This is a genomic window from Bradyrhizobium sp. Mp19, from assembly GCF_029952935.1.
Classification (GTDB): Bacteria; Pseudomonadota; Alphaproteobacteria; order Rhizobiales; family Xanthobacteraceae; genus Bradyrhizobium; species Bradyrhizobium elkanii.
In genome coordinates, this window is sequence record NZ_JASAUT010000001.1 from 113278 (window position 1) to 228620 (window position 115343).

General features: G+C 64.4%; 99 protein-coding genes and 3 pseudogenes (2 of these 102 only partly in view). 66 read left to right on the forward strand and 36 right to left on the reverse strand.

The window, feature by feature from the left end; all coding sequences use genetic code 11:
• The 3 genes from QJT82_RS00525 to QJT82_RS00535 all read left to right on the forward strand — a co-directional run.
• Positions 1-613, forward strand: partial view of a tetratricopeptide repeat protein gene (locus tag QJT82_RS00525; RefSeq protein ID WP_245288964.1) — the 3' portion only. The gene continues 1424 nt to the left of window position 1, outside the view; only the last 613 of its 2037 coding nucleotides appear in the window; its start codon lies beyond the left edge, outside the window; its stop codon occupies positions 611-613.
• A 322-nt stretch (positions 614-935) separates the two neighbouring features.
• A complete protein-coding gene (locus QJT82_RS00530) occupies positions 936-3146 on the forward strand; it encodes a glycoside hydrolase family 99-like domain-containing protein (RefSeq protein ID WP_028345292.1) in 2211 nt (736 codons plus the stop codon).
• A 12-nt stretch (positions 3147-3158) separates the two neighbouring features.
• Positions 3159-4082, forward strand: a complete 924-nt coding sequence (locus QJT82_RS00535) for a glycosyltransferase family 2 protein (protein ID WP_028345291.1) — start codon at positions 3159-3161, stop codon at positions 4080-4082.
• 93 nt (positions 4083-4175) lie between these two features.
• Here QJT82_RS00535 and QJT82_RS00540 read toward each other — a convergent pair whose 3' ends face one another.
• Entirely contained in the window at positions 4176-5336 is a 1161-nt protein-coding gene (locus QJT82_RS00540) for a hypothetical protein (protein ID WP_264641914.1), read from the reverse strand.
• 169 nt (positions 5337-5505) lie between these two features.
• Between QJT82_RS00540 and QJT82_RS00545 the strand changes: the two genes are divergently transcribed.
• Positions 5506-6474 carry a hypothetical protein gene (locus tag QJT82_RS00545; RefSeq protein ID WP_028345289.1) on the forward strand — a complete coding sequence of 323 codons (969 nt, stop codon included), beginning with the start codon at positions 5506-5508 and terminating at the stop codon, positions 6472-6474.
• 102 nt (positions 6475-6576) lie between these two features.
• Here the strand turns inward: QJT82_RS00545 and QJT82_RS00550 are convergent, their stop codons facing one another.
• From QJT82_RS00550 to rfbA, 3 genes are all read right to left on the reverse strand, one after another.
• Positions 6577-7125, reverse strand: coding sequence for a hypothetical protein (locus tag QJT82_RS00550; RefSeq protein WP_051448221.1), 549 nt, complete (start codon positions 7123-7125; stop codon positions 6577-6579).
• 272 nt (positions 7126-7397) lie between these two features.
• Positions 7398-8465 carry a dTDP-glucose 4,6-dehydratase gene (gene rfbB, locus QJT82_RS00555; RefSeq protein WP_028345287.1) on the reverse strand — a complete coding sequence of 356 codons (1068 nt, stop codon included), beginning with the start codon at positions 8463-8465 and terminating at the stop codon, positions 7398-7400.
• Entirely contained in the window at positions 8455-9366 is a 912-nt protein-coding gene (gene rfbA / locus QJT82_RS00560) for a glucose-1-phosphate thymidylyltransferase RfbA (RefSeq protein WP_028345286.1), read from the reverse strand. The genes rfbB and rfbA overlap by 11 nt, the downstream gene beginning before the upstream one ends.
• 109 nt (positions 9367-9475) lie before the next feature.
• On the opposite strand from rfbA, the gene rfbC reads away from it, so the two are divergent.
• Entirely contained in the window at positions 9476-10030 is a 555-nt protein-coding gene (gene rfbC / locus QJT82_RS00565; protein ID WP_016841672.1) for a dTDP-4-dehydrorhamnose 3,5-epimerase, read from the forward strand.
• Positions 10030-10941 carry a dTDP-4-dehydrorhamnose reductase gene (rfbD, locus tag QJT82_RS00570; RefSeq protein ID WP_028345285.1) on the forward strand — a complete coding sequence of 304 codons (912 nt, stop codon included), beginning with the start codon at positions 10030-10032 and terminating at the stop codon, positions 10939-10941. The genes rfbC and rfbD overlap by 1 nt, the downstream gene beginning before the upstream one ends.
• Before the next feature lie 237 nt (positions 10942-11178).
• Here rfbD and QJT82_RS00575 read toward each other — a convergent pair whose 3' ends face one another.
• Positions 11179-12486 carry a UDP-glucose/GDP-mannose dehydrogenase family protein gene (locus QJT82_RS00575; RefSeq protein WP_028345284.1) on the reverse strand — a complete coding sequence of 436 codons (1308 nt, stop codon included), beginning with the start codon at positions 12484-12486 and terminating at the stop codon, positions 11179-11181.
• Positions 12487-12713: 227 nt separating this feature from the next.
• On the opposite strand from QJT82_RS00575, the gene QJT82_RS00580 reads away from it, so the two are divergent.
• Positions 12714-15062 (forward strand): glycosyltransferase family 2 protein, encoded by a 2349-nt coding sequence (locus tag QJT82_RS00580; RefSeq protein ID WP_028345283.1) that lies wholly within the window; start codon positions 12714-12716, stop codon positions 15060-15062.
• On the opposite strand, the gene QJT82_RS00585 is transcribed toward QJT82_RS00580, so the two are convergent.
• Positions 15003-17285, reverse strand: a complete 2283-nt coding sequence (locus QJT82_RS00585; RefSeq protein WP_338139845.1) for a glycosyltransferase family 2 protein — start codon at positions 17283-17285, stop codon at positions 15003-15005. The two genes, QJT82_RS00580 and QJT82_RS00585, sit on opposite strands and share 60 nt — an antisense overlap.
• 126 nt (positions 17286-17411) lie before the next feature.
• Here QJT82_RS00585 and QJT82_RS00590 point away from each other — a divergent pair, with 126 nt between their 5' ends.
• A complete protein-coding gene (locus QJT82_RS00590) occupies positions 17412-17600 on the forward strand; it encodes a hypothetical protein (protein ID WP_245288975.1) in 189 nt (62 codons plus the stop codon).
• Here the strand turns inward: QJT82_RS00590 and QJT82_RS00595 are convergent.
• Positions 17584-18507 (reverse strand): hypothetical protein, encoded by a 924-nt coding sequence (locus QJT82_RS00595; RefSeq protein WP_028345282.1) that lies wholly within the window; start codon positions 18505-18507, stop codon positions 17584-17586. The two genes, QJT82_RS00590 and QJT82_RS00595, sit on opposite strands and share 17 nt — an antisense overlap.
• A 194-nt stretch (positions 18508-18701) precedes the next feature.
• Here QJT82_RS00595 and QJT82_RS00600 point away from each other — a divergent pair, with 194 nt between their 5' ends.
• The 5 genes from QJT82_RS00600 (at position 18702) to galE (ending at position 23013) form a co-directional block, all read left to right on the forward strand.
• The gene (locus QJT82_RS00600; protein WP_028345281.1) at positions 18702-19937 is read left to right on the forward strand and encodes a glycosyltransferase family 4 protein; all 1236 of its coding nucleotides are present in this window, start codon (positions 18702-18704) and stop codon (positions 19935-19937) included.
• A 15-nt stretch (positions 19938-19952) separates the two neighbouring features.
• On the forward strand, positions 19953-20615 hold the full coding sequence (locus QJT82_RS00605; RefSeq protein ID WP_028345280.1) for a ParA family protein: 663 nt from the start codon (positions 19953-19955) through the stop codon (positions 20613-20615).
• 220 nt (positions 20616-20835) lie between these two features.
• A complete protein-coding gene (locus tag QJT82_RS00610; protein ID WP_028345279.1) occupies positions 20836-21465 on the forward strand; it encodes a transglutaminase-like cysteine peptidase in 630 nt (209 codons plus the stop codon).
• Between the two features lie 158 nt (positions 21466-21623).
• Positions 21624-21878, forward strand: coding sequence for a hypothetical protein (locus QJT82_RS00615; protein ID WP_028345278.1), 255 nt, complete (start codon positions 21624-21626; stop codon positions 21876-21878).
• A 139-nt stretch (positions 21879-22017) separates the two neighbouring features.
• On the forward strand, positions 22018-23013 hold the full coding sequence (gene galE, locus QJT82_RS00620; RefSeq protein WP_028345277.1) for a UDP-glucose 4-epimerase GalE: 996 nt from the start codon (positions 22018-22020) through the stop codon (positions 23011-23013).
• A 15-nt stretch (positions 23014-23028) separates the two neighbouring features.
• Here the strand turns inward: galE and QJT82_RS00625 are convergent, their stop codons facing one another.
• Positions 23029-24015, reverse strand: a complete 987-nt coding sequence (locus QJT82_RS00625; RefSeq protein WP_028345276.1) for a UbiA family prenyltransferase — start codon at positions 24013-24015, stop codon at positions 23029-23031.
• 36 nt (positions 24016-24051) lie between these two features.
• Positions 24052-25632, reverse strand: a complete 1581-nt coding sequence (locus QJT82_RS00630) for a hypothetical protein (RefSeq protein ID WP_028345275.1) — start codon at positions 25630-25632, stop codon at positions 24052-24054.
• A gap of 126 nt (positions 25633-25758) precedes the next feature.
• Between QJT82_RS00630 and QJT82_RS00635 the strand changes: the two genes are divergently transcribed.
• On the forward strand, positions 25759-26916 hold the full coding sequence (locus QJT82_RS00635) for a hypothetical protein (RefSeq protein WP_264641913.1): 1158 nt from the start codon (positions 25759-25761) through the stop codon (positions 26914-26916).
• Entirely contained in the window at positions 26913-27146 is a 234-nt protein-coding gene (locus QJT82_RS00640) for a hypothetical protein (RefSeq protein WP_244620843.1), read from the forward strand. Before QJT82_RS00635 ends, QJT82_RS00640 begins: the two co-directional genes overlap by 4 nt.
• Positions 27147-27164: 18 nt before the next feature.
• Here the strand turns inward: QJT82_RS00640 and QJT82_RS00645 are convergent, their stop codons facing one another.
• Positions 27165-27524, reverse strand: a complete 360-nt coding sequence (locus QJT82_RS00645; RefSeq protein WP_179077249.1) for a VanZ family protein — start codon at positions 27522-27524, stop codon at positions 27165-27167.
• Between the two features lie 411 nt (positions 27525-27935).
• Between QJT82_RS00645 and QJT82_RS00650 the strand changes: the two genes are divergently transcribed.
• The 3 genes from QJT82_RS00650 (at position 27936) to QJT82_RS00660 (ending at position 32057) form a co-directional block, all read left to right on the forward strand.
• Positions 27936-28598, forward strand: a complete 663-nt coding sequence (locus QJT82_RS00650) for a response regulator transcription factor (RefSeq protein ID WP_016841655.1) — start codon at positions 27936-27938, stop codon at positions 28596-28598.
• A 328-nt stretch (positions 28599-28926) separates the two neighbouring features.
• The gene (locus tag QJT82_RS00655) at positions 28927-30303 is read left to right on the forward strand and encodes a sensor histidine kinase (protein ID WP_028345272.1); all 1377 of its coding nucleotides are present in this window, start codon (positions 28927-28929) and stop codon (positions 30301-30303) included.
• A 359-nt stretch (positions 30304-30662) separates the two neighbouring features.
• Positions 30663-32057 carry a hypothetical protein gene (locus tag QJT82_RS00660; protein ID WP_028345271.1) on the forward strand — a complete coding sequence of 465 codons (1395 nt, stop codon included), beginning with the start codon at positions 30663-30665 and terminating at the stop codon, positions 32055-32057.
• A 207-nt stretch (positions 32058-32264) separates the two neighbouring features.
• Here QJT82_RS00660 and QJT82_RS00665 read toward each other — a convergent pair whose 3' ends face one another.
• Positions 32265-32588, reverse strand: a complete 324-nt coding sequence (locus QJT82_RS00665) for a DUF1127 domain-containing protein (RefSeq protein ID WP_028345270.1) — start codon at positions 32586-32588, stop codon at positions 32265-32267.
• A 155-nt stretch (positions 32589-32743) separates the two neighbouring features.
• Between QJT82_RS00665 and QJT82_RS00670 the strand changes: the two genes are divergently transcribed.
• The 11 genes from QJT82_RS00670 (at position 32744) to QJT82_RS00720 (ending at position 47077) form a co-directional block, all read left to right on the forward strand.
• On the forward strand, positions 32744-34324 hold the full coding sequence (locus tag QJT82_RS00670) for a winged helix-turn-helix domain-containing protein (protein ID WP_028345269.1): 1581 nt from the start codon (positions 32744-32746) through the stop codon (positions 34322-34324).
• Positions 34325-34548: 224 nt separating this feature from the next.
• Positions 34549-34749, forward strand: coding sequence for a DUF6494 family protein (locus QJT82_RS00675; RefSeq protein ID WP_027547784.1), 201 nt, complete (start codon positions 34549-34551; stop codon positions 34747-34749).
• A gap of 58 nt (positions 34750-34807) precedes the next feature.
• Positions 34808-35176: a VOC family protein gene (locus QJT82_RS00680; RefSeq protein WP_028345268.1), complete on the forward strand. Its 369-nt coding sequence runs from the start codon at positions 34808-34810 to the stop codon at positions 35174-35176.
• Between the two features lie 542 nt (positions 35177-35718).
• The gene (ccmI, locus tag QJT82_RS00685; protein ID WP_028345266.1) at positions 35719-36858 is read left to right on the forward strand and encodes a c-type cytochrome biogenesis protein CcmI; all 1140 of its coding nucleotides are present in this window, start codon (positions 35719-35721) and stop codon (positions 36856-36858) included.
• A 59-nt stretch (positions 36859-36917) separates the two neighbouring features.
• The gene (gene ccmE, locus QJT82_RS00690; RefSeq protein ID WP_028345265.1) at positions 36918-37415 is read left to right on the forward strand and encodes a cytochrome c maturation protein CcmE; all 498 of its coding nucleotides are present in this window, start codon (positions 36918-36920) and stop codon (positions 37413-37415) included.
• Positions 37412-39394 (forward strand): heme lyase CcmF/NrfE family subunit, encoded by a 1983-nt coding sequence (locus tag QJT82_RS00695; RefSeq protein WP_028345264.1) that lies wholly within the window; start codon positions 37412-37414, stop codon positions 39392-39394. The genes ccmE and QJT82_RS00695 overlap by 4 nt, the downstream gene beginning before the upstream one ends.
• Positions 39394-39900 carry a cytochrome c-type biogenesis protein gene (locus QJT82_RS00700; RefSeq protein WP_028345263.1) on the forward strand — a complete coding sequence of 169 codons (507 nt, stop codon included), beginning with the start codon at positions 39394-39396 and terminating at the stop codon, positions 39898-39900. Before QJT82_RS00695 ends, QJT82_RS00700 begins: the two co-directional genes overlap by 1 nt.
• A gap of 171 nt (positions 39901-40071) precedes the next feature.
• Positions 40072-41658 carry a Do family serine endopeptidase gene (locus QJT82_RS00705; RefSeq protein WP_028345262.1) on the forward strand — a complete coding sequence of 529 codons (1587 nt, stop codon included), beginning with the start codon at positions 40072-40074 and terminating at the stop codon, positions 41656-41658.
• Positions 41659-42004: 346 nt separating this feature from the next.
• Positions 42005-42685 carry a response regulator transcription factor gene (locus QJT82_RS00710; RefSeq protein ID WP_016842329.1) on the forward strand — a complete coding sequence of 227 codons (681 nt, stop codon included), beginning with the start codon at positions 42005-42007 and terminating at the stop codon, positions 42683-42685.
• On the forward strand, positions 42669-44123 hold the full coding sequence (locus QJT82_RS00715) for an ATP-binding protein (RefSeq protein WP_028345261.1): 1455 nt from the start codon (positions 42669-42671) through the stop codon (positions 44121-44123). Before QJT82_RS00710 ends, QJT82_RS00715 begins: the two co-directional genes overlap by 17 nt.
• Positions 44120-47077, forward strand: coding sequence for a bifunctional [glutamine synthetase] adenylyltransferase/[glutamine synthetase]-adenylyl-L-tyrosine phosphorylase (locus tag QJT82_RS00720; RefSeq protein ID WP_028345260.1), 2958 nt, complete (start codon positions 44120-44122; stop codon positions 47075-47077). Before QJT82_RS00715 ends, QJT82_RS00720 begins: the two co-directional genes overlap by 4 nt.
• Positions 47078-47360: 283 nt before the next feature.
• Here QJT82_RS00720 and QJT82_RS00725 read toward each other — a convergent pair whose 3' ends face one another.
• Genes QJT82_RS00725 through QJT82_RS00745 form a run of 5 tightly spaced genes read right to left on the reverse strand, consistent with a single transcriptional unit; the run spans position 47361 to position 53336 of the window.
• Positions 47361-47582, reverse strand: a complete 222-nt coding sequence (locus tag QJT82_RS00725) for a formate dehydrogenase subunit delta (protein WP_028345259.1) — start codon at positions 47580-47582, stop codon at positions 47361-47363.
• Complete coding sequence (fdhD, locus tag QJT82_RS00730) at positions 47566-48402, reverse strand: formate dehydrogenase accessory sulfurtransferase FdhD (RefSeq protein WP_028345258.1); 837 nt, start codon at positions 48400-48402, stop codon at positions 47566-47568. The genes QJT82_RS00725 and fdhD overlap by 17 nt, the downstream gene beginning before the upstream one ends.
• A gap of 2 nt (positions 48403-48404) precedes the next feature.
• Positions 48405-51281, reverse strand: coding sequence for a formate dehydrogenase subunit alpha (gene fdhF, locus QJT82_RS00735; protein ID WP_028345257.1), 2877 nt, complete (start codon positions 51279-51281; stop codon positions 48405-48407).
• A gap of 13 nt (positions 51282-51294) precedes the next feature.
• Positions 51295-52863, reverse strand: coding sequence for an NADH-quinone oxidoreductase subunit NuoF (locus QJT82_RS00740; protein ID WP_028345256.1), 1569 nt, complete (start codon positions 52861-52863; stop codon positions 51295-51297).
• Positions 52860-53336, reverse strand: a complete 477-nt coding sequence (locus QJT82_RS00745) for a formate dehydrogenase subunit gamma (RefSeq protein ID WP_028345255.1) — start codon at positions 53334-53336, stop codon at positions 52860-52862. The genes QJT82_RS00740 and QJT82_RS00745 overlap by 4 nt, the downstream gene beginning before the upstream one ends.
• A gap of 256 nt (positions 53337-53592) precedes the next feature.
• Between QJT82_RS00745 and QJT82_RS00750 the strand changes: the two genes are divergently transcribed.
• From QJT82_RS00750 to mdoH, 3 genes are all read left to right on the forward strand, one after another.
• On the forward strand, positions 53593-54489 hold the full coding sequence (locus QJT82_RS00750; RefSeq protein ID WP_028345254.1) for a LysR family transcriptional regulator: 897 nt from the start codon (positions 53593-53595) through the stop codon (positions 54487-54489).
• Between the two features lie 238 nt (positions 54490-54727).
• A complete protein-coding gene (locus QJT82_RS00755) occupies positions 54728-56194 on the forward strand; it encodes a glucan biosynthesis protein G (RefSeq protein ID WP_035634297.1) in 1467 nt (488 codons plus the stop codon).
• The gene (gene mdoH, locus QJT82_RS00760; RefSeq protein WP_028345252.1) at positions 56182-58302 is read left to right on the forward strand and encodes a glucans biosynthesis glucosyltransferase MdoH; all 2121 of its coding nucleotides are present in this window, start codon (positions 56182-56184) and stop codon (positions 58300-58302) included. Before QJT82_RS00755 ends, mdoH begins: the two co-directional genes overlap by 13 nt.
• Positions 58303-58311: 9 nt before the next feature.
• On the opposite strand, the gene QJT82_RS00765 is transcribed toward mdoH, so the two are convergent.
• Together QJT82_RS00765 and QJT82_RS00770 are read right to left on the reverse strand one after the other, a co-directional pair.
• Positions 58312-60633 carry a PAS domain-containing sensor histidine kinase gene (locus QJT82_RS00765; protein WP_028345251.1) on the reverse strand — a complete coding sequence of 774 codons (2322 nt, stop codon included), beginning with the start codon at positions 60631-60633 and terminating at the stop codon, positions 58312-58314.
• Between the two features lie 193 nt (positions 60634-60826).
• Positions 60827-62215, reverse strand: coding sequence for a cation-efflux pump (locus tag QJT82_RS00770; RefSeq protein WP_028345250.1), 1389 nt, complete (start codon positions 62213-62215; stop codon positions 60827-60829).
• A gap of 420 nt (positions 62216-62635) precedes the next feature.
• Here QJT82_RS00770 and QJT82_RS00775 point away from each other — a divergent pair, with 420 nt between their 5' ends.
• Both QJT82_RS00775 and QJT82_RS00780 read left to right on the forward strand, forming a co-directional pair.
• Positions 62636-63196, forward strand: coding sequence for a TetR/AcrR family transcriptional regulator (locus tag QJT82_RS00775; RefSeq protein ID WP_245288962.1), 561 nt, complete (start codon positions 62636-62638; stop codon positions 63194-63196).
• A gap of 92 nt (positions 63197-63288) precedes the next feature.
• Positions 63289-64140: an EamA family transporter gene (locus QJT82_RS00780; RefSeq protein WP_028345248.1), complete on the forward strand. Its 852-nt coding sequence runs from the start codon at positions 63289-63291 to the stop codon at positions 64138-64140.
• 99 nt (positions 64141-64239) lie between these two features.
• On the opposite strand, the pseudogene QJT82_RS00785 reads toward QJT82_RS00780, so the two are convergent.
• Positions 64240-64463 (reverse strand): annotated as a pseudogene (locus QJT82_RS00785) (quinone oxidoreductase); the annotation flags it as partial.
• Between the two features lie 237 nt (positions 64464-64700).
• Between QJT82_RS00785 and QJT82_RS00790 the strand changes: the two are divergent.
• Positions 64701-65195 (forward strand): septal ring lytic transglycosylase RlpA family protein, encoded by a 495-nt coding sequence (locus QJT82_RS00790; RefSeq protein ID WP_028345246.1) that lies wholly within the window; start codon positions 64701-64703, stop codon positions 65193-65195.
• Between the two features lie 189 nt (positions 65196-65384).
• Here the strand turns inward: QJT82_RS00790 and QJT82_RS00795 are convergent, their stop codons facing one another.
• From QJT82_RS00795 to QJT82_RS00825, 7 genes are all read right to left on the reverse strand, one after another.
• Entirely contained in the window at positions 65385-66353 is a 969-nt protein-coding gene (locus QJT82_RS00795; RefSeq protein WP_028345245.1) for a zinc-binding dehydrogenase, read from the reverse strand.
• Positions 66354-66504: 151 nt separating this feature from the next.
• Entirely contained in the window at positions 66505-67500 is a 996-nt protein-coding gene (locus QJT82_RS00800; RefSeq protein WP_018270747.1) for a nitronate monooxygenase family protein, read from the reverse strand.
• Positions 67501-67745: 245 nt separating this feature from the next.
• Positions 67746-68180 (reverse strand): CBS domain-containing protein, encoded by a 435-nt coding sequence (locus tag QJT82_RS00805; RefSeq protein ID WP_028331534.1) that lies wholly within the window; start codon positions 68178-68180, stop codon positions 67746-67748.
• A gap of 301 nt (positions 68181-68481) precedes the next feature.
• The gene (oxlT, locus tag QJT82_RS00810) at positions 68482-69798 is read right to left on the reverse strand and encodes an oxalate/formate MFS antiporter (RefSeq protein WP_028345244.1); all 1317 of its coding nucleotides are present in this window, start codon (positions 69796-69798) and stop codon (positions 68482-68484) included.
• Positions 69799-70036: 238 nt separating this feature from the next.
• Positions 70037-71329 (reverse strand): oxalate/formate MFS antiporter, encoded by a 1293-nt coding sequence (oxlT, locus tag QJT82_RS00815; protein ID WP_026192541.1) that lies wholly within the window; start codon positions 71327-71329, stop codon positions 70037-70039.
• 258 nt (positions 71330-71587) lie between these two features.
• Positions 71588-71725, reverse strand: coding sequence for a hypothetical protein (locus tag QJT82_RS00820; protein ID WP_167350443.1), 138 nt, complete (start codon positions 71723-71725; stop codon positions 71588-71590).
• 188 nt (positions 71726-71913) lie between these two features.
• The gene (locus QJT82_RS00825) at positions 71914-75222 is read right to left on the reverse strand and encodes an autotransporter domain-containing protein (protein ID WP_028345243.1); all 3309 of its coding nucleotides are present in this window, start codon (positions 75220-75222) and stop codon (positions 71914-71916) included.
• Between the two features lie 373 nt (positions 75223-75595).
• On the opposite strand from QJT82_RS00825, the gene QJT82_RS00830 reads away from it, so the two are divergent.
• Positions 75596-76393, forward strand: a complete 798-nt coding sequence (locus QJT82_RS00830; protein ID WP_028345242.1) for a helix-turn-helix transcriptional regulator — start codon at positions 75596-75598, stop codon at positions 76391-76393.
• A 291-nt stretch (positions 76394-76684) separates the two neighbouring features.
• Here QJT82_RS00830 and QJT82_RS00835 read toward each other — a convergent pair whose 3' ends face one another.
• Positions 76685-77188 (reverse strand): DUF2147 domain-containing protein, encoded by a 504-nt coding sequence (locus QJT82_RS00835; RefSeq protein WP_259266145.1) that lies wholly within the window; start codon positions 77186-77188, stop codon positions 76685-76687.
• A gap of 137 nt (positions 77189-77325) precedes the next feature.
• Here QJT82_RS00835 and QJT82_RS00840 point away from each other — a divergent pair, with 137 nt between their 5' ends.
• The 7 genes from QJT82_RS00840 (at position 77326) to QJT82_RS00870 (ending at position 82471) form a co-directional block, all read left to right on the forward strand.
• Complete coding sequence (locus QJT82_RS00840) at positions 77326-77883, forward strand: DUF2975 domain-containing protein (RefSeq protein WP_176936754.1); 558 nt, start codon at positions 77326-77328, stop codon at positions 77881-77883.
• Positions 77884-77894: 11 nt separating this feature from the next.
• Positions 77895-78137 (forward strand): helix-turn-helix transcriptional regulator, encoded by a 243-nt coding sequence (locus QJT82_RS00845; RefSeq protein WP_028345239.1) that lies wholly within the window; start codon positions 77895-77897, stop codon positions 78135-78137.
• Positions 78138-78319: 182 nt separating this feature from the next.
• Positions 78320-78505 carry a periplasmic nitrate reductase, NapE protein gene (napE, locus tag QJT82_RS00850; protein ID WP_028345238.1) on the forward strand — a complete coding sequence of 62 codons (186 nt, stop codon included), beginning with the start codon at positions 78320-78322 and terminating at the stop codon, positions 78503-78505.
• Positions 78506-78516: 11 nt separating this feature from the next.
• Positions 78517-78837 carry a chaperone NapD gene (locus QJT82_RS00855; protein ID WP_028345237.1) on the forward strand — a complete coding sequence of 107 codons (321 nt, stop codon included), beginning with the start codon at positions 78517-78519 and terminating at the stop codon, positions 78835-78837.
• Positions 78838-78855: 18 nt separating this feature from the next.
• Positions 78856-81369 (forward strand): nitrate reductase catalytic subunit NapA, encoded by a 2514-nt coding sequence (gene napA / locus QJT82_RS00860; RefSeq protein WP_028345236.1) that lies wholly within the window; start codon positions 78856-78858, stop codon positions 81367-81369.
• Complete coding sequence (locus QJT82_RS00865; protein WP_028345235.1) at positions 81366-81836, forward strand: nitrate reductase cytochrome c-type subunit; 471 nt, start codon at positions 81366-81368, stop codon at positions 81834-81836. The genes napA and QJT82_RS00865 overlap by 4 nt, the downstream gene beginning before the upstream one ends.
• Positions 81833-82471 (forward strand): NapC/NirT family cytochrome c, encoded by a 639-nt coding sequence (locus QJT82_RS00870; protein ID WP_028345234.1) that lies wholly within the window; start codon positions 81833-81835, stop codon positions 82469-82471. Before QJT82_RS00865 ends, QJT82_RS00870 begins: the two co-directional genes overlap by 4 nt.
• A 115-nt stretch (positions 82472-82586) precedes the next feature.
• Here QJT82_RS00870 and frc read toward each other — a convergent pair whose 3' ends face one another.
• The 3 genes from frc to QJT82_RS00885 all read right to left on the reverse strand — a co-directional run bounded on the left by frc (position 82587) and on the right by QJT82_RS00885 (position 86436).
• Positions 82587-83864 (reverse strand): formyl-CoA transferase, encoded by a 1278-nt coding sequence (frc, locus tag QJT82_RS00875; RefSeq protein WP_028345233.1) that lies wholly within the window; start codon positions 83862-83864, stop codon positions 82587-82589.
• A 50-nt stretch (positions 83865-83914) separates the two neighbouring features.
• Positions 83915-85651: an oxalyl-CoA decarboxylase gene (oxc, locus tag QJT82_RS00880; protein ID WP_028345232.1), complete on the reverse strand. Its 1737-nt coding sequence runs from the start codon at positions 85649-85651 to the stop codon at positions 83915-83917.
• 89 nt (positions 85652-85740) lie between these two features.
• Positions 85741-86436, reverse strand: coding sequence for a GntR family transcriptional regulator (locus QJT82_RS00885; protein WP_050387017.1), 696 nt, complete (start codon positions 86434-86436; stop codon positions 85741-85743).
• A gap of 217 nt (positions 86437-86653) precedes the next feature.
• Here QJT82_RS00885 and QJT82_RS00890 point away from each other — a divergent pair, with 217 nt between their 5' ends.
• The 6 genes from QJT82_RS00890 (at position 86654) to QJT82_RS00915 (ending at position 91922) form a co-directional block, all read left to right on the forward strand.
• The gene (locus QJT82_RS00890; RefSeq protein WP_028345231.1) at positions 86654-88783 is read left to right on the forward strand and encodes an acetate--CoA ligase family protein; all 2130 of its coding nucleotides are present in this window, start codon (positions 86654-86656) and stop codon (positions 88781-88783) included.
• 273 nt (positions 88784-89056) lie between these two features.
• On the forward strand, positions 89057-89854 hold the full coding sequence (locus QJT82_RS00895; RefSeq protein WP_028345230.1) for a sterol desaturase family protein: 798 nt from the start codon (positions 89057-89059) through the stop codon (positions 89852-89854).
• On the forward strand, positions 89841-90209 hold the full coding sequence (locus QJT82_RS00900; RefSeq protein WP_028345229.1) for a hypothetical protein: 369 nt from the start codon (positions 89841-89843) through the stop codon (positions 90207-90209). The genes QJT82_RS00895 and QJT82_RS00900 overlap by 14 nt, the downstream gene beginning before the upstream one ends.
• A 21-nt stretch (positions 90210-90230) precedes the next feature.
• Positions 90231-90428: a hypothetical protein gene (locus QJT82_RS00905; protein ID WP_024579640.1), complete on the forward strand. Its 198-nt coding sequence runs from the start codon at positions 90231-90233 to the stop codon at positions 90426-90428.
• Between the two features lie 40 nt (positions 90429-90468).
• The gene (locus QJT82_RS00910) at positions 90469-90777 is read left to right on the forward strand and encodes a DUF6166 domain-containing protein (RefSeq protein ID WP_028345228.1); all 309 of its coding nucleotides are present in this window, start codon (positions 90469-90471) and stop codon (positions 90775-90777) included.
• A gap of 35 nt (positions 90778-90812) precedes the next feature.
• Complete coding sequence (locus tag QJT82_RS00915) at positions 90813-91922, forward strand: Zn-dependent alcohol dehydrogenase (RefSeq protein WP_028345227.1); 1110 nt, start codon at positions 90813-90815, stop codon at positions 91920-91922.
• 6 nt (positions 91923-91928) lie between these two features.
• Here the strand turns inward: QJT82_RS00915 and QJT82_RS00920 are convergent, their stop codons facing one another.
• Both QJT82_RS00920 and QJT82_RS00925 read right to left on the reverse strand, forming a co-directional pair.
• A complete protein-coding gene (locus QJT82_RS00920) occupies positions 91929-92687 on the reverse strand; it encodes a GntR family transcriptional regulator (RefSeq protein ID WP_028345226.1) in 759 nt (252 codons plus the stop codon).
• A 105-nt stretch (positions 92688-92792) separates the two neighbouring features.
• Positions 92793-94202 carry an MFS transporter gene (locus tag QJT82_RS00925; protein WP_028345225.1) on the reverse strand — a complete coding sequence of 470 codons (1410 nt, stop codon included), beginning with the start codon at positions 94200-94202 and terminating at the stop codon, positions 92793-92795.
• Positions 94203-94564: 362 nt separating this feature from the next.
• Here QJT82_RS00925 and QJT82_RS00930 point away from each other — a divergent pair, with 362 nt between their 5' ends.
• From QJT82_RS00930 to QJT82_RS00945, 4 genes are all read left to right on the forward strand, one after another.
• On the forward strand, positions 94565-94972 hold the full coding sequence (locus QJT82_RS00930) for a hypothetical protein (RefSeq protein ID WP_016842371.1): 408 nt from the start codon (positions 94565-94567) through the stop codon (positions 94970-94972).
• 152 nt (positions 94973-95124) lie between these two features.
• Positions 95125-95904: an NYN domain-containing protein gene (locus QJT82_RS00935; RefSeq protein ID WP_028345224.1), complete on the forward strand. Its 780-nt coding sequence runs from the start codon at positions 95125-95127 to the stop codon at positions 95902-95904.
• Between the two features lie 215 nt (positions 95905-96119).
• The gene (locus tag QJT82_RS00940; protein WP_028345223.1) at positions 96120-96509 is read left to right on the forward strand and encodes a DUF1236 domain-containing protein; all 390 of its coding nucleotides are present in this window, start codon (positions 96120-96122) and stop codon (positions 96507-96509) included.
• A 217-nt stretch (positions 96510-96726) separates the two neighbouring features.
• On the forward strand, positions 96727-97788 hold the full coding sequence (locus tag QJT82_RS00945; RefSeq protein ID WP_264641912.1) for a 2-dehydropantoate 2-reductase: 1062 nt from the start codon (positions 96727-96729) through the stop codon (positions 97786-97788).
• A gap of 124 nt (positions 97789-97912) precedes the next feature.
• Here QJT82_RS00945 and QJT82_RS00950 read toward each other — a convergent pair whose 3' ends face one another.
• Both QJT82_RS00950 and QJT82_RS00955 read right to left on the reverse strand, forming a co-directional pair.
• Complete coding sequence (locus QJT82_RS00950; RefSeq protein WP_028345221.1) at positions 97913-98515, reverse strand: thiamine pyrophosphate-dependent enzyme; 603 nt, start codon at positions 98513-98515, stop codon at positions 97913-97915.
• An 8-nt stretch (positions 98516-98523) separates the two neighbouring features.
• A complete protein-coding gene (locus tag QJT82_RS00955) occupies positions 98524-99099 on the reverse strand; it encodes a thiamine pyrophosphate-binding protein (protein WP_026192548.1) in 576 nt (191 codons plus the stop codon).
• 186 nt (positions 99100-99285) lie between these two features.
• Here QJT82_RS00955 and QJT82_RS00960 point away from each other — a divergent pair, with 186 nt between their 5' ends.
• From QJT82_RS00960 to QJT82_RS00975, 4 genes are all read left to right on the forward strand, one after another.
• Positions 99286-100251, forward strand: a complete 966-nt coding sequence (locus tag QJT82_RS00960; protein WP_028345220.1) for a tripartite tricarboxylate transporter substrate binding protein — start codon at positions 99286-99288, stop codon at positions 100249-100251.
• 3 nt (positions 100252-100254) lie between these two features.
• Entirely contained in the window at positions 100255-101151 is an 897-nt protein-coding gene (locus QJT82_RS00965; RefSeq protein WP_051448219.1) for an amidohydrolase family protein, read from the forward strand.
• A 15-nt stretch (positions 101152-101166) separates the two neighbouring features.
• A complete protein-coding gene (locus QJT82_RS00970) occupies positions 101167-102216 on the forward strand; it encodes a hydroxyacid dehydrogenase (RefSeq protein WP_028345218.1) in 1050 nt (349 codons plus the stop codon).
• A gap of 655 nt (positions 102217-102871) precedes the next feature.
• Positions 102872-103084, forward strand: coding sequence for a hypothetical protein (locus QJT82_RS00975; protein ID WP_028345217.1), 213 nt, complete (start codon positions 102872-102874; stop codon positions 103082-103084).
• 209 nt (positions 103085-103293) lie between these two features.
• Here the strand turns inward: QJT82_RS00975 and ilvD are convergent.
• Positions 103294-105137 (reverse strand): annotated as a pseudogene (gene ilvD / locus QJT82_RS00980) (dihydroxy-acid dehydratase).
• A 217-nt stretch (positions 105138-105354) separates the two neighbouring features.
• Here ilvD and QJT82_RS00985 point away from each other — a divergent pair.
• The 4 genes and pseudogenes from QJT82_RS00985 to QJT82_RS01000 form a co-directional block, all read left to right on the forward strand.
• Positions 105355-105912, forward strand: coding sequence for a carboxymuconolactone decarboxylase family protein (locus QJT82_RS00985; RefSeq protein ID WP_028345215.1), 558 nt, complete (start codon positions 105355-105357; stop codon positions 105910-105912).
• A 5-nt stretch (positions 105913-105917) separates the two neighbouring features.
• On the forward strand, positions 105918-106781 hold the full coding sequence (locus tag QJT82_RS00990; protein ID WP_028345214.1) for an SDR family oxidoreductase: 864 nt from the start codon (positions 105918-105920) through the stop codon (positions 106779-106781).
• Between the two features lie 15 nt (positions 106782-106796).
• On the forward strand, positions 106797-107324 hold the full coding sequence (locus tag QJT82_RS00995; protein ID WP_028345213.1) for a VOC family protein: 528 nt from the start codon (positions 106797-106799) through the stop codon (positions 107322-107324).
• Between the two features lie 17 nt (positions 107325-107341).
• Positions 107342-107506: pseudogene (locus QJT82_RS01000) on the forward strand (SDR family oxidoreductase); the annotation flags it as partial.
• A gap of 464 nt (positions 107507-107970) precedes the next feature.
• On the opposite strand, the gene QJT82_RS01005 reads toward QJT82_RS01000, so the two are convergent.
• Positions 107971-108966 (reverse strand): LysR family transcriptional regulator, encoded by a 996-nt coding sequence (locus QJT82_RS01005; protein WP_035634291.1) that lies wholly within the window; start codon positions 108964-108966, stop codon positions 107971-107973.
• Between the two features lie 91 nt (positions 108967-109057).
• Here QJT82_RS01005 and QJT82_RS01010 point away from each other — a divergent pair, with 91 nt between their 5' ends.
• The 5 genes from QJT82_RS01010 to QJT82_RS01030 form a co-directional block, all read left to right on the forward strand.
• A complete protein-coding gene (locus QJT82_RS01010; RefSeq protein ID WP_225163682.1) occupies positions 109058-110083 on the forward strand; it encodes an ABC transporter permease in 1026 nt (341 codons plus the stop codon).
• Positions 110084-110153: 70 nt separating this feature from the next.
• Positions 110154-111179 (forward strand): sugar ABC transporter substrate-binding protein, encoded by a 1026-nt coding sequence (locus tag QJT82_RS01015; protein ID WP_028331499.1) that lies wholly within the window; start codon positions 110154-110156, stop codon positions 111177-111179.
• A gap of 210 nt (positions 111180-111389) precedes the next feature.
• On the forward strand, positions 111390-113663 hold the full coding sequence (locus tag QJT82_RS01020; protein WP_338132214.1) for an SMP-30/gluconolactonase/LRE family protein: 2274 nt from the start codon (positions 111390-111392) through the stop codon (positions 113661-113663).
• On the forward strand, positions 113663-114784 hold the full coding sequence (locus tag QJT82_RS01025; RefSeq protein WP_051448218.1) for an SMP-30/gluconolactonase/LRE family protein: 1122 nt from the start codon (positions 113663-113665) through the stop codon (positions 114782-114784). The genes QJT82_RS01020 and QJT82_RS01025 overlap by 1 nt, the downstream gene beginning before the upstream one ends.
• An 11-nt stretch (positions 114785-114795) precedes the next feature.
• Positions 114796-115343 carry the 5' end (the start) of a sugar ABC transporter ATP-binding protein gene (locus tag QJT82_RS01030; protein ID WP_028345209.1) on the forward strand. It continues 988 nt past the right edge of the window, so 548 of the gene's 1536 nt are visible here — the first part of the coding sequence; its start codon is at positions 114796-114798; its stop codon lies off the right edge, out of view.

Sequence of the window (115343 nt, forward strand, 5' to 3'; positions counted from 1 at the left end):
GACCGACGCTGCCGAGGCCGGCCATCCGGCTGCGGCATTTCAGCTGGGCGGGCTTCACATGGGCAGATCCGGCGGCGCCGTCGATGTTCCGGCCGCAGCCCAATGGTTCAAGCGTGCGGCAAGCGCCGGCCACGTCGAAGCCCAGCACACTTTGGCGCTGCTGTATTCCGATCCCAAGAGCGGCCTCAAGGATCCGCAGGCCGCAGCCGGCTGGATCGTCAAGGCAGCGGACGGCGGCAATGCCGCGGCGCAGTTCAAGCTTGCGGTGATGTATTGCACCGGGCAGGGCGTCGAGCAGGACCTCGCCAAGGGCGTCACGTGGTACGAGGCGGCGGCGCGCCAGGGCCACACGACGGCGCAATACAACCTTGCCGTGATGCTCGGCCGGGGACAGGGGCGCGATGCCGATCCGGCGAAGGCGGCCGAATGGTTCGAGGCCGCGGCGAAGCAGGGCATGGTCGAAGCCCAACTCGCGATTGGCGATGCGCTGCGCGCTGGCGACGGCGTCGCGCAGGACCGCGATCAGGCGTTGCACTGGTATCGACAAGCGGCACAGCAGAACAACGAAGGCGCCCGACGTCGTCTGCAGGCAATGGGCGAGAGCGTTGGCTGAGATTGTTGGAGGCGGGCTTCGCACGCGGACGCTGACGCTGAGCCGCGGCTTTGTTTTTAAGCGCGAAGGCACTGAAGCAGGCAGCTTCGCGCGACAATCTGGGCAGAACTAACGATGGCTTTCATATCGACGACAGAGAGATTGCGTTAATGTGGCCATCGCCAACAAATACTCATTGTGGTTGTGTGAAGTTGACTGATAAGCATCAGGTCACGATCCGGGGCAGGTTCGAACGGCAACGCGATCTCGGGATATCGATCTTCCGCACGGCTGAGAAAGAAACTGGAACCAACGTTAGACGTTGGTAGGAGATTGAGAAGCGATGAACAAGATGGTGGAACGGAGCGTCAGGGATACGAAGGATATGTTGCCCGTTGCCAGTCCGGTTCAGCAGGACGATCAATCGCAGAGCGTATTCCTGGATCCCGATGTCGGCGATTTCCAGTCGGGACCGAGGCTGCGTGGTGCGATCCTCGAGCACTCCGGGCGAGTGATCTCTGGCTGGATTGTGGATGCGCAGTCGCCTGCTTCGACCATTGCGATATCGCTTTTTGTTGCTTCCCACTGTGTCGAAGAGGGACGGACGGGCCGGTCCGTGCCGGCCAGCGTCGGTCCGCACACTGTGATCGGGCGTCCCGGATTTCGCATCAACCTATCCACGCCGGGCGTGCGCCGTCGTTTGGCTCGCGCCCTGAAGAATACGCTGCTGGAACGCAAGCCTGTGCAGATCTATCTGCGCATCAGCCTGAACGACGGCGAATACTACGAAATACCGCTGTTCGAGAAACTCGAGTCGAACGAGGTGGTCGTCGCGCTCGGCTTCTCGACTGACGATTACGACGATCTGCTGTTTCCGAACAACGACAAGAAACTGGTTGCCGCCATGGCAGGTGCCGCCTCCGTGAAGGAGGTGCGCTACGTCTGCTTCTACCTGCCGCAATTCCATTCGTTCGCGGAGAACGACCGTTGGTGGGGTCCTGGCTTCACCGAATGGACCAACGTCTCCCAGATGCGTCCGCAGTTTCCAACGCACCAGTCTCCGTGGCTGCCCGCGGATCTCGGCTTCTATGACATGAGATTGGTCGAGACGCGTCAGCAACAGGCAGACCTGGCTCGCCGTTACGGCGTTCACGGCTTTTGCTATTACGCCTACTGGTTTCAGGGGCGAAGATTGCTGGAGCGGCCGCTGAGGCTTTTGCTGGAGGACGGAGAGCCGAACATCCCGTTCTGCATCTGCTGGGCGAACGAAAACTGGTCACGGCGATGGGATGGTTCTGATACCGAGCTCCTGCTCGGCCAGAACCACTCCCTCGAGGATGATGTCCGCTTCATTGACGATATGGCCGATATCCTCCTGGATGATCGCTACATCACCGTTGACGGTCGCAAGATCCTTCTCGTCTACCGTCCCTCGCTGATCCCGGACAAGGAACGCCTGTTCCAGACCTGGCGTGTGCGTGCAAGGCAACTCGGCATCGGCGAGCTGCTGATTTGCAATGCGATGACTTTCGGCGAGTTTGATCCGCGTGAATTCCATTGCGATGCCGCCGTGGAATTCCCGCCCCATACCGTCAATGCGCGGGAGCTGAGCCGAGCAGAGGTCGAGACGCCGACGGAGTTCTCCGGCAAGCTCTACGACTATCTTGAAGCCATGCGCTCGACGCTTGGCAAGGTCTATGAGTTTCCGTTCTTTCCAACCGTGATGCCGCGCTGGGACAACACGCCGCGCAAGGGCTCGCGTGGACACGTGTTCGTCAGATCAAGCCCCGAGGCGTTCGAAGTCTGGCTTCGTGAGGCGACCGAGCGGGCTCGCCGGAGTTCTTTCGAACAGCCGATCGTCTTCATCAATTCGTGGAACGAATGGGCCGAGGGAGCCCACCTGGAGCCGGACTCGCGTTTCGGCCGTGCCTATCTCGATGTCGTCAGACGTGTGTCTGCCGGCGAGTCGATCTCGGCAGAACTGCGCTCGAACTCCGCCCTGCTGGACTGCTTGAGCAGATCGGAGCTCGAGCAGACGATCAAGAGTGCTGCAGTTCATGTCGAAGTCCTCGCCAATTTGCAGCGCAATGAAGTCGCGCTCACCGGATTCCAGAGCATTCGCGAAGGCCTGCCGGTCGAAATTGAGGGAGCCGTCGCAAGTCCGGATGGCTCGATGTTCGTGATCGAGAATATCAATTCGCAAACGGAGGAGCGCGTGGTGGTGGACCCGCGCTACAGAGTGCTGGTCCGAGGGTGGGTGTTTGCCAAGGATGGCTTCGAGCCCTTGAGAAACCGCATCTCATTTCTGGTGTTGTCTCCGGAAGGAGAGACGAACGCCGGCAAGAGCGGGTACTGCCTCGTCATCGATTGGCACGAGCGAATGGATGTCACGGAGTATATGAAGGCGACCGCGCGGGAGTGCTGCTTCGGCTTCGAGGTCAGCTTCATGCTCAAGGGACTGCCGGACGGAGAGTACAGGCTTTCGATGCTTGAGGTTGGCGAAGGAGAAAACCTGCTGGTTGGATCAAGCCATTCCCTGGTCGTTCGGCATTGAGTTGAGAGTCCTATGTTAGCCAGCGTGGTGATTGCTTGTTACAAGCACGAGGCCTATCTCGAGCATTGTCTCGAGACGGTCTTCGACCAGACCTATCCCAAACTTGAGCTGATCATTGTCGACGACAATTCGCCGGACAACAGCTTCCAACTGGCCGAAAGGCTTCTGAAGCGGAAGTCGTTCGCAAAGCGTTTTGCATCATGCAAACTGCTCAAGAATCCCACCAACATGGGAGCTCACTTTACCTGGAATCGCGCGCTGTCGCTTGCAAAGGGCGACATGCTCTTCCTGCTCAACTCGGACGACGCGTTTTCGAAAGAGCGGGTCGAGACATTTGTCGGCCGCCATGGCGCTGAAAAGCTGTTCTTCGGCTTCTCCGCGATTGAACCAATCGACGAGAACGGGAAATCCATCAAGAGCTTTCAGTTTCCGGCGCGTCTCAGATACGCAACGAGCCAGGCGGTAAGCGCCGATCGCCCGCTGTCGTGGTCCTTTCTGGAGTCGCAGATCGCCGCCTCGACGGGAAATTTTGTGTTGAGCGCCGAACTATTGCGGCAGGCCGGGTGGTTCGCGGACCTCAAATATTGTCACGATTGGGAATTCGCGCTGCGCGCGATCACGATCGTCGAACCAAAATACGTGGAATCCGATCAATACATGTATCGATTGCATGCGACCAACAGCTTCCGTGGACTAAGTTCGGTGGCCGAAAGCGAAACGCGGGCTTGCATGCACAGCTATTCGCTGCGCGCGATGACGTCCAAGCCACCGAACGGGACCTGTCTCAGTCCGCTCAACATGGGGGAGGCGTTCTACAAGCTGATCAGGAACTACCCGAACTTCCGCTTCTGGATGCGGCAGCTTTACGCACCTTATCTTGCCGAGCACAGGACCGTGGAGCTGAACCAATGGACCGTCCCGGCTGAATGGCGTTAGCACAACGCGGCTGACGCCATCACGCGCCAAGTCACGGCTGACGCCAGGTCGGAGCTGAAGAAGCGCGCGGGCGCCAGCCTCAGGGCGTCAGAGCTAGCAAAGGTTTGGCCTTTGCTTGGATTGCGGGTCTTTCAGGACCTTGCGCAAGGCCTCCAGGCGCTCGGTCTTGCAGGGCAAGGTGGGGACAAGCCATCCGCCTTCGTCGTTTTCGTTCCAGGCATAAATCAGGATCGCAGGAGACTTCATCTCACCCGGCTGAGCAGCCCTCCATTCGATCGAGCGATGTAGGTGATCCGACAGCTCTGCCCCGGTCGGCGCAATGAAGGAGTTTTCCATTCCGACGCCGGGGCGCTGCTTGGCTTCCCAAGGCACTGGGCGTTCGATGCGTGGACGGCGATCCCAACCGGTCATCACGGTGGGGATGACGGGAAGCCGGCTCTTGGCCAGTTCATTCCAGTCTCGCTCCGCGCCGCGCGTGAGGTCTGCGTAGGAACCGCGGACACTCCCGTATACTCCGGCATAGGAACTGACCGCGTCGGCAGTCAGGAAAGCGCCCTGTTCATTGAGCAGTTTCTTGTCACCGGTGAGCACCAGGTACGGATCTCCGTGTCCTGCGGCTTTTACACGCGCTCTGAATTGCTCGATCTGGGCTCGAAGGTTCTCGAACCCACCCCATCGTTTTTCAACGTCGGCAATATGTATGAAGCCGAGAAAATACAGCGGTCTTCCGCCCGCTACTTTCAGGTAGTTGCTGTCGCCCATGAGTTTGACGTGTTCGTCAATCAGCGGGCTGACCTTGTCGTGGGAGCCCCATCGAGGGAACTCGGTAAAGATGCAGTACGAAATCTCATTCTTGATCGGGCTTTCCCTGAAGATTTTCAGAGCCCTCGACATCGGATCGGCGGAGCCGTAGGCGACAAACGCCCAGTAGTCGATGCCTGCGAAAACGGCCTGCTTGATTTCCTTGTCGATCGTCTGTTGCGTAATCTCCGGAAAGGCAATCTCACTGCGGCTCTTTCCAGTGGTCTCCTTCGCAAAGAATGGAACCCGCCAATGGTACTGCTGCGGAGAGAGCGATGTTTCAACCGCCTTCGTTGGCGTTGATCCGGGCGCATACCAGGCGTCCCACCGTAGCGCGCCCACCAGAGGCCGGTCGGTGCGCGTAGCCACTTGCTGGGCGGCGAGGGTGCGCGTAACCGTGTAGCTAAGGGCTCCAGCTGAGCCCAGGGCCAGAAACAATCGTCGTGTCAGCATCTTCGAGCGCTCGCCGTTGTTTTCCCAAACATCCTGTTGATTCTCTTCAAAAACGCCCTAATGATCCACTGACAGTGCGGCTAATGATTGGCCAAACTTTTTCTGCGCGATGAGCTTAGATTGGCTAAAACCAGTCGATGTTGATTGCAACGCACAGGGACCGTGTTTGATGCAGCTGGTTGCATGGGAAAATGAATCTACTGCGATTTGCGATCGCATCCGGAGCAGCCGTGGAGCGCTCAAGATCGTTCTCAAGACCAAGGATGATCCGTTTTTCCTTGCGGATTGGGTGGACCATCACAGGAAAATCGTCGGCGATGCGAACCTGATCATTTTTGACAACGGATCTTCCGACAGCAAGGTCTTGTCGGTTTACGAAGAGCTGGGGCCGGACTTGCTGATCGCGAGTTTCGGCGGATTTCACAACAATCTGCACAATCCCAAAAACTTCGAGGAGCTTTACACCAGCCTGTCGGCTTCTTCCGATTTCCATTGCTTCCTGGATACGGACGAGTTTCTGGCGTTCTATGATGGCGAGCGCTTCACGAGCGACGCTTCAATATTGCGTCACCTGAGCGACAAGGACGGTGGTGCGTTTATCCCGTCGACTTGGCTGTACAACGCGCCTTCCTATCGCGACAGAATGTTGTGCGGCACCGATTTGGGCACGCTCCGGAATGGCCTCACCTGGGGTAAGCCGTTGATCCGATCGGCTGCCGCGCCTTTCTCGGGAGAGGTGAATCACAACTGCCAGATCGCCAAGGGAAAGAAGGCCCCCGCGCCGTTGTTCGGATTTTTCCTGCTGCACATGGCGACCTTGTCGCCCGCGCAGAGGATCCGCGCCAATCTAAACAAGCTGATTGCCCGCGGATTCATGCAGCGCGGGGACTCCCTTGAGAAAGTATTGGAGCGGGATTTATCGCGGGCGACAGAGAACGAGAAGCTGTACGTGACCGAGATCAAGCGGATGCTCTCTCTTCGAGAAGATCGCGGTCCCGAGACGGCTCCGTTGGGAACCGGGTCGATGCGAATTGATCAGTCGGGCAAAGTTGAATTTGCGTCGCCCACCGAGGAGCGCGTCTTTGCCGAGTTCGCCGCATCCTTTGACGCGCTATGCGCGCAAACACTGCCTTCTTGAGGTTGGATCTGCCCGCTTCGCCGGGGCATTGCCGCCTTTAACGCCCAGGCGGCAAGCCATGGTGCAACGTCGCCTTTGACGTCTATCGGGAGAGCTCGCCGGTCAGGACGGCTCTCCGCTGAACGACTGAAGGATGGCTTCGGCAGCCTCTCTTTTCGCAAGCGGCATGAAGAACGACATATCGCCGGCCGTCGCGATTTCGCGAGCGATCTCTCTGACGCAGTGATAGGCGGGGCGAGAGCTGAAGTCGTGCATGCCGATGATTGCAGTTGGGCCGCAATGCAGGACGATCTGGGCGAAGCATGCGACCCTGAAACGACCGTCGACGAGATACAGATCAGCATTGGCGCTTCGCGGCGTTTCCCAGATGGTCGAGTGATAGTCCGGCCAACGCGGCTTTGTTGATGGGTCGACCGGGAAACCCCAATCGCCAGTCCGTCCGATGTCGATGAACGTCAAATGAGGCTTCGTACGCGCTGCGGCGCAAGCACGATCCACCTGATCCAGCCAGTCCTGTGAGGAATCGATCGACAATATCGAGTTCGTGACGTGCTTTGAGGCGATGACCGTACTTCCGCCTGTGCCGAATTCGACGTAATCGCGGCTATTTCTCACAAACGACAAGAACAGTTCCGCTTCTTCCCGCGACATTCTTGGTAGCAATTGACGTCTCCTCGTTGTTCGCAGCCCCTGGGACAGTTTCTCCTCAGCGGGGGCGTTGGACGTGTCCGATGCCGGCACGTCTTTGCATATTCAGGCCGCGCCGCAGTTCATCAACGCCAGGTCGTCCCCGCCGAGGCACGGTCGCCAAGGCCTGCGTCCTTGCACCCGATCGGCCGGACATCTTCCGGCCGAGGGGTATTCCGCAAGTCCCACGATGTTCGGCGCTGCCACCGTTGCTGATGATCCTCGGTGATCGGCGACTATTGGTTCAGGCCGACACGCTCCACCTTGTAGCCGCCCTCCAGGATGGAACGCCACCAGGGTTGCTCGTCGACATACCAGCGCACGGTCTTGGCGATGCCGGTCTCGAAATTCTCTTCGGCGCGCCAGCCGAGCTCGGTTTCGAGCTTGGTGGCGTCGATGGCGTAGCGGCGGTCGTGGCCGGGCCGGTCGGCGACGAAATTGATCAGCTGGCGGCGCGGGCCTGCTGCGGCCGGCACGACCTCGTCGAGCAGGTCGCAGATGCTCTCGACCACGTGCAGGTTGGTGCGCTCGTTGCGGCCGCCGACATTGTAGGTCTCGCCGACCTCGCCGCGCTCCAGCACCAGCGTCAGCGCCTTGGCGTGATCCTCGACGAACAGCCAGTCGCGGATGTTCTTGCCGTCGCCATAGACCGGCAGCGGCTCGCCGGCGAGCCCCTTGATGATCATGTGCGGGATCAGCTTTTCCGGGAAGTGATAGGGGCCGTAATTGTTGGAGCAGTTGGTCACCAGGGTCGGCAGCTCGTAGGTCTCGCGCCAGGCCCGCACCAAATGATCGGACGATGCCTTGCTGGCCGAATAGGGCGAGTTCGGCGCATACGCCGTGGTCTCGGTGAACAGCCCTTCGTCGCCGAGCGAACCGAACACCTCGTCGGTCGAGATATGCAGGAAGCGGAACCGGTCGCGCTTCTCGGGCGAGAGCGAACGCCAGTGACGCAGCGTCTCCTGCAGGATCGTGAAGGTGCCGACGATGTTGGTCTGGATGAATTCGCCGGGGCCGTCGATCGAGCGGTCGACATGGCTTTCCGCGGCAAGGTTCATCACCGCATCGGGCTGATATTTCTCGAACAGCCGGCGCAGGTTCTGTGCCTCGCAGATGCAGGCCTTCTCGAAGGTGTAGTTCAGGCTTTCGGCGGCACGGGGCAGGGAGGCCAGGTTTGCCGCGTAGGTCAGCTTGTCGATGTTGACGACGCGGGCGTGGGTGTCGCGCAGCAGGTGACGGACCACGGCGGAGCCGATGAAGCCGGCGCCGCCGGTGACGAAAATCGTCGATCCCTTAAACCGCATGTTTGAATACCTCCGCCGCGCGCGGCTCGCCGTGGAATGAGCGGTAGACCGACAGCAGGTACTCGCCGTAGCTGCTCTTGGCGGTCTTCTGTGCCACCCTCGCGAAGGCTTCGAGCGAGATGTAGCCCTGGCGCAGCGCGATCTCCTCGGGGCAGGCGATGCGCAGGCCCTGGCGCTGCTCCAGGATCTGGACGAAGTGACTGGCTTCGACCAGCGAGGAATGGGTGCCGGTGTCGAGCCAGGCAAAGCCGCGGCCGAGCACCTCGACATAGAGGTCGCCGCGCTCGAGATAGGCCTTGTTGACGTCGGTGATCTCGATCTCGCCGCGCGGCGATGGCCTGATGCCGGCCGCGATGTCGACCACATCATTGTCGTAGAAGTAGAGGCCGGTGACCGCGACGTTAGACTTCGGCCGCTTCGGCTTCTCCTCGATCGAGAGTGCCCGGCCGGTGCCGTCCAGCTCGATCACGCCGTACTGCTCCGGCGCGTTCACGACGTAGCCGAACACGGTGGCGCCTTTCTTGCGGATCGAGGCGGCGGACAGCATGCTCGGCAGGCCGTGGCCGTAGAAAATGTTATCCCCTAACACAAGGGCAACAGAGTCATCGCCGATGAAGTCGCGTCCGACGATGAAGGCGTCGGCAAGACCCCGCGGAGTCTCCTGCGTGGCATAGGCGAACCGGACACCCATCTCGCTGCCGTCGCCGAGCAAGCGCTGGAACAGCGGCTTGTCCTGCGGCGTGGAAATGATCAGGATATCGCGGATTCCGCCCAGCATCAGCGTCGACAGCGGATAGTAGATCATCGGCTTGTCGAAGACGGGCAGCAGTTGCTTGGAGACGACTGTCGTCACCGGATAGAGGCGCGAGCCGGTGCCACCGGCAAGGATAATGCCTTTCATGGTCCCTCACAATTTGACTATCAGAACATAACATATAGCGTGCGCTGCACAAGTTTGTTATGAGAGGGAAATTAACATTTCAAGCGCGTCAAACTGGAACAAATGTTAGATGAACGTCATCAAGACCGAGCTTCCTGAAGTCCTGATCGTCGAGCCGAAGCTGTTCGGCGACCAGCGCGGCTTCTTCCTCGAGACCTACCAGTCTCCGCGTTATGTCGAGCACGGCATCACGCGTCCCTTCGTGCAGGACAACATGTCCCGCTCGGCCTATGGCGTGCTGCGCGGGCTGCATCTGCAAAACCCGCTCACCCAGGGCAAGCTCGTGACCGTGCTGCGCGGCAAGGTGCTGGACGTTGCCGTCGACGTGCGCGTCGGCAGTCCGAATTTCGGCAAGCATGTCGCGGTCGAATTGAGCGAGGACAACCGCCGGCAATTATGGGTGCCGCGCGGCTTCGCCCACGGCTTCGTGGTGCTCTCGGAGACCGCCGACTTCTTCTACAAATGCGATGATTTCTACAGCCCCAAGGACGAGCTCTCGATCCGGTGGAATGATCCCGCGATCGGGATCAAATGGGGCGTCGACAAGCCACAGCTGTCGGCCAAGGATGCGGACGCGCCGCTCCTGGCCGACGCCAGCAATCTTCCGACCTATGGACAAATCTGATGCGGATCTTGTTGACGGGAACACGCGGCCAGGTTGGCAGTGCGCTCAAGCCTCTGCTGGAAAGCCACGGCACGATCATCGCGCCGCCCACCGTGGAGTTCGATCTGTCGAAGCCGGAGATGTTGACGAGCCAGCTTGAGAGTCTGAAGCCCGATCTCATCATCAATCCGGCGGCCTATACCGCCGTCGATCGCGCCGAGGACGAGCGTGAGCTGGCGTTCCTGGTCAACGCCAAGGGACCTGAAGTAATCGCCAAATGGGCCGCGGCGAACCGCGTGCCGCTGGTGCATTTCTCCACGGACTACGTCTTCAATGGTTCGGGCGACAGGCCGTGGCGCGAGGACAGCCCGACCGAACCGCTGTCGGTCTACGGCGCCAGCAAGCTTGCCGGCGATGCCGCGATCCAGGCGGCGGGCGGGGCGCATCTGATCGCGCGCACCTCGTGGGTTTATGCCGCAAAGGGCACGAATTTCCTGCGCACCATCGCGCGGCTCGCCGGCGAGCGTAAGGAGCTGCGGATCGTGGCCGATCAGATCGGTGCGCCGACCACGGCATCAGCGATCGCCAGTGCGGTCGCCGGCATCGTCCTGCCGAACCTCACCACGTTGCACGATCAGCTCGTGCGCAGGGGTGGTGTCGTCAATCTCGTTTGCGCCGGCGAAACCAGCTGGCACGGCTTCGCAACCGCCATTGTCGGCGGGCTGAGGTCTCGCGGCGTCACGCTGGCGGTCGAGAATATCGCTCCGATCGCAGCGGCCGATTTTCCGACCAAGGCGGTGCGTCCGGGCAATTCGCGGCTGGACTTGTCGCGGCTGCAGGCGCAGTTCGGCGTGGCGATGCCGACGTGGCAGGAAGCGCTGGCGCGCGAACTGGATGCATTTGTCCAGCTCGGCGCGCCCGCCCACGCCTAGAGCGTTTTCGAGCGAAGTGAATGCCGGTTCGCGTGAAGAAAACGCGTCAAAACAAGAATCTAGAGCCCCGTTCCGATTCCATCGGAACGGGAAAAGCTCTAGGGCGGCTTCGGAAGTGGATGCCGGTGCGCGTGAAAAAATCGTGTCAGACAAGAAGAGAGCCTTGGTTCTGATTTGATCAGAACCAAGGCTCCAGGATTGAACCGACCGGCGGCTATCGTCGCCAGGTGGGAGCGCTCAGCGCGGCCGACCGATGCTGTCGTAGGTGAAGCCGTGCGTGGCCATCTCGTCCGGACGGTAGATGTTGCGCAGGTCGACGACGACCGGATGCTTCATCTCCTGCTTGATGCGCTTGAGATCGAGCGCGCGGAACTGGCGCCACTCGGTCACGATCACCAGCGCATCCGCCTGGCGCGCGCATTCATAGGCATCCTTGCAGTACTCGATTTCCGGCAATTCCTTGCGCGCCTGCTCCATGCCGATGGGATCGTAGGCGCGAACCTTGGCGCCGAAGTCGATCAGGCCGTTGATCAGCGGGATCGAGGGGGCCTCGCGCATGTCGTCCGTATCGGGCTTGAAGGTCAGGCCGAGCACGCCGATGGTCTTGCCGCGCAGCTCTCCGCCGAGCACGTTGGCGACCTTGCGCGCCATCGCGCGCTTGCGGTTGTCGTTCGCGGTCAGCGTGGCTTCGACGATTTTCAGCTGGACGTCGTGGTCGAGCGCGGTCTTGAACAGCGCACGGGTGTCCTTCGGAAAGCAGGAGCCGCCATAGCCGGCGCCGGCATGCAGGAACTTGGTTCCAATCCGGTTGTCGAGCCCGATGCCGCGCGCGACCTCCTGCACGTTCGCCCCGACCTTCTCGGAAAGATCGGCGATCTCGTTGATGAAGGTGATCTTAGTGGCAAGGAAGGCATTTGCGGCGTATTTGATCAATTCAGCCGTGCGTCGCGCGGTATAGAGGATCGGCGCCTGGTTGAGATAGAGCGGACGATAGACTTCGCCCATCACCCTCTTGGCCCGATCATCCTCGGTGCCGACGACGATCCGGTCGGGATGGCGAAAATCCTGGATTGCGGCGCCTTCGCGCAGAAATTCGGGGTTCGACGCAACGGCGAAATCGGCGTCGGGATTGGTTTCGCGGATCAGGCGTTCAACCTCGTCGCCGGTGCCCACGGGCACGGTCGACTTGGTCACCACCACGGTGAACTTCTTGAGCGCCGCGCCGATCTCCTTGGCGGCAGCATAGACGTAGCTCAGGTCCGCATGGCCGTCGCCGCGCCGCGAGGGCGTTCCAACCGCGATGAACACGGCATCGGCGTCCGCGACGGCGCCCGCGAGCTCCGTCGTGAAGGTCAGCCGTCCGGCCGCGGCGTTGGTCTCGACGAGCTTATCGAGGTCAGTTTCGTAGATCGGGATCTTGCCGCGCTTCAGGGCTTCGATCTTGCCGGCGTCCTTGTCGACGCAAACGACCTGATGGCCGAAATCGGCAAAACACGCTCCGGACACGAGACCTACATATCCCGTTCCAACCATTGCAATCTTCATGAATCCGCTCGTCGATCAGTGTGGAGAGGAGGAGTTAGCACTAGCACAAATGGCGCCGATAACGCCAAGTTTTATAGCGCATAGTTTGTGTTGGAGCTCGGCGGCTTTTTGTGCAAACGGTGATCGCCGAAGTGCAGCTGAGCGCCCGTTAGTCACCTCGGGCGCACCATGGACACATTCTCAACTTGAAATCGACCGACAATCGAGCCGCCGTTTCAGGGGTGGACATGAGCACGAAGACGATTGGCAAGCAGAAGCCCTCGGGAGCTGAATACGCGTCGTTGCAGACGCAGTTCTCCAGATACGATCGCACGACGTTTTCCGGGTTCGTCTATGATCGCGCCGATCTCGGCCGACGCTACACCGTCGACCTGCTCGTCGACGGCGAGCCATACATGTCATCATTGTGTGACGAGTTTGTAACGGAGCTTGCCGACGCCGGGATCGGCGATGCGCGATTTGGCTTTACCTTCAACGTGCAGGATCAGGTCAGCGCGAACGCCACGATCATTGAGGCAAGGCTGGCAAATATCGGCAGTCCCGTCGGGGCTCCGATTCGTTGCGATGTCGCCGCGCCGGAAGCGCGCTGGCATCGGATCGGCGATATCGAGTGGGTCGGAGGTTTGCGCTTCGAAGGCTGGCTTGCTCAGGACATCGACGAGGACATCGAAATCCTGATCGCGCAACGCCCGGTGATGACCGTGAAGCCGACCGGGTGGACCAACGTCGCGCGGGGCGGCGAGTTCGGCGTCGGCCGCCGGATCGATTTTCATCTGCCCGAGCATTTTGCGGACGGTCGCATGCGCGGACTATCCGCGCGGACGATTTCGGGACGGAGCCTGATCTCGGAGCCGATTTCCTTTGTCGCTTTCGATCGCGGATTGGAGCAAACACTCGCGGATCTCGGGCGCTGGGATAGCGAGCGGCTTCGTGGAGAGCTGTTTGACCGGGTGCTGCCGGCCTCGATGCCGTTTCACGCCTATCGCGGCTGGAAAGAGCGCTTCTCGCCGACGACACGATCTGAACAGTCTGACGTCGCATCCGAGGCGGCGGTCGTCCTGATCGGCGATGTCAGGGTGGACGAGAGCATCGAAAGCCTCGAAGCCCAACGGCACTCGGCCTGGTCGGCGGTGTCCCTGCCGGCGCGGGCGTTTAGTCAATTCGATCCAAAAGCAGCGCGCGAGTTTGTCGAGGGCGATGCCGCCGGCAGCGCGTTCTTTGTGTTTTGCCTGAGCGGAACGATCCTTGCGGAAGATGCCTTGCAGCGCTTCGCCGATCTATTCGCATCCGAACCCGGCTGCGATATGGTCTATGGCGACGTCGAAGTTGCTGCGGGCGCCGGCGCTGTCTGGCCGCTGGCGTTCTCCGCATTCGATCTCGAGCGCGCGCTCGAGCAGGGCTATGGGGCGTATTGTTTTGCGATGCGTCGGGAGCCTGCCGTGGACGCGCTGCGATCGGCGACGTCGCTCTACGACATCTTCCTTTGCTGCGCGGAGCCGGATCGAACGTATCATCTTCCGGGATCGGTTGCGGCATTGCCGCGGATTGATGCATCGGCCGCAACCTCCGAACTGGTCGCCGCAAGTAAGGCGTATTTTGCCAGGGCTGGCATCGAGGCCAATGTCGAGCCGCGAAAAGCAGGCCTTCTTCCGGCCGTTCAGGTCAAGCGCGCCGTCGATTGGAGCGAGCGCACCACCATCATCATTCCGACCAGAAATCGCGCCGAGCTGCTCAAGCGATGCATCGAGACGGTCATGCCGGCGGCAAATGAGACGAACGCCCGGATCCTTGTCGTCGACAACAGCTCAACCGAGCCGGAAACGCTGGACTATCTGGATGGCCTGTCCGCGCAGGAAATCGATGTCATCTCGGTCGAAGGGCCCTTCAACTTCGCATCCATCAACAACGCCGCCGTCGCTTGCGTCGATACCGAGAACATCTGCTTTCTCAACAATGACGTCGAGGCGCTCGACGACAGCTGGTTGGCGGAGATGCTGTGGCGGCTCGCCGCTCCCGACGTCGGAGCCGTCGGTGCAAAGCTGCTCTGGCCGAGCAGCGTCGTGCAGCACGGCGGAGTGGTGCTGGGGGCCAATTTCTCGGCCGCGCACGCCTTCAACGACCGGATGGATGGCGATCCCGGCTATGGCGATCTGCTTCAGGTGGCGCACGAATGTTCGGCGGTGACGGGGGCGTGCCTGCTGATGCGCAAGCGCGATTTCGTGGCCGTCGGCGGCATGGACGAGATCCGCTTTCCGATCAGCTTCAACGATATCGATCTGTGCCTGAAGCTGCGCCAGCTCGGAAAGCGGATCGTGTTCACGCCGGACGCGAAACTCGTTCATCTGGAGTCGGCAAGCCGCGGCCGCGATTCCGCGCCGGATCGCAGGGCACGCTTCAGGCGCGAGCTGTCGATCCTGCGCGCGAAATGGGGAGAGGTGCTGCTCGACGATCCCTATTACAGCCCGCTGCTGGGGCTGGATTCGACGCCGTTCTCCTCGCTTGCATGGCCGCCGCGATCATGGAAGCCGCGCGCCAACCTGCCGCCGGTGCCGACCGCTCCTCCGATCGGGTTGTAGCAGGACGTCCTCCACCACCCAGTCGCATACGGCAGCAATCGTTGCATCGCCATCAAGGCCTGGCTGCAGCTTCAGGTCCGTGCTTCGGCCACGGCCCGGTGGAGTCGGACTCCATTCCGTCGCGGCGATCGGCAGCCCGGTTGCCTGCAGCGCGTCCACCAATGGATGACCAAACGCCGGTTCGCCGATGTCGAGAACCAATTTCGTGATGCCGTGACCTTCGATCAGCGTGGCGACGTCGTCAACGGCAATATCGCCGGTGACGATGACATTGGTGCGCTGCATCAGCTTGAGATCGTCGAGGGTACTCCCCAGCACGATCATCTCGACGTCTTCGTTGGCGTCGGCCAGTTGATCGCTCAATGCTCGTATGAAGCGAAATTCCGTGGCGTTGGCGTGCAGGACCAGCAGGCCGAGACGGGCGGGGCCGCTCACGGCGGGATACAGCACCGGCGGCGCGGGCGGGTTGCTCAGCTTTACGACTTGCAAGCCGAGAACGGCTTCCGAAAAGGCTGCGCCGTCGTCACCGATCGCAGTCACGCGCCGCGCCCCGGCGACCAGGCTCGTCCAATCCGGATGAACGCCTGATCCAGCCACGGCGCGCATTGCAAGCGCGGTGTCGGTGATCAGGAGGTCGTAGGCAAAGCGTTGCGTGAGCTGCACCATGCAGGCGCCGGGAATGCGGTTCGGCTCTGCGATCTCGAGCGACCGGATTCCGAGATCGGCGAGAGACGTCAGAAGAGCTTCGCGGCCTTCAGGCGTCGCAACGTCGAGTGCGATCGACTGCGGCGCTCCGCCATCCGGATCGAACATCGCAGCCAGCTGGCGTTGTCCCTCCGAGCGGATCTGCACGACCAGGCCGTGCTGACCCTCTGCAGCCAGCTGCCGGCAGCGTTCGATGGCAATTGCGCGGCCGGCGAACGAGCCGCAGAGGATGACGGATGGGCCGGTGGCGACCTGCTGGTTCGTGAGCAGCTTGAGTTCAAGCGCGGCCCGGCAATCGCGGAGTGGATCGGCAAGCAGGAATGCGGCGCAGTCCGTCGCATAGCGCCGGTAACGGTGTTCGAGAACGCGAAGATTCCGCATCACGAGCGAACGCTTCTCGCCAAGGAACGAGCGCGAGCCCTCGTGCCCGACGAAGACCGAAGGAATGCACACGTTGCGGAAGCCGGATTCCGCTGCGCGCAGGCAGAAGTCGACGTCTTCGAGATAGCCGCGATAGAAGTCGTCGGAGAGCTCGCGCACGGCGTCGAGGCATTCGCGGGTAATGTAGAGGCAGAACCCGATGCCGTTGGGGATGTCGATGGCAATCCCGGAATTTGCGCTGCCTGCAAGTTCGTCCAGCAATTCGATTTCGCCGGCCGCGGGCAGGGGATTTGACCGGTTCGGGATTGGAAAGCTGGTGTATTCGCCGTTGTTCGAGAGCGGGGTCGCCGTGCCCACGCGCGGCGTCGATTGCACGGCGCTTCGCAGGCGTTGCAGCGCGTATTTCGGCACGATCGTGTCCGAATTCAGCAGCACGACGTCGCCGGCGCCGGTCTCGCCGAGCGCGCGGTTGACCGCGCCGACGAAGCCGAGATTGTGCTCGTTGGTCAGGAGCCGGATGCGGAACTCGGCGGCGAGCTCGTTGAGCAGGCGCTTGATGTCGGGCTCGGGCGAGGCATCATCCACAACGACGATGGTCGAGCCCGGCGTGCAGGCGAGCGCATTCAACGCGCTGTCGATGCAGGCTCGTGTCGCGGCCAGATCCCGGTATACCGGGATGATGATGGTGAGCGGAGGAGGTTCGCCGTTTCGAAGGCGAGCCGGCCGGCGTGGTGCGGCCCGGTGATCCGGAACGCGGTTGGCCGGGAGTTGAACACTTGCGATCACCCGGTCCGCCTGCGTGATCTGCAGGCGCTGCGAGGTCGCGGACGCGGGCCGTATCAGACGGAAGCTCGCGGCCTGTCGTCCGTCACGCGCGAATCTGTGGCGTGGATCGGCGGGAAGCTGGATCGTGCTGGATTGATCCGCCTGCGCCAGCGAAAGGTGCGGGTCGTCCGGCCCGCGCCACGTCACCCATCCCTTCACCTCTTCATCGAGAAAGTCGATGCGGGCGCAGCTGTCCTGGCCGCTCTGTTCGAGCAGCAGCAGGGCGCCCCTGACCGAATCCGGATCGTCATCACGCCGCGTGACGCTTCGCGCCGCCTCGATCTGCTGAAGGTCGTCGCCCCAAGCCATCATTCGCCGGGCAGCGACCAGATCGTCCGGCTCGAGCTCGAGCGCCCTCGCGACGCCGGCGATCGCCGCATCCCTGAGATCGAGATGAAACAGTGCTTCCGCGCGCAGTAGATGCGCGCGGGCGCCCGGATGCGGCAGGATCCGGCAGCGGCGGTCGGCGAGCGCGAACGCCAAGCGGAAATCACGCGCCTCGAGCGCCCCGACAGCGGCCCGCTCGAGATCGACGTGGTGGAGCGTTTTGGACGTAAAGGCGATCCTGCGCGCGTCGGCGGTCAAGTGGCGCCCTTATCTGCCCGCATGGTCAGCCTGCCGTCTTGACGGCGCCCTGCCGGCTCCGGAACACGCGCACCCGTCCCTCGAGGCGTGGTTCCTCGTGGCGCGGCATCGGAGCGGCGGGCTCGACCCGCCTCGGCTGCTGGGGCGCGAGAGGGGCTGCCTGCACCCGGCGCTCCTCGAGGTTGAGCTTGAGGCCCACCAGCGGTTCCCGTCCCGAAGGACCCGACACCACGATCCGGTTCCCGGTGACCCGCAGGGCCGGAGCCCCCAGGAAGATGGTTTCAGCCGCGATGGCGTAGCGATCCGCACCGGGACCCGTGGCCTCCAGCGAGAACCCCGTGATGGCCAATGCGCGTCCCCGGGTTCCGGCAAAGGTTCCGAGCGGAACGAACTGGTTGTCGCCCCGCTGCGGCCTGGCGAACTTGACGGCATATTGCAGCTGGAGATCGTGCGGCTTGTTGGGCCATTCGAGGGAAATTCCCTCGATCCGCGCCGGAGCGGACGGTCCGGCAATCCAGACATTCGAGCCGACCGTCACGTCGCCCAGGCCCGCGACATGTGCGAGCAGCTTGAGGTCGCTCAATTCGCCGGGGCCGGCCTCCGGCTCGAACATGTCGAATGGCTGGCTGGCCGGCTGCTCAGCCGGTTGTCCCTGGGTCAGCGGCTCGATCTTGATATTGGCGGCGGTCGACCCGCCGACGCGCCCTGCGGTGACCTCGACGATCAGGCGGCTCGGCCGGGCGACCGACACGACCAGCGCGGTCTCGGGCGCGAACAGGGTTCCATTGACCACGTCCGGTCCGGTAATGATATTACAATTGTTAAGGCTGGCGCGATCCGCGTATACGCGCACCACCGGAGGTGACACCTTATCATCTGCGCCATTGTACCGAACCAGGAAGAGACCCCGTGCCAGATCAATGGTTTTCTGCTGAATCTGTTCGTTCATTGTCGCCTGCGAGCCTAACGGAATGGATTGATAAGTCTCCTGCAGTGTGCCCCAAAAATCTGTGTGATAGAAGGGGGCTTAATGTTAATCCGGTAAGATAGTTTTGCTCGCCAATCGATGACACACCGCCGGTGATGATGCAGACCCTGACCCCAATCGAAGACCGCGCGGCCGGGGGGCGCGCTCGCCCGCCAATGAACGTCCTGTTCGTCCACAATAATTTTCCAGCCCAGTATCGCCACATTGCGCGCGCGCTCGCAGAGCAGCCCGGCAACAGGGTCGTTGCCGTCGGTTCATCGACCGCCAGCACGACGCCGGATATCCGGCTGCTCAAATATTCGACGACCAAGACGGATTCCGCGGTCGTCCATCCGTTCGCCCGGCGCTTCGATGTCGAATCGCGGCGTGCCGAAGAGGTTCTGTACGCGCTGTCGTCGCTGTCGGGGCAGGGCTTCGTGCCCGACCTGATCTTCGCGCATCCCGGTTGGGGCGAGACGCTGCCGCTGCGCACGATGTTTCCGCGCGCGCGGATCATCCTCTACTGCGAATTCTATTACGGTGCCGAGGGCAGGGACGTGGGCTTCGATCCCGAGTTTCCCATGACGGGCCTTGATGGCAACGTCGCACTCCATCTGAAGAATGCGACCACGCTGCTGGCGCTCACCGAATGCGATACGGGCGTTTCGCCGACGCCATGGCAGAGATCGACCTTTCCCGCCGAGTTTCAGAGCAAGATCGAGGTCATCCACGAGGGCGTCGACACCGACGAGGTGAAGCCCAATCCGGTCGCGCGGTTTCAGCTTCCGAACGGTGCGACGTTGTCGGCGGACGACGAGGTGATCACCTACGTCTCGCGCAACCTCGAGCCGGTGCGCGGATTCCATGTCTTCATGCGGTCCCTGCCGAAGATCCTCGCCACGCGGCCGAATGCGCAGGTTGTGATCGTCGGCGGCAGCGGGACATCCTACGGCGCGAATCCGCCCAAGGGTTCGAGCTGGAAGTCGATGTTCCTGGACGAGATCAAGTCGGATATCGACCTGCGCCGGGTGCATTTCCTCGGCCGGATTCCTCGGGAACCGTATCTCGAGCTGCTGCAGATTTCCTCGGTGCACGTCTATCTGACCTATCCCTTCGTGCTGTCCTGGTCGCTGCTGGAGGCGATGAGCGCGGGATGCGCGGTGGTGGCATCCGACACCGCCCCGCTTCGCGATATCATCTCGGACGGCAACGGCCTGCTGGTGCCGTTTTTTGATATTGATGCGCTGTCGGATCAGGTAGTCTCGGTGCTGTCACGGCCCAAGGCCTTCAAGAAGATGCGGATGAAGGCGCGTAGCTTCGTGCGGGACAATTACGACGCAAAGCGGGTCTGTCTGCCGCGGATGCTGACGCTCGTTGATGAAGGTGTCCTCCCGCGCTCGTACGGGGGATAACGCCAGGAGTTTGCGATGCCGCTTGTCATCTCGGTTGCCCAGCGCAAGGGCGGGGTCGGAAAGACGACCCTTGCGGTCTTGCTCGCCGCAGAACTGGATCGGCGCACGGGCGTCGTGGGACTGGTCGACGCCGACTCGCAGGCGTCAGCGTGTCACTGGGCCGAGCCCGGCAATCTGTCGTTCCCCGTCTACCAGCTTGATCCCGAAACCCGGCCGGTCGCCGAATGGGCCAAGCTGATGCGACAGATTCCGCATCAGATCATCGTGGTGGACTCCGCGCCGAACGATCGGGTGCTGGGCGCCGTGCTCGCGGTCGCCAATATCGTGCTGATGCCATGCACGCCGTCCGGCCTTGACATCGAGGCCACCGCGCGGACGCTCGACATCGTGCGGGAAGTGCGTGCCACGCGGCGAACGGCGCTCCGTGCCATGATCGTGCCGAACCGCGTCGACCAGCGCACGCTCGAAGGCCAACAGCTGATCGAGGAGCTCGATACGCTCGACGAGGAGATCGGGCCGATGATCGGCAGTCGCTCGGCCTATGTTCGCGCGGTCGCCTTGGGGCAATCGGTCGCCGATTTCGCCGGCGGTACGCCCGCGGATCTCGAGATCAAGATGCTCGCCGATCTCGTCATGAGTTGGTGCGGGATCGCTCCCAGGCAACGGGTGGCGATTTAACAGAGCGCGCCGGCGGCTTCACGTCAGGCTAACCATGCCGGCATGGGAACGAAAGACTTCGGGCCGCACTCAGCCCTTGATCTGACGTGTCCCGCCGAAAGGGCTTGGTTAACGGATTGCTCGCGCGCACCCTCGCATTTGAAACAAATGCCGCCGCGCGCTTGAGCCCAAGCTCAAGACATTTCCCGTACATGCTTCCCGTCACTGTGGGGAGTGAAGAATGTACAACGTCAAGAGAGTGATGGCCCTGGTTCTGGCTGTCCTTGCGCTCGGGACAAGCGCACAGAACACCCAGGCTGGAATGGTCGGCTTCCCGCTGCCGCTGCGCGGCGTGATCGAGAAGATCCGCTTCAGCGAGCCGACGCTGGCGCCCATGGCCTACACCATGTTCTGCATGCGCTATGCCGACGAGTGCAAGCCGAAAGCCCGCGCCCGGATGGTGTTCCGCGGCGGCGCCACACGCCTGACCAAGCAGCGCATCGCCGACCTGATCGAGGTCAACGCTTCGGTCAATCGAAGCATCGTGCCCCAGCGCAACGAACGCGGCCTTGCCGGCGAGGAATGGTTGATCAATCCGGCGCGCGGCGATTGCAACGATTATGCGGTCAGCAAGCGCCACGAGCTTTTGGCGCGCGGCTGGCCGATGCGCGACCTTCTGCTGAGCGAGGTGGTGACCTCCTCCGGCGAGCATCATCTCGTGCTGGTGGTCCGCGCCAGGGGTGGAGACATCGTGCTCGACAATCTGAATGCGCAGATCCGCAGCTGGTCGCAGGCGCGTTATCGTTGGGTCAGGATGCAGACCCCGGCGAACCCCGCTCACTGGGCCGCCGTCGCGCAGGCCGGCGCCTGAATTTCTGAACGAGCCCCATCGATCGAAAATGGCGCGGCGAGACATTTCGCCGCGCCATTTTTCGCATCAGAGACGATCGCCGAAGCGCTGCGGCGAAATTCCCGGAACGATTGGAGGCATTAACGGTTGACCCCGGTCCAACCCATCGAGGCATCGACATGAAGCTGGCCGGCCTTGTCACAATAGCGACGTTGGTCGTCGCCACCGTCCCCGCCCTTGCACAGGGCACCGGGCAGACCACGCAGGGCGCAACGCGCTATTCGATCGATGGACCGGGCGGCGGCGTTCCGACGTCGCGGCCGCAGGCGACCCAGCCGGTCCCGCCGGCAACACCGGCTTACCCTTACGGGAGACCGTCGCGGCACGCGCCGCCGGTCGGTCAACGGACCAACGTGCCGCTGGGGTCGCGTTAAGCGTTGCGTGACCAGCAAATCCGTTCGGTCTTAACGCTATTCCCATCGTCATTTTGCCGCCTCGGACGGAATGTCGTACCGATGCGATCACTGCGCCTGTTGAGGCGCGGGATTGGTTCGCGCAGGGCAACATTTTCAGATGGCGAGCAGGGGTTCGATCCTGATCACGGGTGGCGCGGGGTACATCGGGTCCCATTGCGCCAAGGCGGTTGCCGAGGCCGGGTTTCTGCCGGTCGTCTACGACAATTTGTCCACCGGTCACCGTGATTTCGTGCGATGGGGACCGCTCGTGATCGGCGATGTCGCCGACCATGACAAGATCGCCGCCACCATCCGCGAGCACAACGCGCTCGCCGTGATGCATTTCGCTGCGTTCAGTGCGGTCGGCGAGTCCGTGGCGGATCCGCAGAAGTACTTCACCAATAACGTTGCCGGCACGCTCGGCCTGCTGCGCGGCATGCGGGAGGCGGGTTGCGACCGCCTGGTGTTTTCCAGCACCGGCGCGGTCTATGGCAACGCCGGACGCGATCCAATTCCCGAAAGTGCCGCAGGTCCGACCGTCAATCCCTACGGCCGCTCCAAGTTCATGATCGAGCAGATCCTGGCCGACTACCGCGCGGCCTATCGGTTCAACTCGGTCTGCCTGCGCTATTTCAACGCCTGCGGCGCCGACGCCTCCGTCACCATCGGCGAGCTTCGCGATCCCGAGACGCATCTGATTCCGCGCGCGCTGATGGCGCTGCTGGGGCACGTGCCGGACTTTGCGATCTTCGGCGAAGACTATGACACGCCTGACGGCACCGCGGTGCGCGACTACATCCATGTCGACGACCTCGCGAGCGCCCATATCGCGGCGCTCGAACTGTTGCTGAAGGGCGACGCCGGCGGCGTGTTCAATCTCGGCACCGGCACCGGCTATTCGGTGCGCCAGGTGCTCGACGCGATCCGCGCCGAGACCGGTGAAGCGGTGCCGAGCGTGGTGCGCGAGCGCCGGGCCGGCGATCCGCCGATCCTGGTGGCCGATCCCTCCAGGTCGGAGCGCGGCCTCGGCTTCAAGGCGAGGCGGTCCGATCTCGGCTACATCATTCGCTCGGCCTGGGCCTGGCATCAGAAGGCGCATCCGCGCCGGCGGTAGTCCGCCGCGAGAGGCTCAGTTCAATGTGATGTAGTGCTGTTCGGCCAATCGTGCGAGGAACGGCATGTCGACAAGGCTTGCCACCAGGAAGACGGCGACCAGCGCCAGCACGAGCAGCATCAGGCCGCGCTCGCCATAGAGCTTCTCGGGTTTCTGCGCCGACGACCCCGGCGACGTCGACATCGAGAAGTAGGCGGTGAACAGCATCACCACCAGCGGCATCGCAAGGACATACTCGATGCGGTACTTCACCAGGAACACCGAGAGGAAGAACACCGAGAACAGCGAATAGCTGAGGCACGAGGCCGTCAGCGACACCTCGGTGTAGTGCGCGAAGCTCGCGCGGTAGCGTGCCAGAAGCTCCCTGCCATGGGACGCGGCGATTTCGCGATATTCGGACAGCCGCTTGGCCGCCATCAGGAACGCGCCGCCAAACCAGTAGCACAGGATCACCGAGCCGGGCGGCAGCGAGGTCGGGTCGATCATCGCCCAGCCGATCAAGAGCCGCAGCGGATTGTTGACGGATTCAGAGATGACGTCGAAATAGGCCTTGTCCTTGCTGCGCAGCGGCGGGACGTTGTAGACGATGCCCTGCAGGACGAAGATGCCGGTTGCGAACAGCATCAGGCGGCTGCTCGCAGATGCGCAGACGAGGCCGAGCGCGACCAGCAGCAGCCACTCGATTCCGATGATCTTGCCGTCCATCGCGCTCTGGACCGCGGAGCGCTGCGATTTGGTCGGGTGATGCCGGTCGAAGTCGCGGTCGAACCATTCATTGATCACATAATTGGCCGACGCGATGCAGATCGCGGCCACGAGGCCGAGGACGATCGCGCTTGCAACATGCTCGCCTCTCGGGCCGCGCAACAGCCAGGCGAGGACAATCCCGGGAACGATGAAGATGTGCTTGGTGCTGTGATCGAGCCGCAGGATGGCGAGGTATTGCCGAATGCTTGCAGCCGGCGGCTTGCTAGCTTCGACCTTGCTGTCCATCAGCGCCATCGCGCGGTCCTTTTTCTGTCGTCGTTGATCGATCGCCTAGTTGAGGAGGTAGACGTCGAAACTCTCGTCGGTCTTGGCGGGGCCGAAGCGGCGGAGCATCGTGGTCGCTTCGCGGAAATCGCGGATCTGCGCCGCTGAGGCACGGAACGTCCGCCAGTCCTTGCCTTCGTCGTAGATCCGGTCGGGCGTGATCTCGTCGAGCCGGTAGGCCAGCAGGACGATGACGGGCGCGCGGCTCGTGTCGCGAAGCTCGCGGGCAAGGCGCAGGGTCTCGCCGAGATCGCTGTCCATCTTGCCCTTGCGCGAGAAGATCACGACGCTGCCGAATTTGTGGTCGCGCGCGAGATAGGTCCGGTTCTTGACGTAATAGGGCAGCGCCTCGACCAACCATTCCGGCTCGCTGAGGATGACCGCGTTGCCCAGGTCGGCGCGCGAGGCGATCAGGCGGCCGAGATCGGCGCTGCGGCTCGCGACCACGCCGGTCGCGGCGTTGCGCAGATCGTTGATGCCTGCGGCGGTCTGGATCGCGAGCACCAGCAGGAGCGACACGCGTCCGATCGCCGGCAAGCGCCGGTCGAGCCATGCGCGAGAGACGGATGGCGGGGTGACTTTGCTCCAGCCGATCCAGTAAAGCGCGATCAGGAAGCTCAGCCAGACCGCGGCATGTCGGTAAGCGCCGTTGGCGGCGACGGCGAAGAACAGCGACGTCAGCAGCAGGGCGGCGATGGCGGCGAGGAAGGCCGGTCGCCGCGGCAGCAGCGCGAGCGTCGCGCCGAACAGCAGCACCGATCCCGCGACCCCCGGCAGCAGATTGGCAAACAGCGCGCCGAGCGATGTCGCGCCAGGGTTCACCAGGGAAAGGATTGCCGCCGCCAGCGGTGACTCGTGCGACCAATCCCGGGCCGCGGCATCATTATAGGTCGGCAGCATCGTCACGGCGCAGATGACGACGCCAATCGTCGCGATCGTTGCATTGATGGCGAAATTGGCGAGAGGCGGCGACCAGCGCCAGCCATGGCTCGCGAGTTGGGTGTCGAGCAGGTCGAGCAGCCAGAACAGCAGGAATGCGCCGGCCATGATCGCGCCGACGACGTTGCTGTTGGCGAGCAGGAATAGCAGCGCGCCGAGCAGCAAACCACGATCGCGGTGGGCCCGATAGCAGGCCGCGATCGCGAACAGGAACAGGGCCGAGATGCCGTAATTCCTGGCCATCACGACATATTCAAACAACAGCGCATGGCCCGTGATCAGCAGCAGGACCAACGGCCGCGGGAATGGCGACCGGAAGATCAGCAGTGCGACCGTGATGAGCCCGACCACGAAGGCGACGGCGGGCAGCACCTCGACCCGATCGAATACGGCATGCGCGCCGCGCAGCAGAAGGTACCAAAGGGCAGGGTGGCCCTCGCCATGCAACCCTCTCAGCATGGCGAACACATTGTCGCCGTTCAGGGCAATGGTGAGCGCGCGGACCTCGTCGCGCCACATCACGTGACGGCCGATCTGGAAGCCGACCAGCGCGACCCATCCTGCGAGGAGCAGGACGTCCGGCCAGGATCGGCGGTCCCGCTTGGGCGCGAACAACCGCTGGTCCAGGATGTGCAGAGAACGGGTCAATGAATCCTGCTGCTGCTCGGATTGGGACGGTCAAGCCGCGGTGTCATCCGCCGGCCTGGTGGTTTGTGTTAACAGTAAAATCCACATAGAATGTTGTAACATTATGGGCAAACCAGACTAACATTTATGACGCCGACGCCGGCCCAGAGAACGATCAGGGACATCGCTCCTGCGCACCCCGAGGTGGAGTTCGCGCTGGTGCTGGCGCGAACCATCGATTCCGTGAGCGCCGACCCGCAGCAGCTGCGCAGCGCGGTCTACGAGCTCGCGCGGCAGAAGCTTCAGCAGCTCGCGCACGAGGATCCGGCGGAGAAGCAGCGTCTGATGCAGGCGCTGGAAGTGGCGATCGAAGGCGTCGAAGCGCACACGAAGAGCAATGTGATCGAGAAATTCGAGGTGCCGCCGGCGCGGGCGCTGCCCGCATTCCTCGAGGCGACAGGTGCTGCGCGGCGGATCGAGGCGCCGCCCCGGATCGATGCCGAGGCGGCATTTGTCACGACCCTCGATCGCGTCGAGCCTGCCGCGGTGTCGCGCCGTCCGCGATGGTCGTCGTCGACGCCGCTGCGTTACGTCGTCATGCTGGCGTTCTTCGGGCTGATCGCGGCCGTTGTCCTGCTGCAGCAACGCGGCGTGTCATTGGCCGCGGCCCGCGCGATGATTGCCGGCACGCTGGCATCGGCGCCGCCTGAAACCCAAAGGCCGGCGGTGGTCGCGGCCGTGCCGGCGCCGGCCGTTGCGGCCGAGCCGCCGGCGCCGAGACGGCCGCTGCCGACCGCGTATGGCGTTTATGCCGAGAGCGGCGGCAAGCTCTACGAGGTGCAACTGATCCAGGGGCGTGCGCCGGATCCGCGGGTGGCGATCTCGGCGGCGATCACGCGGCCGAGCGAGACGATATTGCCGGACGGACATCTCCGCTTCATCGTGTTCCGGCGCGAGGGTGCCGGCGGCGCCTCCGATCCGATCGATGCGCGCCTGATCGCGCATGTGAGCCAGCAGACCACGTTCGACGCCACCGGCAAGCCGGTGGTTTCGCCGGGCGACGACAGCTGGGTGATCCGCAACATCTCGATCCCGTTCCGCGCGGCGCCGCTCAAGGACGATCCGCAGATGTTCGAGGTCCTGCCGCGCGACGACGCGCCGCTGCCGCCGGGGCGCTACGCGCTGATCCTGAAGGCCCAGGCCTACGATTTCACCGTCGAGGGCGCGGTGACCGACAAGCGGCACTGCCTGCAGCGGCTGGCAGCCGCGAATGGGGTGTTCTACTCGGAATGCGAGAAGCCGTGAGCGGGGTGTCCGTCCGGTTCAGCGCGGTGCTGGCGCTCCTGCTGGCGTCGAGTGCCGCCGTCGCCGCACCCGCTGCCGAGACCGCAAAGCGCTGCCTGCGCGCGGCCTACATGGTCTACCCCTACAAGCGACCGGGGGCCGTGCCGATGAATGGCGACCGGCTGCACTTCTTTCAGCAATGCATGGCGCAAGACGACATGAAGTCGGCGGAAGCGCCGAAGCGCGATTGAGCGTAATGCGCCGGCCGCTCAGCTCGCGGACTGCTCCACGCCCGGCCTCAGCCGGCCGAACTGGTTGCGCAGCACGAGCAGCATGAAGCGACCGACGCCGACGCCGGCGAGACCTCCCGCCACCTTGACGATCGCGTCGATCAGGCGGCCGTGACGGTCCGGTGTCAGGAATTGCATTGCTTCGAGCGTGAACGCGCTGAAGATCACAAAGAGCACGATCAGCGCGGTGCGACGCGGGTAGCCCAGCACGAAGGCCAGCGCCATCACGGCGAACGCCGCGAAATGCTCGATCTGCGGATGGAATAGCGAGGGACGGTCCTGGATCGGGGACAGTGTCACGAAGGCGATGAAGGCAAGCGCAAGCCAGCCTGCAATCACGCCGAACCTCCGTATTTTTGAAACAAGCAACGCGTTCTTCCCGGTCCATGTGCGCTCGGCGCGCCGCCGTTGAATTAGCGCATCGCTCGTGTCAGCGACATGAAAATGGTCGTCGAAGGTTAACTTGCAGGTCGACTGCAAATGACCCGACATGATGTCGGTGCCCTGGTCCGCCGGAAGGTTGCCAGCAACAATTGTCGTCAAGTTTAAGGTATCAAAATACCCTAAAATGAAACCCGATCTCACTTCGCGCGCATCTCATAGAGGGAACCAGGGGTGCTTGCGCGGGTTCCCGGGATGGTGCACCTGACGAAAAAATTAGCTGCGCCTTGCGGGTCCATTCATAAGCCGTTCACGGCGGGAAGCCTCATTTGATGCCGGATATCGCAATGCTCACTCTCGGAGGCCAATGTGCGTCTGCTCGTCGTTGAGGATGACCCGGATCTGAACCGCCAGCTCACCACCGCGCTGACGGACGCCGGCTATGTGGTCGATCGCGCGTTCGACGGCGAGGAGGGGCATTTCCTTGGCGACAGCGAGCCCTATGACGCGGTCGTGCTGGATATTGGCCTGCCGAAGATGGACGGTATTTCGGTGCTCGAGGCCTGGCGGCGGAACAAGCGGGTGATGCCGGTGCTGATTCTCACCGCGCGCGACCGCTGGAGCGACAAGGTTCAGGGCTTCGATGCCGGCGCCGACGATTACGTCGCCAAGCCGTTCCATCTCGAGGAGGTGCTGGCGCGGATCCGTGCGCTGCTGCGCCGCGCCACCGGGCATGCCCAGGTCGAGCTGAACTGCGGGCCGGTGGCGCTGAACACCCGCACCAAGCGGGTCACCGTCAACGGCAATCCGATCAAGCTGACCTCGCACGAGTACAATCTGCTCGACTATCTGATGCACCACACCGGGCGGGTGGTCTCGCGCACCGAACTGGTCGAGCATCTCTACGACCAGGACTTCGACCGCGACTCCAACACGATCGAGGTGTTCGTCGGGCGCATTCGCAAGAAGCTGGAAGTCGATATCATCCAGACCGTTCGCGGCCTCGGCTACATGCTGTCGCCGCCGACCTAATATTACAGTTGCATTTCATTCGGTGTCATCGTCCGCGAAAGCGGACGATCCAGTATTCCGAGACGCCGATGTTTTATCGAGGGGCCGCGGCGTACTGGATTCCCCGCATGCGCGGGGAATGACAATTGTAGTGCTGGAACGTCTTCGCGCGAAGAAAGCGCGGACCAAACAATGGGATAAGAGCATGTCCTATTCAATCGGATCATGCTCTTAAGGTGCTTGATCGCGATGCGGGCATTGGCATGATCCGCGCCAGGAGGACTGGATTCGCCATGTCTGAACTCGCCTTGTCGCGGCCCGCTGACGCGATGTTCGAGCTCGTGCCCTGATGGGCGGCAGCTCGCTCGCGACACGCCTGTTCGTCTCGGCGACCGCCTGGGTGGTGGTGATCCTGGCGATCACGGGCGTCATCCTGTCGTCGGTCTATCGTGACGCGACCGAGCGCGCCTTCGACCGCCGGCTCAATCTCTATCTGCGCACCCTGATCGCCGAGGTGGCGACGCCGGACGAGCCGGCGGACCGCCAGTTCCAGTCGCTCGGCGAGCCGCTGTTCGACCTGCCATTGTCGGGCTGGTACTGGCAGATCACCCGGACCGATACCGAAAAGGGCGAGACCCGCGCCTCGCGCTCGCTGTGGGACAAGAAGCTGCCCAAGCTCGAGGAGCACGGCGCCGAGCTGACCGCCGCCGGGGTCCGCCTCGGTTATGTCGACGGGCCCGAAGGCCAGAGCCTGCGTGTGGTGGAGCGGCCGGTCGATCTCGGCGCCGACGGCAAGTTCCTGGTCAGCGTCGCCGGCGATGCCACCGAGATCTTCGATGAGACGCGCAGCTTCGACTATTATCTCGGCGGCACCTTCGCCGCGCTCGGCGTCGTGCTGCTGCTGACCACGGTCTTCCAAGTGCGTTACGGCCTCGCGCCGCTCAAGCGCATTTCGGATGCGATTGCCGATATCCGCTCCGGCCGCGCCGAGCGGCTGGAGGGCCGGTTTCCGGTCGAGATCGCGCCGCTGGCGCGCGAGACCAATGCGCTGATCGATGCCAACCGGGAGATCGTCGAGCGCTCGCGCACCCATGTCGGCAATCTCGCCCATGCGATCAAGACGCCGCTCTCGGTGATCGTGAACGAGGCGGGCGCGCATGCCGCCGATCCTTTCGCCAGCAAGGTGCTGGAGCAGGCCGATCTGATGCGTGACCAGGTCGCCCATCACCTCGAGCGCGCCCGGATCGCCGCCCGCGCCACCATTGTCAGCACCATCACCGACGTCGCACCTGTGATCGAGGCGCTGCGCCGGACCATGGAAAAGATCCATCGCGATCGCGACCTCTCGATCGAGGCAAAGGCCGATCCGGCGGCACGGTTTCGCGGCGAGCGGCAGGATCTCGAGGAAATGGTCGGCAATCTCGTCGACAACGCCTGCAAATGGGCGGCTTCGCAGGTGTTCGTCGAGGTGACCGTGGTCCCGCCCGAGGCCTCGGGCGCCGGGCCGAGGCTGCGCATTGTGGTCGACGACGATGGGCGCGGCCTGTCGGAAGCCGAGCGGGCCCAGGTGTCGCGGCGCGGCCAACGGCTCGACGAGTCGAAACCCGGCTCCGGGCTCGGCCTGTCGATCGTGACCGATCTCGCCGGCCTCTATGGCGGCAATCTAACCCTGAACAACGCGCCGATCGGCGGCCTGCGGGCCGAGCTCACGCTGCCGGCGGTCTAGTGCAAGATGACTTTACTCTGAATCGAGCGGCGGATTCCGCTTCACCTCGCCCCGCGCGCGGGGAGAGGTCGGAACGCATCGTTAGATGCGTTCCGGGTGAGGGGGAGTCTCCGTAAACGCAGCTATCACCCGATACGCGGAGGCGGCCCCTCACCCCAACCCTCTTCCCGTAAGAACGGGGCGAGGGAGCACAGCACCGCCGCGGTCGCCATCCGACCTAAACCCATCTCGCTCTAGTCTGCCTTGGGAGGGTCGACGCTGCTATTATTCCTAAACGGCTTCTTAACGCGCCGGCCGCTATCATCGCGGGCGGACGGGCTGCGGCGTTTGCCGGGCACCAAGCTTTCACGACCGGGCGCATGAGCCAGAAATCGATCGAGCGGCTGAGGGATTATCTCGCGCAGCTTCCGCCGCAATCGCAGGCGCTGCTGATGCGGGAGCTGGAGCGCGCCGTCGAACGCGGCGATGACGTCGCCGTCGCCAATCTGGTCCTCGAGCAGCTGCGCAAGATCGTGCGCGGGGCCGAGGAGGACGAGCAGATCCAGCCGCGCAGCGACGATCCGGCGCGGCTCCTGTTCCGGCCACTCGAGCCATTCCTCGCCGAGACCAATTTCCCGACGCGAGCGGGCCAGATCCGGCGCGCCTCGCTGCTGCCGATCTGGCAATGGCTCGCCCGCGAGGGCGCGCCCGAAGCGGCCCGCGCGTTCGAGGCCGCGCTCGCCGCAGCCACGGAGAGCGGTCCGATGGAGACCGCCGCGCGCAAGTTCCAGCTTGCCGCCGCGGACGCCATCCTCAAGATCGCGGCGCCAAGTCAGGACGACCGTCAGCGCGCGCTGTCGCGCGTTGGCCCGCCAAACGTGGTCGAGGACCTGCTGCCGATCGGCCTCGTTCTGCAGGCCCGCGAAGCGCTGGAAACCCTGGGAAGCCGGCTGCCGAGCCAGATCCGGGTGTTTGCCGATTCCCAGATCGCTTCAGCGACCGAAGCGCTCAAGCTGCCGTCGCTGCAGACGCCGCAGCTATTGCCGTTCGCGCTGTCACTGATTGCGCAGCGGCTCGCCGCGCCATGGCAGATCGTCCGCCTTGCCATCAAGATGGCGGCCTCGGACGATGAGCTCCGCGTCGCGGCAACGCCATACGGCGTCGCGGTCACCATCGCGCTGCATGACCTGTCGTTCGTCGCGGCCTGCCTGCGTACCGACATCAGGCGCGGCCATTTCGATTATGTCGGCGAGCAGCTCAAGACCCTGCATGACGGCGTCCGCGGCCTGCGCACCGAGCTTGATCTGCGCAACGATTCCACCTGGGGCCGCCAGCTCACCTCGGTGCGCGCCGATACCTCCAATGCGCTGCAATCGGAGATCGACAGCGTGCCGGGCCGGGTTCGCCGCATCCTGCGCCAGCGCGCCGACAAGGACATTACGGCCGGCGCCAAGATCGATGCGACCGAGGTCGAGGACGCCGCCGCCCTGATCGATTTCGTCGCGGTATGCCGCACCTATGCCAGCGAGCTCGCCATCAACGAGGTGACGCTGCGGACCTTCTCGGATCTGCAACATTATGTCGAGCAGTCGACCGAGGGGCTGGTGCAGTCGCTGCGCGGCGGCGATGCCCGGGTCCGCGCCTTCCGCCAGCAGCAGGTCAAGGCCGCGATCCGGTTCTGCGAGGTGCTGTTCGGCCACGACTACGCCTCCCTGATGAACCGGGCGGCGGAGAATGCCGTCACCGGCGAGCGGAAGTCGTCGCGCGCGGGGTAGCGATAGCCTAGATACGGTTCGAACCCTGTTCGAGCGCTCCAAAATCCCACTTACCAGGGCGTGTACCTGTAAATCCGTCCGCTGTACCAACGTCCGCATTGCCAACGGTAAGCTGACAAAACAGGCGCGCTTGGTCATGTCGGCTAAGGGGCCAGAAGCAGCCATAACGGCTTGCGTAGCAGACCGCGATGGTTTCCGCGCATTGCACTAGCGAGGTTTGACGCGTGTTTCTGAGAGGTGCTTGTCCCAATGTGGGTGGATTTGGCCGTCCACTGTTGGCAGGTATTGGACCCATTCGGCTCGTATGCCTCGCGGGTCGATATCTCTGTTCGACACGACGTAGTCAATCTCGCCTCGCGTCGTGCCAATATCCATCAGCTCGCGGTCCGTCAGGCGGCATAATTCCGTTTGCAGCCTCCGGCGTTTGCGCCACTCCTGAAATGCCTTCCAATATGCTTCGAGCGGACTATAGACCGGCCGGTCGGCAGTTGCTCTGTGCTGCAACTTGGTGATCTCTTGGACTGTGCTCATTGCCGTGTGTCCTGTCTACTTTTCGGAGGACGAACATGCTGTACGACGAGCCACCGCGCCTGACATCCGGCTTACATTTTCCTTACCAGCGGCTTATTCTTTGCGTTCGAGGGCGTTAAAGCCTGAAAATCGAACGCCCTTTAAGGGATCGCCAGATGCGCTATTTCTTCGAGGAGTACGCATTCGATACTGACCGTCGCGAGCTACATCGCGGGACCATCCCTGTTCCCATCACGCCGCAGGTCTTCGATCTACTAGACCATTTGATCCGGCACAGGGAGCGCGTCGTCAGCAAGGACGATCTCATCAGCGCAGTTTGGAACGGACGCATAGTCTCAGATGCCGCGTTGACGACCCGCTTGAATGCCGCTCGCGCCGCAATCGGTGACGATGGTGACAAGCAGCGCCTAATCAAAACGTTGCCGCGCAAAGGCTTTCGCTTCGTTGGCGTAGTGCACGAAGGGCAGACGCCCGAAACTGCGGCGGCTAGTTCGGCGGCGCAGAACGACGGCACGGCACAAATGTCACTTTCATCGCCTCACCTCTCCATCGTTGTGTTGCCCTTCGCCAACCTCAACGGCGACCCAGAGCACGACTATTTCGTCGATGGTGTAACGGAAAGCCTCACTACGGACTTGTCGCGGATCAGCGGCTCATTGGTGATCGGGCGACACACCGCATTCACCTACAAGGGCAAAGCAGTTGACCTCAAGCAAATCGGTCGCGAGTTGAACATCCGGTATGTGCTAGAAGGCTCCGTGCAGCGTCACGAAAGCCGACTTCGCGTCAACGTGCAGCTGGTAGACGCTGAAACCAGCGCGCACTTATGGGCGGACCGCTTTGACAAACCCGTCGCCGATCTGTTCGATATGCAGGACGAGATCATATCTAGGCTAGCTAACTCCTTAGATGCGCAGCTCGTCGCAGCCGAGGCCGTGAGAGCACAACGTTCGGCGCATCCCAATTCAATGGAGTTGTACTTCCAGGGCAGAGCTAAGCTCAATATGGGGTTGACTTCCGAATATATCTTGCAGGCGCGCCACTTTTTCGAGCGTGCCCTGACGCTTGATCCCGGCAATATCGAAGCGTGTCTGGGCTTAGCGCATGTTGATGGCATTGTTGGTGCCGGCTACATGACCGACAATCGGATAAAGTACCTTACCGTAGCAGAAGTGGCCGTTATGCATGTCCTGACCCTCGCGCCGAACCACGCCTTGGCTCACTTACATTTGGGAACAGCAAAAATTTTCACGAACCGCGTGTCCGAGGGCATTGACGAACTACAACACGCTTTGGCGTTGGACCGAAATCTGGCCCATGCGCACGGGTTAATCGGTCAAGCCAAGATTTTCCTCGGTCGCGGCGGGGACACTGAGGCGCATGTCTTAGAGGCACTCCGCCTGTCTCCCCGCGACATTCATGCCTTCATGTGGATGCAGTATGTCGGTTTCGCTAAGTTGCAACTTAGTGCCGATAGGGAAGCCGTCTGTTGGCTCCGCAGGAGCATCGACGCCAACCGAAATTATCCGTTTGCGCATCTTGGGCTCGCCGCTGCCCTAGCACTGCTTGGAGCACTCGATGACGCGCGGGCCGCGGCGCAAGCAGGGCTCGTGCTTCAACCTAATTTCAGCATCCGCCGCTTCCGCGCCAGCCCGTCGAGCGATAATCCAGCTTATCTCGCCAAACGTGAGCGCATTTATGAAGGCATGCGATTGGCAGGAGTACCGGAGGGGTAATGTCGCAGATGGGTCACAAGCAGCGGTCGAGGACCGCGCTCAGCCGTGTCCGGTCCACCTCAGCGTGCCGACATTGCAGCGTCAGGTGTAGTCTTCAGATCCGGGCCGAGGTTGGTAGGCGATCCAGGTAAGGAGGAAGTCGGCGGCGACGCGAGCGCGGCCTCGATGTTTGGGGTTTGCTCACCTCGTGTTAGACTTTGGCTACCCGATCAGGGAGAACAGCCATGACCGCCGAGTTCGATGAAGACCGCTTCAATATGGCTATCCGTAAATTTCTGAAGCATGTCGGAGTTACATCGCAGCGTGAAATCGAGAACCTGGTGCGTAGCGGGGCGGTGAAAGGTGGCGAGCTCAAACTGCGAATGACCCTGTCCGCTGAGGGGACGCCGCTGAAACATGTTGTCGAGGAAACAGTCGCACTCTGACCGCGAGAGAAGTCTTACCTACAAACGACGCAGGAAATAGTGCAGGAGAGTTGTTTCCATGATCGAGGGGATCAGCGCGGTCACGCTTGGCACCCACGAAATGCCACGGGCTGTCCGATTTTACCGCGCCTTGGGATTTGAGGTCCTGCATGGCGGCGAACAGTCGTCATTCACCAGCTTTCGGGCTGGTGCGAGTTATCTCAACCTCATCGCCCAGCCTGCCGATCGGTGCTGGTCCTGGTGGGGACGCATCATCTTTTATGTTGCCGATGTTGACAAACTCTACGACCGTTCGCTTGCAGCCGGATACCAGCCGGCTACTGTCCCCCGCGACGCCGAATGGGGTGAGCGCTACTTCCACCTGATTGATCCCGATGGCCACGAACTCAGTTTCGCCCGGCCTCTGCTCCCAGTTTCCGTCGAATAGCAGCTCGAAGCGACCTACCATCCCGCGCGGCAGCCGGCCTGGGTGCTCAAATGCCACGCTGCATAACAATGATCCTCGGTGACGGCGTGACGCGTTCATCCGCCGCCCGTCGCCGCGTCGCGCTAATGCGAACATCCCTGGATGTCGCAGAAGGGTCGCAGGACGATATTGCCGGGGTCGGGTCGCGTGTCCACTTTGCCCTGAAAGCGGGCGGGAAACCGACGAGCCTGGCAGGTCGGGACGACAAGCATTTGCGCAATTTCGGAATAATGGAAGTGTGGCACTGAGTTGCCCGACGTGTCAAGCGTCGATCGAGTACCGGCGGAAGCCGGCTACTGTGCATGGGGTTGTTTTCGATATTTTGGTCGCGCGCGCCTTCGCCCGGAAGTGCCGTTGCAATACCGCCGGAACGGCACCGGAAACCGGCTGATTTCGACCTTCGGTCGATCCAGCAATTGTCAATTGCCGGGCTCGCCGCCGGTAGTGTAAAGCGATTCTAAGGCGGCTTGCCGGAAGCCGCCGTTCCATCCGGGAACCGCTTGATGACGCTGTGGTTTGTGTTCGCGCTGATGACGGTCGCGGCGATCTTTGCCGTGCTGTGGCCGCTCAGCCGCCGCGGGCGCGCTGATACCGGCGGCAGCGAGGTCGTGGTCTACCGCGACCAGCTCGCCGAAATCGACCGCGACATGGCCGCCGGCATCATCGGCGCCGCCGAGGCCGATGCCGCGCGGGTCGAGATCAGCCGGCGGCTGCTGGCCGCCGCCGATCAGGGCGGACGTGAGACCCCGGTGCAAGGCAGCCTCAATCTGCGGCGCACTGCCGCGATCGTCGGCCTGGTCGGATTGCCGGTGATTGCCTCGGGCTTCTATCTCGCGCTCGGCTCGCCGCGCCTTGGTGACTTTCCGCTCGCCGAACGCGGCCGGGTGGCCGACGCCAACCAGCCGCTCGCCAATCTGGTCGCGCAGGTCGAGGCGCATCTCGAAAAGAACCCGACCGACGGCCGCGGCTGGACGGTGCTGGCGCCGGTGCTGTCGCGCCTCGGCCGCTACGATGACGCCGTCCGCGCCTATCGCAATGCCATCACCTATGCCGGCGACAGCGCCGATCGCCGCGCCGATCTCGGCGAGGCGCTGATGGGGACTGCCGGCGGCGTCGTCACGGCGGACGCCAAGGCGGAGTTCGAGCGCTCCGTCGCGCTGAATGGCGACGATGCCAAGGCGAACTATTTCCTCGGTCTCGCCGCCGAGCAGGACGGCCGCAAGGCTGATGCCGCGACGCTCTGGCAGAAGATGCTGGCGAAGGCGCCGGCGGACGCGCCGTGGCGGCCGCTGGTGCAGGCCGCGCTGGTCCGGGTCGGCGGCAGCGTGCCCGGCGGCGCCAGCTCGCCCGGTGGCGTCAGCGCACCGGCGCTGCCGGACAGTGCGGTGGCTGCGGCCAGGGACATGAGCGAGGCCGATCGCGGTAGCATGATCAAAGGCATGGTCGATCGGCTGGCGACGCGGCTGAAGACCAATGGCGACGACGTCGAGGGCTGGCTGCGGCTGGTCCGCGCCTATCTCGTGATGGGCGAGCGCGACAAGGCGATGAGCGCGCTCGCGGATGCCCGTCAGGCGGTCGGCAACGATGCGGACCGGTTGCGTCAGCTCAATGAGGGGCTGAAGAATCTCGGGCTGGATGGATAACGCATGACGCCGAAAAGTGCGCAGCGGGTTTCGGAGAACGTCATGCGCAAGGATGGAACATGACCAGGAAGCAACGGCGTTTGACACTGATCGGCTGCGCGTTCGTCGTGCTCGCGATCGCCGCGGGCCTGGTGCTGAACGCGCTGCGCGATTCCATCGTGTTCTTCTCGACGCCGTCGATGGTCTCCGAAAAGCATCTTGGTCCGGGCAAGCGTTTCCGCCTCGGCGGCCTGGTGGAACAGGGCTCGCTCAAGCGCGGCGACAATCTCGCCGTGACCTTCACCGTTGGCGACGGCGGCGCGACGCTGCCGGTCGCCTACAAGGGCATCCTGCCCGATCTGTTCCGCGAGGGGCAGGGCGTCGTCGCCGAAGGCGCGCTCGACGCTGACGGCGTGTTCCGCGCCGACACCGTGCTCGCCAAGCATGACGAGACCTACATGCCGAAGGACGTCGCCGACGCCTTGAAGAAGCAGGGCCACTGGAAGGACGATTACGGTGCCAAATCAAGCAACACGCCGAGCGCCTCCGCGGCGCCGACCCAGGGAGCCGTGCGGTGATTGCCGAAAGTGGACATTACGCCCTGGTGCTCGCGCTTGGGCTTGCGCTGATCCAGTCCATCGTGCCGATTGTCGGCGCGCGCTGGCGCGATGCAGCGCTGATGAACGTCGCGCGCTCGACCGCGCTCGCCCAATTGCTGTTCGTCGCGGCGTCGTTCGCGGCGCTGGTGACGCTGCACGTCACCTCCGACTTCTCGGTCGCCAATGTCTACGAGAATTCGCACTCGCTGAAGCCGCTGCTCTACAAGATCACCGGCGTCTGGGGAAACCATGAAGGATCGATGCTGCTGTGGGTGTCGATCCTGGCGCTGTTCGGCGGCCTCGTCGCGGCCTTCGGCAACAATCTGCCGCTGTCGCTGCGGGCGCATGTGCTGGCGGTGCAGGCCTGGGTCGCCAGCGCCTTCTATCTGTTCATCCTGATCACCTCGAACCCGTTCCTGCGCATCGCCAATCCGCCGCTGGAAGGCCGCGACCTCAATCCGGTGCTGCAGGATATCGGCCTCGCCGTGCATCCGCCGATGCTCTATCTCGGCTATGTCGGCTTCTCGATCTCGTTCTCGTTCGCGGTGGCGGCGCTGCTCGAGGGGCGGATCGACGCCGCCTGGGCGCGCTGGGTGCGGCCGTGGACGCTGATGGCGTGGATCTTCCTGACGCTCGGCATCGCGATGGGCTCCTACTGGGCCTATTACGAGCTCGGCTGGGGCGGCTGGTGGTTCTGGGATCCGGTCGAGAACGCCTCGCTGATGCCGTGGCTTGCCGGCACCGCGCTGTTGCATTCGGCGCTGGTGATGGAGAAGCGCAACGCGCTGAAGGTCTGGACCGTCCTGCTGTCGATCCTGACCTTCTCGCTGTCGCTGCTCGGCACCTTCCTGGTGCGCTCCGGCGTGCTCACATCGGTCCATGCCTTCGCGACCGATCCGACACGCGGCGTGTTCATCCTGCTGATCCTGTTCGTCTTCATCGGCGGCAGCCTGTCGCTGTACGCCTGGCGCGCGCCGGCGCTGAAGCAGGGCGGGCTGTTCGCGCCGATCTCGCGCGAGGGCGCGCTGGTGCTCAACAATCTGCTGCTCACCACCGCCTGCGCGACCGTGTTCATCGGCACGCTGTATCCGCTGGCGCTCGAGGTCCTGACCGGCGAAAAGATATCGGTCGGCGCGCCGTTCTTCAATTTCACCTTCGCGCCGCTGTTCGTGCCGCTGCTGCTCGCGGTGCCGTTCGGGCCGCTGCTGGCCTGGAAGCGCGGCGACCTGCTCGGCGCGGCGCAGCGGCTGATGGTGGCCGGCATCGTCGCGCTGGCTGCGATGGCGCTGGTGTTTGCGTGGACCTATGGCGGCGCGACCTTGGCGCCGCTCGCCATTGCGCTTGCGGTGTTCGTGATCATGGGCGCGCTGTGCGATCTCGCCGAGCGCATCGCGCTGTTCCGGATTCCGTTGTCGCTCTCGCTGCGCCGGGCGCGCGGCTTACCGCGTGCGACCTGGGGGACCGCCTTCGCGCATGCCGGTCTCGGCGTCGCCCTGATCGGGATCGTCTGCGAGACCACCTGGAACAGCGAATATATCGGCGCGATGAAGCCGGACGACGTCGCCCGCGTCGCCGGCTACCAGCTGCGGCTCGACGGCCTGAACCCGCGGCAGGGTCCGAACTTCCGCGAGATGGTCGCGCAATTCACCGTGACGCGTGACGGCGAGAAGGTCAGCGTGATGACGCCGTCGAAGCGCAACTTCACGACGCGGGGCGCCTCGACGACCGAGGCCGCGCTGATGACGCGCGGTGCAAGCCAGCTCTACATCTCGCTCGGCGATACCTCGGCCGACGGCGCGATCGCGGTGCGCATCTATCACAAGCCGCTGGTGTTGATGATCTGGTGGGGCCCGGTGCTGATGGCGTTCGGCGGCATGCTGTCGCTGTCCGACCGCCGCTTGCGGGTCGGCGCGCCGAAGCCGGCGAAAGCGGCGCGCGCATTGCAGGCGGCCGAGTGATGCGGCCGCGCGCGCTTGCAGCCGCCGTGCTTGCGGCGGCCCTGATGCTCGGCGCGATGCCCGCCCGGGCGGTGCTGCCCGACGAGATCATGGCGGATCCGGCCAAGGAGGCGAGGGCGCGCGAGCTCTCCAAAGAGCTCCGCTGCATGGTCTGCCAGAACCAGTCGATCGACGATTCGGAGGCGCCGCTGGCGCGCGACCTCCGTCTTTTGGTGCGTGAACGCATCTCGGCCGGCGACAGCGACGCCCAGGTGATCGATTTCCTGGTGGCCCGCTACGGCGAATTCGTGCTGCTGAAGCCGCGCCTCAACGAGCACACGCTGCTGCTGTGGCTGACCCCGCCGCTGGCGCTTCTGCTGGGCGGTTTTGCGCTTTGGCGGCTCGGCCGGCGCAAGGCAAATTCGGCCGCCGGCAGCGGCGATTCCGCCGCCGGACTGACGTCCGACGAGCAGGCGCGCCTCAAACGCCTGCTGGCGGCGGAATCCGCGCCGGACAAGCCGCTTTAGTTCCCTTTTAAGTCCTTTATTTACCTGCGCTATTCTGCCGCAGCGGCGGCCTGCTCAATTACCAAAGTTTAATTCCGCAGCCAGCGCGCTGTAAGGCTGATGACCCCATGTTCAGACCCATCAGGTGCTCGCCCCCGGCACCAATGATTCTGGCCCTGGAGATTTCAAGACATGACCGACCGTCCCGACCTCTCGACCCTTCCGTCCTACAAGGCGCCGAAGCGCTCGCTGTTCTCTGCCCGCAAACTCGCGCTGATGGCGTCGGTCGTGGCCGGCCTCGGTGCCGCCACCTATGGCTTCAGCCCCTCGCACAACCCCGCCGACCTGTTCACGACGCCCGCGCATGCGCAGGTCAATAACGAGGTCAATAAGGTTCAGCAGCCGGTCGGGTTTGCCGACATCGTCGAGCGCGTGAAGCCGTCGGTGATCTCGGTCAAGGTCAACATTCGCGAGAAGGTCGCGAAGGATGACAGCAACAACAATGACGATTCGCCGTTCCAGCCGGGTTCGCCGATGGAGCGCTTCTTCCGCCGCTTCGGCGGTCCGGATGGCTTGCCCCCGGGCCTGCGCGGTGGACCGCGTGGCGGTGGCGTGGTGACGGGCCAGGGCTCCGGCTTCTTCATCTCGGCTGACGGCTTTGCCGTGACCAACAATCACGTCGTCGACGGCGCCGACAAGGTCGAAGTCACCACCGACGACGGCAAGACCTATTCCGCCAAGGTGATCGGCACCGATCCGCGCACCGACCTCGCGCTGATCAAGGTCGAGGGCGGCTCCAACTTCCAGTTCGCCAAGCTGTCCGAAACCAAGCCGCGGATCGGCGACTGGGTGCTGGCGGTCGGCAATCCGTTCGGCCTCGGCGGCACCGTGACCGCGGGCATCGTCTCGGCCTCCGGCCGCGACATCGGCAACGGCCCGTATGACGATTTCATCCAGATCGATGCGCCCGTGAACAAGGGCAATTCGGGTGGCCCGGCGTTCGACGTGTCCGGTGAGGTGATGGGCGTCAACACGGCGATCTACTCGCCGTCCGGCGGCAGCGTCGGCATCGCGTTCTCGATCCCGGCCCAGACCGTCAAGAGCGTCGTCGCCCAGCTGAAGGACAAGGGCGCGGTCAGCCGTGGCTGGATCGGCGTCCAGATCCAGCCGGTGACCTCCGACATCGCCGACAGCCTCGGCATGAAGAAGGCCGAAGGCGCGCTGGTCGCCGAACCGCAGGCCAACGGCCCCGCGGCCAAGGCCGGCATCGAGTCCGGTGACGTCATCACCGCCGTCAACGGCGAGCCGGTGAAGGATGCGCGCGAGCTCGCCCGCACCATCGGTGGCCTCGCGCCCGGCAACGCCGTGAAGCTGAACGTCCTGCACAAGGGTCAGGACAAGACCGTCAACCTCACCCTCGGCCAGCTGCCGAACAACCTGGAGGCCAAGGCTGACACCGACAAGAGCGACAAGGGCAATTCGTCCCGCGGCACCGACGTGCCGAAGCTCGGCCTCACCGTCGCGCCCGCCAACAGCGTGGCTGGCGCCGGCAAGGAAGGCGTGGTCGTGACCGAAGTCGATCCCAAGAGTGCTGCCGCTGAGCGGGGCTTCAAGGAAGGCGACGTGATCCTCGAGGTCGCCGGCAAGTCCGTCGGCACCGCCGGTGAAGTGCGTGATGCGATCACCGCGGCGCGCAATGACAGCAAGAACAGCGTTCTCATGCGCGTGAAGAGCGGCGGTTCGTCGCGCTTTGTGGCAGTGCCGCTGGCGAAGGGATAACTATCTATGAGTTGGAAAGCGTCGCCGGCATCAGTCGCCCCCGCCGACGGCGCTTTCCGGGGGGCGGGCCCCTTGCTCGCTCCCTACGTTGCCTTTCGATGGAATATGCCCCCCTCTGTCGGAAGGTCTCAGGGCGGTGAGGTCCCCCAGCTTCACCGCCCACTTTTTTCAGCGCATGATTCGGAAAAGTGGAGACCGGTTTTCCCCCGCGACAAACCCGGAACGGGTTTGCGCGGAGATCATGCGCCCACGAGATTCCCGGAATATGCGCGGTCGTCTTGCATGTGCAGGCCGGCCGCGTCATGCTGACAGAGGGCCAATTCCCGTGACCGCAATCGCTCCGCAAATGCGCATCCTGATCATCGAAGACGACCGTGAGTCAGCCGACTATCTGGTCAAGGCATTCCGCGAAGTCGGCTACATCGCCGATCTCGCCTCCGATGGCGAGGAAGGGCTGTCGATGGCCGAGACCGGCGACTACGACGTGCTGGTTGTGGATCGCATGCTGCCGAAGCGTGACGGCCTGTCGCTGATCGGCAGCCTGCGCGACAAGGGCAACCGGACGCCGGTGCTGATCCTCTCGGCGCTCGGCCAGGTCGATGACCGCATCAAGGGCCTGCGTGCCGGCGGCGACGACTACCTGCCGAAACCCTATTCCTTCGCCGAGCTGCTCGCGCGGGTCGAGGTGCTGTCGCGGCGCAATGTCGGCCCGGCCGAGGAGACGACCTACCGGGTCGGCGACCTCGAGCTCGATCGGCTGTCCCATCGCGTCGCCCGCGGCAAGGACGAGCTGACCTTGCAGCCGCGCGAGTTCCGCCTGCTCGAATATCTCATGAAGCATGCCGGGCAGGTGGTGACGCGCACCATGCTGCTCGAGAATGTCTGGGATTATCATTTCGATCCGCAGACCAACGTCATCGACGTCCACATCTCGCGGCTGCGCTCCAAGATCGACAAGGGTTTTGAGCGGCCGCTGCTGCATACCATCCGCGGCGCGGGGTATATGATCCGTGACGGCATTCGGTAAACTGATCCGGACCACGGCGTTTCGGCTGACGCTGGTCTACCTGTTCCTGTTCGCGCTGTTCGCCGCCTCGCTGCTGGCTTACTTCGCCTGGAACACGCGGCGGCTGATCACCGAGCAGATCACGACGACGGTCAACGTCGAGATCAGCGAGATCACCGACATCTACAACCGCCGCGGCCTGCGCGGCCTGCTGGGCACCATGGGCAACCGTGCGCTGCGGCCGGGCGCCAACCTCTATCTGGTGACGGCGCCGAACGGGCAGATGCTCGCCGGCAATGTCGGCGCGCTGGCGCCGGGCGTGATGAGCACGCAGGGCTGGACGGAGACCGCCTATCGCCGGCTCGACGACCAGGACAAGACAGATCACCGCGCGCTGGTGCGGGTCACCCAGATGGACAACGGCTTCCGCCTGCTGGTCGGGCGCGACCTCGAGGAACGGCGGCGGCTGTTCGGTATCGTCGCCAAGGCCGCGCAATGGTCGATCCTCGTCGTCGTCGTGCTCGGCATCGGCGGCGGTATCTTCGTCGCCCGCCGCGTGCTGCACCGGATCGACGCCATGACCGGCACCACCAAGCGCATCATGGCGGGCGATCTGTCCGGCCGGCTGCCGGTCGGCCGCAGCGGCGACGAGCTCGATCGCCTGGCGGAAAATCTCAATGCCATGCTCGAGCGCATCGAGGCGCTGATGACGGGGCTGAAGGAGGTCTCCGACAACATCGCCCATGACCTCAAGACGCCGCTGACGCGGCTGCGCAACCGCGCCGAGGAGGCGCTGGCGCGGTCGGGCTGCGAGGCCGACTATCGCGCGGCGCTGGAGCGGACCATCGAGGAATCCGACGGGCTGATCCGCACCTTCAACGCCCTGTTGATGATCGCGCGTGCCGAGTCCGGCCAGGCACGCGGCAACATGGACGATTTCGACGGCGCCGATGTCGCCAACGGCATCCACGAACTGTACGAGCCGCTGGCCGAGGACGACGGCATGACGCTGCAGGTGAAGACCGTGCCGGCGCCGATTCACGGCAACCGCGAATTGATCAGCCAGGCGGTCGCCAACCTGGTCGAGAATGCCATCAAATACGGCAAGTCCGACGCGAGCGTGCAGCCGCTCAATGCGGATGCGCGGGAGATCCTGATCGAGGCGCGGCGCGAGGGCGACCAGGTCCTGCTCAGCGTCACCGACCACGGCCCGGGCATTCCCGAGGCCGACCGCAAGCACGCGGTCGAGCGCTTCGTCCGCCTCGAGGCGAGCCGGACCTTACCCGGTTCCGGTCTCGGCCTCAGCCTGGCCTCGGCGGTTGCCACGCTTCATGGCGGCGAGCTCAGGCTCGGCGACGCCCATCCGGGGCTGGTCGCCACCCTGGTGTTGCCGGCGCGGGCGGGCGGCAGTGACAGGCTTGCGGCTCAAACGCAGGATGTGCCACAGAAGGCGGCATGAATGCCGCCGCGCCGGGAAACGCGGATCGACATCGTCTGGCCGCGCGGTTCGCGGACGGACCGCGTGTCGCCGCGCCCGTATCCGCCGATCAGCGCCTGACTGACTGGTTCGCCGAGCTCGAGCCGGCGCAATCGGCCGCGCTCAATGCGTTGCTCGAACATCCGTTCGCACGGGACATCCTGCGCGGCATCGCCGAGTTCTCGCCCTATTTGTTCGAGCTCGCCCGCGCCGATGCCGCGCGGCTGATCCGGATCCTGTCATGCGACCCGGAGTCGCATCTTGCCGGCCTGATCGAGACGACGTCGCGCGAGGTGCTCGCCGCCGGCAGCGAGGCCGACGTGATGGTCCTGCTTCGCCGCATGAAGGCGGAGGCCGCGCTGATGATCGCGCTGTGCGACATCGGCCGCGTCTGGCCGGTGATGCGGGTGACGGCGGCACTGACCGACATCGCGGTGAATTCGGTGCAATCGGCGCTGCGATATTTGTTCCGGCAGGAAGTGGCCCGCGACCGGATGACCGCCGCCGACCCCGATCACCCCGAGGCAGGCTCGGGCCTGATCGTGCTCGCGATGGGCAAGATGGGGGCCGGCGAGCTGAACTATTCCAGCGACATCGACCTGATCGTGTTCTTCGATCGCGCGGCCACTTCGCTCGCCGAGGACATCGAGCCGCAGCCGTTCTTCGTGCGCGTCACCCAGGCGATGGCGCGGATGCTGCAGCAGCGCTCGGGCGACGGCTACGTGTTCCGGGTCGATCTCAGGCTGCGGCCGGACCCGGCCTCGACCCAGGTCGCGATCTCGACCGACGCCGCGCTGCATTATTACGAGCGCGAGGGACGCACCTGGGAGCGCGCCGCGATGATCAAGGCGCGGCCCTGCGCCGGCGATCCCAAGGCCGGCGAGGCGCTGATCGCCGAGCTCGCGCCCTTCGTCTGGCGCAAGCATCTGGATTTTGCCGCGCTTGCCGATGTCCACGACATGAAGCGGCAGATGCAGACCTATCGCGGCCAGAGCGAGATCTCGGTCGAGGGCCATAACGTCAAGGTCGGCCGCGGCGGCATCCGCGAGATCGAGTTCTTCGCCCAGACCCAGCAGCTGATCGCCGGCGGCCGTCATCCGGAGTTGCGGGTGCGGCCGACGCTGGAGGCGCTCAACGTGCTCGCCAACAGCAACTGGATCACCTTTGAAGCGCGCGACGAACTGACGACGGCCTATGAATTCCTGCGCCGGGTCGAGCACCGGCTGCAGATGATCGCCGACGAGCAGACTCATTCGCTGCCCGAAGCGCCTGAGGACGTCGAGCGCTTTGCGCATTTCTTCGGCTACGAGAATCGCGAGGCCTTCGCCAGGGATTTGCTCGGCCAGCTCAAGATCGTGCAGAACCATTACGGCAAGCTGTTCGAGGGCGACGATCCGACCGGCACCGCGAAGCTGCCGGATATCGACTATGGCGCCGGGCCCGAGGACGCCCGCCTGATCGAGCATTTCGCCAATCTCGGCTTCAAGAAGCCCATTGCGGTTGCCGGCACCGTGCAGCAATGGATCGAGGGCGACTATCGCGCGCTGCGCGTCGAGGCGACGCGCGCCGCGTTCCTGGAATTCATTCCCGGCCTGATCGACGGCCTGGCGAATGCCGAGGAGCCTGACGATGCGGTGGCGGCGTTCGACCGTTTCCTCGGCGCGCTGCAGCGGGGCGGGCGACTGATCTCGCTGCTCAGCCAGAACCGCGATTTCGTCGCGCTGGTGGCGCTGATCCTCGGCGCGGCACCGCGGCTCGGTGACATGCTGGCGCGGCAGCCGCAGATCATGGACGGCCTTGTCGATCCGCGCTTCTTCGGCGCGATGCCGGACAAGAAGGAACTGTCGGAGCGGCTCGCCGCCACGCTGCAGGATGCGTCGTCCTACGAGGATTTCCTCGATCGTCTGAGATTGTTCGGCCAGGAGAGCCTGTTCCTGATCGGCACCCGCATCCTGTCCGGCACGGTGTCGGCGCAGCACGCCAGCACCGCCTTTGCCGATGTGGCCGAGGGTATCGTGCACACCGTGCACGGCCTCGTCACCGACCAGTTCGCCGCGCAATATGGCCGGATCAAGGGGCAGGAGACCGCGATCGTCGCGATGGGCCGGCTCGGCAGCCGCGAGATGACGGCGTCCTCCGACCTCGATTTGATCCTGCTGTACGATTTCGACAGCGAGGCGCCGGATTCCGACGGCGAGCGTTCGCTGCACGGCGCGCAGTATTTTGCCCGCTTCACCCAGCGCCTGATCAGCGCCTTCACGACCCGGACCAATTACGGCGTGCTCTACGAGGTCGACATGCGGCTGCGCCCGTCGGGGCGCGCCGGTCCGGTCGCATCGCGGATCGATTCATTTGCCGACTACCAGGAGCGCGAGGCCTGGACCTGGGAGCACATGGCGCTGACGCGCGCCCGCGTGATCTCGTCGTCGCCTGAGTTTCGCGAGAAGATCGAGGCGATCATCCGCAGCGTGCTGACCCGGCCGCGCGATGCGGCGTCGACCGCGGCCGACGTCGCCGACATGCGGCGCGCGATCGCGCTGGAGAAGGGGGAGGACGATGTCTGGGATCTCAAGCTCGCCGCCGGCGGGCTCGTCGACATCGATTTCATCGCGCAATATCTCCAGCTCGCGCATGCCTCGGTGAAGCCGGAAATTCTCAGCGTCTCCACGCTGCAGGTGCTCGACAATGCCGCCAAGCTCGGCCTGCTCGGCCAGTCCGAGGCCGAGATCCTGCGCTCGGCGGCGCGGCTCTATCATGACCTGACGCAGATCCTGCGGCTCTGCGTCACCGGCAAGTTCAATCCGGAGACCGCGGGCGAAGATCTGCTGCGCGTGATGGCGCGGGCCGGGGACACGCCGGATTTCTCCGCACTGGAAGCGCGCCTGCGCGAGACCCAGGGCGAGGTGCGCCGCGTCTTCAACACGATCGTGGGGTAGGGGAGTAGCGAGACCCTGCTGGACCCGTCATCCTGAGGTGCGAGCTCTTGCGAGCCTCGAAGGATGAATCGGCCACCAGCGGGGCCGTCGACCCTTCGAGACGCGCTACGCGCTCCTCAGGGTGACGGTGATAGTACGCGTCGATCCATCCACGTCATTGCGAGCGAAGCGAAGCAATCCATCGCTCCGCAAGCGGAGACGTCGCTATCGCTCCTCGCAATGACGGCGGTGCGACGCGTCACAGCCTCTCGAGGTGACAGTGAGTTCGCGGGGACTGGGAACTCTACGCCTGCTGCTTCAGCTTCTGCAAGGCATCGCGGACGTCGGGGTCGAGGCCGGTGCCGCCGGCGTCGAGATGGGCGAAGATCTGCTTGCGCATCCGCGGGTCCCAGAACTTCCAGATGTGCTCGGAAATGCCCTGCACGGCGCGGTCGTGGCCCTGGCTGTGGAAGAACTTTCCGATCTGGTTCGCCATATAGACCAGTCTGTCAGGCGACGACGACATAAGCGGACTCCTTGCCGGGCACCGCGCCTGTGACGCGTTCCGGATGCGTAAAGATTTCAAATCCATCGGCGCGGGCGATCGCTGCAAGCGTGATGCCGGCGGCATCCGCCATCCGGACCGCAAGCGCGGTCGGGGCCGACACGGCGGCAATCAGCGGCGCGCCGATCGCGGCGGTCTTCTGCACCATTTCGACGGAGACGCGGCTGGTCAAGAGCACCATGCCATCGCTGGCTGCGACCTTGTCGCGGGCCAGCGCGCCGGCGAGCTTGTCGAGCGCGTTGTGGCGGCCGACATCCTCGCGCAGCGCGACGATGCCGCGCGTCGCCGTCCAGAACGCGGCGGCGTGCACCGCGCGAGTCTGGTGATTGATCTCCTGCAGCGGCGCCACCGCCGCCACCGCGGTCATGATCTCGCGCGGCGCGAACACGCGTCCCGCGGGAACGATCGCAGCTGGTCGCACCGCCTCGCTGATCGAATCGAGCCCGCACAGGCCGCAGCCGGTCGGGCCGGCGATGTTGCGCCGCCGCTCGGCGATCCGCTCGGCCCTGTCGGGCCTGAGCCACATCCGAAGCTCGATGCCGTCATCGAGCTCGACGATATCGAGGGTCTCGATCTCGTCGGCCGATTGCACGATGCCTTCGCTCAAGCTGAAGCCAACGGCGAAATCGCCGAGGTCCTCGGGCGAGCCCATCATCACGGCGTAGGTGCCGCCATTATAGGTCAGCGCGAGCGGCGTTTCTTCCGGGATCAGGCGCGCGCCGTCGCTGAAGACGCCGTCGCGCCAGACTTTCCGCCTCGATTGGTGGACGGGCTCGCGCATCGTTACTCCGCGGCTTCCACCACCGGCGCGATGCGGCGGGAGTGGCGTGCCTGCTCGTCATAGGCCTTCTGCCAGTCGGACGGACCGTTCGACGGCGAGATCTGCACGGCCGTCACCTTATACTCCGGACAGTTGGTCGCCCAGTCCGAGAAATCGGTCGTAATGACGTTGGCCTGGGTGTCCGGGTGGTGGAAGGTGGTGTAGACCACGCCCGGTGCCACGCGGTCGGTGATCTCGGCGCGTAGCGTCGTCTCGCCGGCGCGGCTCGCCAGCCGCACCCAGTCGCCGTCGCGCACGCCGCGCTGTTCGGCGTCGTGCGGATGGATCTCCAGCCGGTCCTCGGCGTGCCACACCACGTTCTCGGTGCGGCGGGTCTGCGCGCCGACATTGTACTGGCTGAGGATGCGGCCGGTGGTGAGCAGCAGCGGATAGCGCGGGCCGGTGCGTTCGTCGGTCGCGATATATTCGGTGAGGATGAACTTGCCCTTGCCGCGCACGAAGCCGCCGATGTGCATCACCGGGGTGCCTTCCGGCGCCTTTTCGTTGCAGGGCCACTGCACCGAGCCGAGCTCGTCGAGCCTGGCATACGACACGCCCGCGAAGGTCGGCGTCAGCGCGGCGATCTCGTCCATGATCTCGGATGGATGGGTATAGTTCATCTCAAAGCCCATCGCCTTGCCGAGCATGATCGTCACCTCCCAGTCGGCATAGCCGTTGAGCGGCGTCATCACCTTGCGGACGCGCTGGATGCGGCGTTCGGCATTGGTGAAGGTGCCGTCCTTCTCGAGGAAGGTCGAGCCGGGCAGGAAGACGTGGGCGTAGTTCGCGGTCTCGTTCAGGAAGAGATCGTGGACGATCACGCATTCCATCGCCGACAGCGCCGCCACCACGTGCTTGGTGTTGGGGTCGGACTGCAGGATGTCCTCGCCCTGCACGTAGAGCCCCATGAAGCTGCCTTCGATCGCGGCATCGAACATGTTCGGGATGCGCAGGCCCGGCTCGTTGTTGAGCTTGACGTTCCACATCGCCTCGAACTGCTCGCGTACCGCATCGCCGGCGATGTGGCGGTAGCCCGGCAGCTCGTGCGGGAACGAGCCCATGTCGCAGGAGCCCTGCACGTTGTTCTGGCCGCGCAGCGGATTCACGCCGACGCCGGGCCGGCCGATATTGCCGGTTGCCATCGCGAGGTTGGCGATCGCGATCACCGTGGTCGAGCCCTGGCTGTGCTCGGTGACGCCGAGCCCGTAATAGATCGCGCCGTTGCCGCCGGTGGCATAGACCCGGGCCGCCTCGCGCAGCACCTTGGGATCGACGCCGGTCATGATCGCGGTGGCTTCCGGGCTGTGCTTCTCCTGGGCGACGAAAGTGGCCCAGTCCTCGAACTCGCTCCAGTCGCAGCGCTCGCGCACGAAGGCCTCATCGACGAGCCCTTCGGTGACGATGACATGGGCGAGCGCAGTGAGCACGGCGACGTTGGTGCCGGGCATCAGCGGCAGATGCAGCGCCTTCACATGCGGCGATTCCACCATCTCGGTGCGGCGCGGATCGATCACGATCAGCCTGGCGCCCTGGCGCAGCCGCTTCTTCAGCCGCGAGGCGAACACCGGATGGGCGGAAGCCGGATTGGCGCCAATGATCAGCACGACGTCGGTGTCTTCTACCGAGTCGAAATCCTGCGTGCCCGCCGAAGTTCCGAAGGTTTGCGACAGGCCGTAGCCGGTCGGCGAATGGCAGACGCGGGCGCAGGTGTCGACATTGTTGTTGCCGAAGCCGGCGCGGATCAGCTTCTGCACCAGATAGGTTTCTTCATTGGTGCAGCGTGACGAGGTGATGCCGCCGACCGCGTCGCGGCCGTATTTCTGCTGGATGCCCTTGAACTTGGCGGCGGCGAAGTTGAACGCCTCGTCCCACGACACTTCCTGCCAGGGGTCCTCGATCCGCTCGCGGATCATCGGCTTCAGGATGCGCTCCTTGTGGGTGGTGTAACCCCAGGCGAAGCGGCCCTTGACGCAGGAGTGGCCGCGGTTGGCCTTGCCGTCCTTCCACGGCACCATGCGCACCACTTCCTCGCCGCGCATCTCGGCCTTGAAGGCGCAGCCGACGCCGCAATAGGCGCAGGTGGTGACGACCGAGTGTTCGGGCTGGCCGATCTCGATCACGGATTTCTCGGTCAGCGTCGCGGTCGGGCAGGCCTGCACGCAGGCGCCGCAGGACACGCATTCAGAGCCGAGGAAGCTTTCGTTCATGCCGGGCGAGACGCGGCTGTCGAAGCCGCGGCCGGAGATCGTCAGCGCGAAGGTGCCTTGTACTTCCTCGCAGGCGCGGACGCAGCGCGAGCAGACGATGCACTTCGAGGGGTCGTAGGTGAAGTACGGATTGGACTCGTCCTTCGGCATCCAGTTGTCGTTTTCGCAGCCGTGCGATTTGGCGAAGACGTGGTTCTCACCTTCATAGCCGTAGCGCACGTCGCGCAGGCCGACCGCGCCCGCCATGTCCTGCAATTCGCAGTCGCCATTCGCGGCGCAGGTCAGGCAGTCCAGCGGGTGGTCGGAGATGTAGAGCTCCATCACGCCCTTGCGCAGCTTCTTCAGCCGCTCGCTCTGGGTGTGCACGACGAGGCCGGGCATGACCGGCGTCGTGCAGGAGGCGGGCGTGCCGGCGCGGCCCTCGATCTCGACGAGGCAGAGCCGGCAGGAGCCGAAGGCGTCGACCATGTCGGTCGCACAGAGCTTTGGAATCTGGGTGCCGGCTTCCATCGCCGCGCGCATGATCGAGGTGCCTTCGGGCACCGTGATCTGATTGCCGTCGATAGTCAGCGTGACCATCGTCTCGGATTTGGATTTGGGCGTGCCGAAATCGGTTTCCTGGATCAGCGACATCGTGATTTCCTTGCTATTCCGCGGCCTGCAGGTGGGCCGGTGCGGGACCTAGATCTCCGCCGAAATCTTCCCGGAAGTGTTTCAGTGCGCTCATCACGGGGTAGGGCGTGAAGCCGCCGAGTGCGCACAGCGAGCCGAACTTCATGGTGTTGCAGAGGTCTTCGACAACCGCGAGGTTTTCCGCCACGCGTTCGCCATTGATGATCTTGTTGATGGTCTCGACGCCGCGGGTCGAGCCGATCCGGCACGGCGTGCACTTGCCGCAGGATTCGACCGCGCAGAACTCCATCGCAAAGCGGGCCTGCTTCGCCATGTCGACGCTGTCGTCGAACACCACGATCCCGCCATGGCCGATCAGGCCGTCGCGCGCAGCGAACGCCTCATAGTCGAACGGCGTGTCGAACAGCGCGCGGGGGAAGTAGGCCCCGAGCGGGCCGCCGACCTGGACCGCGCGCACCTCGCGCCCGGTGAAGGTGCCGCCGCCGATCTCGTCGACGAGTTCGCCGAGGGTGACGCCGAACGCGGTCTCGAACAGCCCGCCATATTTGATGTTGCCGGCGAGCTGGATCGGCATCGTGCCGCGCGAGCGGCCCATGCCGAAATCGGCGTAGGCCTTGGCGCCGTTGTCGAGGATGAAGGGGATCGCCGCGAACGACAGCACGTTGTTGATCACGCTCGGGCGGCCGAACAGGCCCTTATGCGCCGGCAGCGGCGGCTTGGCCCGCACAATGCCGCGGCGGCCCTCGAGGCTTTCCAGCAGCGAGGTTTCTTCGCCGCAGACATAGGCGCCGGCGCCCACCCGCACCTCGAGATCGAACTCATGGGCGGAGCCGCCGATGCGCTTGCCGAGCAAGCCGGCGCGGCGGGCCGCCACGATCGCCGCGTTCATAGTTTCGACCGCGTGCGGATATTCCGAGCGGATGTAGATGTAGCCCTTGGTGGCGCCTACCGTGATACCTGCGATCGTCATGCCCTCGATCACGACGAAGGGGTCGCCTTCCATGATCATGCGATCGGCGAAGGTGCCGCTGTCGCCTTCGTCGGCGTTGCAGACGATGTATTTGCGGTCGGCGCTGGCCTGCGCCACGGTCTTCCACTTGATGCCGGTGGGGAAGCCGGCGCCGCCGCGGCCGCGCAGACCGGACGTCGTGACGTCGGCGAGGATCTGGTCGGAGGTCAGCGTCAGCGCCCGCTCCAGGCCCTTGTAGCCGCCATGGGCGCGGTAGTCATCGACCGAGCGAGGATCGATCACGCCGCAGCGGGCGAAAGTTAGCCGGGTCTGGCGCTTCAGCCAGGGAATCTCGTCCGTGACACCAAGCCGCAGCGCGTGCTGGCCGCTGCCGGCCATCGCATCGAGCAGGGACGGGACGTCGGCCGGGCTGATCGGGCCGAACGCGACACGGCCTTGGGCGGTCGCCAGTTCGACCATCGGCTCCAGCCAATAGAGGCCGCGCGAACCGGTTCTGACGATCTCGATCGGCATGCCGCGTCCTGCTGCGGCCTGCTCGAAGGCGCGGGCGACATCGTCGGCGCCGACCGCAACCGCGCCGGCGTCGCGGGGAATGAAGATTCGCATCGTCATCGCTGTGCCTCCGCGACCAGCGCGTCGATCCGCGCTTCATCGAGTCGGCCGACCAAACGGCCATCCAGCATTGCCGAGGGCGCGGTGGCGCACAGCCCGAGGCAGTAGATCGGCTCCAGCGTCACGCGGTCATCCGCCGTGGTATGCCCCAGGGCAATGCCGAGCCTGGCCTCCGCGCGCGCCGCCAGCGCGTCGCCGCCGGCGGCCTGGCAGGCCTCGGCGCGGCACAGCTTGAGGACGTGGCGTCCGGCAGGCTGCTTCCGGAAATCATGGTAGAAGGTGAAGACGCCGTGCACCTCGGCGCGCGACAAATTGAGCGCCTCCGCCACCATTGGGATCGCCGGCTCGGGCACATAGCCGAAGGCTTCCTGCAGCGCGTGCAGGATCACCAGCGTCGCGCCTTCAAGCCCGGCATGCTCGGCGATGATTTCAGCGCCGCGCGCCTTGTCCCAAGGTTCGTATCCCACCGTCATCAGCGCTTCTCACGATCAGTTTTTTGCTTCGCACATGAGAGTTGGAATCCTTCGAAACATCAATAAAGCTGTCTCATGCGGCGATTGCGAAACGCGATTAATAGCGCTGTCGAATGGATCGATCCGGGATCGCAATAATGTTCTGGAATCACGCACTTCCGGGGCGCTTTGGATTTCGGGATCGCACCCGGATCGTGCTACCTATGGACGTGTTGGGCTGCCGCTTGGGGCGCCGTTTTCCGAAGGGATTTGAACCTTGATCGACAAGCTGGAACTTCTGCTGGCGCTGGCCAAGGAGCGGCATTTCGGCCGGGCCGCGGAGGCGTGCGGCGTCACCCAGCCGACGATGTCGACCAGTCTCAAGCAGCTCGAGGAAATCCTCGGCGTCATGCTGGTGCAGCGCGGATCCCGCTTCCAGGGCTTCACGCCGGAAGGGGAGCGGACGCTGGACTGGGCGCGGCGCATCGTCGGCGATGCGCGCGCGATGAAGCAGGAGATCAACAGCCTCAAGGACAAGCTGTCGGGCGAGATCCGGATCGCGGCGATTCCGACCGCGCTCGGCATGGTGGCCTCGCTGACCACGCCGTTCCGGGCGCGCCATCCCGATGTGCGTTTCCGGATCCAGTCGTGCACCTCGGCCGACGTGCTCGGTCTGCTCGAGAATCTCGAGGTCGATGCCGGGCTGACCTATATCGAGAACGAGCCGATCGGCAAGGTCCGCACCATCCCGCTCTACAATGAGAGCTATCGCCTGCTGACGGCGCCGGATGCGATGTTCGGCGACCGCAAGCAGGTGACGTGGAAGGAAGTCGGCACCGTGCCGCTGTGCCTGCTCACGCCCGACATGCAGAACCGCCGCATCATCGATCGCGCGCTGACCTCGGTCGGCGCGGAGGCGACGCCGACACTGACATCGAACTCGCTGCTCGTGCTCTACACCCATGTGAAGACCGGCCGCTGGGCCAGCGTGATGCCGGCCAAGCTCGCCGAGACGCTCGGTCTTGCGGATGCCGTGCGCAGCATTCCAATCATCGATCCGGTCGTGGACTACAGCATTGGCCTCGTGATCCCGCAGCGCGATCCGATGACGCCGCTGATCGCAGCCTTGGTGCAGGTCGCACGCGAGGTCGCGCCGACGCTGGAGAGCGCGTAGCTCCCGGCACTCTCTCGCGGCCGTTCCGCCACGGTTCCGGCACAGCCGCGACCACGCGTTGTGTGGTTGCGTTGAAGCAAGTCCTGGTGTTCAGCCGGCCGACAATCTTCGCTTGCTCGCAGCAAAGATGGAACTCAGCGCCGGCTCGGCGGTTGCATTGCGGCGTCCCGGTCAGCGAGCAGGAGCTGCTTTGAATCGTCGCCAGTTACTCCACGGATCGGCCGTATTGCCGACACTCATGTTCTTGCCACAGCGCCAGGCCGCCGCCGCAGCGAGCGCGACGGACGCACCCTTCAACCCCGCCATGGTCAGGGAGCTTGCGCGCAATCTCGCCAGCAAGTCGTTCGAGGCGCCGGACGAGAAGTTGCCGAACGGCCTGACGGACCTGAACTACGACCAGTACCGCACGATCCGCTTCACGTCCGAGCGCGGGCTGTGGCGCGGCGCGAAGCTGCCGTTCGAAGCGCAGTTCTTCCACCGCGGCTTCTTCTACAAGAACAAGGTCAATATCTTCGAGGTCGCCGACGGCAAGGTCAGCGAAGTCAAGTACAGCAAGGACATGTTTTCGTTCGGCGAGACCGTGCCTGACTTCACCGAGACCGACCTCGGCTTTGCCGGATTTCGGATCCACGCGCCGATCAACAAGCGGGACTATTACGACGAGGTCTGCGTCTTCCTCGGCGCGAGCTATTTTCGCGCCGTCGCCAAGGACGAGACCTACGGCCTGTCGGCGCGCGGCCTGTCGATCGATACCGGCGAGGCCAAGGGCGAGGAGTTTCCGTTCTTCAAGGCGTTCTGGCTTGAGCGCCCGGTGCCCAACGCGACCTCGCTGGTCATTCACGCCTTGCTCGACAGCAAGAGCTGCGCGGCGAGCTATCGGTTCACGATCAGGCCTGGAGCGACCACGGTGTTCGATGTCGAGGCATCGCTCTATCCGCGCGCCGATCTCGAGCATGTCGGCCTTGCGCCGATGACGAGCATGTTCTTCTTCGGACCCAACGATCGCAACGAGGTCGACGACTTCAGGCCGTCCGTGCACGATTCCGACGGGCTTGCGATCTATAACGGCAAGGGGGAGAGCCTGTGGCGCCCGCTGAGCAATCCGCGCGACCTCCAGATCAGCACGTTCCAGGACGTCAATCCGCATGGCTTCGGGCTGATGCAGCGCGAGAAGAATTTCTTCGCCTATCAGGACATCGAATCGCGCTTCGAGAAGCGTCCGAGCCTGTGGGTCGAGCCGATCGGCGACTGGGGCGAGGGCGCGGTCATCCTGTTCGAGATCCCGACCAAGGAAGAGATCCACGACAACATCGCCGCGTTCTGGCGGCCGAAGGCGCCGCCCAAGGCCAAGAGCGAGACCAATTTCACCTATCGCCTGCATTGGGGGCCGGATGCGCCGAAGCCGCATTCGCTCGCGCGCTTCACGCGCAGCGGCATCGGCGCGCATGGCGAGAACAGCAAGCTGTTCGTGCTCGACCTGTTCGGGGACAATCTGAAGGGGATCGATCTCAATAGCGTCAAGGGCGTCGTGACGGCCGAGAAGTCCGAGATCACGAATGTCGTCACGCAGCCAAATCCGAATACCGGCGGATGGCGGCTCAGCTTCCAATGCGCCGTCAAGAAGGACCCGATCGAGTTGCGTGCGCATCTGGCGCAAGATGACAAGCCGCTCTCCGAGATCTGGGTCTATCGATGGGCGCCATAGTCACGTCGCCTCAGTCCGACGTCGCCGCGGCGGCGGACGGCTTCCTGCCACAAGAGAGCCCGCTTGCGATGTCGGCGGCCGACCTCGGCCGGCCGCCGCACGCGGTGGGCAAGCCGGTCTCGGTCGGTGCGGGCATGTTGATGCGCCGCGCGTTCATCCTGGTGCTGACGGCGGCGCTGACCGGTGCCGGTGCCTACGAGATGTACATGGTGGTCCAGGTCGGCGGCGTGACGATCATGGAAGGCATGGTGCTGGTGCTGTTCGTCGCGCTGCTCGCCTGGATCGCGTTTTCGTTCGCTTCGGCGCTCGCCGGCTTCTTCGCTCTGCTTCGGCGCAACGGCAACGCCCTGCCGATCCGCGACGATGGTCCGTTGCCGCAGCTCGCGAGCCGGACCGCGGTGCTGCTCCCGACCTACAACGAGAATCCGCATCAATTGATGGCGCGCCTGCACGCCATCTACGAGTCCGTCGAGGCGACCGGGCAGGGCGACAGCTTCGACTGGTTCGTGCTCAGCGACACCCGCGATCCCGATATCTGGATCGCCGAGGAACGGGCGTTCCTCGAACTGTGCGAGACCTGCGGCGCGCAGCGGCTGTTCTACCGGCATCGCGCCGACAATACGGCGCGCAAGTCCGGCAATGTCGGCGAGTGGATCACGCGGTTCGGCGGCGCCTACCGGTTCATGATCGTGCTCGACGCCGACAGCCTGATGTCGGGCGACACCATGGTGCGGATGGTGCACGCGATGGAGTCCAATCCGCAGGCGGCGCTGCTGCAGACGCTGCCGGTCATCGTCAACGCGCGCAGCCTGTTCAGCCGCCTGCAACAGTTTGCCGGCCGGCTCTACGGACCGATGGTCGCCGCCGGCGTTGCGTGGTGGCACGGCTCCGAGGGCAATTACTGGGGGCACAATGCCATCATCAGGATCGAGGCATTTGCGCAGCAGGCGGGCCTGCCCGAGCTCTCCGGACGCAAGCCGTTCGGCGGACATATCCTGAGCCACGACTTTGTCGAGGCGGCGCTGATGCGGCGCGCCGGCTGGGGCATCTACATGGCGCCGATGCTCGGCGGCAGTTTTGAGGAGGTGCCGCCGTCGCTGTTGGATTTTGCCGCGCGCGACCGGCGCTGGTGCCAGGGCAATCTGCAGCATCTCGCCGTGCTGAGGACGCGCCGGCTGCACTGGATCTCGCGGCTGCATTTCATGACCGGGATCGGCTCCTACATCACCGCGCCGCTCTGGCTGTCGTTCCTGCTGCTCGGAATCCTGATCTCGTTGCAGGCGCGCTTCATTCGCCCCGAATATTTTCCGAAGGGTTTTTCGCTGTTCCCTAACTGGCCGGCGCAGGACCCGGTGCTCGCGGCCTGGGTGTTCGGCCTCACGATGGCGCTGCTGATCGTGCCGAAGCTGCTCGGTTTCCTCCTGTTGCTGACACGGTCGGACGTGCGCCGGCAATTCGGCGGCGGCTTCCGGGCGTTGACGGGCGTGCTCGCCGAGGTGCTGATCTCGGCGATGATCGCGCCGGTCATGATGGTGTTCCAGTCGATCGCCGTCGTCGAGATCCTGCTCGGCCGGGACGCCGGCTGGCAGACACAGCGGCGCGACGACGGCGCGGTCGAGCGGCGGGAGCTCTATCGGAAGTACGGCGTTCCCACCGCCTGCGGTGTCGCGATGGCGATCAGCGCCTGGGCGGTGTCGCTGCCGCTGCTGCTGTGGATGTCGCCGGTGATCATCGGCCTGTTGTTTGCGATCCCGATCGGCGCCTGGACCGCCAGGCCCGCGATGCACGCGCTGTTCGTGACGCCGGAGGAGGTGAAACCGCCGCGCGTGCTGGTCCGCGCCAATGAGCTGGCGGCGTCGCCGGCACACGCATCGGCCCCTGCGCTCGCGACGTTGCGGCAGGATTCCGACCTGCTGCATCGCCATCTCTCGTCGCTGCCGCCGGCGCGGCGCGGCGGTCCGGGCGAGATCGATCTTCACCTCGCGGTGGCGCGGGCGCGGATCGAGGCAAGCGACAGCTTCGACCAGGCAGTCCGCCATCTCACGCCTCGCGAGACGCTGGCCGTGCTCGGTGATGCCGCTCTGCTGGAAGGAGTGCTGGCGAAGTAGCGTGGGGCGTCAGGCCGCTTCCGGCAGCTTCGTCTGCAGGGACCGCGGATCGCGCGGCAGCGTGACGCGCACGACGGTGCCGACGCCGAGCCTGGAGCGCAGCCGCATCGAGCCGCCGTGCAGATTGGTGAGCGAGCGCGCGATCGCAAGTCCGAGGCCGGAGCCCTGGTAGCTCTTGGTGAGCTGGCTCTCGACCTGCTCGAACGGCTTGCCGAGCCGGCGCAGCGATTCCGGCGCGATGCCGATGCCGCTGTCGGCGATCAACAGCACGATCGAGTCGTCCAGCATCTGGCCGCGCACCAGCACGCGGCCGTGGTCGGGCGTGAACTTCACCGCATTGGAGAGCAGGTTGACGATGATCTGCTTGACCGCGCGGCGGTCGGCGACGACCGAGATCGTGCTTTCGATATCCGATTCCAGCGACAATCCCTTGTGCTCGGCGCGGCCGGAGACCACCCGCAGCGACTCCGCGAGGATGCCGGAGAGGTCGAGCGGCTCCATGTCGAACTTCATGCGGCCGGCCTCGATCTTCGACATGTCGAGAATGTCGTTGATGACCTCGAGCAGGTATTTCCCCGATGTCAGGATGTCGTGGCAGTACTCCGCGTACTTGTCCGAGCCGAGCGTGCCGAACAGGCCGCTGCCCATGATCTCGGAGAAGCCGATGATGGCGTTGAGCGGCGTGCGCAGCTCATGGCTCATATTGGCGAGGAATTTCGACTTCGCGGCGTTGGCGTCCTCGGCGCGGGTCTTTTCCTGCGAGTATTTTTCGGCGAGGTCGGCGAGCTCGACGGCCTGCCGTTCGAGCTCGGCTTGCGAGCGCTGCAGGTCGATCACGGTGGCGCGCAGGCGCAGATCGTTGTCGACCAGCTTCTGCTCGTGCGCCTTGATGCGGGTGATGTCGGTGCCGACGGAGACGTAGCCGCCGTCCTTGGTGCGGCGCTCGCTGATGTGCAGCCAGCTGCCGTCGTCGAGCTGGGCCTCGAAGGTGCGGGCGCCGGGCGCCGGCACGCCGCTCTCGTGCAGGCGGGTGCGCACCTCGGGCATGCTGCCGACCTCGATCACGGTCTCGTAGGAGGTGCCGGGGCTGACGGCGGAATCGGGCAGCTTGTGCAGCCGCTGGAAGTGCGAGTTGCAGAGCACGAGGCGGTCGTCGGCATCCCAGAGCACGAAAGCCTCGGGAATGGTCTCGATCGCATCGCGCAGCCTGAGATCGGCTTCCACCGACTTCTCGGCGAGGCTCTTCTGCTCGGTGATGTCGACCGCGATGCCGATCAGATGCAGGCCGCCGTCGGCGGCGGCGTGGCTGAGCTCGCAGCGCACCCGCAGCCAGATCCAGTGGCCGCCGACATGGCGCATGCGGAAGCTCTGGTCGATGTGATCGATCTTGCCCGAGATCAGCTGGTCGGCGATGTCGAACAGGTTGATGTCGTCCGAATTCACCAGCGCGTTGACCTCGCCGAAGGTGAGGAGGTCGTTGCGGGTGTCGAGGCCGAGCAGGGTGAACATCGACTGCGACCAGAAGATCCGGCCGCGCGACAGGTCCCAGTCCCACAATCCGCAGCGGCCGCGGTTGAGCGCGGTGTCGATGCGGCCGCGCACGGCGTCGTTGATCAGGTCGCCCTCGCGGGCGCGGGTCGATTGCCAGTGGAACGCGAAGCCGAGGATAAGCACCACGAAGCTCGTGGTCGCCGACAGCGTCACCGAGAGCGCAGCGTCCGATCCCCAGATCGGCTCGTTCATCTCCTGGATCACGACGACCTGGCCGGGCAGCGACTTGACGAGCTGCGAGATCGCCAGCGCGCCGGTGCCGCCGGGCAGCGTCATGTCGCTGACCGTGCCCTGCTGGCCGGGCGCGACGAGCAGCTGCGCGGTGGAGACGATGTCGAGGATGCGGTCGTTCTCGCCGGCGCCATCGACCGGCACGCGCGCCAGCACGCGGTGATCGGCGCTGGTGATGATGACGTGGCGGCCGTAGGCGATGCCCCAGGACGGGATCAGGTCCGGCAGCAGTTCCTGCATCCGCTCGATGTTGGCGAGCCGGTCGCGCCGCACCGAGGTCAGGCGATCGAGACGTTCGGCGAGGATGTCGGAGAGCGCGGCAAGGTCGCGCTTCATCGCGCCGCGCTTCTGCCGGTTCTGGTCGATCACCTGGACGAAGGCGCCGAGGCAGATCGTGATGAGGAAGGCGATGATGAGGGTAGGGACAGCGCGGCGCAGTGCAGGCTCGGCCGTCAAGAGCCTGTGATAGGCCGGTTTCGCGATCGACTGCGCCAATCCCTTGATCGAATCGGATTGGACGCACGCGTTCGCTGCATGCGCGCGCGCCATGCCTTAGACCCCCGCTCTAAGCTGATTTTTTACCCGGTTCGGATGCTCCCCACGATGCATCCGAATCATGATCATTTGAATCCAGATTTCCGGGACTGTCGAGAGTCAACGATTCGTTAATGCGAAATAATTCTTGTCCAAAACAGAATCAGGCGGCGCAAAGTGAGTCCGAAACAGGAACGGCTCCGTAGAATTACGCGCGCGTCGGCTCGGCGTGACTGATCACACGCTTCACGGTGGGGAACGCACGACGCAGTTTGCGTTCGATCTCGTCGACGCTTTCGTGCACCTTGATCACACTCATCGAAGGCCGGGCGCGGCAATGGAAGTTGACGATCTCGCCGGCGTCGGTGTTACGGACCCGCACATTGTGGATGTCATGGATCGCGCCGCCATCGGCAAAGCCGGTCAGCGCCGCCTTGATGGCCTCGACGCGATCGGGCGCGGCGTTGGTTCCCCACGGCAGTTCCGGCTCGAGCGGCTCGATATGGGTGTCGACCTCGACGTCCTCGCCAAAGTCCTCGCGGATCGCGCGCTCGAGCTCGTGGGCGATGTCGTGCGCCGCGTCCAGCGCCATGTCGCCGTCGACCTCGAGGTCGATGCCGACGATCAGCTTGCCGCCGATATCGTGCACCGTGACGTGGTGGATGGCGAGGCCGGAATTGCGCGCGATCACCATGATGCGTTCGCGCACGCTCTCATTGTCGCGCGCCACCGGCACCGCGGTGAAGGTGAGGTCGGCGTCGCCGAACGTCTTGGTCACCGCCGCCTGCGCCCTGCGCTTGATGTCCTCGACGCGGTCGATCGGGTAGGTGCGCGGCACCTTGGCGATGGCATCGATGAAATGCGTGGCGCCGACCATGCGGACGCGCAACCGGTCGACATCGACCACCCCCGGCACGGCCTTGATAGCGGCGGTGGCCTTTTCCAGCGCGCCTTCGGGCGCGCGGTCGAGCAAAGTCTCGACCGTCTCCCGCGCCATGCGCAGGCCGAGCAGGGCGATCATCACCGCGACCGCGATCGCCGCCGCGGCATCGCCCCACCAGAAGCCGAAGCCGGCCAGCACCAGGCCGACGATGACGGCGGTCGAGCCCATCACGTCGGAGGCGAAATGCAGCGCGTCGGCGGCCAGCGCCTGGCTCTTGGTGTCGCGCGCGGCGCGGTGCAGCGCGCGGGCCCGCCACAGATTGACGCCGATATCGATGACCAGAACGACAAAGGGAATGGCCGATATCGACGGCGGCGGCGCGCCCTCGCGCAGATGGCTGTAGGCCTGGACCAGGATGCCGCCGGCCAGCACATAGAGCAGCGCGATGATGCCGAGCGCCGAGACGCTCTCGAACTTGCCGTGGCCGTAATGATGCTCGGCATCGGCCGGCTGGTCGGACACCCGCACCACCGCCCAGGTGATGATGGTGGCGACCAGGTCGATCGACGAGTGCAGCGCCTCGGAGATCAGCGCCAGCGATCCGATCGCGATGCCGACGACGAACTTCGCCACCGCCATGCTGCCGCTGGCGAGGATCGAGATCGCGGCGACGGATGTCTTGGTGGAGGGTGCGCTGGTCTTTGAAGAGCTCATGGGCGGCGGTGTAGCAGGGAGTTGGTGAACATCAAGTGTCATTCGCCACGCGCAATCGCCACTCAGTTGCAATTGCATCCTTGCGCCAAAATCATGCCGTCGTCCTGGCGAAAGCCATGACCCATAACCACAGGGTTGTGTTGTTGAAGTGCTGGTGCAATTGCATCGCCTCATGACTCGCATTCGGGGTAATGGGTCCTGGCTTTCGCCAGGACGACACTGGATGTGTTGCGCAGCGAAACACATCAGTTGTTTCCGCGCGGTAACGTGAAGTTTCGCTTCGCTCTACCCATCCTACGGACCCGCCGGGTTGTTATCCGAAGCCGGCACTTGCTATTTAAAGACCAATTGGTCTATATATCGGCAATGAGCCGCCAAACCGCCACGCAGTCGCCCCGTGGGCGCCCGCGAAGCTTCGACATGGAGGCCGCGGTCGAGCGCGCCATGAATGTGTTTTGGTCGCGCGGCTATCACGCCACGGCGCTGCCGGACCTGCTGCGTGCGACGAAGCTCTCGCGAGGCAGCCTTTACGCCGCTTTCGGCGACAAGCACTCGCTGTTCCTGCGCGCGCTCGATCGCTACATTGCCGATGCCCTGACGCGGATGGATGATGAACTCGACCCCCGCAGAGATCCGGTCGACGGCCTGCGAGCCTACCTTGCCGGCTACGTTGAACGCGCGTGCGGTGCCAATGGCCGGCGCGGCTGCCTGTTGGTGGCGACGGCGATGGAACTGGCTGGCCAGGATGCCGAGGTTGGCCGTCGCTTCGCGAGCTTCTTCAAGATCATGGAGGCCAGGGTGGCGGACGCATTTTCCCGTGCGGAGACCGCGGGCAGATTGGCCGCTGGCGTCGAGCCTTCGAGTGCCGCCCGAATTCTGATCTGTTTCCTTTGGGGGCTGCGCGTGGTCGCCAAAACGGCGCCGGCGCGCACCACGTCGCAAGCCACTGCCGACGCGCTGCTCGATCGCTTCATCAAATAAGCAACTGTTGGAATGACCCTTGATGTCCTCTGGACGTCTGTGCGATCGGCGCGCCGATATATGGACCGATCGGTCTTGAAAGGAAAGATGCGATGTCTGCGATCCAGATCGTCTGCGCGGTGGCCGTTCCCTTGCTCTGGGGTTATCAGTTCGTGGTCATCAAGGTCGGCGTCACCGAGTTTCCGCCGCTGTTCTTCCTCGCGCTGCGCTTCCTGGCCATCGCGCTGCTGCTTGTTCCGTTCGTCAGAAGGCCGACACGCCAACAGTTCGGCCCTGTCGCGGCTATTTCGGTCTTCCTTGGCGGACTGAACTTCGGCCTGTTCTATGTCGGCCTTGGGCTCGGCTCGGGAAGCATGTCGGCCGTCGCCTATCAACTTGCGCCGCCCTTCACCGTGCTGCTCGCCTGGCCGCTGCTCGCGGAGCGGCCGTCGCTCATCACATCCGCCGGCGTGGTACTGGCGTTCGTCGGCGTGGTGGTGCTGGCGGCGGGGCCGGGGCTGTCGGCCAACGTGCTTCCGCTGCTGCTCGTGGTTGCCGCTGCCTTCGCATTCGCGGTGTCCACCGTCCTGACGAAACGCTATGGCCCGTTCGATCCGCTGATGTTGATGGGGTGGTCGTCGCTGCTCACGGTGCCGCAGGTGATGCTGATGTCGCTGTTGCTGGAATACGGACAGCTGGCGAGCCTTGGCACTGCGGATCAACGGGGCTGGCTGGCGCTCGCCTACACCGTCTTCATCGGTGGCATTGTCGGGTTCGGCCTGTGGTTCTGGCTGATCGCCCGCTGCTCCATGGCCCGCGTCGCGCCGTTCGGGCTGCTGCTGCCGGTGTTCGCGCTGATCTCGAGCGTGATGTTCCTTGGCGACCAGGTGACGCCGAAACTGGTTGTCGGCGGACTGCTCGCGATCTCCGGCGTCGCCATCACGCAGGTGAGACCGAGCACGTAGGGCGGATCAACGCGGTAGCTGTAGGATGGGTAGAGCGAAGCGAAACCCATCATCTCGCTGCACGGATACATCGATGGGTTTCGCTTCGCTCTGCCCATCCTACGCAGCTGTGCGCGCCGAGTACAGCGTCACCACGATCTTGCCGAGGTGACTGTTGCTTCCGTGTGTTCGGACGGCTTGCCGATGTCGGCGAATTTGTAGATTTGGTCGATCGGCAGATGCAGCTTGCGCGCCTCGACCGCGGGCCAGATGTCCTTGCGCACCTTGCCGAAGATCGCGCGGATCTCCCTGATCGAACGGGTGCGGAAGGTGACGCCGATATGCTGGTCATGCGCTGTCGAAGACAGCTCCATTCAGTCATTTTGCTGACGCATTCTCTGTCTTAGTCGGGCGAGAAACTGAAAACGCTGTGTGAGAACCGCCTGGTTCTCATAACGGTTCCGTCGCCGGAATTGGCACGAATCCGCAAGGAATTGGCACGAGTTAGCGCCTCCGCGTTCGCTTGACCATGTTTTGCGGCATCGGGAACCGGAAGATCGAAGAAAATCAATCAAGGAGTTATGATGCTGTTCGGCTCGAGCGCCGCGATTTGCGGCGCCCTGGTTGCGCTCGCCTTTTCTGGCACCGCTGCTCGAAGTGAAATCGCTGCGGTTCATTCAAGCGCCGTCGTCAATGCCGCGTGTGGGGATGCAATCGTTGGCGCGGCATCCATGTACAATCCGTTCAAGCCCGGCAAGGAGGAGGGCGGTCCGAGCACAGCCTCCGGCGAGCGCTATGATCACTCGGTCTGGGCGGCCGCCATCAAGACGAGTTTGCGTCGGAAGTTTGGTGGGGTCCAATTTGGCGAGAGGCCGAAATATGCCCTCGTCGAGGCTGTCGGCAAGAAGGTCATCGTGAAGATCAATGACGTGGGGCCGCTACGGCCTGGCCGCATCATCGACCTTAATGAGCGGACGATGCGCTATTTCGATCCAAGCCTGGAGCTCGGAGTCATTGGTGGCGTCAAGGTCAGCCCGCTTGCGGGAGACTACTGGATTCCCGGACCGGTCGGCTGAACACCGCACGCGAAAGAGCCAGGGCGTGGCACGTAGCCAGCGCGGATCAATCCACCGGATCCGCGCGAAGCGCGGCCCGATGACAGGCTCCGGCATCATCGGCCGTTGCATTCCGCAAATGATGGTGGATTGCGCTTCGCTGATCCGCCCTTCGCTCGCAATGACGATGACAATCGCCAGAGCCTGCTGCTACAGCGTCACCACGATCTTGCCGAGATGCTTGTTGGCGTCCATGTGTTCGAACGCCTTGCCGATGTCGGCGAATTTGTAGACCTGGTCGATCGGCAGCTGCAGCTTGCGTGCCTCGACCGCCGGCCAGATGTCCTTGCGCACCTCCTCGAAGATTTCGCGGATCTCCTCGATCGAGCGGGTGCGGAAGGTGACGCCGATATACTGGATGCGGCGCGCCGCGTGCAGGTCGAAGTTGAAGTCGCCATGGGTGCCGCCGAGCCGGCCGACATTGACGATGCGGCCCTTGACCTTGGTCGCCTTGAGGTTCTGGTTCGCGACCGGTCCGGAAATCTGGTCGACGATCAGGTCGACGCCTTCGCCTGATGTCGCCTGCAGCACCTGATCGACCCAGCCGGGATCCTTGGAATCCACCGCGAGATCGGCGCCGAACTCCTTCAGCCGGCCGCGCCGCATCGCGTCGGTCGATGAGCCCACCACGAGCCTGGCGCCCTTCAGCTTGGCGATCTGCATCGCCATCAGCCCGACGCCGGAGCTCGCGCCCTGGATCAGCACCGTCTGGCCCGGCTGCAGCGCGCCGTTGGTGACGACGGCGTTGTGCATGGTGGCGAGCGCGACGGGCAGGGTTGCGGCCTCGTCGAAATTCATGTTCGAGGGCGCGCGGAACAGCCGGCCGTGATCGGCCAGCGTGTATTCGGCGAACGCCGCGCCGCCGGAGCCCATGATCTTGTCGCCGACCTTGACGCCCTTGGCATCGGGGCCGAGCTCGGCGACCTCCCCGGCCCATTCCATGCCGAGCACGGTGCCGACACCGCCGGCCGCGCCGTGGACATGGCCCTTGGTCATGCCGAGATCGGCGCGGTTCAGCCCGCAGGCATGGACCTTGACCAGCACCTGGGTGCCCTTCGGCACGGGCTTGGCGACGTCCGTGATTTCAGGGCCGTTGGCTCCGTAGACATAGGCTTTCATGGGGGCATTCCCTTCGGTCTGAATCCTCATGGTGAGGAGCGCGTCTTCGCGCGTCTCGAACCATGAGGCCCGACTGTGGCCTCATCCTTCGAGACGCTTGCTTCGCAAGCTCCTCAGGATGAGGAGATAGAGCCGCGCGCGATCAAAACGCCTATTCCGCGGCCTGACGCTTGGCGCCGGACATCATCGCTTCCAGCCGCTCACGGATGATCGCTTCCGCTTCGTGGACGATGCGCGACACCAGCTCGGCGCAGGACGGAATGTCGTGGATCAGGCCCTGCACCTGGCCGGCCGACCAGATGCCTTCGTCGGCATCGCCTGACGCGTAGACCATCTTGCCGCGGGCGCCGGCGACCAGCTCGCGCACGTCCTCGAACTTGGCGCCTTCCTTCTCCATCTGCACGACCTTGGTCGAGATCGCGTTCTTGGCGACGCGCGAGGTGTTGCGCATGGTGCGGAAGATCAGCTCGGTCTCGCGCTCGTCATTGGCGACGATGCGTTCCTTCACGAGCTGGTGGATCGGGCTCTCCTTGGTGCACATGAAGCGCGTGCCCATGTTGATGCCTTCGGCGCCGAGCGCGAGCGCGGCGACCAGGCCGCGCGCATCGCCGAAGCCGCCCGAGGCGATCATCGGGATCTTCACCTTGTCGGCGGCGGCGGGGATCAGGATCAGGCCGGGGGTGTCGTCCTCGCCGGGATGGCCGGCGCATTCAAAGCCGTCGATCGAGATCGCGTCGGCGCCCATCCGCTCGGCGGACAGCGCGTGGCGCACGCTGGTGCATTTGTGCAGCACCTTGATGCCGTGCTTCTTGAACTCGTCGACATGTTCCTGCGGCTTGTTGCCGGCGGTCTCGACGATCTTGATGCCGCTCTCGATGATGGCCTGGCGGTATTCGGCGTAGGGCGGCGGCTTGATCGCGGGCAGGATGGTCAGGTTGACGCCGAACGGCTTGTCGGTCAGCTCGCGGCAGCGCGCGATTTCCTTGCGCAGATCGTCCGGCGTCGGCTGCGTCAGCGCGGTGATCATGCCGAGCGCGCCGGCATTGGCGACGGCCGCAACCAATTCGGCGCGCCCGACCCATTGCATGCCGCCCTGCACGATCGGGTGGTCGACGCCGAACATCTCGGTGAAACGTGTCTTGATCATTCTGCCCTCGTTTCCATCGGAATTTTCCGTGACGCGGACGGTGGCGCACGGTGTTGTTATGGGATGTCGAGGGAAGGATGCAGTCCTGTCCGGCAATTGTCTACCGGCGACCTGCGGCGCGCCCATGCGGAAATGACAGGCCGCGGCGGTCAGGCGAGGGCGGGACGGAAATCTTTCGTCATCTGTTCAGGCGCTCGTGATCGAACACGCAGCGCCTGGCTGAGAGCAAGGCAAAGAAGGCGCTGTTACGCCGGCACGGCGTCTTTCTTCGACGCGGCGGTCTCCTCGTCGAACGCGGCGGCGATGTCGCGCATGCTGACGACGCCGATCAGGCTGTAATTGTCGATGACCGGCACGTGGCGAATGTGGTGCTTGGTCATGAGATGACGGATGTGCTCGAGCGTGTCACTCGATGTGCACGAGACCAGCTGTTGCACCGAGACGAATTGCGACACCTTCATGCTCGCGCCGGCCGCACCGTGCTCGGCGATCGCGCGCACCACGTCGCGCTCGGTGAACATGCCGACGGCGGTGTTGCCCTCGGTGCGAACGACATCCTTGACCACGAGCGCGCTGATATTGCTGGCGCGCATCAGTTGCGCGGCGATCGCGACGGTCTCGTTCATGCGCACCGTGGCGACGCGGGGGGTCTTCTTGCGCAGGATATCTCCGACTTGCATGGCAACCTCCTTGGTTATCGTTGACTGGAGTCTGGTATACAAAATGCCAATTGTCAACGTGACTGTCACAGGAATCTACCATCAGGAAACGGCTTAAATAGGCAGGTTTGCTGACATTTCCGACGATTGTGAGCGGCGAGGGCGATCTGGCGCGCTAAGCGTCCTGGTATCTGGCATCCCTGTCTTGGCAAAAGAAAAGAGGCGCACCGAAATGCGCCTCCATCAGTCTCCGGGGAAATGTCGGGACCAAGCGGTCCTGATCGGGTGGTCTTTAGCCAAGCCGTCCTGTTAAGCCGTCTTGTTAAGCCGTTTTGGCGCTCGTCGCGGTCTCTTCCGCGGCGGCAACCTCGTTACCGTTGATGAAGGCGCGGCGCATCGGCTTGATCACGAACAGCGCCATCAGCGCCGCGGTGGCGTTGAGGGCGACCGCGATCACGAACACCGCCTGCCAGCCATAGCTGGCGGCAACGATGCTGGCGGCAGGCACCAAGAGCGCTGCGGTGCCCTTCGCGGTGTAGAGCATGCCGTTGTTGGTGGTCGCGAACTTCGAGCCGAAGGTGTCGCCGCAGGTCGCCGGAAACAGCGAGTAGATCTCGCCGAACACGCCGAAATAGACCGCGGTCGCCAGCACGAACACCACGGGGTTGTGACCCCAGGTGGATAGCGTGAGCAGCATCAGCGCGCCGGTGCCGAACGCGATGAACATGGTGTGCTCGCGGCCGATATTGTCGGACACCCAGCCGAAGAACGGCCGCCCGAAACCGTCGAAGATGCGGTCGAGCGAGATCGCGAAGGTCAGCGCGGCCATCTGGAAGCCGGCGAGCGTGACCGGCGTGTTCGCGATCTTGTAGTCGTGCGCGATCGGCGCGATCTGCGCCGCCGCCATCAGGCCGCCGGCGGCGACCATCACGAACACCAGATACATCACCCAGAAGATTGGGCTGCGCAGCACCTGCGGCGGCGTGAAGTCGACCTTGGTCTGCGGCAGATTGAGCTGCTTCTTCTTCGGCGGGATCGAGACCGCGGGCGGCTGGATGAAGAAGGCGAGCAGGAAGACGATCAATCCCTGTCCGATGCCGAAATCGAAGAACGCAGTCTGATAGCCGCTCGCGGCGATCATCTTTGCAATCGGCACCACGGTGAGCGCGGCGCCGGCGCCGAAGCCGGCCGCGGTCGCGCCGGCGGCGAGGCCGCGGCGATCGGGAAACCACTTCAGCGCGTTGCCGACGCAGGTGCCGTACACCGCGCCGGCACCGATGCCGCCGAACACCGCGGCGGTGTAGAGCAAGGCGAGCGAGTCGGCATAGGAGTTCAACACCCAGGCGAGCGCGATCATGATGCCGCCGAACATGATGACGAGCCGCGGGCCGTATTTGTCGACGAACCACGCCTCGACCGGCACCAGCCAGGTCTCGGTCACCACGAAGATCGTGAAGGCGAACTGGATCGCCGCGCGGCCCCAGTGGTGCGCGCCGTCGATCGGATCGACGAACAGCGTCCAGCCGTATTGCAGGTTCGCGATCATCGCCATGCAGACGATGCCCATGACGAGCTGCAGCCAGCGGAAGCCGCTGGACGAAGGTTGAGCTTGTGTGACGGCAGTATTGCTGGAAACCATCAAGTCCTCCCGAGCGCGCTGGTCTTGTGACCGAGTGTCGCAATTATTGTGGCGTATCGTCGCAAGCGCGCGGCGGAAGTTGGTATACTATATTCCAGAAAGCAAGCCCTTCATTCTGCTGCAATGCAGCAAATCTGCCCTTAGACGCGCCGCTCCGGACGGCCTCTTCCTAACGGCAAAATGAAAAGCGCCCGGCTTTTGACCGGGCGCTTCGCAGTCTGTGGTGAAGGGCGGTTGCTTACGCCGTAGCCGATTTCGCGACCACGATTTTTCGCCAGGGCTTGAGCAGGGCGATCGCGAGCAGTGAGGCGAGGATGTTGGCGCCTGCCGCGATGATGAACACCTTGTCCCAGTTACCCGACGATTGCTGCATGTAGTTGGCGATCGGCACCAGCAGCGCCGCGGTGCCCTTCGCGGTGTAGAGCAGGCCCGCATTCGTGGTGGCGAACTTGGCGCCGAACGTATCGGTGCAGGTCGAGGGGAACAGTGAGTAGATCTCGCCCCAGGCAAAGAACACGAAGCCCGAGAGCAGCACGAACCAAACCGGGTCGTGTCCCCAGAGGTAGAGCATCCAGATGCCGATGCCTTCCATGCCGAAGGCGATGAACATCGTGTTCTCGCGGCCGATCATGTCGGAGATCCAGCCGAAGAATGGACGCGTCAGACCGTTGAGGACGCGGTCGATGGTCGCGGCGAAGGTCACGGCCGTCATCGTCACCGCCATCAGCGTGACCGGCACGCTGTCGACCTTCCAGTCGACCGCGATCGGCTTCAGGTTCGCGGTCACCATCAGGCCGCCCGCGCCGACGATCACGAACATGAAGTACATCAGCCAGAAAATCGGCTGCCGCAGCACTTCGGTCGGCTGATAGTTGCGCCGGGTCTGGATGATATTGGCATTCGCCACGACGGCCGGCACCTGTCCGGCCTTCGGCGCCAGCAGGAAGAAGGAGAGCAGCACAATGATGATGCCCTGGCCGAGACCGAAATAGAGGAAGGTGGTCTGGAAGCCGGAGTCCTTGATCATCGCCTGGATCGGCGCGACCGTGAGCGCCGAGCCTGCGCCGAAGCCGGCAGCGGTGATGCCCGCGGCAAGTCCGCGCTTGTCCGGAAACCATTTCAGCGCATTGCCGACGCAGGTGCCGTAGACGCCGCCGGCGCCGATGCCGGCGATGATCATGCCGAGATAGTAGCCGTTCAGTGTCGTCGCCTGCGCGTTGATCGCCCAGCCGAGCGCGCAGAGGATGCCGCCGACCAGCACGACGATGCGCGGACCGTATTTGTCGACGAACCAGCCTTCGACCGGCACCAGCCAGGTCTCGAACAGCACGAACAGCGTGAAGGCCCATTGGATCGATGCGCGATCCCATCCGAATTTCTTCTGGATGTCGGGGACGAAGAACGTCCACCCGTATTGATAATTTGCGATCATCACCATCGCGGCGACGCCGATCGCGAGTTGCGTCCAGCGATAGGTGTCGCTGACACGCGCGGCCGCAGGGGCCGCAGTTGCCTGAACCATGTCCGACATAGATCCTCCCAGTGCGCCCCTTGTCGTTGCTTATGAGCGCGCGACGGCCATCTTGGTATCCGATATGCCAAGGTTCAAGCTGTCGCAGGGGCAGCGCGCGCTTATGCCGCACAGGACTCAGCCCGGGCACCCCGGGAGACTAGTTCAGCGCGCAAGGAAATGGCCCCGAAAATCGGGGCCATTGGTCGAAGGTTCAATGTCAGGTCGCATCTTGCGACGGAAGCTGCATCCGGCGGAGAGCGCCGGAAATCCCTTGGCTTAGAGGCCGAAGCGCGGCAGGTCGCCGTTGCGATTCGAGATCTCCGCGCTCTTCATCAGCAGGCGGTCGATCGAGGCCAGCAGGCGGCCGAACAGGGTGGAGGAGGGCGCGAGCGTCAGTACGGTGGTCTTGGACATTGGTGTCCCCTTTCATTGGAGGCCAGCAATGGGCCGGCTCATCATCTGCAGCCAAACTATGTATACCAGATGCCAGATACAACGAGCTTGTTTGCATAGCAGCATTCACGACTGTGCAATGCAGCAAAATCGGCTGATTGGCACTCCGGATTGGCGTGGAAGGGGAGCAGCCCGGCGGCGCCGCCGGGTCAGAATTTCCAGCTAAAACTGGCCTTTACCGAGTGATCCTGGACCCGGTCGGCGAGCTGGCCGACATAGGCGATGCCGATGCTGGCCTGCGGCGTGACCCGCAGGTCGAGCCCGCCTTCGACCAGCGCCGCGTTCCGCGCCAGCGGGGCGCCGGCCACGGTGAATCCGGTTCCCAGGCTCTGGAACGCGAGCGCCGCCGTCGGGGTCACGTCGCCGAAGGCGTACTGCCAGGCCACCGAGGCGCGCGGCGTCAGCTGCATGCCGTTGGTGAGGGCGAAGCTGGTGGCGATGCGGGCGCCGAGCGAGGAGTAGCCGACATCCTGGTTGCTGCCGGCGCCGCGCAGCGCGGCGGCGCCGCTGCCGCCGGTCTCGGCGAAACTGTCGGTGTTGAGGTGGGCCCAGGCGAGGCCGGCGAACGGCTCGAGCGCGGCGCGGCCGAGCGATAGCCCATAGCCGATCTCGCCGAACACCTGCGCCGTGGTCGCGTCATAGCGGGCGCGCGCCGTGTCGAAGAAGCCCGGGAACACGATCGAACGGCTGGTGTCGAGCGTGCTGAAGCTTGCCGAGGCGCCGCCGCGCAGATTGACTGCGCCGTAGCTCGCGCCGACATAGCCAGCGAGATGTGCGGTCTCGATATCGGCCGAACTTGTGCGATCGCCGACATGAACCGACGAACTGGTGTAGCCGCCGGCGATGCCGGCGATCCAGTTCGGCGCGAATCTGTGATCGACGCCGCTGAAGAAGCCGGCGAGGTCGCGCGTCATTCCCGCGGCATTGCCGTCGCCGTTCAACCGGCCCCAGGCGCCGACCCCCTGTGCCCAGAACGTGGTGTCCGGAATCTGCGCAGGGCGCGCGAGCGGCGGCGCCTTGACCGGAAACGCGGACCGCTCGGTGCCGGCATAGGCGAGCGCGGTGCTCACCGACAGCTGGTCCATCGCAGCGGTCTGCGGGCCACCCGAACCGAGCGCCGCCATCGGTCCGCTGCCGCCGGCGAACGAAGCCTGCCGCAGACGGCCGAGCACGGCGTCGCGCAGATAGCGCGAGTCGTCGAGCATCGCGGTCTGCGCGCTGGCATGCACTTCGCCGGACAGCGCATCGAACGCCTGCCGCGCGCCGGCGGCGTTCTGATTGAGGATGCTGATCACCAGCGGGCTGGTCTGCGCGCTCGCCTCGAGGGCGTTCGACACCGCGAGCTGGTTCGGCGTCTGCGCGACGTCGGGGAAGGTGGTGCTGTTGCGCGCCAGCGTCAGATACACGTTGCCGGGATCGTAGCTCAATGACGGAGTGAGGAAGGTGAGGCTGCTGGTGACGTCGGCAAAGCTGCCGGTGACGCCGCTGTTCGCGGTGAGGATGGTGTAGGTGGTCTGCGGCGCATAGGTGCCGTTCTGCGCCAGCGCCAGCACGCTGCCGCCGCCGAGTGTCGCCTTGCCGGTGGCGACGATCCTGTCGGACTGGCCGGCGGCACTGGCTTCGACCTGATAGATCGAGCCGGCCGCGAAGCTGACATTGCCCGACACGTTCAACGTGCCGATCGAGTTGCCCGGCGCCACGGTGCCGCCGCTCGCAATGCTGAGATTGCCGACGGTGCCGTTGCCGCCGAGCGTGCCGCCGGCATTGACTGTGGTCAGCAACGAGGACGCGATCGAGCCGTTGACGCTGAGCGTGCCGCCGTCGACGGTGGTGGTGCCGGTGTAGGTGCTGTTTGCGGTCAGGATGGTCTTGCCGGCCTCCACCAGCACCGAGCCCGCGCCTGATATGATCGGGTCGAAGGTGTAGTTCGCAGACGTGTGGTTGAAGACGATGCTGCCGGTGCCGGCGCCGAACGTGACGGTCGGCGTGTTCAACGTGCCCGGCGCTGCGGCAGCCTGGCCGAGCCCGGCGCCGATGTTGACGGTGCCGGTCGAGCCGGCCTGATTGGCAACACCGAAAAGCGGCGTCGTGACGATGCCGCCGTTCTGGATCGTCAGCGTGCCGGTGCCGGCATCGCCGACAAACAGGGCGAAGCTGTTGGTCCAGGACGAGCCGGAGCCGGTGACCGTGACCGTGCCTTTCGAGCCGGCGAGGAAGCCGATGTCGCTGCCGATCATGCTGGCCACCGCGCCGTTCTGAATGGTCAGCGTGCCGGTGCCGCCACCTCCGACATTGAGAATGCCGCCGTGGGTCCAGGACGAGCCGGGGCCGTCGATCGTCACCGTGCCGTTCGAGCCTGCAATGACGCCGATACCGGCAATCCCGCGAGTCGCGCTGGGGGCGGTGGTGACCGTGGCGCCATTTTGAATGTCGAGCGTGCCGGTGCCGGAGTAGCCGACATACAGGAAGTCGGCGCTGCTCAGGGACGAACCGGCGCCGTTGACGACGACGTTGCCGTTGGAGCCCACATTGGAGCCGATGAAGGTCGTGTCGTTGCTGACCGCGCCGCCGTTCTGGATGTTGAGTAGGCCGGTGCCGACATAGCCGACATGAAGCTCCTTGCCGACGAGAAGCGATGAACCGGCGCCATCGACGGTTACGTTGCCGTTGGATCCGAAGATATAGCCAAGGTAGGTATTTGAGCCGGCGCCGTTGCTCACGACGCCGCGGTTCTCGATGTTCAGCGTGCCGGTGCCGGCGGTGCCGACATAGAGTTCGGCGGAGTTGGTCCAGGACGAGCCGGGGCCGGTGACGGTGACGGTCCCGCTCGAACCGGGGACAAAGCCCACGCGGCCGTTGCGATCGCTCACGGTGCCGCCAGCCTTGATTGTCAGCACACCGGTTCCGTTTGCGCCGACAGCGAGATCGTCAGTCATGTTCCAGGACGAGTTGGGTCCGGTGACCGTCGCAGTCCCGCTCGAGCCAGGCAAAGACCCGATCAGGCCGTTGGTACCGGCAACGGTGCCGCCGTTCTGGATCGTCAGCGTGCCGGTGCCGGCCACGCCGACAGTGACACCGGGACTGAACCACACCGAGCCGAAGCCATCGACCGTCACGGTGCCGTTCGAACCGGCATTGTTTCCGATGAAGCCATTAAGGTCGTTCAGCGTTCCGCCGCCCGAAATCGTCAGCTGGCCGTTGGCGTTTTGGCCGATAGTGACATTGGTGGCTTGCCCTGCGGTCCCTGCGATCGCCGTGGGGTTGGGCGAGGTCGTATCGATCACCGCGTTGTTGGGGTTGGCCGGAAGCGTGTTCGGCAGCCAGTTGCTGGTGTCGGTCCAGCTGGACGAGGTGGCGCCGGTCCAGACGATGTCGGCCGCATGGGATGGCACCGGTGTTACCGCGAGCAGCGCCAGCGCAACCAGCGATGTCGTGCCCAGCAGGGCGCCGCGGAACAACGCGCGCCCGTGGCGCGCGAGCGATTTTGCCTCGAAACAATCAGTGCATGTGTCGTCGAATTGTCCTACAGCGGGACGTTCCGCTGCGTCTTCCAATGGGGTCACCGCATTCAGTCCCGGTAGTAACTCGAATTGTTGCAACTTTCGCCGGGCCATGCGTGTTGCTGCCCCTGACGATGTCGCGCGATGTGTCGGACTCGACACAGCCGAGAGATTCCGTAATCGAATGCGATCTGGCCATTACCCTAAGGGGTATACCAACGCGCGCACGAACGATAAGACGGCGAGCGAGGCTTTGCTGCAACATGTGGGCACGTCGTGACGTTGCAGCGATCGCCAAAAAATCAAATCAAACCTGGTCGATCAGAATCCCATGCAACGGGACAGCAAGCTCAACGACGAGATCATTCGTCTCTACGAATCTGAGTCCAACCTGCACACGCTGCCTGGTGTCCTGTTCGCCGGCGTCGGCCGCCTGGTCGATGCGGAGGTGGTGAGCTTCACCGAGTTCCATCGTCCGAGCTGGGATTTCCGGTCGTTGATTTCGGTCGGCGACGATCCGGAGGTTCGTGCCCGCGGCATGCAGGCGTTTGCGAAGCACATGCACTCGCATCCGTTCTGGCAGCACGATCCGGCGTTCTATGGCGAACGCGCGCTGCGCGAGTCGGATTTCTTCAGCGACGAGGAATTCGTCGAGCTGCCGATTGCCAAGGAGGTGTTCCTGCCGTCGGGGGCGCGGCGGATCATGGGGATCGCGTTCGAGCACGCCGGTTATGTGGTCACGGTTGTCGGCCATCGCGTGGTGGGACGGCCGGCGTTCAGCGACGAGGAGCGCGACCGGATGCAGGGGTTTCGTCCCCACATCCTACGCGGCTACCGCCAGGCGCAGGAGCGAACGCTGGCGGCGCTGACGCCGAGCGACCGCCTGCGTCTGGCATTTCCCGCGTTGACGCCGCGCCAGATCGAGGTGGCGTCGTGGATCGCCCAGGGCAAGTCGAACGAGGAGATCGCTGCTATCCTCGGTGTCGGGCTCGATGCCGTGAAGGCGCACGTCAAGGCGATCAACAGCAAGATCGATTCCGACAGCCGGCGCGCCGCGATCGTCATCGCCCACACCACGCCGCCCTTCGCCGACCTGCCGCCGCTGTGGAAGCTCGGCGTGGAAGGTTGAGGGCGCGCGGCTAGTGTCCCGAATCCGAAGTTCGCATCATTTGCCGCACCTTCGGAGCGAACTTCGGATTCGATAAGGACACTAGCAAACTTATGATTCTAGTGTGCTTTATGAATGCGAAGTTCGTGAAGAAGTTCGTGAAAGTGGCTGCCGCGAAATCGCACGAACTTCGCATTCAGCACACTAGTTCATAAAAGAAGGCCGCCCAAATGCGGCGGCCTCGAGTGAGCGGGTTTGCTTTTCTTCTTGGCCGATGAAGGGTCGGGGCCAAGTCCCTTCGCCGCATTCGCTTCACCGCGTCCAGTCTTCGCCGGCGCACAGCGTTCCCATGCAGCCGCGAACGTTCAGCGTGCCCGGCGAGACCAGCGTCACCGAGCTCTCATAGGTCTTGCCGTCGTCGGCGTTGTAGATCCGGCCGGCCCATTTGTTCGGGCCGGCGGACTGCATGTTGATGAACAACGATATGCCCATGACCGGCCGGGTGCGCTGGCCGGGATCGGCGTTCTTGTCGTCGAGCTGCGGCTTGCCGGTGGCCTTGTCCGTCGGCTCCTTCAGCCAGACGACGCGGCCGCACAGCGCGCTGCCGCAGCGATGGATCTTGATCCTGGCGTCGCCGGACTGGGTCAGCCAGACGCCGGCCGGATCGTTGGCCTTGTCGCTCGCCTTGGCGGCATCGGCGGGGCTGCCGAGCAGCGGGATGTGGAACGCGGCCACGATCAGGCGGCGCGTGAGGTGAGCGTGGATCAACTGCTTCAGGGCCTTGCGCAGGCCGTTTTGGTCTGGGATTACCGTCATCATCCACCTTCTTCATGAAAAATTTCATGATAAACATGAAATAAATCACGTTTAAGGTTGAGTCAATGACATTGCCTCGGCATGATGTGATCCGGCCGTAACGGCTTTTTTGGCAAAGAATTTTTTGGATGGATGCGATGGGGAAATCGGTTCGTGAGCAGCGCCAGCTCTGGTTTCGAAGGCTCGATCGGGCGTTCTGGTTAATCTGGGCGGCGTTGCCGGTCGTGTTGTGGCTGGCCTATTACCGCACCACCACCGCATCGGCGACGATCGCCGAGAGCCTGATCGGCGAGCAGGCGAAGTGCGCGGCCATCGTCGCCAACCCGCTCACCATGTCGGCCAAGGGCCAGGTGCTGTTCTGGTCGCTGTTCGCGCTTGGGGTATCGTTTTACGCCGTGCTGATCGGCATCCTACATCGCATGGTGAACCGATTCGCCAACGGGCGGATCTTCGTGTCCGAAACGCTGCAGGGTGTCTGGTGGATGGGGATCTTCCTGGTGGTCTGGCCGTTTGTGGATACGATCACGACCATCGCGGTGACCTATGCGCTGTATCAGCTCGGCGACATCAAGTTCTTCCTGCCGAGCTACGGCGTCGACGTCGGCACCGTCGCGGGCGGCGTGTTCCTGATGGCGCTGAAATTCGTGATCGAGCAGGCCATCCTGTTGCAGTCCGAAAACGATCTGACGATCTGAGGGTGATGCTTGTGCCCATCGTGGTGAACCTCGATGTCATGCTCGCAAAGCGCAAGCGCCGCCTCGGAGACCTCGCGGACGCGATCGGCATCTCGATCCAGAACCTGTCGATCCTGAAGACCGGCAAGGCCAAGGCGATGCGCTTCTCGACGCTGTCGGCAATCTGCCGCGAGCTGGACTGCCGGCCGGGGGATATTCTGGAATACGTGCCGGGCGATGAGGGCGGCGACAGCGAGAACGGCGAGGGTGGTTGATCCGGCCTGCGATTGATTGCCAGGCAGCGTCGTCTCGTTCACCCGAGATATGTTTGCTGCGTGAGGCCATCGCTCCGCACTTTGATCTGAATCAATGTCCGCTCACCGCCGCTCCTTAGGTTCATGTCCAAGGCAGCGGCCCGGATGCCGTCCCCCCAACGTCCCAAGTGAGAGACACGATCATGGCGGTCGCAGACGGCGACGCAGATGCACGGCGTCGCCGAACGCGAATGGAAATCTTCGCCTTCCTGTTCCTGACCGCCATCCTGATGCCGGGGCTCGCGGTCGCGACGGTGGGGTCATACGGGCTCGCGGTCTGGATCTACCAAATGGTGGCCGGCCCTCCCGGTCCGCCCCCGCCGCATTGACAGGGAGAGACATCGTTGTGCGCAAGACCGCGATCAATCGCCGTATGTTGATTACCGGCCGCGCCTTGACAGCGGAGCGCGTCGTGACGCCACCCGGGGGCGAGATCGCCAGCATCCTGGTGCAGGCCCGGCCCGAGCGCCTTGATGCGGTCGAAGCCGACATCCTCGCCGTTTCCGGCTGCGAGATTTTCGGCCGCGACCCCAGAGGCAAGCTCGTCGTGGTTGTCGATGCACCCGATGCCGGTGCGCTCGGCGCGACGTTGAACACGATCGCCCTGTTACCGCACGTTCATTCCGCCTCGCTGGTGTTTCACGCCATCGACGTCTGCTGAAGTGCCGGGAGGCAAGCCATGACCGAAACCAAGCTCGACCGCCGCCAGATGCTGAAGCTGGAGGCCGCCGCGATCGCCGCAGCGGCCGGTGGAATGCCGGTTGCGTCGGTCGCGGCAAACCTCGTCACCGAACGCGATGCCAGCGAGCTCGACTGGAACAAGGCTCCCTGCCGCTTCTGCGGCACCGGCTGCAGCGTCATGGTGGCAACCAAGGACAATCGCGTCGTCGCCACCCATGGCGATATCAAGGCCGAGGTCAATCGCGGCCTCAACTGCGTGAAGGGCTACTTCCTCTCCAAGATCATGTACGGCCACGATCGCCTGACGCAGCCGATTCTGCGCAAGACCAACGGCAAGTACGACAAGAACGGAGACTTCACCCCGGTCTCGTGGGACGAGGCGTTCGACATCATGACCGACAAGTTCAAGGCGGCGCTGAAGCAGCGCGGGCCGAGCGGTATCGGCATGTTCGGCTCCGGCCAATGGACGGTCTGGGAAGGCTATGCGGCTGCAAAACTGTTCAAGGCCGGCTTTCGCTCCAACAACATCGATCCCAACGCGCGCCACTGCATGGCCTCCGCCGTGGTCGGCATGATGCGCACCTTCGGCATGGACGAGCCGGCCGGCTGCTACGACGACATCGAGGCCACCGATGCCTTCGTGCTGTGGGGCTCCAACATGGCGGAGATGCACCCGATCCTGTGGACGCGGGTGACCGACCGCAGGCTCTCGGCGGCGCATGTGCGGGTCGCCGTGCTTTCGACCTTCGAGCACCGATCGTTCGACCTTGCCGACATCGGGATCGTGTTCACGCCGCACTCCGATCTCTACATCCTGAATGCGATCGCCAATCACATCATCAAGACCGGGCGCGTGAACAAGGATTTCGTCACCGCGCATACCGTGTTCAAGCGCGGCCAGACCGACATCGGCTACGGCCTGAGGCCCGATCATCCGCTGCAGAAGAAGGCGACGGGCGCGGCCAAGGCCAACGATGCCACGGATATGAGCTACGACGATTACGTCAAATTCCTCGCCGACTACACCCTGGAAAAGGCGGCGAAGATGTCGGGCGTTCCGCTCAATCGCCTGGAGGCGCTGGCCGAGCTCTACGCCGATCCGAAGACCAAGGTCGTCAGCTTCTGGACCATGGGATTCAACCAGCACACCCGCGGCGTCTGGTGCAACAATCTGGTCTACAATCTTCACCTTCTGACCGGGAAGATCGCGGAGCCCGGCAACAGCCCGTTTTCGCTGACCGGGCAGCCCTCGGCCTGCGGTACCGCACGCGAGGTTGGCACCTTCTCGCACCGCCTCCCGGCGGACATGGTCGTCACCAACAAGGCGCATCGCGACAAGGCGGAGGAGATCTGGAAGCTGCCGGAAGGCACGATTCCGGACAAGCCGGGCTATCATGCGGTATTGCAAAGCCGGATGCTGAAGGACGGTCTGCTCAACGCCTACTGGGTGCAGGTCAACAACAATTTGCAGGCCGGTCCCAACATCAACGAGGAAACCTATCCCGGTTTCCGCAACCCCGACAATTTCATTGTGGTTTCGGAAGTCTATCCGACCGTCACCGCGCTCGGCGCCGACTTGATCTTGCCGACCGCGATGTGGGTGGAAAAGGAAGGCGCCTATGGCAATGCCGAGCGGCGCACCCAGTTCTGGCACCAGCTCGTCACCGCGCCGGGCGAGTCGCGTTCGGACCTCTGGCAACTGATGGAATTTTCCAAGCGTTTCAAGATCGAGGAGGTCTGGCCGGAAGAGTTGCTGGCAAAGAAGCCGGAGTATCGTGGCAAGACGCTGTTCGATGTGCTCTATCGCAACGGCCAGGTCGACAAGTTTCCGGTCTCCGACATCGCGTCGGGCTACGCCAACGACGAATCCAAGGCGTTTGGCTTCTATGTCCAGAAAGGACTGTTCGAGGAATATGCCAGCTTCGGCCGCGGCCATGGCCACGATCTCGCGCCGTTCGATGCCTATCACGGCGAGCGCGGGCTGCGCTGGCCCGTCGTGAACGGCAAGGAGACGAAGTGGCGCTTCCGCGAAGGCTCGGACCCGTATGTCGGGCAGGGCAGAGACGTGCAGTTCTACGGTTTTGCCGATGGCAAGGCGCGGATCTTTGCGCTTCCCTACGAACCGCCGGCGGAATCGCCTGATAGCGAATACCCCTTGTGGCTCTCCACCGGCCGGGTGCTGGAGCATTGGCACTCCGGCACCATGACCCGCCGCGTGCCCGAACTCTATCGCGCGTTTCCCGAGGCCGTCTGCTTCATGCATCCGGATGATGCGCAGGAGGCCAAGCTACGACGCGGCGATGAGGTCAAGGTAATCTCTCGCCGCGGGTTCATCCGGGCGCGGCTGGAGACCCGCGGCCGCGATCGGCCGCCGCGAGGTCTGGTGTTCGTCCCCTGGTTCGACGAGTCGAAGCTGATCAACAAGGTGACGCTCGACGCCACCGATCCGCTCTCGCTGCAGACCGACTTCAAGAAATGCGCCGTGCGCATCGAGAAGGTGCTGCCGTCATGATCAGGAACCTGCGCGTCGTTCTGCTCATCCTGGCGATAGGGGCCGGCACCGGTACGCTGGCGGCGCAATCGCTCAATTCCGGGCTGCGCGGGCCGACGCCGCTCGATAATGAAGGCCCGGCTCCGCCGATGATGCCGACGCGCAATACGTCCGAGCGGGAGGTCAGGAACTATCCCGAGCAGCCGCCGGTGATTCCGCATTCGATCGACGGCTACCAGATCGATCTGAACAGCAACAAATGCCTGTCCTGTCACGCGCGCGCCCGCACAGGCGAGTCGCAGGCGCCGATGGTCTCGATTACTCATTTCATGGACCGCGACGGCCAGTTCCTTGCGTCGATCTCGCCGCGCCGTTTTTTCTGCACTGAATGTCACGTACCGCAGAGCGTGAGCAATCCGCCCGTCAGCAACGACTTCGTCGACATCGACACCATGCTGAGCCGCGCGGCTCCGGGCGGCCGTCGATGAAGGCGGCCGACCCGCAAACCTCGAAGGAGGGGCTCTTCCGACGCGCATGGGCCTTCGCGCGCGAGCTGTGGGACGTGCTGGTGCGGCCGAGCACGGTGTTCGGGCTCGGCGTGCTGGTGATCGCGGGTTTCGTCGCCGGCGTTATCTTCTGGGGCGGCTTCAATACCGCGCTCGAGTTGACCAACACCGAAAAATTCTGCACCGGCTGCCATGAGATGCGCGAAAATCTGTTTACAGAGCTGAAGTCGACCATCCATTTCACCAATCGCTCCGGCGTCCGCGCCACCTGCCCGGACTGTCACGTTCCGCACAACTGGACCGACAAGATCGCGCGCAAGATGCAGGCCTCGAAGGAAGTCTGGGGCCACCTGTTCGGTGTCATCGACACCCGCGACAAGTTCGTCGACAAGCGGCTCGAGCTCGCGCTGCATGAGTGGGCGCGTTTCAAGGCCAACGATTCACTCGAATGCCGCAACTGTCACAGCGCGGAATCAATGGATATCACCAAGCAGTCGCCGCGCGCTTCGGTGGCGCACCAGCGCTTCCTATTTACCGGCGAGAAGACCTGCATCGATTGCCACAAGGGCATTGCACATCACTTGCCCGACATGCGCGGAGTTCCGGGCTGGCAATGAGCGACGGCTTTCGCCGGGGACCTCGATCGCGCCACGACGGCGGAACTGACGACAGCCGGAACGAAAATGGCCGCGGTTGCCCGCGGCCATTTGTGTCTTGCTTGAGTGCGAGCGCTTACTCGGCCGCCTGCTTGCGCGGCGGGTCGAGCGCGCCGGAGTCGTGGATCTCGGCGACCTGGTGATCGCTGAAGCCGAGCACCTCGCGCAGGATCTCGTCGGTGTGCTCGCCGAGCAGCGGCGAGCGCTGAACGTCGCTCGGCGAATCCGACAGCTTGATCGGGTTGCCGACCGAGACATACTTGCCGCGGGTCGGGTGATCGACCTCGACGACGGTGCCGGTCGCGCGCAGCGACTGGTCTTCGGCGATCTCCTTCATCGACAGGATCGGGCCGCAGGGGATGTCGTCCTTGTTGAGAATCTCCATCGCCTCGAACTTGGTCTTGGTCATCGTCCACTGCTCGATGCGGGCGAAGATCTCGTTGAGGCGCGGCAGGCGGGCCGGCGGCTTGGCGTAGTTCGGATCGGTCTTCCAGGTCGGCTCGCCGATCACGTCGCAGATCTTCTCCCAGACCTGCGCCTGGGTGATGAAGTAGATGTAGGCGTTCGGGTCGGTCTCCCAGCCCTTGCATTTCAGGATGCGACCGGGCTGGCCGCCGCCGGAATCGTTGCCGGCGCGCGGCACGGCGTCGCCGAACGGAATGCCTTCGCCGAACTGGCTGTATTCCTTCAGCGGCCCATGGGCGAGGCGCTGCTGGTCGCGCAGCTTGACGCGCGCCAGGTTGAGCACGCCGTCCTGCATTGCGGCGGTGACCTTCTGGCCCTTGCCGGTGCTGGTGCGCTGGTGGAGCGCAGCAAGGATGCCGATCGCGAGATGCAATCCGGTGCCGGTGTCGCCGATCTGCGCGCCGGTGACCAGCGGCAGGCCGTCGCGGAAGCCGGTGGTCGAGGCGGCGCCGCCGGTGCACTGCGCGACGTTCTCGTAGACCTTGCAGTCCTCATACGGGCCGGGGCCGAAGCCCTTGATCGAGGCGACGATCATCTTCGGGTTGAGGCTGTGGATCTTCTCCCAGGGGAAGCCCATGCGATCGAGCACGCCGGGACCGAAATTCTCGACCAGCACGTCGCACTGCTTGATCAGCGCCGTCAACACTTCCTTGCCCTTCGGGTTCTTGGTGTCGAGCGTGATCGAGCGCTTGTTGTGATTCAGCATGGTGAAATACAGGCTGTCCACGTTCGGGATGTCCTGCAGCTGGCCGCGCGTGATGTCGCCGACGCCGGGACGCTCGACCTTGATCACGTCGGCGCCGAACCAGGCCAGCAATTGCGTGCAGGTCGGACCCGACTGGACGTGGGTGAAATCGAGAATGCGAACGCCCTTCAGCGCCTTGGTCATAATGTTTGCTCCGTACTCTGTCTGCCCCTGCACCCGCAGGGAGTGATGGGTTACTTCTTCTTCTGCTGCAGAACGCTCTGCGGATTGAGGTTGCCGATGCGGCCGCTCTCCGAGCCCGCCGCCGGGTCGATCACCGCGTTGATCAGCGTCGGCTTGCCGGAATCCAGCGCCGCATTGACGGCGCGCTTCAACTCGTCCGGCGAGGTGGCGTTGACGCCGACGCCGCCGAAGGCTTCCATCATCTTGTCGTAGCGCGAGCCCTTGACGAACACGGTGGTCGCCGGATCGTCGCCGGCGCTGTTGACGTCGGTGCCGCGATAGATGCCGTCATTGTTGAAGATCACGACGCAGATCGGCAGCTTGTAGCGGCAGATGGTCTCGACCTCCATGCCCGAAAACCCGAACGCACTGTCGCCCTCGACCGCGAGCACGGGCAGGCCGGTCTCGACCGCGGCGGCGATCGAATAGCCCATGCCGATGCCCATCACGCCCCAGGTGCCGACGTCGAGCCGCTTGCGCGGCTTGTGCATGTCGACGACGCCGCGGGCGAGGTCGAGCGTGTTGGCGCCTTCGTTGACGAAGATGGTGTCCGGACGTTCCGCGATGATGGCACGCAGCGCGCCGAGCGCGCCGTGGTAGTCCATCGGCGAAGCGTTGCTCATCAGCTTCGGCGCCATCTTGGCGACGTTGTCGTCGCGCTTCTTGGCGACGGTCGAGAGCCAGTCGGTGGGCGCCGCGGTCCAGTTCGCGCCCATGGCGTCGAGGAACGCCGACACGCAGGAGCCGATATCGCCGACCACGGGGGCGACGATCTCGACGTTGGAATCCATTTCCTTCGGCTCGATGTCGACCTGGATGAACTTCTTCGGAGCTTCACCCCAGGTCTTGCCCTTGCCATGCGAGAGCAGCCAGTTGAGGCGGGCGCCGATCAGCATCACGACGTCGGCTTCCTTCAGCACGGTCGAGCGCGCCGCGCCGGCGCATTGCGGATGCAGATCGGGCAGCAGGCCCTTGGCCATGCTCATCGGCAGGAACGGCACGCCGCTCTTCTCGACGAAATTCTTGATCGCCTCGTCGGCCTGCGCGTAGGCCGCGCCCTTGCCGAGGATGATGAGCGGACGTTTTGCGCTCTTCAGGACGTCCAGCGCGCGCTTGACCGAAGACGGGGAGGGGATCTGCTCGGGCGCGGCGTCGATCACCTTGACCAGCGACTTCTGACCGGCGTCGGCGTTCATCACCTGCGAGAACAGCTTTGCGGGCAGGTCGAGATAGACGCCGCCCGGACGGCCCGACACCGCGGCGCGGATCGCGCGCGCAAGGCCGATGCCGATGTCCTGGGCGTGCAGCACGCGGAACGCGGCCTTGCACAGCGGCTTGGCGATCGCGAGCTGATCCATCTCTTCATAGTCGCCCTGCTGCAGGTCGACGATCTCGCGCTCGGACGAGCCCGAGACCAGGATCATCGGGAAGCAGTTGGTGGTGGCGTGGGCGAGCGCGGTGAGGCCGTTGAGGAAGCCGGGCGCCGACACCGTGAGGCAGACGCCGGGCCGCTTGGTCAGGAAGCCGGCGATCGAGGCCGCATAGCCGGCATTCTGCTCGTGGCGGAACGAGAGCACGCGAATACCCGCCGCCTGGGCCATGCGGCCCAGGTCCGTGATCGGGATACCCGGCACACCATAGATGGTGTCGATGCCGTTGAGCTTGAGCGCATCGATGACGAGATGGAAGCCATCGGTCAGTTCCTGTTCGGTGCCCGGTGCCTCGGACTTCGTAGCGGTATTCAGCATCGGCATCGTCTCCCTGATCGTTCTTTGTTCGGACGATCTGATTGTCGTCTGAAGCGGGTGTGGACTCTCAAACTTACGTGAACGGTTCTCTACGTGAATAATTCTTGGCCGTGCGCCTCGACATAGGCGGCAAGCCCAAGCGTGTGGTCGCGCGCGCGCTTCTCGGCAAGCTCGGTGTCGCGCGCTTCCAGCGCCTCGATGATCCCGAGATGCTCGGGCAGCGAGGTCGCGGTGCGGTCCTTGCGGCCGATCGTGAGCTGGCGATAGCCGCGCACATGCAGCAGCAGGTCGTTGGTGAGGTCGACCAGAACGGGCGATTCCGACAGCGAGATCAGCGCCTGGTGGAAGGCGATGTTGGCCTTGGAATATTCCTCGACGTGATCCTGCGGCAGGCGATCGTCGCTGAAGTCCTTGAAGAAGTCGCGCAGCGCCGAAATGTCCTTCTTGCGCGCGGTGGTCGTAATCAGGCGCGCCGCCATGCTCTCCAGCGCCGCCCAGGCGCGGATCATGTCGACGATCTCCGCCTTGGTGCGGCGGACCACGACGATGCCGCGGCGCGGCACGGTCTTCACGAATCCGTCCTGCTCGAGCATCGCGATCGCTTCGCGGATCGGCGTGCGGCTGACGCCGAGGCGCTCGGACAGTGCGCGCTCGTCGAGCATCACGGGCTCCGGCGTCGCGTAGATGTCCATCTTCAGGATCGCTTCCTTCAAGGCTTCATAGGCCTTGTTCTTGAAGCTCGTCTCCGGCGCGATCCGGACGATGGCGATATCTGTGTCAGCCATGGTGGGCGACGCCTTGGTCTGTTTCGGTTCTGGCACGACTCGTCTCCTCCTCTTGGAGACGTCTTCTTAGCAGAAGAAATTACCTTAGATTTTTGGCATGCCAAATACCAGAATGTCAAGCTACCTATATTTTTCGATCTTTTTGGACCTCGACCGACCTTGACAATTACGTTTTTGGCATACCAAATGCCACGAAATCTGTCCCAGGAGGAAGCCAATGTCAAATTCGAAGGATGCGGTCCGCAAAATTCTCGATGCGGTCAGGGCCGACAAGCGCACGAGCCTCACCGCGCCCGAAGGCAAGGTGGTGTGCGACGCCTACGGCATTCCGGTGCCGAAAGAGGGCGTCGCCAAGTCGGCGGCCGAGGCCGCCCGCATCGCCTCCGACATGGGCTTCCCGGTCGTGATGAAGATCGTCTCGCCCGACATCCTCCACAAGACCGAGGCCGGCGGCGTGGTGGTCGGCGTCAAGAGCGCCGCCGAGGCCGAGAAGAGCTACGAGACCATTCTGGCCAACGCCAGGAAGTACAAGGCCGACGCCAAGATCGAGGGCATCCAGGTCCAGCAGATGCTGGGCGGCGGCACCGAGGTGATCGTCGGTTCGATCACCGACGGCTCGTTCGGCAAGCTGGTCGCCTTCGGCCTCGGCGGCGTACTGGTCGAAATCCTCAAGGACATCACCTTCCGCCTCGCGCCCGCGACCAAGGACGACGCGCTGTCGATGCTCGACGGCATCCAGGCGCATGAGATGCTGAAGGGCGTGCGCGGCGGCGATCCGGTCAATCGCGAGGCGCTCGCCGACGTCATCGTCAAGGTGTCGCAGCTGGTCAGCGATTTCCCCGAGATCGTCGAGCTCGACCTCAACCCGGTGTTCGCAACCAGCAAGAACGCGATCGCCGCCGACGTCCGCATCGTCGTCGACTTCAACTACAAGCCGCGCCCGGCGCCGCGTCCGACCGAAGAAATCGTCGCCGCGATGAACCGCATCATGCAGCCGAAGGGCGTTGCCGTGATCGGCGCCTCCGCCGAGGACGGCAAGATCGGCAACTCCGTGATGAAGAACCTCATCAACGGCGGCTACAAGGGCGAGATCTATCCGATCCATCCGAAGGCCGACGAAATCCTCGGCTACAAGGCCTACAAGAGCGTCAAGGACGTGCCCGGCGTGATCGACACGGCGGTGTTCGCGATCCCGGCGAAGTTCGTCGCCGGCGCACTCGCCGAATGCGGCGAGAAGAAAATCCCCGGCGCGGTGCTGATTCCCTCGGGCTTTGCCGAGGCCGGCGCGCCGGAATTGCAGGCCGAGATCGTCGAGGTCGGCAAGAAGTACAATATCCGCCTGATGGGGCCGAACATCTACGGCTTCTATTATACCCCTGCCAATCTCTGCGCCACGTTCTGCACCGCCTATGACGTCAAGGGCCACGCCGCGCTGTCGTCGCAGTCGGGCGGCATCGGCATGGCGATCATCGGCTTCTCGCGCTCCGCCAAGATGGGCGTGTCGGCGATCGTCGGCCTTGGCAACAAGTCCGACATTGACGAGGACGATCTGCTCGCCTTCTTCGAGCAGGATCCCAACACCAACCTGATCGCGCAGCATTGCGAGGACCTGAAGGACGGCCGCGCCTTCGCGGAGGCCGCCAAGCGCGTCTCCAAGAAGAAGCCGGTGGTTGTGCTGAAGGCCGGCCGCACGTCGGCGGGTGCGAAGGCGGCCTCGTCGCACACCGGCGCGCTCGCCGGCAACGACAAGATCTATGAGGACGTGTTCAAGCAGTCGGGCGTGATCCGCGCCCGCAGCCTGCGGCAGCTGCTCGAATTCGCCCGCGGCGTGCCGGTGCTGCCGACGCCGAAGGGCGAGAACGTGCTGATCATCACCGGCGCCGGCGGCTCCGGCGTGCTGCTCTCCGACTCCGTGGTCGACAACGGCCTGTCGCTGATGCAGATGCCGCCGGATCTCGATGCGGCGTTCCGCAAGTTCATCCCGCCGTTCGGCGCGGCCGGAAATCCTGTGGATATCACCGGTGGCGAGCCGCCGATCACCTACGTCAACACCGTGAAGCTCGGCCTGTCGGATGAGCGCATCCATGCGCTGATCCTCGGCTACTGGCACACCATCGTGACGCCGCCGATGGTGTTCGCGCGCAACATGGTCGAGGTGAAGAAGGAGATGGAGGCCAAGGGCTTCGTCAAGCCGATCGTCGCCTCGCTCGCCGGCGACGTCGAGGTCGAGGAAGCCGCCGAGTATCTCTACCAGAACGGCATCCCGGCCTATGCCTATTCGACCGAACTGCCGGTCGAGGTGCTCGGCGCCAAGTACAAGTGGGCCCGAGGCGCCGGTCTGCTCTGATCTTCTGATCTGTCGAATACCACAGGCCGCCTCGGACACGGTCCGGGGCGGCCTTTTCTTTGGGCTGCCCCCATCTGCAACGTGCCGCCGAGATGAGCGGGAAGGGCGCGATCAGCCCGATCGCGCGAAACCAAGCCAGGCTTTCCTGATTCTCCCGCGGGTTCCGTGCACCATCTTCTTTTTCCGGAACCACCCGCGACAGTCGAAGGCGGCTTGCCTTCCGCATCTGATGTGCTACTGATATGTCAGTTAACGCGCGATGGAGGACCCACGATGGAGTTGGCTGCAACAGGGATGACCGACCGCCAGCGCAAATATCGCGCGACCTACCGCGAGCGCGTGGTGGGCTGGTACAATGGCTGGCTGCATGTCGTGCTGATCTACACGATCGGCTTCACGGCGCTGTATGTCTATCTGGCCAATGTGCACGACGTGCGGTGGTGGGAATACCTCACCATTCCCGTGGTCTTCCTGATCGCAAACTTCTTCGAATGGGCGGTGCACCGCTTCGTCATGCATCGGCCCTCGAATGTGCCCTTGCTGCGCGCGGTCTACAGCCGCCACACGCTGATGCACCATCAATTCTTCACCGAGGAGGAGATGCGCTTTGCCGATCATCACGACTGGCGCGTTACCTTCTTCCCGCCCTATGCGCTGGTGGTGTTTACCCTGATGTCGATCCTGCCGGCGATCGTCGCGGGCCTTGTGATCTCGGCCAACACCGGCTGGCTGCTGATCACCACGACGACCTCGATGTACCTGATCTACGAGTTCATGCACTTCTGCTGCCACGTCGAGGAAAACGCCTTCGTGCGCAACATGCCCTTCGTCAACACCATCCGCCGGCATCATACCGCCCATCACAACCAGTCGATCATGATGGAGCGGAACATGAACCTGACCTTCCCGGTGATGGACTATGTGTTCGGTACCTCCGACCTCAATCGCGGCCTGCTTGGCCACATCTTCAACGGCTACAGCACGCGCTACGTGAAGACCGACATGCGCCGGACGGCGCGGACGCCGCGGGTCGTGGCGAAGGAGCAATCGGTGCCGCATGCCGCAGCTTGAACCCAATCTCGCAGGCCTCGCCTGGTTCGGTCTGCTGTGGAGCGTGTGCTGCATCGGCTTCCTGCAGCTGGCCGGCATGTACCCGCTGCGCGGGCGCGCGGTTCTGCCGGTGACGATGACGACCATCGTGTGGGTGATGTTGCTCGCCGGCACGCTGGCATTCGCGCTGGCCGAATTGCGCTGGACCACAATCGTTGTCGTCGGCGGCGTGCTGTTCCTGTTTCTGCCCGGGCTGTTTCAGGCGCTGCCGGAATGGTGGCGCGACGGACGGGCGGGATTGCGGCTGTCCTGTTGCGCCATGATCGCCGCGCTCGCGCTGCTGGTCGGCGTGGCGGCGCCGTCCTTTCCCACGTAGTTGATCTGAAGGGAGGTCTCGATGCCAAGCCACATCAAGCTCATGCTGTCGCTGGCGTGCCTCGCCACGGCGGCCTGCGGATATTTCTTCATGGTCTATCTGGGACAGCAGGGACCGAGCTATGCGGTCGCCTTCCTCGGCGTGTTCGCCACGGTCGCGATGTGGATCTTCCCCGAGGTCGTCAAGAAGGACCTCAAGATGCGTCCGCCGGGATCCTGACCGAGCTCCTGATATGATGCTGCAGCACAGGGAGGATCCGATGGCGAGCTATACCGGGGACCGCACCATCGACGGCATTTCGGTGCTGGTCGACGGCAAGCCGCTGTCACCGCATTACGACCAGCTTCGTCTCACCGAGCACGGCTTTGAATGGAGCTACGAGGGGCCCGAGCCGGCACAACTGGCCTTCGCGCTGCTCTATGATCATCTGCACGATGCCGCTGCCGCGAAAGCGTTGCACGAGAGCTTCATGCGGCGCGTCGTCGCCAATTTCGACAATGAATGGGAGCTCTCCTCGGCCGATCTCGACGAGGCGGTTGCGGCGCTGCGCTCCGGACAGACGGCCTGAGCCCGTGCTGATGTCCCCGACAGAGAATTCTTGAGATGACCCTGACCTGTCGCGCGGCGGTGCTGCATCAAAGCGGAACGCCGCTCTCCGTCGAGCGCGTATCGCTTGCGCAGCCGATGCCGACCGATGTCGTGGTGAAGGTGCGTGCCGCCGGGCTCTGCCACACCGATCTCGAAGTCATCGACGGATCGCTACGCTATCCCTTGCCGATGATCCTCGGGCACGAGGCCGCCGGCGTGGTCGAGGAAATCGGCAGCGCGGTCCGCGACATCCGCGTCGGCGATCGCGTCGTCCTGTCCTGGAATCCGCATTGCGGGCACTGCTTTCACTGCGACCGCGCTCAGCCGATCCTGTGCGAGACCTATCTCGCGCGGGGCGCGGAAGGCGTGCATTTCGACGGCGCGTCGAAGGCGCAGCTCGTGGACGGCCGCAACCTGGCACACCTGATGTTCCTCGGCGCGTTCTCGGAATATGTCGTGCTGCCGGCGCAGCAGGCGATCGTCGTGCCGAACGACATCCCGTTCGACCGCGCGTGCCTGATCGGCTGCGGCGTCATGACCGGCGTCGGCGCCGCGCTGAACGTCGCCGCCATCAGCCACGGCGATACCGTGATGGTCACCGGCTGCGGCGCGGTCGGGCTGGCGGCGGTGCAGGGCGCCCGGCTTGCCGGCGCCGGTGCTGTTATCGCGGTCGACCTCGATGATGCAAAGCTGGCGCTGGCGCGGCAGCTCGGCGCCACGCACGTCGTCAACGCGGCCCGCGAGGACCCGGTCCAGTTCGTAAAAGAGGCGACGCGCGGCCGGGGCGCCGACGTCATCCTTGAAGCGGCGGGCCATCCCAACGCGTTTCGGCAGACCGCCGAGGCGGTGCGGCCGGGCGGTGAGGTGATCTGGCTCGGCAAGATCGACGTCACGCAGGACGTGAGTTTTCGCTGGGGCGCGTTGATGGGCGAGAAGCGATTTCGCCGCTCGAGCTACGGCGGCGCGCGGCCACGGCGCGACTTTCCCTTGCTGGCGCAAGCCTATCTCGACGGCCGGCTCAAGCTCGACGAACTGATCACCGGAAGCTGCAGCCTCGACGGCATCAATGACGGCTTCGAGGCGCTGCGGCGCGGACGTTCGATCCGCACGGTCGTCGAGCTCTGAGAGCCGTTACAGCGTCGAACGCGCAAAACTCTCGATGTAGTCGATCAGGCTGTCGGAGGCCGCGCCCGCGGCGTCGACGCGGCGCTCGGCGATGGCTTCGGCGACGTCGGCATGCAGCCGCGCCGCGAGCGGCAGATCGGCCGCTTCCTTGTAATGCTGGTACCAGAACCGGCGCGACAGGCCATGCATCAGGCCCATCGCGCGGGAGGCGAATTCGTTGCGCGACGCCGTGGAGATCAGCGTGTTGAACTGGTGATCCAGCCGCATGAACAGCAGATCGTCGGATTTCTCCGCCGCGCGCCGCATGCCGGCGGCGATCTCGGAGAACTGCGTGCGCTGCTCGCTGGTGGCGCGCTCGGCGGCGCCGCGCGCCATCAGCCGTTCCAGCTCGCGCCGGACTTCGAGCAGGCGCAGCTGGGCCCTGAGGTCGATCTCGGACACCAGCACGCCGCGGCGGGCCAGGATATTGACGAGGCCGTCGCGCGACAGGCGCTGCAAGGCTTCGCGGATCGGGGTTCGGCCGATGTCGAGCCGCTTGGCGAGTACGAGCTCGGAGAGCGCGGTGCCCGGCGGCAGTTGCAGCGTCACGATCAGCTCTTCCAGCTCGGCATAGGCGCGATCGGTGAGCGTGACGTCGCTTTGCGGGAGAGGGGCCGGCGCGGAACCGCGCGGCTTGTCGCCGGCGGCGGACGATTGCCGTGCCGGCCGGCGGCTCCCTGCTGCGCGCGCGCGCACCGTGCTGGATCGTTTACTCGAATGTGCCATCTGGATCGCGAGTGCTGCTCTACAGCAGATATCTCACACGCCCGATGGCACTGACAAGGCCGGTCGATCGGCCTAAGCCGAATCGGACGGCGCGCAGCGCGCCCATCAGTGCGAAATGCTTTCCAGCGTCCGGCCGCGGGTTTCCTCGCCGAGCAACAGCACCGCGAGCGCCGCCACCACGAACGCGCCGGCGCCGAGCGCAAACACGCCGCCTTGTCCGGCGGCCGGCAGAATCACGCCGATCACATAGGGGCCGATCAGCGAACCGATTCGGCCGACCGCGGAAGCAAAGCCCGTTCCGGTGGCGCGGACATGGGTCGGATACAGTTCGGGCGTATAGGCGTAGAGCGCCGACCACATGCCGAACAGGAAGAACTGCATGCAGAGGCCGGCAATGATGAGCTGGGTCTGGTCCGCCGCCGAGCCGTAGAAATGGCAGGCGATCGCGCCGCAGAGCAGGTTCATCACCAGCGTCGCCTTTCGGCCCCAGGATTCGACGAGCCAGGCCGAGACCAGGAAGCCGGGGATACCCGCGAGCGAGATTAGGATGGTGTAAAACACCGATTTGGTGATCGGGAAGCCCTTGGCCTGCAGCAGCGCGCCGAGCCACGTGGTCAGGCCGTAGAAGCCGAGCAGCGCGAAGAACCACAGGGTCCACAACATCGTGGTCCGCTTGGCGTAGATGCCAGAAAACAGCGTTCTCAGGCCGGTCACTTCGGACGTGGGGGCGGCGGCCTGGCGCACCACCGGCGGCAGGTCCTTGCCGCCGAGACGATCGCGGACCCTGGATTCGATGTCGCGCACCGTGGCCTCGGCCCGCTCCGAATAGCCGTGCGAGGCGAGCCAGCGCGGCGATTCCGGAACGAAGCGGCGCACCACCAGCACGAAGACGGCCGGGATCGCCTGCAGGATGAAGACCCAGCGCCAGTCGGCGACCTGCAGCACGAAGTAGGTCAGCAGGCCCGACGCGATGAAGCCGAGCGGCCAGAATCCTTCGAGGAACGCGATGTAGCGGCCGCGGTTGCGCGCCGGCATGATCTCCGAGACCATCGACTGCGCGACCGGAAACTCCATGCCCATGCCGAAGCCGAGCAGCAGGCGGGACGCGCCGAGCGCGGTCGCCGTCGTCGAGAGACCGCAGCACAGGCTGCCCAAGCCCCAGAAGATCATGCTGACCTGGAAGACGCGGGCGCGGCCGAAACGGTCGGCGAGCAGGCCGGCGGACGCGGCGCCCACGAACATGCCGAGGAAGCTCATGCTGGACAGCAGCCCGGCTTCCGCCGTCGACAGGCCGAAGGTCTGGCGGATCGAGCCAAGCACAAAGGTCAGCGCGGCCAGGTCCATGCTGTCGAAAAACCACGCGGTCGCGATGATTCCGAAGATCCAGCGCTGATAGGAGGTCAGCGGCAGGCGTTCGAGCCGTGCCGCGATGTCGGCGACCTGCTGCGCCTGCGCGGTTCGCGCAACGGCCGGAGCCCGGCTTCCGGCTGCTGCGGTGACGTCGGAAATGGTCATTGCTGCCTCCCCAAGTGGATGCTGACGGCTCTTTTCGGCCTTTTCATAAAATGTCACACGAATAGCAGTGATATGTCAATTGAAGATCACACGCGAATTGAGGGCACGGACCAGGCTGCGGCACCGGATGGGGCCGCGGACAAATCGGCGCGTAGCGCGGTCCTCCCGTGATCCGGTCGACCATCCTTGCCGCTTCGGGCATCCCGCGAAGCGGCATCAAGAGCCGGTTAACGGCATCCGAGAAATCGGGGGCTAACAGCTAATCCGGCTTTAATGGGGAGCCGACTAAACGTCATGTGGTTGCAAGGTACCGGATGCCTGGAGGTATCCGATGTTGCGTCGGGCGGAGGCGTTTTCCCCATATGTCAGTTCAGGCCGATTTGGATTTTGCGAGCGACGATCGCGCGAGGGCGCAGATCGGCGCGGCGGTGAGCTATCTGCTCAGGGACGCGACCGGCGTCACGCGTGAGCATGCCGTCGAGACGATTGTCGAGATGGTGCGCGACATCGCAAGCCGGCCGCCCACTGTCGAAGCGGCATCGATCCAGCCGCTGATGAGCGGCGTCACCTATCGGGATTTTGTGATCGATGCCTACCGGCGCGATGTCGACCGCTGGCGCGCGACCATCCGCCGTTCGAACGGCAAGAAGATCCGGATCGCTTCGCCGCCGTCGGTGCGCGACGAGGCGACCACCACAGCGGACGCGATCACCGCCGAGAAGGCCATCGAGTTCGCGAGGCGGGCGATCGACCTGGGCGAGGTGATCTGATCTCGTCACCTCAAGGCTTGCCATCGCCGCGAAAGTCCGGCGATGCACTGAGCCTATGCTTGGGACGCGCGATGTGCTCCGATACGACGGCGCGCCGGTTCCGGAGCCGTCTCGTGGAGCCTTGATCCATCGTGTCCCAGCCGAGAAATGCCATGCCTTCCGAACTCCGTTCGCCGCGTCTGGCCGTCCTGATCGACGCCGACAATGCATCTGCAAGGATCGCCGATGGGCTGTTCGAGGAGATCGCCAAGATCGGCGAGGCCAGTGTGCGCCGCATCTACGGCGACTTCTCCAATCCGAGGTCCAAAGGCTGGGCCGACATTCTGTCGAAGCACGCCATTATTCCCCAGCAGCAATTTGCCTATACGACCGGGAAGAATGCGTCCGATATCACGCTGGTCATTGACGCCATGGACCTGCTGCACAGCGGCCGGTTCGATGGCTTCTGCCTGGTGTCGTCCGACAGCGATTTCACCAGGCTAGCCGCCCGCATCCGCGAGCACGGCATCGACGTGTTCGGGTTCGGCGAGCAGAAGACGCCGGAGAGTTTTCGGCAGGCCTGCCGCCGGTTCGTCTATACCGAGAATCTGCGCGGCGGCGCGCCGAGCAATCAGGATGCCGCCGTGCGGACCCAGCCGTTGCAGCCGCCCGAGGCCGCCACGCCCATCATCAAGAAGGTCATCAGCCAGATGGCAAGCGAGGACGGCTGGGTGACGCTTGGCGAGGTCGGACGGCAGCTGGCCAATTTCGCGTCGGATTTCGATCAGCGGACCTACGGCTTCCGCACCCTCGGCGAACTGGTTCGCAGGACCAACGCTTTCGAGATCGAGTCGAAGGGCGGGACGATGCGAATCCGCATCAAGCCATCAGCTGCACGGCCGCCAAGACGGCGAGCTCCAAGACGGCGAGCCGATCAAAAACCGCCGGAATGAACGGCGCGCAGCGCGCTCCTGTTCTGAACTATCCCTGAATCTGAACGCAGGATGAATGCCGCTTCGGACATTGTCCGGAGCAGCATTTTCATTCGTGCTGGAATCAAGCGAATTGCGCGCGGAACTGGAGTTGCGCGGGTTGCAGCATTGGAACTGGAACGTTCTCGTTGCTTGCGATGTTGAGGGGGCATCGATCAATTCGGAGGAGGACAATCATGAACAAGCTTTTTGCTGTTTCCCTTGTCGCTGCTGCGTCGCTGCTCGCGTCCGGTTCGGCCTTCGCGCAGTCCACGACTGCGGCGGGCGCCGCGAACGGCGCGCGAACCGGCGGCGAAATCGCGGGGCCGGTCGGCGAGATCGTCGGCGGCACGGTGGGTGCCGCGGTCGGCGCCGGCCTCGAGATTCCGAATGCGGTGATCACGTCGATCCCGCGCAACGAGCCGTCGGTGGTGGTGCGTGAACGCGTCGTGGTCGGCGAGCCGCTGCCCGACACCGTCGTGCTGCGCCCGGTGCCGCGCTACACCGAGTATCGCTACGCGGTCGTCAACGATCGCCGCGTGATCGTGGAGCCGCGCACCCGCCGGATCGTCAAAATCATCGACTGATCGCATCGAGACTTCTGACTACGAAGATCCTCGCGGGCGCATCGCCCGCGGGGATTTTTCTTGGGCCCATTTTCTTGGGCCCCATGAATACCGGCATGGCACAGGCCCGTTTTTTCATGAAGCGGCCGGTTGGCCTGGCGGCCCGATCCCCTAGACTGGGTTGCAACGGACGGACGCAGCAAGCGTCTGCCTTGGTCAAGAAGCAGGGGATGGAAGCATGACTCGGAAGATCGCGATCGTCGGCGCGGGTGCGGTCGGCGGCTACGCCGGTGCGCACATGGTGCAGGCAGGGGAGGATGTCACCTTCATCGATCCCTGGCCCGCGCATGTCGAGCACATGCGCAAGCACGGACTGCGCGTCACGCACGCGATGGACGTTGCGGAATTCTCGGTGCCGGTGCGGGCGCTTGATGTCACCGAGGCGCAGCAATTGGCGAAAGAGAAACCCGTCGACATCGCCTTCGTCTGCATGAAGTCCTACGACACCGCCTGGGCCACCATGCTGATCCGGCAATATCTGGCGGCGGATGGCTACGTCGTCTCGCTGCAAAACTGCATGAACGAGGAGACCATCGCCGGCGTCGTCGGCTGGGGCAAGACGCTCGGCTGCATCGCGAGCAGCATCACCGTCAATCTGCCGGAGCCGGGTCATATCCACCGCGGCGCCGGCAAGGGTGGCGCCGCGCACACCGTGTTTCGCGCCGGCGAGGTGCATGGCCGGATCACCGCGCGGGCCGAAGAAGTGTGCCGCCTGGTCGGCTATTCCGACAGCGCCAAGGTGACCTCCAATCTCTGGGGCGAGCGCTGGTCCAAGCTGGTTGCCAACGTGATGGGCAACGGGCTCTCGGCCTGCACCGGTCTGGCGGGCGGCGAGGTGCTGCAAAGCGAGCCGCTGCGCCGCTTCTCGACGCGGCTCGGCAGCGAGGCGATCCGCGTCGGCCAGGCGCAGGGCTATCAGCTGGAGGAGATCCTGCATCTGCCGCCCGAGACCATCGCGCGGGCCGGCGAGGGCGACGAGGCCGCAACGCGCGTGTGCGACGAGCAGCGCTTCAAGGATGCCAAGCGCACCTCGTCTGCGCAGCGTCCCTCGATGGGCCAGGACATGCAGAAGGGCCGCCGCACCGAGATCGAATTCCTCAACGGCCTCGTGGTCCGCGAAGGCGAGAAGCGCGGCATCACCTGCGCGGCGAATACCGCGCTGACCGACATCGTCAAGCGCGTCGAGCGCGGCGAGCTCGCGCCGGATCCGCGGCACATCACGGAGTTGCGGATGAATTGAGCGGTGGGACTATCCGCCGTCATTGCGAGGAGCGAAGCGACGAAGCAATCCATGCATCAACGTGGGCGGTTGGATGGATTGCTTCGCTTCGCTCACAATGACGTGGAGATTGTGGGCCGATTGCCTACAGCAACTGCCTTACCCCCATCCCGCTCATGAACCGCTCGCGGATTTGCACGGGGTCGCGGCGGGTGGTGCCGGTGCCGGGCTTGTCGTCGATGCGGACGCCGATCAAAGTCGGGCCGGAGGCCTGTTTCGACTGTTCGATCAGCCGCTCGAAATCGTCCTCGTCGGCGGCCCAGGAGCTGTTCGCGATCCCGCTGGCGATTGCGACCTGGACGATATCGGTATGGCCCGCGGCCGGCGTCGGCTGCGCGCCTGTGATCTGGTAGATGCCGTTGTCCATCACCACCATGGTGAGATTCTTCGGCGCCAGCGTCGCGATGGTCGAGAGGCAGCCGAGCTGCATCAGCAGCGAGCCGTCGCCTTCCAGCGCGAACACCCGCCGGTTCGGCTGCGCCAGCGCGACGCCGAGCGCGATCGGGAAGGCGAGGCCCATGCTGCCCAGCATGTAAAAATTCTGCGGGCGATGGCCGGCGGCCCAGAGATCGAAGTTGGTGTTGCCGATGCCGCCGATCACGGCTTCGTCCTTGAGCCCGGCGACGAGGCGCCGGGTGAGCTCGAAGCGGTTCATCACCTTGGTGTTGCGCGCGTGGGTGCTGGTCATGGCTGATCTCACTTGTCGAAGGTCTTGCCGCCGGTCAAGAGCGGCGAGAGGATCAGCGCCACCGGCGCCTGGGTGGTGACGGCCTGCTTGATCGAGCGGTCGGCGATGAATTCGAGCTCGTCGAGCCGCGTGATGGTGTGATGCTCCATCGCGAGCGAATCCAGCACCGGGCGCATGGTGCGGCAGACCAGCGCCTGGCCGTAATTGAACTCGCCGAGCGTGCCGCGCTCGGAGACGAACATGATCAGCGGGATCTGGTAGGGCACCGCGAGCGAGGCCAGCACGTTGGCGAGCGTGGCAAAGCCCGAAGTTTGCATCAGCACCGCGCCGCGCGTTCCCGCCATCCAGGCACCGGAGACGATGCCCACCGCTTCTTCCTCGCGCGCGGTCGGAAACGTCGTGAAATAGGGATCGGCGTGCAGGTCCTTGATCAGCGTGGTCAGCACCCGGTCGGGCACATAGGGCACGAGCTTGATCTCGTTCCGCTTCAGCGTCTGCAGCACGATGCCGTGCCAGGTCGTCGCCGCATCCTGGGACTTGTCCTTGGCTTTATCTTTGGACGAGGCTTGTTCCGCGGCCGCCATCCTGTTCTCCCTGCTTGCGCGACGCTGGTGGCCGCTTGCCGCACGAAACTTGACGCGGTACCTGCGATTGTCAACATGTCGCGGCCGCAACGCGATCTGCGGAATTCGGCCATCGCAGCGCCGAACCAACGTGCGATACAGGCGTAACGAAAAGGGACGGTAGCGATCAAGGGACGGGAGGCGTCGATGGCCGGATGGGTCTGGCGGACCGCCATTGCGGCAGCGGCCATGATTGTGGCCGGCCTTGCGTCTGCGCAACCGTACCCGGCCAAGGCCGTTCACGTTCTCGTTCCATATCCGCCCGGCGGCGGCGTCGACGTGCTGACGCGGACGCTCGCCGAAGCGGTGTCGAAGACCTGGACGCAATCGATCGTGGTCGAGAACCGGCCGGGCGCCGGCGGTGTGATCGCCTCGCAGGCGATCGCGACGTCCGCGCCCGACGGTTACAACCTGATCATGGTGGCGAGCGGCCACGCCACCAATCCGTTCCTTTATCCGAAGCTGCCCTACGACACCTTCAAGGATTTTTCGCCGATCTCGCTCTTGGCGTCGTCGCCGAACGTGCTGCTGGTGCGCGCGGATTCGCCGTTCAAATCGGTCGGCGACGTCATCGCCGCGGCGAAGGCAAAGCCGGGCAGCCTGTCCTTCGCCCATGCCGGCAACGGCACCTCGACCCATCTGGCCGGCGAACTGCTCAAGAGCCTCGCCAAGATTGATCTCGACGCGATCCCCTACAAGGGCGGTGCGCCCGCGATCAACGATCTGCTCGGCGGGCAAATTCCGATGTCGTTCAACAACGGGCCGGAATCGGTCGGGCAGCTGCAAGCCGGCACGGTTCGCGCGCTGGCGGTGACGACCGGCTCGCGTGCGCCGCTCCTGCCTGACGTGCCCAGCATGTCGGAAACCGTGCCGGGCTATGACACAGAGGTGTGGTGGGGGCTGCTCGGACCCGGCAACATGCCGGCTGATCTCGTGGCCAAGATCTCGCATGATTTCGTCGCGGCGGTGAACACCGATGCCGTGAAGGAGCGGCTCGGCAAGCTCGGTGCGATCCCGATCGGCTCCACGCCGGACAAGTTCGCCGCCAAGATCAAGGCCGACTACGACAAATGGGGGCCGATCATCAAGGCCGCCGGCATGAAGGCGGAATAGAACATGGCTGCGTCGGAAATTCCCGCCTGCCTGCCGCCGCGTCCCGTGACGCCGCCAAAGGACAAGCTGCCGCCGAAGGCCTGCGATACGCATGCGCATGTGTTCGGCCCGGCTGACCGCTTTCCCTATGCCGGCGATCGCAGCTACACGCCGCCCGACGCGCCGCTCGCGACCTATCTCGGCATGCTCGATGCGCTCGGTTTCGCCCGCGGCGTGCTGGTGCAGGGCAGCGCGCACGGCCACGACAATTCGGCGATGCTGGATGCGCTGCAGCGCGAGCCCGCGCGTCTGCGCGGCGTCGCGGTGGCCGATGCCGATGTGGCGGCGGGCACGCTGCGGCAATGGCATGTGCTCGGCGTCCGCGGCCTGCGCTTCAACCATTTCTTCCGCGGCGGGCAGCTGCACTATCGCGGCGGCATTCCCTTGAATGTTGCCGAAACGCACGCGGGCGTGATGGCCGAGCTCGGCTGGCATCTGCAGCTCTGGATCGACGTGAAGGATCTGCCCGACACGATCCCGACGCTGAAGGCGCTCGGGTTGCCGGTCGTGGTCGATCACATGGGCCGCACCGATGCTGCCGCCGGCATCAACACCGCGGGCTTTCAGAGCTTGCTGCGTGCGGTGGACGAAGGCTGGTGCTGGGCCAAACTGTCAGGTGCGCATCGCCTGAGTCAGCGGGCTCCTGATTATCCCGATGCGCGGCCGTTCCACGAGGCGCTGGTCGCAGCCAATCCTGAACGGCTGGTGTGGGGCGGCGACTGGCCGCATCCGCGGGTCGATGGTGAAATGCCCGATGCCGGCCATCTGCTCGACCTGTTTCACGAATGGACGCCGGATTCGGCGACACGGCACCGCATCCTCGTCGACAATCCCGCACGACTCTATGGCTTCCCAAACTGAAAGCTGCTCGAAGACATGACCGTCAACAACAAGCGCGTGTTCTACGTCAAATACCTCGCCCACGAGATCTACGTCGAAATCCTGAAGAAGCGGCCGGACGTCCGGCTCGATCGTCTCGAGAACGAGACGCCGGAGGCGACGTTCGGACCCGTCCTCGCTGACGCGCATGCCTATCAGATCGGCGCAGCCCGCGATGAGCTGGCGCCGCATTTCCATGCCCATGCCGAGCTGCTGAAGCGTGCGCCTAATCTTCTGATCGTGTCGTCGAACGGCGCCGGCTTCGATCCCGTCGATGTCGATGCCTGCACCGCGGCGGGCGTGCTTGTCGTCAACCAGTCCGGCGGCAACGCCAATTCGGTCGCCGAACACGCGCTCGGCATGATGCTGACGCTGTCGAAGCGGATCATCCAGTCCGACCGCAGGCTGCGGCGCGAGGCCAATGTCAACCGCAACGATCTGATCGGCAACGAGCTTAAGGAGAAGACCGTCGGCATCGTCGGTCTCGGCAATGTCGGCCGCCGCATCGCCGAACTGTGCAGGGGCCTCCTGCACATGAAGGTGATCGCCTACGATCCCTATCTCGCAGCGGATGAGATGGCGAAGCGGGGCGGGGAGAAGGTCGAGCTCGACGATCTCCTGCGTCGCGCGGACTTTGTTTCGATCTCGTGTCCGCTGGACAAGAACAGCCGCGGCATGATCGGCGCGCGCCAGTTCGCGCTGATGCAGCCGCACGCCTATTTCGTCACCACCGCGCGCGGCTTCATCCACGACGAGAAGGCACTGGAGGAAGCGCTGCGTGACAAACGCATCGCCGGCGCCGGGCTCGACGTCTGGGACAAGGAGCCGCCGCCGCCGGATCATCCGCTGCTGCAGTTCGACAATGTGCTGGCGAGCCCGCACACCGCCGGCGTCACTCGCGAGGCGCGCATCAACATGGGCCGGATCGCCGCCGAGCAGATCCTCGACGCGCTCGACGGCAAGCGCCCGCCGCGCATCATCAATCCCGAGGTGTGGCCGGTCTACGCAAGACGGTTCGAGAAGGCGTTCGGGTTCATGCCGGGGTAGGGTCAGCCCTGCCCCTGCGGGGGCCGCGGCCGCGCGCGGCCAAAATATCGAAAACAACCCCATGCAAAGGAGCTGGCGGCTGCCGGCGTTCGCGCAGGCAACTTGACGCGTCGGGCAACTCAGGGGTACATTTCCAATATTCAGAAATCGTACGAGCGCCAGGCCTTGCGGGGAGATATTACCGCAAGGGCAGGGGGAACCCTTCCGCCGGTGCGTCCCTCGCACAAATGGCCAGCCGTGCGAGCGTTGTTGCGCGCGCCAAAACACCGGAGAAAATCTCCTTCGTCGTAGCCTCGATCGAGGCAATAAACCCACTGCCAAACGGCCGCCTCGCAGCGTGTCCGTTGCTATTTTCCCTGAGATATCGACGGCTTAGCCGGAAATCGCCATTTTCCCTGCGTGCCCGACCATTCCGGGCACGGAAGGAAGAAGTTCATGCGACAGGTTCAGTCATTGCTCCGCAACGCGCCCGCCAGGATCGGCCGCCGTCTTGCGCAGATCGTCGCGATCGCTGCCGCCAGCCTGCCGCAGGCCGGCGCGTAGTTTTCCCCGCTGCGAACAGTCGCACACGTATCAGCCGAATTAACTCACTACCCTTTCGTGTTAGTGCTAGCGTGGTACCCCCGGGCTCTGCCGGTGCAGCAGGGAGGGTTCCATGTCACGCTTCGTCGTTCATTTCATGAAGGACGTGCTCGGCGGCAATGGCCGCGAGCGCGAGGTTTGCCAGGGCGCGCTTGAGATCGACGCCTCGAGCGAGGGCCAGGCCACCGAGATGGCCAAGGTCAAGTTTTGCCAGGAACAATCGCTATGCGACTGGTCACTGCATGCCGACCGCATCCGGATAGAGGCGGCCGACTTGCACGCCTGAACCAGATCGATCGCGTGTGGCGGCATCCGACCTCTCCCTGTGGGAGTGGGGCGCGACCCAATGGTGCCGTCATTGCGAGGAGCGATAGCGACGAAGCAATCCATGGTTCCGCATGTGCGGACAGATGGATTGCTTCGCTGCGCTCGCAATGACACAAGAGAAGCCAACTCGCTCTTGCGAAGTGAACGGCCGAGTTCAGCTCGCCCTTATCACTCCGGCAGGATGCGAACCGCACCCTTGGCCGCGCTGCTGGCGAACGCCGCGTAGGCCTTCAGCGCGGTCGAGACGGCGCGCTTGCGCGGCGCCGCCGGCTTCCAGGCCGCGTTGCCCCTGGCTTCCATCGCTGCACGGCGACGCTTCAGTTCGGCATCGTCGACCTTGAGATTGACCTTGCGGTTCGGGATGTCGAACTCGATGATGTCGCCTTCCTCGACGAGGCCGATCAGGCCGCCTTAAGTCGGATCGTAGCCATGTCGTTCTGTGAGCCAAGGAGTTGCCAGACATATTTGTCTTCCTAAGACCGCTTGGCCTCCGACTTTCCGAGACCTTTCGACTTCAGGTAGCTGGTTGGGTACAGCATCTCCTGCATGCCGGGGCCGCCGCGCGGACCCTCATAGCGGATCAGCACGACGTCGCCCGCCTTCACCTTGTTGGTGAGGATGGCGTCGACCGATGCGTCCTGGCTCTCGAAGATTCGGGCCGGGCCCGAGAACTTCAGAATGCTCTGATCGACGCCGGCGGTCTTCACGATGCAGCCGTCCTCGGCGAGGTTGCCGAACAGCACGGCGAGGCCGCCGTCCTTGGAATAGGCATGCTCGGCGTCGCGGATGACGCCCTTTTCACGATCGAGATCGACCTCGTCGAAGCGGCGGTCCTGGCTGAAGGCTTCCTGGGTCGGCACGCCGCCCGGCGCGGCGCGGTAGAAGTTGCGCACCTTGTCGCTTGATGTCCGCACCACGTCCCAGCGGTTCAGCGCATCGTCCAGCGTCGCGGCGTGCACGGTCGGCCCGTCGGTCGTGAGCAGCTTGGCGCGGTCGAGCTCGCCCAGGATCGCCATGATGCCGCCGGCGTGATGCACGTCCTCCATGTGGACGTCCTGCACCGAGGGCGCGACCTTGCAAAGCACCGGCACCTTGCGCGACAGGCGGTCGATGTCGGTCATCGTGAACGGCACTTCGCCCTCGCGTGCGGCGGCGAGCAGATGCAGCACGGTGTTGGTCGAGCCGCCCATCGCGATATCGAGCGTCATCGCGTTCTCGAACGACTTGAAGTTCGCGACGTTGCGCGGCAGCACCTTGGCGTCGTCCTGCTCGTAGTAGCGGCGGGCGAGGTCGACGATCAGATGGCCCGCCTCGACGAACAGGCTCTTGCGGTCGGCGTGGGTCGCCAGCACCGAGCCGTTGCCGGGCAGCGCGAGGCCGAGCGCCTCGGTCAGGCAGTTCATCGAGTTCGCGGTGAACATGCCGGAGCAGGAGCCGCAGGTCGGGCAGGCCGAGCGCTCGATCACCTCGACCTCTTCGTCCGATACGTTGGAGTCGGCGGCCGCGACCATAGCGTCGATCAGGTCGACCGCGCGCTTCTTGCCCTTGAGCAGGATCTTGCCCGACTCCATCGGTCCGCCCGAGACGAACACGGTCGGGATGTTGAGCCGCAGCGTCGCCATCAGCATGCCGGGCGTGATCTTGTCGCAGTTGGAGATGCAGACCATCGCGTCGGCGCAATGCGCGTTGACCATGTATTCGACGCTGTCGGCGATCAGCTCGCGCGAGGGCAGGCTGTACAGCATGCCGTCATGACCCATCGCGATGCCGTCATCGACCGCAATGGTGTTGAACTCCTTGGCGACGCCGCCCGCCTTCTCGATCTCGCGAGCCACGAGCTGGCCGAGATTCTGCAGATGGACGTGGCCGGGCACGAACTGGGTGAAGGAATTGACCACCGCGATGATCGGCTTGCCGAAATCCTCGTTCTTCATGCCGGTGGCGCGCCAGAGGCCGCGTGCACCCGCCATGTTGCGGCCGTGAGTGGTGGTGCGGGAGCGATAGGCGGGCATCGTAAATCCTTCTCAAATCCTTGGGCTAAGGGCATTTTTTAGGGGAGTTAGCGCTCCTTATGCCTGCCCGTGGATGCGGATTCAAGCGCGGAACCGCATGGCTGAACCCCGCAATTCGGGCAATGTCGAACGGTCGGCTTGATCTCGGTCGGCCCGGTGCATTAGCTGGACGCACCGACGGCAAGAACAACGAACAGACGCAAAAAGGGAGAGACGCGTGGCAAGGCTGCCTCTGATTGATCCGGACACGACGGACGGCGACATCCGCGCCGCGTTCGACCGCATGCCGGTCAAGCTCAACATCTTCCGCATGATGGCCCATGCCGAGGCCAATGCCATTCCGCTGATGCGGCTCGGCAATTCGATCCTGCACAAGCAGAAGCTGTCGGCGGTCAACCGCGAGCTCTTGATCCTGCAGGCCGCGCAGCTCGAGGGCGGCGCCTATGAATGGCGCCAGCACATGCCGATTGCGCTCGGCGTCGGCGTCACCCAGGCGCAGATCGATGCCGTCGAGCGCGGCAATTACGACGATGCGGCGCTGAACGCCGCCGAGCGCGCGCTGCTCGGCTTCGGCCGCGAGGTGGTCGAGAAGGTGCGCGTCGGCGACGCCGCCTTCGCCGGCATGCGCGAGCATTTCAGCGATCAGGAGATCGTCGAGGCGATCGTCGCGCTCGGCTTCTACATGATGATGGCGCGCCTGACGGAGGCAACCGAGACCGATCTCGATCCGGCCGCCGGCATGGCGGTCTACGAGGGTGGCAAGAAGCGGGGTTGAATCGGATGTCGGAGATTTCGCAAGCGACCTCGCAAGACTCTAAACCGGAGCGCTATGTCCGTCCGCTGAGCGCGGAATCCTCGGGCACCGCGCCCGGCAGGGGACGCCTTGACGGCCGCCGCATCCTCGTGGTCGGCGGCGGCCAGCGGGTGTTCGATGCCGCCACCGATCCGATCGGCAACGGCCGCGCCATGAGCCTGCTGTTCGCGCGCGAGGGCGCGCATGTCGCGGTCGCCGACCTCAACCGTGCCTCGGCCGAGGACACGGTTGCACGCATCGCTGCTGACGGCGGCCGCGCCTTCGCGATCGCCGCCGATGTCACTCAAGAGGCCGACGTCATCAGGATGGTCGACGAGGCTCATCGCACGATGGGCGGGCTCGACGGCATGGTGCTGAACATCGGTACCTTCGGCAAGACCGGGCTCGACAATGTCAGCGCGGAGGAGTGGAACAGGATCTACGACGTCAATGTTCGCGGCCCGATGCTGTGCTGCCGCGCGGCCTTGCCGAATTTCGAAGATGGCGGCTCGATCGTCTTCATCTCCTCGATCGCGGCGCTGAAGGCGGGATCGCAGATGGCGGTCTATGATTCCTCCAAGGCGGCGCTCGGCGGCCTGATGCGCAACATCGCGCATACCGGCGCGCGGCGAGGCATCCGCGCCAACCTGGTCTATCCCGGGCTGGTCGACACCCCGAACGGCCGCGAGGCCGGCGCGGGCCGGCCGTCGCGCGGCAAGGGGCATATCCCGTTCGGCCGTCAGGCGACGGCGTGGGAGATCGCCTATGCGGTGCTGTTCTTCATGTCGGATGAAAGCGTCTATGTCACCGCGCAGACGCTCGCGGTCGACAGCGGCCTCAGCGGTTTGTGAGCGGCGGGAGGGCGCATGAGTGCATTGTTCGGCAAGGTCTGTCAGAACGGCTACGTCGTTCGCGACATCGATGCGGCGCTGAAGTTCTGGACCGAGACGCTGCGGGTCGGGCCATTCTTCCTGATCCCCTCGGTCAAGGTCGATTGGTTCCGCTATCGCGGCGTGGACTCCGCGGTCGAGATGTCGATCGCGCTGGCCAATTCCGGCGATCTGCAGATCGAGCTGATCCAACAGCGCAACGACGCGCCGTCGATGTATCTGGATTTTCTGGCGCGCCACGGCGAGGGCCTGCAGCACATGTCGTACTGGAGCACGGACTACCAGTCGCTCTACGACCGCGCCATCGCGGCAGGCTTCACCGTCGGTCATGAAGGCCAGATCGGCGGCCCCAAGGGACGCTTCGCCTATTTCGACACCGCCGGCCATGCCGGCACCGTGATCGAAATCTCAGACATCTCGGGATCGAAGGGGCGGTTCTTCGAGAAGATCAGGACCGTCGCCGCGACTTGGGACGGCTCGGACCCGATCCGCGTGGTGGGCTGACGCGGCTATTCGGCGGCGATGCCGGCGCGGGCCGTCCTTCGCGCGGCAAGGGGCATATCCCGTTCGGCCGTCAGGCGACAGCGTGGGAGATCGCCCATGCCGCGCTGTTCTTCATGTCGGATGAAAGCGTCTATGTCACCGCGCAGACGCTCGCGGTGGATAGTGGGCTGAGCGGGCTTTAGCGGTGTGCTGAAGCTTGGTTCCATCGATGTGTCCGCAGATTCGCTTTGCCTCTCACGCTTGCGGGCAGGGTTATCGCAGATGCCCCTTGGCGACCGCGCAAATGCTTGGCCTCGTGGTTCGAGACGCGCCGCAAGCGGCGCTCCTCACCATGAGGGTCTACCATTGTGCCGCAAAAATAAGACCTCATCCTGAGGAGCCCGCCGAAGGTGGGCGTCTCGAAGGACGGCCGCGAGGACGCTGCCCGACAGATTTCTTTCCAAATGCGATAGCCCTGCGCTTGCGGGGTCGAGACGAGCGAAGCTCGCTCTTAGGCCGACGCGCGAAGAGCGACGCGAAGCGTCGTCCGTAGCGCGGCGGGTGGGGGCTCTCTCCACGATATGATTCGCGGAGAGAGCCCCCACCCCAGCCCTCCCCCGCAAGCGGGAGAGGGAGCCCACCGCCTTTTCGGCTCGATAGCGCGCCGCTATTCCGCGGCGAGGCTGGTTGGCAGCGGGATGCCGACCCTGGGGCGCGCTTTCGCTGCGCGGCGATTCTTCTTGCCGAACTGGCTGCCGGCCAGCAGCGCCGCGGCCGCGCGCAGCTGCTCGCGCAGCCATTGATTGGTGGTGTCGTCCTCGGCTGTGGCGTGCCAGTAGAGATAATTGACGTGCGGACTGATCGGGAACGGGCAGGGGAAGCATTGCAGCAGCCCGGGATCTTCGAGCACGGAGGCGGCGCTCTCCGACGCGGTCAGCAGCATGTTGCTGCGGCTCACGACGTGGCAGGCGGTTGCGAAATTCTGGCAGGTCAGGCGAACAGTGCGGGTCAGGCCGAGGCGCTGGAGCTGAAAATCCTCGAACGACAGGCCGCTGCGCCGCGACGTCACGCAGACATGCTCCATGCGCAAATAAGCCTTCTTGTCGAGCCGGCTGCCGAGCTCGGGATGGCCGCGCCGCGCGAACACCGCGATATGCTCGGTCAGAATCTGCTCGCGCCGCACCTCCGCCGAGAGCGGCAACAGCGTATCGATCGCGACGTCGAGGGTGCCGGCGGCAAGCTCGCGCTCGAGATTGTTGCGCTCGCTGCGCACGGTGGCGATCTCGACCAGCGGCGCCACCGTGCTGATCCTATTGACCAGCGCGCTCAGCATCGGCGCCTCCAGATTGTTGCGCAGCCCGATCACGAACCGCTTCGGCGTCTTCGCCGGATCGAACCGGTGGGTGTGGGTCAGCGTCGTCTCGAGGCCGTTGAGCGCCTGGCGCACCGTGGTGATGATCTGGCGGGCCAGCGGGGTCGGCGTCATCACGTGGTTGCGGCGCACGAACAGCGGATCGTTGAACATCGCGCGCAGCCGGCTCAGCGCATGGCTTACCGCGGGCTGGGTCAGGTTGAGGCGGAAGCAGGCGCGGCTGACGCCGCCCTCGGAATAGATCGCGTCGAACACGACGAACAGGTTCAGATCGACGTCACGTACATGCATGGAAATGATCAATCCGTATCCGCCGAATGCATTTGACGAATACTAATCGGCACTCTTAAAGTCTCAAGCAAAATAATACCTGGAGGAAACGATGAGCGTGCAATCGCCATCGCGCGGCGTTGCTGTCCCTGCGGCATCATCTCGCCTGGGCGCAATGTTTGCAAAGCCGAGCCAGGAGCAGATCGTGCTCCTGATCACCATCGCGCTCCTGATCGTGTTCGGCCTGACGCTGAACGGCTTTGCCACCGTCTCCAATCTCCTGAATCTGTTGCGGAGTATTTCCATCCTCGGCGTGCTCGGCCTCGGCATGGGGCTGATCGTGATCAGCCGCGGCATCGACCTCTCCGAGGTCGCGATCATGGCGGGGTCCTGGGCGATCGCGCTGATCTACATGCAGAACGGCATGCCCGTTTTCACGGCAGTGCTGCTGGCGCTGGCAGTTGCGGTGCTGATCGGCGTCGTCAACGGCGTGATGGTCGCCTTCGTCGAGGCGCCGGCGCTGTTCGTGACGCTGGCTGCCGGCTTCGTGATCTATGGCCTCGCCTTCTGGATCGCGCCGGCCTGGGTGGTCTATGCGCCGAAGGATGCGCCGGGCCTGATGTATCTCGGCGCCGGACGGCTGTTCGGCATTCCGGTTCCGATCCTGGTGTTCGCGGCCTGTGCAATCGCGATGCATTTGTTCCTGTCGCGCACCTCGATCGGCCGCTTCATCTATTCGCAGGGCGACAATCCGGAGGCCGCGCGGCTGACCGGCGTCGCGCTGCGACCGCTGATCGTGCTCGAGCACGTGCTGGTTGCACTGCTCGCCTGGATTGCGGGCCTGGTCTGGGTCGGCACCACGGGCAGCATGCAGATGGCGATCACCCAGGGCACCATGATCTTCGATGTCGTGCTCGTCGTCGTGATCGGCGGCATCAGCCTGATCGGCGGCCGCGGCAGCGTGTTCAGCGTCGTGGTCGGCTGCATCCTGATCGGCACGCTGCTCAACGCCTTCACCATCATGGACGTCAACAGCGAGGTGCAGAACATCATCAAGGGCGTGGTGCTGCTGGCCGCCATCGTGCTCGACAACTGGCTGCACCCCCGCGACGAGGAGACAGCGCGGCAAGGCGACTGAAACAAGGCGACTGAGCCGGCCGCCGCGCCAAATCAATCAATCAAAAGAAATTGCTTTGTGGAGGGAGACGATGAAGACGACGACAAAATTCTGGACGATCCTGCTGGCCGGCGTGACGCTGGCCGCGATGCCATTTGCGGCATCGGCGCAGGAGGAAGGCACCAAGACCGCGCGCGAGCTGCGTGCCGTCTACGACAAGGCGCTGCAGGGCAAGACCATCGCCTATCTGCCGATCGCGCTCGGCGTGCCGCTGTCCGACGAATGGGGCCGGGTGGTGCAGGAGGAAGCCGAGTGGCGCGGCATGAAATATGTCGTGCGCGATCCCAACAACAACCCCTCGGCGATGCAGCAGGCCCTGACCGCGCTGGTCGACCAGAAGCCCGACGTGCTGATCGTGCAGAATCCGAGCGTCACGCTGCTGATGAAGGATCTGAAGCGCGCCGAAAGCCAGGGCACGCACGTGATCCAGATCAACATGTCCTCGAACTACAAGTCCGGCGCCTTTGTCGGCGCCGATTGGCGCGAGATCGGCAGGATGCTGGCGAACGAAGCCGTGAAGGCTTGCGGCACCGGCTCGGGCAAGTCGGGCAAGGTCCAGATCGTGCAGGGCGAACTGACCGCGGCCGCCAGCGTCGACCAGGTCGGCGGCATCATGGAGGTGTTGAACAAGGATCCGAACATCAAGGTGGTCTCGAACCAGGCCGCGAATTGGGACGCCAACACCGCGCTCAACGTCACCGCGACGGTGATCCAGCAGCATCCCGACCTCTGCGCCTCGATCGGGTTCTGGGGCATCATGGAGTCGGGCGCGGCGCAGGCGATCCGCAATGCCGGCAAGATCGACGATGTGAAGGTGTTCGCCTCGGGCGAAGGCTCGCAGCTCGATTGCGACCAGGTCAATTCGGGCAATTTCTACAAGTTCCTGAGCTACAAGGCGACCGAGCAGGGCCACGACCTGATGTTCGCGGCCGAGACCCTGCTGGTATCAGGCGAGAAGCCGGGCAGCCGCAATCTCGTCTACTACACGCGTCCGATCTGGCTCGATAAGTCCAACGCCTCGGGCGCCAACTGCTTCGCGCTACCCAAGAAAAATTAACAAGGCGCGGACAGCCGGCGCGGGGGGCATTCCCGCGCCGGCTGTATCAAAGAGCACGATCCGGCATGGTGGAGCCGGTTTTTCTCCGACCGACGCGCAGCGTTCACGGAGAGCGTGCTCAATCAAGGGGACGAGGTCGCGATGCGATGGCCGATCGCGTCATGACCGGGAGCATGATCCGGGACGTGCAAGCCGGCTCTCCGCAAGATCGTGCTCGATCACGAGCACGATCCGGAAAAGTGGAAGCCGGTTTTCCGCAAGGTCGTGCTCAATCACGAGCACGATCCGGAAAAGTGGAAACCGGTTTTCCGCAAGATCGTGCTCAATCAAGAGGGTGCTTTGGCGATGTCGATGGCCGTTGATTCCTTTGCCGCATCGGTGCGGCGATTTTCACCCCGGCTCCTGCTGTCGGAGCTGTTGCTGAAACAGTGGTTCGAGCCGGTCGTTCCCTTCACCGTGATGATCGGGCTGTGGACGTATTTCGCGCTCACCATTCCCGACTACGCCTCGGTGCAGAATTCGGTGTCGCTGCTGCGGCTGTTCGCCGAGTTCGGTTTCGTCGCGCTCGCGATGGGCTTCTGCCTGGTCACCGGCGGCATCGACCTCTCGGTCGGCGCGATCTTCGCGCTGTGCAATTTCGCGGCGCTGTACTTCCTCTTGGTGCGCGAATGGCCGGTCGGCCTCGCCGTGCCGGCGACGCTTCTGGTCGGCGCCCTGCTCGGCAGCATCAACGGCTTCTTGATCGGCTTCCTGAAGACGCGGCCGTTCCTGACCACGCTGGTGACGCTGATCATCCTGCGCGCCTCGGTCAATCTGCTCAACACCAGCTACGCCCAGGTGTTCGCGACCAACTCGGTCGAGAGCGACGCCTGGGATTTCATCGGCGGCGGCAGCGTGCTCGGCATTCCCGTCAATGCGGCGACGCTGTTCGTGGTGCTGTTGATCTGCCACATCTTCCTGTCGCGCTCGCGCTATGGCTGGCATCTCACCGCGATCGGCGCCAGCCGCAAGGCGGCGCGTCACGCCGGCATCCGCGTCCGCGTGATGCTGTTCATGACCTATGTGCTGTCGGGAACGCTGTGCGCGGCGAGCGGCATCTTCTACGCCGCGCGGCAATCCTCGACGGATTCCACCACCGGCGTGGGGTGGGAGTTCCAGGCACTGACCGCTGTCGTGCTCGGCGGCGTGTCGCTCGCCGGCGGCAAGGGTACGGTATGGCGGGCGATGATCGGCGCGCTGATCATCTTCCTCCTGATCAACGGCCTCGTGCGGATGGGCATCCCGGGCTACGTCACCTCGGCGGTGACCGGCATGATCCTGCTCGCCGCCGTCGGCATCGACGTCAAATGGTCGAAGAACCGCGGCAAGGCGATCCAGAAGATCTACGTCAATCCGGCCTTCGTGCCGCTCGCCTCGGCGCCCGGGGTGCAGCCCGGCGCGGCCTCGCCCTACGCGCAGAACGATCGGCTGATCAACGCGCAGGCGATCGGCGTCGATCAGGTCGAGGGGCCCGAGGACGTCATCCTCGACCGCCAGGGCCGGCTCTACGGCTCGACCCGCGACGGCAATGTGATCCGTTTCTCCGGGCCGAATTTCGAGACGCGCGAGGTGTTCGCCCATATCGGCGGCCGGCCGCTCGGCATGCAGTTCGATCGCGACGAGAATCTGATCGTTGCCGTCGCCGGCATGGGCGTCTACGGCGTCGCGCCCGATGGCCGCATCTTCAAGGTTACCGACGAGACCAACCGCACCTGGTACAAGCTGAACGACGATTCCCGCCTGCGCATGGCCGACGACCTCGACATCGCGCCCGACGGCAAGATCTATTTCAGCGACTGCACCACGCGCTACGAGATGACCACCAACACCCTCGACATCCTCGAGGGCCGGCCGAACGGCCGTGTGGTCTGCTACGACCCGGCGACCAGGACCACGCGCACGGTGATCAACCACTTCTATTTCCCGAACGGGATCTGCGTCTCGCACGACGGCAAATCGATCCTGATCGCGTCGACCTCGCTGTGCAAGGTGTTCCGGCACTGGATCGACGGGCCGAACAAGGGCAAGACCGAAGTGCTGATGGACGAGCTGCCGGGCAACCCCGACAACATCAACCGCGCTTCCGACGGCACCTACTGGCTGGCGCTGGTCGGCATCCGCACCCCAACATTCGACCTTGCCGCGCGAAAACCCGGCTTCCGCCTGCGCATGGTGAAGCAGGTGCCGACCGACGAATGGCTGGCGCCGGCGCTCAACCATGGCTGCGTGCTGAAATTCAACGAGAAGGGCGAGGCGCTGGAATCCTGGTGGGACCCGACCGGCATCTCGCATTCGACGTTGACGTCGATGCGCGAGCACCAGGGCTATCTCTATCTCGGCGGGCTCGAGAACAACCGGATCGGCCGCATCAAGCTTGAGGGCGTCGACGACAGCTGGACCGGCTACGATGCCTATTGGGGCGCAAAGAGCAGGGTGACGACGTAATGGGATTCTTCGATCATCTGCTGCGCGACATCCGCAGCGTCATCGACCGCGACGGCGGCCAGAACGCGATCCCGCCGCTCGACGGCGCGCTGAGCCCAAATGACCGGCTCGACACCGCCACCCCGATCGGCGAGCCGCTGCCCGGCATCGACGACGTGATCGCCGCCGGCGACGGCACGGTCTATGTTTCCGCAGGACGCCGGGTGCTGAAGCTCGGCGGCAATGATTTGTCGACACGTACAGTCGTCGCCGAGTTCGAGGATGATGCCGGCGGGCTCGCGCTGCATCCGGACGGCCGCCTCCTGGTCTGCGTCGCGGGCAGGGGCCTTGCCGCGATCGATCCGGCCAAGCCCGATCCGCGCTGGCTGGAGTCCGCCGGCGGCAAAGCGCTCACGGGGCTGTTGTCGGTGACGGCGGCGCCCGATGGCCGCATCTATGCCGTTGAAGGCAGCGCCGGCCGACGCCCGGGCGAATGGCGGCACGATTTGATGGAGAAGCGCGCCAATGGCCGGCTCATCAGCTGCGGCGCCGGCCTCGACAATCCGCAGGTGCTGCTGCGCGATCTGCCCTATCCCTATGGCGTGAGCGTCTCGGCCGATGGTAGCAGCCTCTGGCTCACCGAAAGCTGGGCGCATTGTCTCAGCCGGTTCGCGCTCGGCGGCAACGGGCTGGGTCCGCGCGAGACCGTCGCCGCCAACATGCCGGGCTATCCGGCGCGGCTGCATCCGGACGGCCACGGCGGCTTGCTGCTCGGCATCTTCGCCCGCCGCACCCATCTGATCGAGTTCGTGCTCAAGGAAGACGATTTCCGCGAGGAGATGATGGCGACGATGCCGCCCGATTACTGGGTCGCGCCGGCGCTCGCCGGCGGCAGCGATTGCCTGGAGCCGATGCAGATCGGCAGCGTCAAGGCGCTCGGCATCCAGAAGCCGTGGGCGCCGCCGCGCTCCTACGGTCTGCTGGTGCATCTCGACGCCGAGGGCGATGCGACCGACAGCCTGCACAGCCGCGCCGGCGGCCGCTTCCACGGCATCACCGCCGCCTGCGCCACGCCCTCGGGCGTCGTGATCGCGGCGCGCGGCGCCGGACGCCTGCTGCGCACTACAGGAGAGCTGCGATGAATGACGGTGTGATGCAGGCGGCCCCCGGCGCCAAGACGGCAGAGACCTCCGCAGCCCGTGAGCCGGTGCTGCGGATCACCAACGGTTCGAAAATCTATGGCGGCGTCCACGCCATCGAGGGTGTCAATTTCGACCTCTATCCCGGCGAGGTGCATGCGCTGGTCGGCGAGAACGGCGCCGGCAAATCGACGCTATGCAAGGCGATCGCGGGCGCGATCCAGCTCACCTCCGGCGACTATCTGCTCGACGGCAAGCCGACCGGTTTCGAGCAGCCGCGCGACGCGCTCAATGCCGGCATCTGCATGGTCTATCAGGAGACCAGCCTGGTGCCGACCATGACCGCTGCGCAGAACATCGAGCTCGGCAACGAAAAGCTGCTGACGCGCTTCCGCACCCTGAACATCCAGGCCCAGCAGCTGCTGCAGTCGCTCAACTTCCACGTCGATCCGGCGACGCCGGTGGCGCTGCTCGGCACCGCCAAGAAGCAGATGGTGGAGATCGCGCGCGCGATCTACAACAAGGCGCGCATCATCATCTTCGACGAACCGACCGCGTCGCT

Bases quoted from the DNA above. Each gene is read 5' to 3' on its own strand.
- QJT82_RS00530 (WP_028345292.1), top strand. From the start codon at position 936: ATGAACAAGATGGTGGAACGGAGCGTCAGGGATACGAAGGATATGTTG.
- QJT82_RS00535 (WP_028345291.1), top strand. From the start codon at position 3,159: ATGTTAGCCAGCGTGGTGATTGCTTGTTACAAGCACGAGGCCTATCTC.
- QJT82_RS00540 (WP_264641914.1), bottom strand. From the start codon at position 5,336: ATGCTGACACGACGATTGTTTCTGGCCCTGGGCTCAGCTGGAGCCCTT.
- QJT82_RS00545 (WP_028345289.1), top strand. From the start codon at position 5,506: ATGCAGCTGGTTGCATGGGAAAATGAATCTACTGCGATTTGCGATCGC.
- QJT82_RS00550 (WP_051448221.1), bottom strand. From the start codon at position 7,125: ATGTCGCGGGAAGAAGCGGAACTGTTCTTGTCGTTTGTGAGAAATAGC.
- rfbB (WP_028345287.1), bottom strand. From the start codon at position 8,465: ATGCGGTTTAAGGGATCGACGATTTTCGTCACCGGCGGCGCCGGCTTC.
- rfbA (WP_028345286.1), bottom strand. From the start codon at position 9,366: ATGAAAGGCATTATCCTTGCCGGTGGCACCGGCTCGCGCCTCTATCCG.
- rfbC (WP_016841672.1), top strand. From the start codon at position 9,476: ATGAACGTCATCAAGACCGAGCTTCCTGAAGTCCTGATCGTCGAGCCG.
- rfbD (WP_028345285.1), top strand. From the start codon at position 10,030: ATGCGGATCTTGTTGACGGGAACACGCGGCCAGGTTGGCAGTGCGCTC.
- QJT82_RS00575 (WP_028345284.1), bottom strand. From the start codon at position 12,486: ATGAAGATTGCAATGGTTGGAACGGGATATGTAGGTCTCGTGTCCGGA.
- QJT82_RS00580 (WP_028345283.1), top strand. From the start codon at position 12,714: ATGAGCACGAAGACGATTGGCAAGCAGAAGCCCTCGGGAGCTGAATAC.
- QJT82_RS00585 (WP_338139845.1), bottom strand. From the start codon at position 17,285: ATGATGGCTTGGGGCGACGACCTTCAGCAGATCGAGGCGGCGCGAAGC.
- QJT82_RS00590 (WP_245288975.1), top strand. From the start codon at position 17,412: ATGCGGCAGGATCCGGCAGCGGCGGTCGGCGAGCGCGAACGCCAAGCG.
- QJT82_RS00595 (WP_028345282.1), bottom strand. From the start codon at position 18,507: ATGAACGAACAGATTCAGCAGAAAACCATTGATCTGGCACGGGGTCTC.
- QJT82_RS00600 (WP_028345281.1), top strand. From the start codon at position 18,702: ATGAACGTCCTGTTCGTCCACAATAATTTTCCAGCCCAGTATCGCCAC.
- QJT82_RS00605 (WP_028345280.1), top strand. From the start codon at position 19,953: ATGCCGCTTGTCATCTCGGTTGCCCAGCGCAAGGGCGGGGTCGGAAAG.
- QJT82_RS00610 (WP_028345279.1), top strand. From the start codon at position 20,836: ATGTACAACGTCAAGAGAGTGATGGCCCTGGTTCTGGCTGTCCTTGCG.
- QJT82_RS00615 (WP_028345278.1), top strand. From the start codon at position 21,624: ATGAAGCTGGCCGGCCTTGTCACAATAGCGACGTTGGTCGTCGCCACC.
- galE (WP_028345277.1), top strand. From the start codon at position 22,018: ATGGCGAGCAGGGGTTCGATCCTGATCACGGGTGGCGCGGGGTACATC.
- QJT82_RS00625 (WP_028345276.1), bottom strand. From the start codon at position 24,015: ATGGCGCTGATGGACAGCAAGGTCGAAGCTAGCAAGCCGCCGGCTGCA.
- QJT82_RS00635 (WP_264641913.1), top strand. From the start codon at position 25,759: ATGACGCCGACGCCGGCCCAGAGAACGATCAGGGACATCGCTCCTGCG.
- QJT82_RS00655 (WP_028345272.1), top strand. From the start codon at position 28,927: ATGGGCGGCAGCTCGCTCGCGACACGCCTGTTCGTCTCGGCGACCGCC.
- QJT82_RS00660 (WP_028345271.1), top strand. From the start codon at position 30,663: ATGAGCCAGAAATCGATCGAGCGGCTGAGGGATTATCTCGCGCAGCTT.
- QJT82_RS00665 (WP_028345270.1), bottom strand. From the start codon at position 32,588: ATGAGCACAGTCCAAGAGATCACCAAGTTGCAGCACAGAGCAACTGCC.
- QJT82_RS00670 (WP_028345269.1), top strand. From the start codon at position 32,744: ATGCGCTATTTCTTCGAGGAGTACGCATTCGATACTGACCGTCGCGAG.
- QJT82_RS00675 (WP_027547784.1), top strand. From the start codon at position 34,549: ATGACCGCCGAGTTCGATGAAGACCGCTTCAATATGGCTATCCGTAAA.
- QJT82_RS00680 (WP_028345268.1), top strand. From the start codon at position 34,808: ATGATCGAGGGGATCAGCGCGGTCACGCTTGGCACCCACGAAATGCCA.
- ccmI (WP_028345266.1), top strand. From the start codon at position 35,719: ATGACGCTGTGGTTTGTGTTCGCGCTGATGACGGTCGCGGCGATCTTT.
- ccmE (WP_028345265.1), top strand. From the start codon at position 36,918: ATGACCAGGAAGCAACGGCGTTTGACACTGATCGGCTGCGCGTTCGTC.
- QJT82_RS00700 (WP_028345263.1), top strand. From the start codon at position 39,394: ATGCGGCCGCGCGCGCTTGCAGCCGCCGTGCTTGCGGCGGCCCTGATG.
- QJT82_RS00705 (WP_028345262.1), top strand. From the start codon at position 40,072: ATGACCGACCGTCCCGACCTCTCGACCCTTCCGTCCTACAAGGCGCCG.
- QJT82_RS00710 (WP_016842329.1), top strand. From the start codon at position 42,005: ATGCGCATCCTGATCATCGAAGACGACCGTGAGTCAGCCGACTATCTG.
- QJT82_RS00720 (WP_028345260.1), top strand. From the start codon at position 44,120: ATGAATGCCGCCGCGCCGGGAAACGCGGATCGACATCGTCTGGCCGCG.
- QJT82_RS00725 (WP_028345259.1), bottom strand. From the start codon at position 47,582: ATGTCGTCGTCGCCTGACAGACTGGTCTATATGGCGAACCAGATCGGA.
- fdhD (WP_028345258.1), bottom strand. From the start codon at position 48,402: ATGCGCGAGCCCGTCCACCAATCGAGGCGGAAAGTCTGGCGCGACGGC.
- fdhF (WP_028345257.1), bottom strand. From the start codon at position 51,281: ATGTCGCTGATCCAGGAAACCGATTTCGGCACGCCCAAATCCAAATCC.
- QJT82_RS00740 (WP_028345256.1), bottom strand. From the start codon at position 52,863: ATGACGATGCGAATCTTCATTCCCCGCGACGCCGGCGCGGTTGCGGTC.
- QJT82_RS00745 (WP_028345255.1), bottom strand. From the start codon at position 53,336: ATGACGGTGGGATACGAACCTTGGGACAAGGCGCGCGGCGCTGAAATC.
- QJT82_RS00755 (WP_035634297.1), top strand. From the start codon at position 54,728: ATGTTCTTGCCACAGCGCCAGGCCGCCGCCGCAGCGAGCGCGACGGAC.
- mdoH (WP_028345252.1), top strand. From the start codon at position 56,182: ATGGGCGCCATAGTCACGTCGCCTCAGTCCGACGTCGCCGCGGCGGCG.
- QJT82_RS00765 (WP_028345251.1), bottom strand. From the start codon at position 60,633: ATGGCGCGCGCGCATGCAGCGAACGCGTGCGTCCAATCCGATTCGATC.
- QJT82_RS00770 (WP_028345250.1), bottom strand. From the start codon at position 62,215: ATGAGCTCTTCAAAGACCAGCGCACCCTCCACCAAGACATCCGTCGCC.
- QJT82_RS00775 (WP_245288962.1), top strand. From the start codon at position 62,636: ATGGAGGCCGCGGTCGAGCGCGCCATGAATGTGTTTTGGTCGCGCGGC.
- QJT82_RS00780 (WP_028345248.1), top strand. From the start codon at position 63,289: ATGTCTGCGATCCAGATCGTCTGCGCGGTGGCCGTTCCCTTGCTCTGG.
- QJT82_RS00790 (WP_028345246.1), top strand. From the start codon at position 64,701: ATGATGCTGTTCGGCTCGAGCGCCGCGATTTGCGGCGCCCTGGTTGCG.
- QJT82_RS00795 (WP_028345245.1), bottom strand. From the start codon at position 66,353: ATGAAAGCCTATGTCTACGGAGCCAACGGCCCTGAAATCACGGACGTC.
- QJT82_RS00800 (WP_018270747.1), bottom strand. From the start codon at position 67,500: ATGATCAAGACACGTTTCACCGAGATGTTCGGCGTCGACCACCCGATC.
- QJT82_RS00805 (WP_028331534.1), bottom strand. From the start codon at position 68,180: ATGCAAGTCGGAGATATCCTGCGCAAGAAGACCCCCCGCGTCGCCACG.
- oxlT (WP_028345244.1), bottom strand. From the start codon at position 69,798: ATGGTTTCCAGCAATACTGCCGTCACACAAGCTCAACCTTCGTCCAGC.
- oxlT (WP_026192541.1), bottom strand. From the start codon at position 71,329: ATGTCGGACATGGTTCAGGCAACTGCGGCCCCTGCGGCCGCGCGTGTC.
- QJT82_RS00820 (WP_167350443.1), bottom strand. From the start codon at position 71,725: ATGTCCAAGACCACCGTACTGACGCTCGCGCCCTCCTCCACCCTGTTC.
- QJT82_RS00830 (WP_028345242.1), top strand. From the start codon at position 75,596: ATGCAACGGGACAGCAAGCTCAACGACGAGATCATTCGTCTCTACGAA.
- QJT82_RS00835 (WP_259266145.1), bottom strand. From the start codon at position 77,188: ATGACGGTAATCCCAGACCAAAACGGCCTGCGCAAGGCCCTGAAGCAG.
- QJT82_RS00840 (WP_176936754.1), top strand. From the start codon at position 77,326: ATGGGGAAATCGGTTCGTGAGCAGCGCCAGCTCTGGTTTCGAAGGCTC.
- napE (WP_028345238.1), top strand. From the start codon at position 78,320: ATGGCGGTCGCAGACGGCGACGCAGATGCACGGCGTCGCCGAACGCGA.
- napA (WP_028345236.1), top strand. From the start codon at position 78,856: ATGACCGAAACCAAGCTCGACCGCCGCCAGATGCTGAAGCTGGAGGCC.
- QJT82_RS00865 (WP_028345235.1), top strand. From the start codon at position 81,366: ATGATCAGGAACCTGCGCGTCGTTCTGCTCATCCTGGCGATAGGGGCC.
- QJT82_RS00870 (WP_028345234.1), top strand. From the start codon at position 81,833: ATGAAGGCGGCCGACCCGCAAACCTCGAAGGAGGGGCTCTTCCGACGC.
- frc (WP_028345233.1), bottom strand. From the start codon at position 83,864: ATGACCAAGGCGCTGAAGGGCGTTCGCATTCTCGATTTCACCCACGTC.
- oxc (WP_028345232.1), bottom strand. From the start codon at position 85,651: ATGCTGAATACCGCTACGAAGTCCGAGGCACCGGGCACCGAACAGGAA.
- QJT82_RS00885 (WP_050387017.1), bottom strand. From the start codon at position 86,436: ATGGCTGACACAGATATCGCCATCGTCCGGATCGCGCCGGAGACGAGC.
- QJT82_RS00890 (WP_028345231.1), top strand. From the start codon at position 86,654: ATGTCAAATTCGAAGGATGCGGTCCGCAAAATTCTCGATGCGGTCAGG.
- QJT82_RS00895 (WP_028345230.1), top strand. From the start codon at position 89,057: ATGGAGTTGGCTGCAACAGGGATGACCGACCGCCAGCGCAAATATCGC.
- QJT82_RS00900 (WP_028345229.1), top strand. From the start codon at position 89,841: ATGCCGCAGCTTGAACCCAATCTCGCAGGCCTCGCCTGGTTCGGTCTG.
- QJT82_RS00905 (WP_024579640.1), top strand. From the start codon at position 90,231: ATGCCAAGCCACATCAAGCTCATGCTGTCGCTGGCGTGCCTCGCCACG.
- QJT82_RS00910 (WP_028345228.1), top strand. From the start codon at position 90,469: ATGGCGAGCTATACCGGGGACCGCACCATCGACGGCATTTCGGTGCTG.
- QJT82_RS00915 (WP_028345227.1), top strand. From the start codon at position 90,813: ATGACCCTGACCTGTCGCGCGGCGGTGCTGCATCAAAGCGGAACGCCG.
- QJT82_RS00920 (WP_028345226.1), bottom strand. From the start codon at position 92,687: ATGGCACATTCGAGTAAACGATCCAGCACGGTGCGCGCGCGCGCAGCA.
- QJT82_RS00925 (WP_028345225.1), bottom strand. From the start codon at position 94,202: ATGACCATTTCCGACGTCACCGCAGCAGCCGGAAGCCGGGCTCCGGCC.
- QJT82_RS00930 (WP_016842371.1), top strand. From the start codon at position 94,565: ATGTCAGTTCAGGCCGATTTGGATTTTGCGAGCGACGATCGCGCGAGG.
- QJT82_RS00935 (WP_028345224.1), top strand. From the start codon at position 95,125: ATGCCTTCCGAACTCCGTTCGCCGCGTCTGGCCGTCCTGATCGACGCC.
- QJT82_RS00940 (WP_028345223.1), top strand. From the start codon at position 96,120: ATGAACAAGCTTTTTGCTGTTTCCCTTGTCGCTGCTGCGTCGCTGCTC.
- QJT82_RS00945 (WP_264641912.1), top strand. From the start codon at position 96,727: ATGACTCGGAAGATCGCGATCGTCGGCGCGGGTGCGGTCGGCGGCTAC.
- QJT82_RS00950 (WP_028345221.1), bottom strand. From the start codon at position 98,515: ATGACCAGCACCCACGCGCGCAACACCAAGGTGATGAACCGCTTCGAG.
- QJT82_RS00955 (WP_026192548.1), bottom strand. From the start codon at position 99,099: ATGGCGGCCGCGGAACAAGCCTCGTCCAAAGATAAAGCCAAGGACAAG.
- QJT82_RS00960 (WP_028345220.1), top strand. From the start codon at position 99,286: ATGGCCGGATGGGTCTGGCGGACCGCCATTGCGGCAGCGGCCATGATT.
- QJT82_RS00965 (WP_051448219.1), top strand. From the start codon at position 100,255: ATGGCTGCGTCGGAAATTCCCGCCTGCCTGCCGCCGCGTCCCGTGACG.
- QJT82_RS00970 (WP_028345218.1), top strand. From the start codon at position 101,167: ATGACCGTCAACAACAAGCGCGTGTTCTACGTCAAATACCTCGCCCAC.
- QJT82_RS00975 (WP_028345217.1), top strand. From the start codon at position 102,872: ATGTCACGCTTCGTCGTTCATTTCATGAAGGACGTGCTCGGCGGCAAT.
- QJT82_RS00990 (WP_028345214.1), top strand. From the start codon at position 105,918: ATGTCGGAGATTTCGCAAGCGACCTCGCAAGACTCTAAACCGGAGCGC.
- QJT82_RS00995 (WP_028345213.1), top strand. From the start codon at position 106,797: ATGAGTGCATTGTTCGGCAAGGTCTGTCAGAACGGCTACGTCGTTCGC.
- QJT82_RS01005 (WP_035634291.1), bottom strand. From the start codon at position 108,966: ATGCATGTACGTGACGTCGATCTGAACCTGTTCGTCGTGTTCGACGCG.
- QJT82_RS01010 (WP_225163682.1), top strand. From the start codon at position 109,058: ATGAGCGTGCAATCGCCATCGCGCGGCGTTGCTGTCCCTGCGGCATCA.
- QJT82_RS01015 (WP_028331499.1), top strand. From the start codon at position 110,154: ATGAAGACGACGACAAAATTCTGGACGATCCTGCTGGCCGGCGTGACG.
- QJT82_RS01025 (WP_051448218.1), top strand. From the start codon at position 113,663: ATGGGATTCTTCGATCATCTGCTGCGCGACATCCGCAGCGTCATCGAC.